The sequence below is a fragment of the Cupriavidus agavae genome (assembly GCF_004217045.1).
Lineage (GTDB): Bacteria > Pseudomonadota > Gammaproteobacteria > Burkholderiales > Burkholderiaceae > Cupriavidus > Cupriavidus agavae.
This window is the reverse complement of record NZ_SGXM01000006.1, coordinates 115,343-230,685: the sequence shown is the minus strand read 5'-3', so window position 1 is coordinate 230,685 and position 115,343 is coordinate 115,343. Positions and strand designations below refer to the sequence as shown.

101 protein-coding genes and 7 pseudogenes (1 of these 108 cut by a window edge) are annotated in these 115,343 nt (G+C 60.2%); 56 read left to right on the top strand and 52 right to left on the bottom strand.

The window, feature by feature from the left end; all coding sequences use genetic code 11:
• From aceE to infA, 4 genes are all read left to right on the top strand, one after another.
• Window positions 1–2,403: the 3' portion of a pyruvate dehydrogenase (acetyl-transferring), homodimeric type gene (aceE, locus tag EV147_RS20060; RefSeq protein ID WP_130392970.1), read on the top strand. 294 nt of this gene lie to the left of the window's left edge; only the last 2,403 of its 2,697 coding nucleotides appear in the window; its start codon lies beyond the left edge, outside the window; its stop codon occupies window positions 2,401–2,403.
• Between the two features lie 110 nt (window positions 2,404–2,513).
• A complete protein-coding gene (locus EV147_RS20055; protein WP_130392969.1) occupies window positions 2,514–3,233 on the top strand; it encodes a hypothetical protein in 720 nt (239 codons plus the stop codon).
• Window positions 3,234–3,823: 590 nt separating this feature from the next.
• On the top strand, window positions 3,824–4,117 hold the full coding sequence (locus tag EV147_RS20050) for an isochorismatase (protein WP_235844852.1): 294 nt from the start codon (window positions 3,824–3,826) through the stop codon (window positions 4,115–4,117).
• A 28-nt stretch (window positions 4,118–4,145) separates the two neighbouring features.
• The gene (gene infA / locus EV147_RS20045; RefSeq protein ID WP_235844850.1) at window positions 4,146–4,331 is read left to right on the top strand and encodes a translation initiation factor IF-1; all 186 of its coding nucleotides are present in this window, start codon (window positions 4,146–4,148) and stop codon (window positions 4,329–4,331) included.
• 375 nt (window positions 4,332–4,706) lie between these two features.
• Here the strand turns inward: infA and EV147_RS20040 are convergent, their stop codons facing one another.
• On the bottom strand, window positions 4,707–5,438 hold the full coding sequence (locus EV147_RS20040; RefSeq protein ID WP_130392968.1) for a GntR family transcriptional regulator: 732 nt from the start codon (window positions 5,436–5,438) through the stop codon (window positions 4,707–4,709).
• Window positions 5,439–6,228: 790 nt separating this feature from the next.
• Between EV147_RS20040 and EV147_RS20030 the strand changes: the two genes are divergently transcribed.
• Window positions 6,229–7,191, top strand: coding sequence for a tripartite tricarboxylate transporter substrate binding protein (locus EV147_RS20030; RefSeq protein WP_130392967.1), 963 nt, complete (start codon window positions 6,229–6,231; stop codon window positions 7,189–7,191).
• 30 nt (window positions 7,192–7,221) lie between these two features.
• Here the strand turns inward: EV147_RS20030 and EV147_RS20025 are convergent, their stop codons facing one another.
• The gene (locus EV147_RS20025) at window positions 7,222–8,148 is read right to left on the bottom strand and encodes a LysR family transcriptional regulator (protein WP_130392966.1); all 927 of its coding nucleotides are present in this window, start codon (window positions 8,146–8,148) and stop codon (window positions 7,222–7,224) included.
• 119 nt (window positions 8,149–8,267) lie between these two features.
• Between EV147_RS20025 and EV147_RS20020 the strand changes: the two genes are divergently transcribed.
• From EV147_RS20020 to EV147_RS20010, 3 genes are read left to right on the top strand one after another with little or no spacing between them, the layout of a single operon-like run.
• Window positions 8,268–8,801: a thiamine pyrophosphate-binding protein gene (locus EV147_RS20020; protein WP_130392965.1), complete on the top strand. Its 534-nt coding sequence runs from the start codon at window positions 8,268–8,270 to the stop codon at window positions 8,799–8,801.
• Window positions 8,802–8,803: 2 nt separating this feature from the next.
• Window positions 8,804–9,400, top strand: a complete 597-nt coding sequence (locus EV147_RS20015; protein WP_130392964.1) for a thiamine pyrophosphate-dependent enzyme — start codon at window positions 8,804–8,806, stop codon at window positions 9,398–9,400.
• A 28-nt stretch (window positions 9,401–9,428) separates the two neighbouring features.
• Complete coding sequence (locus EV147_RS20010) at window positions 9,429–10,895, top strand: aldehyde dehydrogenase (RefSeq protein ID WP_130392963.1); 1,467 nt, start codon at window positions 9,429–9,431, stop codon at window positions 10,893–10,895.
• 222 nt (window positions 10,896–11,117) lie between these two features.
• On the opposite strand, the gene EV147_RS20005 is transcribed toward EV147_RS20010, so the two are convergent.
• Window positions 11,118–12,017, bottom strand: coding sequence for a LysR family transcriptional regulator (locus EV147_RS20005; protein WP_130392962.1), 900 nt, complete (start codon window positions 12,015–12,017; stop codon window positions 11,118–11,120).
• 290 nt (window positions 12,018–12,307) lie between these two features.
• Here EV147_RS20005 and EV147_RS20000 point away from each other — a divergent pair, with 290 nt between their 5' ends.
• The 7 genes from EV147_RS20000 (at window position 12,308) to EV147_RS19970 (ending at window position 18,360) form a co-directional block, all read left to right on the top strand.
• The gene (locus EV147_RS20000; protein ID WP_130392961.1) at window positions 12,308–13,549 is read left to right on the top strand and encodes an aconitase X; all 1,242 of its coding nucleotides are present in this window, start codon (window positions 12,308–12,310) and stop codon (window positions 13,547–13,549) included.
• 5 nt (window positions 13,550–13,554) lie between these two features.
• Window positions 13,555–13,986, top strand: coding sequence for an aconitase X swivel domain-containing protein (locus EV147_RS19995; protein ID WP_130392960.1), 432 nt, complete (start codon window positions 13,555–13,557; stop codon window positions 13,984–13,986).
• A 132-nt stretch (window positions 13,987–14,118) separates the two neighbouring features.
• A complete protein-coding gene (locus EV147_RS19990) occupies window positions 14,119–15,087 on the top strand; it encodes a tripartite tricarboxylate transporter substrate binding protein (protein ID WP_130392959.1) in 969 nt (322 codons plus the stop codon).
• Window positions 15,088–15,103: 16 nt separating this feature from the next.
• Window positions 15,104–16,288 (top strand): YncE family protein, encoded by a 1,185-nt coding sequence (locus EV147_RS19985; protein ID WP_130392958.1) that lies wholly within the window; start codon window positions 15,104–15,106, stop codon window positions 16,286–16,288.
• A gap of 79 nt (window positions 16,289–16,367) precedes the next feature.
• Complete coding sequence (locus tag EV147_RS19980) at window positions 16,368–17,039, top strand: RraA family protein (protein WP_235844848.1); 672 nt, start codon at window positions 16,368–16,370, stop codon at window positions 17,037–17,039.
• Window positions 17,040–17,050: 11 nt separating this feature from the next.
• Complete coding sequence (locus tag EV147_RS19975; protein WP_130392956.1) at window positions 17,051–17,713, top strand: RraA family protein; 663 nt, start codon at window positions 17,051–17,053, stop codon at window positions 17,711–17,713.
• Window positions 17,710–18,360, top strand: a complete 651-nt coding sequence (locus tag EV147_RS19970) for an RraA family protein (protein WP_130392955.1) — start codon at window positions 17,710–17,712, stop codon at window positions 18,358–18,360. The genes EV147_RS19975 and EV147_RS19970 overlap by 4 nt, the downstream gene beginning before the upstream one ends.
• Window positions 18,361–19,397: 1,037 nt before the next feature.
• Here the strand turns inward: EV147_RS19970 and EV147_RS19960 are convergent.
• The 3 genes from EV147_RS19960 to EV147_RS19950 are packed head-to-tail and all read right to left on the bottom strand — an operon-like array spanning window position 19,398 to window position 21,763.
• Entirely contained in the window at window positions 19,398–20,045 is a 648-nt protein-coding gene (locus EV147_RS19960) for a 4-carboxy-4-hydroxy-2-oxoadipate aldolase/oxaloacetate decarboxylase (protein ID WP_130392954.1), read from the bottom strand.
• A 27-nt stretch (window positions 20,046–20,072) separates the two neighbouring features.
• Window positions 20,073–21,056, bottom strand: coding sequence for a Bug family tripartite tricarboxylate transporter substrate binding protein (locus tag EV147_RS19955; RefSeq protein WP_235844847.1), 984 nt, complete (start codon window positions 21,054–21,056; stop codon window positions 20,073–20,075).
• A gap of 32 nt (window positions 21,057–21,088) precedes the next feature.
• Entirely contained in the window at window positions 21,089–21,763 is a 675-nt protein-coding gene (locus EV147_RS19950) for an RraA family protein (protein ID WP_130392953.1), read from the bottom strand.
• 87 nt (window positions 21,764–21,850) lie between these two features.
• Here EV147_RS19950 and EV147_RS19945 point away from each other — a divergent pair, with 87 nt between their 5' ends.
• Window positions 21,851–22,744, top strand: a complete 894-nt coding sequence (locus EV147_RS19945) for a LysR family transcriptional regulator (protein WP_130392952.1) — start codon at window positions 21,851–21,853, stop codon at window positions 22,742–22,744.
• 222 nt (window positions 22,745–22,966) lie between these two features.
• Here the strand turns inward: EV147_RS19945 and EV147_RS19940 are convergent, their stop codons facing one another.
• The 3 genes from EV147_RS19940 to EV147_RS19920 all read right to left on the bottom strand — a co-directional run bounded on the left by EV147_RS19940 (window position 22,967) and on the right by EV147_RS19920 (window position 26,143).
• Window positions 22,967–23,209, bottom strand: coding sequence for a hypothetical protein (locus tag EV147_RS19940; protein ID WP_130392951.1), 243 nt, complete (start codon window positions 23,207–23,209; stop codon window positions 22,967–22,969).
• 1,105 nt (window positions 23,210–24,314) lie between these two features.
• Window positions 24,315–24,827, bottom strand: coding sequence for a Bug family tripartite tricarboxylate transporter substrate binding protein (locus tag EV147_RS19925; protein ID WP_235844863.1), 513 nt, complete (start codon window positions 24,825–24,827; stop codon window positions 24,315–24,317).
• Between the two features lie 38 nt (window positions 24,828–24,865).
• Complete coding sequence (locus EV147_RS19920) at window positions 24,866–26,143, bottom strand: hypothetical protein (RefSeq protein ID WP_130392949.1); 1,278 nt, start codon at window positions 26,141–26,143, stop codon at window positions 24,866–24,868.
• A 114-nt stretch (window positions 26,144–26,257) separates the two neighbouring features.
• Between EV147_RS19920 and EV147_RS19915 the strand changes: the two are divergent.
• The 3 genes and pseudogenes from EV147_RS19915 to EV147_RS19905 all read left to right on the top strand — a co-directional run.
• A pseudogene (locus tag EV147_RS19915) lies at window positions 26,258–27,052 on the top strand (cation:dicarboxylate symporter family transporter); the annotation flags it as partial.
• Window positions 27,053–27,088: 36 nt separating this feature from the next.
• On the top strand, window positions 27,089–28,075 hold the full coding sequence (locus EV147_RS19910; RefSeq protein ID WP_130392948.1) for a tripartite tricarboxylate transporter substrate-binding protein: 987 nt from the start codon (window positions 27,089–27,091) through the stop codon (window positions 28,073–28,075).
• A 4-nt stretch (window positions 28,076–28,079) separates the two neighbouring features.
• Complete coding sequence (locus tag EV147_RS19905) at window positions 28,080–29,471, top strand: class II fumarate hydratase (protein ID WP_130392947.1); 1,392 nt, start codon at window positions 28,080–28,082, stop codon at window positions 29,469–29,471.
• Between the two features lie 167 nt (window positions 29,472–29,638).
• On the opposite strand, the gene EV147_RS19900 is transcribed toward EV147_RS19905, so the two are convergent.
• The 4 genes from EV147_RS19900 to EV147_RS19885 form a co-directional block, all read right to left on the bottom strand.
• Window positions 29,639–30,160, bottom strand: a complete 522-nt coding sequence (locus EV147_RS19900) for a cupin domain-containing protein (protein ID WP_130392946.1) — start codon at window positions 30,158–30,160, stop codon at window positions 29,639–29,641.
• A 128-nt stretch (window positions 30,161–30,288) separates the two neighbouring features.
• Window positions 30,289–31,629, bottom strand: a complete 1,341-nt coding sequence (locus EV147_RS19895; protein WP_235844846.1) for a type II toxin-antitoxin system HipA family toxin — start codon at window positions 31,627–31,629, stop codon at window positions 30,289–30,291.
• Window positions 31,630–31,634: 5 nt separating this feature from the next.
• Complete coding sequence (locus EV147_RS19890) at window positions 31,635–31,943, bottom strand: helix-turn-helix domain-containing protein (RefSeq protein WP_130392945.1); 309 nt, start codon at window positions 31,941–31,943, stop codon at window positions 31,635–31,637.
• A 243-nt stretch (window positions 31,944–32,186) separates the two neighbouring features.
• Window positions 32,187–32,750, bottom strand: a complete 564-nt coding sequence (locus EV147_RS19885; RefSeq protein ID WP_130392944.1) for a ProQ/FinO family protein — start codon at window positions 32,748–32,750, stop codon at window positions 32,187–32,189.
• Between the two features lie 246 nt (window positions 32,751–32,996).
• On the opposite strand from EV147_RS19885, the gene EV147_RS19880 reads away from it, so the two are divergent.
• The 3 genes from EV147_RS19880 (at window position 32,997) to EV147_RS19870 (ending at window position 37,738) form a co-directional block, all read left to right on the top strand.
• Window positions 32,997–33,308, top strand: coding sequence for a hypothetical protein (locus EV147_RS19880; protein ID WP_130392943.1), 312 nt, complete (start codon window positions 32,997–32,999; stop codon window positions 33,306–33,308).
• Between the two features lie 1,282 nt (window positions 33,309–34,590).
• On the top strand, window positions 34,591–36,819 hold the full coding sequence (locus EV147_RS19875; RefSeq protein WP_328591135.1) for an ATP-binding protein: 2,229 nt from the start codon (window positions 34,591–34,593) through the stop codon (window positions 36,817–36,819).
• Window positions 36,820–37,555: 736 nt separating this feature from the next.
• A complete protein-coding gene (locus tag EV147_RS19870) occupies window positions 37,556–37,738 on the top strand; it encodes a hypothetical protein (protein ID WP_130392942.1) in 183 nt (60 codons plus the stop codon).
• A 406-nt stretch (window positions 37,739–38,144) separates the two neighbouring features.
• On the opposite strand, the gene EV147_RS19865 is transcribed toward EV147_RS19870, so the two are convergent.
• The 13 genes from EV147_RS19865 to EV147_RS19805 all read right to left on the bottom strand — a co-directional run bounded on the left by EV147_RS19865 (window position 38,145) and on the right by EV147_RS19805 (window position 51,693).
• Window positions 38,145–38,735 carry a helix-turn-helix domain-containing protein gene (locus EV147_RS19865; RefSeq protein ID WP_130392941.1) on the bottom strand — a complete coding sequence of 197 codons (591 nt, stop codon included), beginning with the start codon at window positions 38,733–38,735 and terminating at the stop codon, window positions 38,145–38,147.
• Between the two features lie 54 nt (window positions 38,736–38,789).
• Window positions 38,790–40,121, bottom strand: a complete 1,332-nt coding sequence (locus EV147_RS19860) for a M20 family metallo-hydrolase (RefSeq protein ID WP_130392940.1) — start codon at window positions 40,119–40,121, stop codon at window positions 38,790–38,792.
• A gap of 27 nt (window positions 40,122–40,148) precedes the next feature.
• Window positions 40,149–41,453: an amidase gene (locus tag EV147_RS19855; protein ID WP_130392939.1), complete on the bottom strand. Its 1,305-nt coding sequence runs from the start codon at window positions 41,451–41,453 to the stop codon at window positions 40,149–40,151.
• A gap of 22 nt (window positions 41,454–41,475) precedes the next feature.
• Complete coding sequence (locus EV147_RS19850) at window positions 41,476–42,189, bottom strand: ABC transporter ATP-binding protein (protein WP_130392938.1); 714 nt, start codon at window positions 42,187–42,189, stop codon at window positions 41,476–41,478.
• Window positions 42,186–42,968: an ABC transporter ATP-binding protein gene (locus tag EV147_RS19845; protein WP_130392937.1), complete on the bottom strand. Its 783-nt coding sequence runs from the start codon at window positions 42,966–42,968 to the stop codon at window positions 42,186–42,188. Before EV147_RS19845 ends, EV147_RS19850 begins: the two co-directional genes overlap by 4 nt.
• The gene (locus tag EV147_RS19840; RefSeq protein ID WP_130392936.1) at window positions 42,965–44,173 is read right to left on the bottom strand and encodes a branched-chain amino acid ABC transporter permease; all 1,209 of its coding nucleotides are present in this window, start codon (window positions 44,171–44,173) and stop codon (window positions 42,965–42,967) included. Before EV147_RS19840 ends, EV147_RS19845 begins: the two co-directional genes overlap by 4 nt.
• Window positions 44,160–45,089, bottom strand: coding sequence for a branched-chain amino acid ABC transporter permease (locus EV147_RS19835; protein WP_130392935.1), 930 nt, complete (start codon window positions 45,087–45,089; stop codon window positions 44,160–44,162). Before EV147_RS19835 ends, EV147_RS19840 begins: the two co-directional genes overlap by 14 nt.
• A 69-nt stretch (window positions 45,090–45,158) precedes the next feature.
• A complete protein-coding gene (locus EV147_RS19830; RefSeq protein WP_130392934.1) occupies window positions 45,159–46,334 on the bottom strand; it encodes a branched-chain amino acid ABC transporter substrate-binding protein in 1,176 nt (391 codons plus the stop codon).
• A gap of 609 nt (window positions 46,335–46,943) precedes the next feature.
• Window positions 46,944–47,315, bottom strand: coding sequence for a type 2 periplasmic-binding domain-containing protein (locus EV147_RS19825; RefSeq protein WP_328591134.1), 372 nt, complete (start codon window positions 47,313–47,315; stop codon window positions 46,944–46,946).
• Window positions 47,316–47,680: 365 nt separating this feature from the next.
• Window positions 47,681–48,472, bottom strand: a complete 792-nt coding sequence (locus tag EV147_RS19820) for an SDR family oxidoreductase (protein WP_130392933.1) — start codon at window positions 48,470–48,472, stop codon at window positions 47,681–47,683.
• Between the two features lie 29 nt (window positions 48,473–48,501).
• Window positions 48,502–49,242, bottom strand: coding sequence for a beta-ketoacyl-ACP reductase (locus EV147_RS19815; protein WP_130392932.1), 741 nt, complete (start codon window positions 49,240–49,242; stop codon window positions 48,502–48,504).
• A 32-nt stretch (window positions 49,243–49,274) separates the two neighbouring features.
• Entirely contained in the window at window positions 49,275–50,654 is a 1,380-nt protein-coding gene (locus EV147_RS19810) for an MFS transporter (RefSeq protein WP_235844843.1), read from the bottom strand.
• A 103-nt stretch (window positions 50,655–50,757) separates the two neighbouring features.
• On the bottom strand, window positions 50,758–51,693 hold the full coding sequence (locus EV147_RS19805) for a BKACE family enzyme (RefSeq protein ID WP_130392931.1): 936 nt from the start codon (window positions 51,691–51,693) through the stop codon (window positions 50,758–50,760).
• Window positions 51,694–51,837: 144 nt separating this feature from the next.
• Here EV147_RS19805 and EV147_RS19800 point away from each other — a divergent pair, with 144 nt between their 5' ends.
• The gene (locus tag EV147_RS19800; protein ID WP_130392930.1) at window positions 51,838–52,866 is read left to right on the top strand and encodes an AraC family transcriptional regulator; all 1,029 of its coding nucleotides are present in this window, start codon (window positions 51,838–51,840) and stop codon (window positions 52,864–52,866) included.
• A gap of 259 nt (window positions 52,867–53,125) precedes the next feature.
• On the opposite strand, the gene EV147_RS19795 is transcribed toward EV147_RS19800, so the two are convergent.
• Window positions 53,126–54,307, bottom strand: a complete 1,182-nt coding sequence (locus EV147_RS19795) for a Fic family protein (protein ID WP_235844842.1) — start codon at window positions 54,305–54,307, stop codon at window positions 53,126–53,128.
• A gap of 543 nt (window positions 54,308–54,850) precedes the next feature.
• Between EV147_RS19795 and EV147_RS19790 the strand changes: the two genes are divergently transcribed.
• The 3 genes from EV147_RS19790 (at window position 54,851) to EV147_RS19780 (ending at window position 57,136) form a co-directional block, all read left to right on the top strand.
• Window positions 54,851–55,792 (top strand): cyclase family protein, encoded by a 942-nt coding sequence (locus tag EV147_RS19790; RefSeq protein ID WP_407923263.1) that lies wholly within the window; start codon window positions 54,851–54,853, stop codon window positions 55,790–55,792.
• Between the two features lie 418 nt (window positions 55,793–56,210).
• Complete coding sequence (parS, locus tag EV147_RS19785; RefSeq protein WP_130392927.1) at window positions 56,211–56,666, top strand: type II RES/Xre toxin-antitoxin system antitoxin; 456 nt, start codon at window positions 56,211–56,213, stop codon at window positions 56,664–56,666.
• Window positions 56,663–57,136, top strand: coding sequence for an RES family NAD+ phosphorylase (locus tag EV147_RS19780; protein ID WP_130392926.1), 474 nt, complete (start codon window positions 56,663–56,665; stop codon window positions 57,134–57,136). Before parS ends, EV147_RS19780 begins: the two co-directional genes overlap by 4 nt.
• Before the next feature lie 292 nt (window positions 57,137–57,428).
• Here EV147_RS19780 and EV147_RS19775 read toward each other — a convergent pair whose 3' ends face one another.
• The 5 genes from EV147_RS19775 to EV147_RS19755 form a co-directional block, all read right to left on the bottom strand.
• Complete coding sequence (locus tag EV147_RS19775; RefSeq protein WP_130392925.1) at window positions 57,429–58,166, bottom strand: aspartate/glutamate racemase family protein; 738 nt, start codon at window positions 58,164–58,166, stop codon at window positions 57,429–57,431.
• Between the two features lie 19 nt (window positions 58,167–58,185).
• Window positions 58,186–59,604, bottom strand: a complete 1,419-nt coding sequence (hydA, locus tag EV147_RS19770; RefSeq protein WP_130392998.1) for a dihydropyrimidinase — start codon at window positions 59,602–59,604, stop codon at window positions 58,186–58,188.
• Between the two features lie 26 nt (window positions 59,605–59,630).
• Window positions 59,631–60,359 carry a maleate cis-trans isomerase family protein gene (locus EV147_RS19765; RefSeq protein ID WP_130392924.1) on the bottom strand — a complete coding sequence of 243 codons (729 nt, stop codon included), beginning with the start codon at window positions 60,357–60,359 and terminating at the stop codon, window positions 59,631–59,633.
• 62 nt (window positions 60,360–60,421) lie between these two features.
• The gene (locus EV147_RS19760) at window positions 60,422–61,606 is read right to left on the bottom strand and encodes a serine hydrolase domain-containing protein (RefSeq protein WP_130392923.1); all 1,185 of its coding nucleotides are present in this window, start codon (window positions 61,604–61,606) and stop codon (window positions 60,422–60,424) included.
• 52 nt (window positions 61,607–61,658) lie between these two features.
• On the bottom strand, window positions 61,659–62,957 hold the full coding sequence (locus tag EV147_RS19755) for an MFS transporter (protein WP_130392922.1): 1,299 nt from the start codon (window positions 62,955–62,957) through the stop codon (window positions 61,659–61,661).
• 196 nt (window positions 62,958–63,153) lie between these two features.
• Between EV147_RS19755 and EV147_RS19750 the strand changes: the two genes are divergently transcribed.
• Complete coding sequence (locus EV147_RS19750) at window positions 63,154–63,879, top strand: GntR family transcriptional regulator (RefSeq protein WP_130392921.1); 726 nt, start codon at window positions 63,154–63,156, stop codon at window positions 63,877–63,879.
• 373 nt (window positions 63,880–64,252) lie between these two features.
• On the opposite strand, the gene EV147_RS19745 is transcribed toward EV147_RS19750, so the two are convergent.
• A complete protein-coding gene (locus tag EV147_RS19745) occupies window positions 64,253–64,873 on the bottom strand; it encodes a class I SAM-dependent methyltransferase (protein WP_130392920.1) in 621 nt (206 codons plus the stop codon).
• A gap of 16 nt (window positions 64,874–64,889) precedes the next feature.
• The gene (locus EV147_RS19740) at window positions 64,890–66,122 is read right to left on the bottom strand and encodes an MFS transporter (RefSeq protein WP_130392919.1); all 1,233 of its coding nucleotides are present in this window, start codon (window positions 66,120–66,122) and stop codon (window positions 64,890–64,892) included.
• A gap of 102 nt (window positions 66,123–66,224) precedes the next feature.
• Here EV147_RS19740 and EV147_RS19735 point away from each other — a divergent pair, with 102 nt between their 5' ends.
• Window positions 66,225–67,151, top strand: a complete 927-nt coding sequence (locus EV147_RS19735; RefSeq protein ID WP_130392918.1) for a LysR family transcriptional regulator — start codon at window positions 66,225–66,227, stop codon at window positions 67,149–67,151.
• 89 nt (window positions 67,152–67,240) lie between these two features.
• Here EV147_RS19735 and EV147_RS19730 read toward each other — a convergent pair whose 3' ends face one another.
• Window positions 67,241–67,519 carry a hypothetical protein gene (locus tag EV147_RS19730; RefSeq protein ID WP_198680301.1) on the bottom strand — a complete coding sequence of 93 codons (279 nt, stop codon included), beginning with the start codon at window positions 67,517–67,519 and terminating at the stop codon, window positions 67,241–67,243.
• 3,086 nt (window positions 67,520–70,605) lie between these two features.
• Between EV147_RS19730 and EV147_RS19720 the strand changes: the two genes are divergently transcribed.
• From EV147_RS19720 to EV147_RS19710, 3 genes are all read left to right on the top strand, one after another.
• Entirely contained in the window at window positions 70,606–70,803 is a 198-nt protein-coding gene (locus EV147_RS19720; protein WP_130392916.1) for a type II toxin-antitoxin system VapB family antitoxin, read from the top strand.
• Complete coding sequence (locus EV147_RS19715; protein WP_130392915.1) at window positions 70,800–71,141, top strand: type II toxin-antitoxin system VapC family toxin; 342 nt, start codon at window positions 70,800–70,802, stop codon at window positions 71,139–71,141. The genes EV147_RS19720 and EV147_RS19715 overlap by 4 nt, the downstream gene beginning before the upstream one ends.
• A 216-nt stretch (window positions 71,142–71,357) precedes the next feature.
• Window positions 71,358–72,377, top strand: a complete 1,020-nt coding sequence (locus EV147_RS19710) for an SDR family oxidoreductase (RefSeq protein WP_130392914.1) — start codon at window positions 71,358–71,360, stop codon at window positions 72,375–72,377.
• Window positions 72,378–73,497: 1,120 nt separating this feature from the next.
• Here EV147_RS19710 and EV147_RS19705 read toward each other — a convergent pair.
• A pseudogene (locus tag EV147_RS19705) lies at window positions 73,498–73,633 on the bottom strand (IS5/IS1182 family transposase); the annotation flags it as partial.
• A gap of 112 nt (window positions 73,634–73,745) precedes the next feature.
• On the opposite strand from EV147_RS19705, the gene EV147_RS19700 reads away from it, so the two are divergent.
• From EV147_RS19700 to EV147_RS19675, 6 genes and pseudogenes are all read left to right on the top strand, one after another.
• Entirely contained in the window at window positions 73,746–74,282 is a 537-nt protein-coding gene (locus tag EV147_RS19700) for a sigma-70 family RNA polymerase sigma factor (protein ID WP_130392913.1), read from the top strand.
• 53 nt (window positions 74,283–74,335) lie between these two features.
• Window positions 74,336–75,337 (top strand): FecR family protein, encoded by a 1,002-nt coding sequence (locus EV147_RS19695; protein WP_235844840.1) that lies wholly within the window; start codon window positions 74,336–74,338, stop codon window positions 75,335–75,337.
• 81 nt (window positions 75,338–75,418) lie between these two features.
• Window positions 75,419–77,965: a TonB-dependent siderophore receptor gene (locus EV147_RS19690; RefSeq protein WP_130392911.1), complete on the top strand. Its 2,547-nt coding sequence runs from the start codon at window positions 75,419–75,421 to the stop codon at window positions 77,963–77,965.
• Window positions 77,965–79,170 carry a PepSY-associated TM helix domain-containing protein gene (locus EV147_RS19685; protein WP_130392910.1) on the top strand — a complete coding sequence of 402 codons (1,206 nt, stop codon included), beginning with the start codon at window positions 77,965–77,967 and terminating at the stop codon, window positions 79,168–79,170. Before EV147_RS19690 ends, EV147_RS19685 begins: the two co-directional genes overlap by 1 nt.
• Window positions 79,171–79,202: 32 nt before the next feature.
• Window positions 79,203–79,320, top strand: a pseudogene (locus EV147_RS26350) (FAD-dependent monooxygenase); the annotation flags it as partial.
• A 793-nt stretch (window positions 79,321–80,113) separates the two neighbouring features.
• Complete coding sequence (locus EV147_RS19675) at window positions 80,114–81,007, top strand: HpcH/HpaI aldolase/citrate lyase family protein (protein WP_130392909.1); 894 nt, start codon at window positions 80,114–80,116, stop codon at window positions 81,005–81,007.
• Between the two features lie 294 nt (window positions 81,008–81,301).
• Here the strand turns inward: EV147_RS19675 and EV147_RS19670 are convergent, their stop codons facing one another.
• Entirely contained in the window at window positions 81,302–81,556 is a 255-nt protein-coding gene (locus EV147_RS19670; RefSeq protein WP_130392908.1) for an FCD domain-containing protein, read from the bottom strand.
• Entirely contained in the window at window positions 81,547–82,392 is an 846-nt protein-coding gene (locus EV147_RS26345) for a hypothetical protein (RefSeq protein ID WP_235844839.1), read from the bottom strand. Before EV147_RS26345 ends, EV147_RS19670 begins: the two co-directional genes overlap by 10 nt.
• A 166-nt stretch (window positions 82,393–82,558) precedes the next feature.
• Here EV147_RS26345 and EV147_RS19660 point away from each other — a divergent pair, with 166 nt between their 5' ends.
• Window positions 82,559–83,794: an alpha/beta hydrolase family protein gene (locus tag EV147_RS19660; protein WP_130392907.1), complete on the top strand. Its 1,236-nt coding sequence runs from the start codon at window positions 82,559–82,561 to the stop codon at window positions 83,792–83,794.
• Window positions 83,795–83,852: 58 nt separating this feature from the next.
• On the opposite strand, the pseudogene EV147_RS19655 reads toward EV147_RS19660, so the two are convergent.
• Window positions 83,853–84,140: pseudogene (locus tag EV147_RS19655) on the bottom strand (LysR substrate-binding domain-containing protein); the annotation flags it as partial.
• A gap of 426 nt (window positions 84,141–84,566) precedes the next feature.
• Here EV147_RS19655 and EV147_RS19650 point away from each other — a divergent pair.
• The 5 genes from EV147_RS19650 to EV147_RS19630 all read left to right on the top strand — a co-directional run bounded on the left by EV147_RS19650 (window position 84,567) and on the right by EV147_RS19630 (window position 89,099).
• Window positions 84,567–85,046 (top strand): VOC family protein, encoded by a 480-nt coding sequence (locus tag EV147_RS19650; protein ID WP_130392906.1) that lies wholly within the window; start codon window positions 84,567–84,569, stop codon window positions 85,044–85,046.
• Complete coding sequence (locus tag EV147_RS19645; protein WP_130392905.1) at window positions 85,043–86,263, top strand: FAD binding domain-containing protein; 1,221 nt, start codon at window positions 85,043–85,045, stop codon at window positions 86,261–86,263. The genes EV147_RS19650 and EV147_RS19645 overlap by 4 nt, the downstream gene beginning before the upstream one ends.
• 38 nt (window positions 86,264–86,301) lie before the next feature.
• Window positions 86,302–86,679: a DUF485 domain-containing protein gene (locus EV147_RS19640; RefSeq protein WP_130392904.1), complete on the top strand. Its 378-nt coding sequence runs from the start codon at window positions 86,302–86,304 to the stop codon at window positions 86,677–86,679.
• Entirely contained in the window at window positions 86,676–88,313 is a 1,638-nt protein-coding gene (locus EV147_RS19635; RefSeq protein ID WP_130392903.1) for a cation acetate symporter, read from the top strand. Before EV147_RS19640 ends, EV147_RS19635 begins: the two co-directional genes overlap by 4 nt.
• A 120-nt stretch (window positions 88,314–88,433) precedes the next feature.
• Window positions 88,434–89,099: a TetR/AcrR family transcriptional regulator gene (locus EV147_RS19630; RefSeq protein ID WP_198680300.1), complete on the top strand. Its 666-nt coding sequence runs from the start codon at window positions 88,434–88,436 to the stop codon at window positions 89,097–89,099.
• 8 nt (window positions 89,100–89,107) lie between these two features.
• On the opposite strand, the gene EV147_RS19625 is transcribed toward EV147_RS19630, so the two are convergent.
• Window positions 89,108–89,311, bottom strand: coding sequence for an oxidoreductase (locus EV147_RS19625; RefSeq protein ID WP_407923262.1), 204 nt, complete (start codon window positions 89,309–89,311; stop codon window positions 89,108–89,110).
• A gap of 25 nt (window positions 89,312–89,336) precedes the next feature.
• Window positions 89,337–89,778, bottom strand: a pseudogene (locus EV147_RS19620) (molybdopterin cofactor-binding domain-containing protein); the annotation flags it as partial.
• A gap of 250 nt (window positions 89,779–90,028) precedes the next feature.
• Here EV147_RS19620 and EV147_RS19615 point away from each other — a divergent pair.
• Window positions 90,029–90,853: a DUF4236 domain-containing protein gene (locus EV147_RS19615; RefSeq protein WP_130392902.1), complete on the top strand. Its 825-nt coding sequence runs from the start codon at window positions 90,029–90,031 to the stop codon at window positions 90,851–90,853.
• 404 nt (window positions 90,854–91,257) lie between these two features.
• Complete coding sequence (locus EV147_RS19610) at window positions 91,258–91,464, top strand: hypothetical protein (protein ID WP_130392901.1); 207 nt, start codon at window positions 91,258–91,260, stop codon at window positions 91,462–91,464.
• 75 nt (window positions 91,465–91,539) lie between these two features.
• Here EV147_RS19610 and EV147_RS19605 read toward each other — a convergent pair whose 3' ends face one another.
• From EV147_RS19605 to EV147_RS19590, 4 genes are all read right to left on the bottom strand, one after another.
• Complete coding sequence (locus EV147_RS19605) at window positions 91,540–92,295, bottom strand: hypothetical protein (RefSeq protein WP_130392900.1); 756 nt, start codon at window positions 92,293–92,295, stop codon at window positions 91,540–91,542.
• 713 nt (window positions 92,296–93,008) lie between these two features.
• Window positions 93,009–93,254 (bottom strand): hypothetical protein, encoded by a 246-nt coding sequence (locus EV147_RS19600; RefSeq protein WP_198680299.1) that lies wholly within the window; start codon window positions 93,252–93,254, stop codon window positions 93,009–93,011.
• Window positions 93,255–93,371: 117 nt separating this feature from the next.
• Entirely contained in the window at window positions 93,372–94,058 is a 687-nt protein-coding gene (locus tag EV147_RS19595; RefSeq protein ID WP_130392899.1) for a tetratricopeptide repeat protein, read from the bottom strand.
• Between the two features lie 58 nt (window positions 94,059–94,116).
• Window positions 94,117–96,324, bottom strand: coding sequence for an MBL fold metallo-hydrolase (locus EV147_RS19590; RefSeq protein WP_157994712.1), 2,208 nt, complete (start codon window positions 96,322–96,324; stop codon window positions 94,117–94,119).
• On the opposite strand from EV147_RS19590, the gene EV147_RS26010 reads away from it, so the two are divergent.
• A complete protein-coding gene (locus EV147_RS26010; protein WP_157994711.1) occupies window positions 96,323–96,613 on the top strand; it encodes a hypothetical protein in 291 nt (96 codons plus the stop codon). The two genes, EV147_RS19590 and EV147_RS26010, sit on opposite strands and share 2 nt — an antisense overlap.
• Window positions 96,614–96,695: 82 nt before the next feature.
• Here the strand turns inward: EV147_RS26010 and EV147_RS19585 are convergent, their stop codons facing one another.
• On the bottom strand, window positions 96,696–97,733 hold the full coding sequence (locus tag EV147_RS19585) for a LacI family DNA-binding transcriptional regulator (RefSeq protein WP_130392897.1): 1,038 nt from the start codon (window positions 97,731–97,733) through the stop codon (window positions 96,696–96,698).
• A 1,506-nt stretch (window positions 97,734–99,239) separates the two neighbouring features.
• On the opposite strand from EV147_RS19585, the gene EV147_RS19580 reads away from it, so the two are divergent.
• Window positions 99,240–99,482, top strand: coding sequence for a hypothetical protein (locus EV147_RS19580; RefSeq protein ID WP_130392896.1), 243 nt, complete (start codon window positions 99,240–99,242; stop codon window positions 99,480–99,482).
• A 214-nt stretch (window positions 99,483–99,696) separates the two neighbouring features.
• On the opposite strand, the gene EV147_RS19575 is transcribed toward EV147_RS19580, so the two are convergent.
• Window positions 99,697–101,928 carry an autotransporter family protein gene (locus tag EV147_RS19575; RefSeq protein WP_198680298.1) on the bottom strand — a complete coding sequence of 744 codons (2,232 nt, stop codon included), beginning with the start codon at window positions 101,926–101,928 and terminating at the stop codon, window positions 99,697–99,699.
• Window positions 101,929–103,270: 1,342 nt separating this feature from the next.
• On the opposite strand from EV147_RS19575, the gene EV147_RS19570 reads away from it, so the two are divergent.
• The 3 genes from EV147_RS19570 to EV147_RS19560 are packed head-to-tail and all read left to right on the top strand — an operon-like array spanning window position 103,271 to window position 105,653.
• The gene (locus tag EV147_RS19570) at window positions 103,271–103,807 is read left to right on the top strand and encodes a YfiR family protein (protein ID WP_130392894.1); all 537 of its coding nucleotides are present in this window, start codon (window positions 103,271–103,273) and stop codon (window positions 103,805–103,807) included.
• A complete protein-coding gene (locus EV147_RS19565) occupies window positions 103,804–105,105 on the top strand; it encodes a diguanylate cyclase domain-containing protein (protein ID WP_130392893.1) in 1,302 nt (433 codons plus the stop codon). The genes EV147_RS19570 and EV147_RS19565 overlap by 4 nt, the downstream gene beginning before the upstream one ends.
• Before the next feature lie 32 nt (window positions 105,106–105,137).
• Window positions 105,138–105,653 (top strand): OmpA family protein, encoded by a 516-nt coding sequence (locus EV147_RS19560; protein WP_130392892.1) that lies wholly within the window; start codon window positions 105,138–105,140, stop codon window positions 105,651–105,653.
• Window positions 105,654–105,865: 212 nt separating this feature from the next.
• Here EV147_RS19560 and EV147_RS19555 read toward each other — a convergent pair whose 3' ends face one another.
• Together EV147_RS19555 and EV147_RS26340 are read right to left on the bottom strand one after the other, a co-directional pair.
• On the bottom strand, window positions 105,866–106,198 hold the full coding sequence (locus EV147_RS19555; protein WP_130392995.1) for a hypothetical protein: 333 nt from the start codon (window positions 106,196–106,198) through the stop codon (window positions 105,866–105,868).
• Window positions 106,199–106,528: 330 nt separating this feature from the next.
• A pseudogene (locus EV147_RS26340) lies at window positions 106,529–106,687 on the bottom strand (RNA-guided endonuclease InsQ/TnpB family protein); the annotation flags it as partial.
• Here EV147_RS26340 and EV147_RS26495 point away from each other — a divergent pair.
• Window positions 106,637–107,148: pseudogene (locus tag EV147_RS26495) on the top strand (EAL domain-containing protein). The pseudogenes EV147_RS26340 and EV147_RS26495 sit on opposite strands and share 51 nt — an antisense overlap.
• A 121-nt stretch (window positions 107,149–107,269) precedes the next feature.
• Here EV147_RS26495 and EV147_RS19540 read toward each other — a convergent pair.
• Window positions 107,270–108,112 (bottom strand): lysophospholipid acyltransferase family protein, encoded by an 843-nt coding sequence (locus EV147_RS19540; protein WP_407923266.1) that lies wholly within the window; start codon window positions 108,110–108,112, stop codon window positions 107,270–107,272.
• Window positions 108,113–108,988: 876 nt separating this feature from the next.
• On the opposite strand from EV147_RS19540, the gene EV147_RS19535 reads away from it, so the two are divergent.
• From EV147_RS19535 to EV147_RS19520, 4 genes are all read left to right on the top strand, one after another.
• Window positions 108,989–109,261: a hypothetical protein gene (locus EV147_RS19535; protein WP_130392890.1), complete on the top strand. Its 273-nt coding sequence runs from the start codon at window positions 108,989–108,991 to the stop codon at window positions 109,259–109,261.
• Between the two features lie 1,233 nt (window positions 109,262–110,494).
• Window positions 110,495–111,961, top strand: coding sequence for an ATPase domain-containing protein (locus tag EV147_RS19530; protein ID WP_130392889.1), 1,467 nt, complete (start codon window positions 110,495–110,497; stop codon window positions 111,959–111,961).
• A 3-nt stretch (window positions 111,962–111,964) separates the two neighbouring features.
• Window positions 111,965–112,339, top strand: coding sequence for a response regulator (locus EV147_RS19525; RefSeq protein WP_130392888.1), 375 nt, complete (start codon window positions 111,965–111,967; stop codon window positions 112,337–112,339).
• A 62-nt stretch (window positions 112,340–112,401) separates the two neighbouring features.
• Complete coding sequence (locus EV147_RS19520; RefSeq protein WP_157994709.1) at window positions 112,402–112,773, top strand: response regulator; 372 nt, start codon at window positions 112,402–112,404, stop codon at window positions 112,771–112,773.
• 901 nt (window positions 112,774–113,674) lie between these two features.
• Here the strand turns inward: EV147_RS19520 and EV147_RS19515 are convergent.
• Entirely contained in the window at window positions 113,675–113,866 is a 192-nt protein-coding gene (locus tag EV147_RS19515) for a hypothetical protein (RefSeq protein ID WP_130392886.1), read from the bottom strand.
• 422 nt (window positions 113,867–114,288) lie between these two features.
• On the opposite strand from EV147_RS19515, the gene EV147_RS19510 reads away from it, so the two are divergent.
• A complete protein-coding gene (locus EV147_RS19510; RefSeq protein WP_130392885.1) occupies window positions 114,289–114,756 on the top strand; it encodes a Rid family hydrolase in 468 nt (155 codons plus the stop codon).
• Between the two features lie 187 nt (window positions 114,757–114,943).
• On the opposite strand, the gene EV147_RS19505 is transcribed toward EV147_RS19510, so the two are convergent.
• On the bottom strand, window positions 114,944–115,225 hold the full coding sequence (locus tag EV147_RS19505; protein ID WP_130392884.1) for a hypothetical protein: 282 nt from the start codon (window positions 115,223–115,225) through the stop codon (window positions 114,944–114,946).
• Window positions 115,226–115,343 lie beyond the last annotated feature (118 nt).

Sequence of the window (115,343 nt, the reverse complement as noted above, 5' to 3'; positions counted from 1 at the left end):
ATGGCGATGGTAGTGCGTGCAGGGAAGACTTCGAACGTTGGCGGGCATATCGCGTCGTTCGCTTCGGCAGCCACGCTCTATGACGTAGGCTTCAATCACTTCTGGAGAGCTCCCACGCCAGAGCACGGCGGCGATCTCGTCTTCGTGCAAGGACATGTGTCGCCGGGCATCTACGCACGGGCGTTCCTGTTGGGACGGCTCGATGCTGAGCAGCTTGACTACTATCGGCGCGAGGTGGGCGGGCGAGGGCTGTCCTCCTATCCTCATCCCTGGCTGATGCCGGACTTCTGGCAGTTCCCCACGGTATCGATGGGACTGGGCCCATTGATGGCCATCTACCAGACCCGTTTCATGAAATATTTGCAGGCGCGCGGCATAGCGAAGACGGACGACAGGAAGGTCTGGGTGTTCCTCGGCGACGGCGAAATGGACGAGCCCGAATCGCTCGGCGCAATCGGCATGGCGGCCCGGGAGCGCCTGGGCAATCTCGTCTTCGTGGTCAACGCCAATCTACAGCGCCTGGACGGGCCCGTGCGTGGAAACGGCAAGATCGTGCAAGAGCTCGAACGCATCTTCCTGGGTGCGGGCTGGCGGGTGATCAAGGTGCTGTGGGGCAGCCGTTGGGATGACTTGTTCGCACGCGACACAAGTGGTGCGCTGGCACAGCGGATGATGGAAGTGGTTGATGGCGAATACCAGACCTACCGTTCGAAGTCCGGCGCTTACCTGCGCGAGCACTTCTTCAACACACCGGCGCTGAAGACGCTGGTGGCCGACTACACCGACGACGATCTGTGGGGCCTGGACCGCGGGGGCCATGACCCCAAGAAGGTCTTCGCGGCATTCGCAGAGGCGGCGCGCAGCACCGACGTGCCGACCGTGATCCTTGCCAAGACGATCAAGGGCTACGGCATGGGAGACCAGGGGCAGGCTTCGAACGTCAATCATCAGCAGAAGAAGGTGCAGCGTGAGGCGCTGCTCGCGTTGCGCGACAAGTATGCGCTGCCCGTTGCCGATGCGGAAATCGAGGACGTACCGTATATCAGCTTGCCCGAAGGATCGAAGGCGCTGACATATATGCGCGAGCGCCGCCAGTCGCTCGGCGGATTCCTGCCGGCGCGGCGGCAGAAGGCGGCATCGTTGCCAGTGCCCGACCTGTCGGCATTCGACGCGCTGCTCAAGGCATCACCCGAAGGGCGGGGCATGTCAACCACCATGGCTTTCGTACGCATCCTCGGCAGCCTCCTGCGAGACAAGGTACTGGGCCAGCGCATTGTGCCGATCGTACCGGACGAGTCGCGCACGTTTGGCATGGAAGGGCTCTTCCGGCAGATCGGCATCTGGAACCAGGATGGCCAGCGCTATACGCCGCAGGATGCCGAGGCGCTGACGTCCTACAGGGAGTCGGCCACTGGCCAGTTCTTGCAGGAAGGCATCAACGAGGCCGGCGGCATGGCAGATTGGATCGCGGCGGCAACGTCATATTCCACGCATGGCGAGCCCATGGTGCCGTTCTACATCTTCTATTCGATGTTCGGCTTTCAGCGCGTGGGCGATCTCGCCTGGGCAGCAGCCGACATGCGCGCGCGCGGGTTTCTGCTCGGCGGCATATCAGGACGGACGACGATCAATGGAGAAGGCTTGCAGCACGAGGATGGCCATTCGTTGCTGTGGGCGTCGTCAGTGCCGAACTGCATCAGCTATGACCCGTCGTTCGCATACGAATTGGCCGTGATTGTGCAGGATGGATTGCGCCGGATGGTGCAGGAGCAGGAAGACGTCTACTACTACATCACCGTCATGAACGAATCCTACGCGCAGCCGGCCATGCCGGAGGGACCGGACGTGGCGCAGCATATCCTGAAGGGCATGTACGCGTTCAGCAAGTCTCAGGCCGCGCCTTCCGTTCCGCGTGTGCAACTGATGGGTGCGGGCACGATTTTCAATGAGGTGATCGCGGCAGCCGAATTGCTCCAGCAGGATTGGGGTGTGGCAGCGGACGTGTGGGGGGTGCCGGGACTGACCGAGCTTGCCCGCGACGGTCGAGCCGCCGAACGACACAACCTGCTGCATCCCGAAGCGCCGCCACGTGTGCCGCACGTGACGCAACTGCTCGGCGATGCACGCGGTCCGGTCGTTGTGGCGACCGACTATATCCGTGCGCTTGCGGATCAGATCCGGGCCTATGTGCCGCAGAAGTTCGTCGTCCTGGGCACTGATGGCTTTGGGCGTTCCGATACTCGAGCGGCATTGCGGCATTTTTTCGAGGTGGATCGTCAATGGATCGTGGTCGCCGCATTGAAGGCGCTGGCGGATGACGGAGCCATCCCACCCGCCCGTGTCTCGGAGGCCATTCGCAAATACGGCATCGATCCGGAGAAGCCGAACCCGTTGCATGCTTGATTGGCATACGCGGCGGTCCACAAGATGGTGGACCGTCGAAGAGATGGGGTTGGTTGTATGAAGAACCAGACCTACGATGGATTTTCCAGCGTGCATCGGAGGACCTGCAAATGAAAGAACTACTGGCGGAGGTTTTCGACGCGCACGGTGGCCTCGACCGATGGGACGCATTCGGTTCCTTGACGGCGACCATCGTCACCGGCGGGGGACTGTGGGGGATGAAGGGATTGGTTCAGGACACCGCCCCTCGGGAGATGACAATTGCACTCCATAGGCAATCCGCCTCTGTTTGCCCATTTGGCCAGCAGGACTGGCGCACGGCATTCACACCCGATCGGATCGTCATCGAAACGACATCTGGAGTTGTCGTTGCCGAACGCCTGAATCCACGTGCGTCCTTTGCGGGACATCGCATGGAGACGCCCTGGGACCCGCTGCACCGTGCGTACTTCAACGGGTATGCCATGTGGACGTATCTGACGTCGCCATTTCATCTGGCAATGCCAGGATTCGAGGTCGATGACATCCCGCCGTGGGTCGAGGGAAGTGAGCACTGGCGTGGTTTGCGGGTGCGGTTTCCGGACGACATCGCCACCCATTGCAGAGCGCAGGAATTCTACTTTGGCGATGACGGTCTGTTACGCAGGCACGATTACCATGTGGATGTCGCAGGGGGATTTCCTGCGGCGCAATATGTCAGCGAGATGGTGGAGGTGAATGGGCTGCGTTTCCCCACGAAACGTAGAGCCTATCTGCGTGGCCCCGGTCTGCACCCAATCCGAGAGCTCTTGCTGGTCTCCATCGAACTGAGCAACTTTCGGTTGACATGAGGGACGGCCAATCAAGGCTGTCAGTCCAAGGAGATATCTATTCACCAAGCTTTGATTATTACTGGTCGGGTCTTCACCGTTCCTCACGTCCAATGGTCCAACCTGGGTCAAGCCAAGCGCGCAGCAGTGTGCCATGGCGAGGACATTGTGGCCGGCCTAGTGCCTGGAAGATCGATCGGCGGAATGCGATTGTGCCAACGGCATGGCCCCCGCCAGCGGCAAACCGCCAGTAGTGGTATCATTGGCTCCCTTCCTATACGTCGACTCGTCTCGATGTCAAGGTGCCGGCCGCAGACAAAATCAGTAGAAGAGCAATCGCGGCCTCTCGGGCGTACACACGATCCTTTTGTAGTGACGGGCGCCCCCAACCACATCTGACCTGCGGCAATGTCCGCTCCGCAACTGGCGCGCAAATCTAGAGCGTCGGGTTGCGAAAGCAAGGTCCATCTCACCTCAGTTCTTCGCCTCCGCAAGCGCGCGAGAGCGACACTGTTTTTTCCAATGGCTACCGACTGCCGTTAAGCGCACCCGCTCGTACCGAGTGGTGCCAGACGACGCTATCAGATCGAGTGCCTCTCGACAGGAACAATTTGAATACAAGCATCACTCCATTCACCGTCTCGGTGTATCCCATCCAGCAAACACCAGGCGTTTGGTTCGCAAACTACATGATCTCGGAGTACAGCAATGGCTCCGAGCGCGTCGTCGCCAACGTCTCGATGCGGCATGCCACGCACGGCTCCGAGCTCAGGGCCAAGCAAGCGGCCCGCCGCGCAGGTGAGCGCGTCGCCGTCGGCATGCGTGTACAGCAACTGGTGCATGCAGACGATCGCGTCACCTCATCACGTAGCCCCCTAGCTACGGCGAGGAGCAATCTTGGCTAAAGAAGAACTGGTGTAATTTGGCGGTAAGGTGTCGGAAGTCCTGCCGGACAACCGCTTCCGGGTCATTCTGGAAAACGGCTTCGAGGTCTGGGCGTACTCCTCGGGGCGGTTGAAGAAGAATCGCATACGCGTTCTTGCAGGTGACCGCGTTACGCTCGTAATGTCGCCATATGACCTCACAAAGGGTCGAATCAACTATCGCCACAAGTCCTGATCGGTGCGAGCGAGCTTGGTGCCGAAGGCAGCTTCCGACCACTCTTAGCGAGCATCCCTCCTACGAAATCGGGCTGGGCTTCGGCACTACGCATGGCCAATCCGGCACAGGCACAGTTGTGGCGCGACGATCGGCACGGCACGGACGAAGTCCGCTATTGGCCGGAACAAATTCCTTCGATCTATCACTCCGCCCCGTCCCGAAGCTTGTGGAGTTGACCCTGTAAGTCAGGTCACCCAAACACCGCTAAGTTGATCATATTGCGGCCCGCCGGAACCCCCGAGGCGAACGATACTTCAACGCTCTATGCGGTTGCCAGTCATCGAAAAAGATCTTCTCTCATCAAGAATATCTATGGCCGTTGTCATGCTCTGATCAGCTGGTACGCTTCATTCGCGTCGTCACGGAGAAGGTTTCCGCGGGATGGATCGTCACCGAAACCTCGAACGTCTCGCCCGTTTCGTCAAAATAGCGGCGGATGATTTTCAGTACGGGTGCACCGAGCGCCAGTCCAAGCGCATCGCCGATGCGCGCATCCTGCAGCGTCGAGGCTCGTACATCCTGTTCGATCTCGGCGATTGACCGTCCATGGCGTGACTGGATCAAGGAACTGACGAGCACGTCCGGCGTGTCACGTACGATCGGCCCGATGTCGGCATAGCAGGCATCGATATAGATGTCGGTCCATGCCATCGGCGCGGCGCTGGCCCCGTCGTCCAAACGCACGCTGGAGATGCGCAGCCATTGCGTATCAGGTGGGCCGCCGAGATCGGCCGCCACCTCCGCCGGCGCGATCACCGTCTCCACGGACTGCACGACGCGGCGGTGCGCTTCACCGAACTGCATCAGGTCTTCCACCGACGCCAGCGTCGGCTTGAACACGGCTTTCGGCCGCGTGGCCTCGACGCGCGTGCCCACGTTCTTGCGGCGCGACACCAGCCCCATGTCCTGCAACTCCTGCAATACCGCCCGAATCGTGTAGCGGCTGGCCTGGAATTGCTCGCATAGCTCGAACTCGGTAGGGAGCAGAGCGCCCACCGGAAAACGACCCGTCTTAATGCCGTCGAGCAGCGTGCGGCTGATCTCTGCGGAGTTTGTCTTGCTCATTGGTTGTTCAATGCACGTGGCGTCTTTCGCGCCGCCACGTAAGGGTTAACACTGATCTCTAAGAGATGTTCGTATGGTGGCAGATATGTTCGAACATATAGGAATTCCTGCCTGATTGCCACAAGATCGCAGCATGTGGACCAATGCATTAGAAGCACAAATTTTGCATGACATGAAAAGCTAGGCGGAATGCCCCGCAATCAGGCACTTAGCAATCGCTAAGTGGGCCAATGCGCCGTGCACCCGCGGATGGCGGCTTGTTATCTCGTGGACTACCGCTCTCCACCGAACGGTCAGACGAATACGTTAGCGAAATCCGTTACACACATCGGAGAGACGACACGTCTCCAGCTGTGACGGCAAGGCTGACAAAGGCGCTCCAGCAGGCGCTGAAGGACCCAGTGGTCGCCAAGCGGCTGGATGAACTCGGCGCGCAAGTCGTTCCCGTCGACAGGCAAACGCCCGCTGGCCTCCAAACCTGAATGAAGTCCGAGAGCGGAAATAGCGGCCGCTTCCGAAATGATGAAGGTCGAAGCACCCTAAAGTCACGCTTCGATTGCTCAGTCCAAAGCGGGTTCCGTTCTGGGACCTTTTCGGCCCCGCCAAGCGCAGGCCATTTTTGTTGCTTTGCCCAAAATTTGGTTCGCAATAGTCTGGTCGGCGAGGTATGCAATTCGGTGATGGCAGGCTATGAATATTCTATTTCTCTATCGCAGGCTTCCGTGGATAACATGAGTTCACAGGGGTGTAGCAGGCGCTAACCCACAAAACACAACTACACGGAAGAGACATGAAAAACTTCATCATCAAAGTGGGGGTTGGCGCCCTCATCTCCTGCAGCGCTTGCGCACAGCAAAACTATCCTGACCACCCCGTGCGTCTTATCGTTGGCTTCGCCGCAGGTGGAAGTACCGACCTGGTGGCTCGGATTGTCGCCAACAAAATGAGTGCGCTTCTCGGCCAGTCGGTAGTTGTAGAAAACCGGGCTGGGGCGGGCGGCAGTATCGCGACTGACGCGGTAGCCAAGTCGAAGGCGGATGGCTATACGCTTCTTCTCGGCACCAGCTCACACGCTATCAATGCGTCGCTGTACAAGCGTCTGCCGTACGATTCCGATGATGTCGTTCCAGTGTCGGTCGTGGCCTCGGTTCCCATGGTGCTCGCCGTGAACCCCTCCGTGAAAGCAAATACGGCCAAGGAATTCATCGACGACATCAAGAAGAATCCGGGAAAGTACACCTATGGCTCCGCGGGCAAGGGAAGCGCATTGCATATGGCCGTCGAACTGCTGGCAAACCAGGAGAAACTGCAGGTCACCCATGTCCCGTTCCGCGGTGCCAGCCAGGCGATTCAATCGGTGATTTCTGGCGATATTCCGTTCATCACCGACGCAGTGTCGACGGCCGCTCCAATGGTGCAGTCGGGCAAGCTGAAGGCATTCGCCGTGACCACGGCCACGCGCTCATCGGTGCTTCCCAACGTGCCGACGATGAAGGAAGCAGGTTTCCCTTCCTATGAGACCTCAATCTGGAACATGGTGATGGTTCCCAAGGGAACTCCCGCCGCTGTGGTGGAGAAGCTGAGCGCTACACTGCTTGCCACAGTAAAAGATCCCGATGTCCAACAGCGCATGCAAAAAATTGGTGTGGAACCCGTTCTGGACTCCACGCCTGAAAAAGCAGCGGCTTTCGTGAAAGCGGAAACGCGTCGTTGGGCAGAGGTTATCAAGGCGGGCAGCATCCAGCAGGAATGACACCCGCCAGCGCATCGCAGGCGTTACGCCTCATGCGCCAATCCAGGTTGCTCCGGGCCATGCTCCGTCAAGAACAAGGCGCCGCATCAGTGCAACCAGCTCCCCGGCGACGAAGCTGCTAGCTGGGGAGGGGCGGCGACTGCTCGCCTGAGCGATGACGATGCGTCGGGAGAGATTCGGCGAGACGATGGGCGCCCCAGCGAGCGTGCCCGCTTCCAGTTCTCCGGATATGGCGGAACTGGGCAACACTGAGTAACCGAAACCTTGTGCAACGAGGGCTTTCTGTACGCTAAGCGCATTCGTTTCCATGGCCACCGTTGGCGTGATGCCCGCCACTGCGCATGCGTGCTCGACCACGCCTCGCAATCCGTGATGAGCGTTGGGTAAGACGAGGGGGATGTCCTTCAGGCCTTCAATCGTCTGCTCGCTACCACTCAGCGTTCCCGGTGCGCCGATGAGATACAGCTGCTCATCGAGCAGCGGTTCGACGGCAAGGTTCGAAGACACTATGGTGTCGTAGAGCAACGCGACTTCGACGTCGCCAGCCTCCAGCCACTCCAGCACGTTGCCTGCATACCCGGCGTTGATTCGGACGACCAGTTGTGGGTGTTTTGCTTTCACCGCAGAGACGAGTTCCGTCGCGAGGAGCTCGCAGGTGCTGGGAAGCAGGCCAATAGCTGCAGTGCCCGACAGTTCGCGGCTTGCGGGCTTGATTTGCGCCTTCGCGCGGTCGAGTTCCTGGATGGCGCGACGACCGTACTCCGCCATTGTTCGGCCGGCCTCGGTGAGCACCATGCCATGCCGCTCACGTTCAAAAAGCTCCACGCCCAGCTCTTCTTCCAGGAGGCGCACATGCCTCGACACTGCGGGCTGAACGATGCGCAAGAGGTCTGCTGCCTTGGTGGCGCTACCCGTCTCGGCAATCGCAAGGAGGGCGCGCAGCTGCTTGATATCCATGGGGTCCCCGTCCTATTCAGAATCGTGATGCCTGGCATCAGATAATTGTATTTCATAGTCATTCACCAACAAAACTATGATAGCAGCGTTGCCCCCCTAACGAGTACCCACTGCCCACTATGACCAGTCCCAACTCCGAGCCGCTTGAGTGGCATGAGGCCATCTTCCAGACCCTCAAAGAGAACAATGTCCAACAGGTCGCGTATGTGCCCGATGCTGGCCATTCGCATGTCATCAAACGTGCCAAGGCTGACCCGGATATCCGGGACATCGTGCTTACCACTGAGGAAGAGGGCGTGGCTGTGGTCAGCGGCGCATGGCTCGGTGGTCAGCGAGCTGTGCTGCTGATGCAGAGCAGCGGCGTAGGCAATTGCGTGAACATGTTCTCGCTTCTCGACAGCTGCCGTTTCCCGTTCTTCACGCTCGTGACGATGCGAGGCGAGTACGCCGAGTTCAACCCATGGCAAAACTCGATGGGACTCGCGACGGAGGGGGCGCTTGAGCTCATGGGTATCACGGTCTACCGAGTAAACTCCCCAGACGAGGCGGCGGAGATTGTGGACGCTGGCCTCGTGTCCGCGTTCGACGCCGGCAACCGCGTTGCAATCCTTCTGTCCCAGAGCCTGATTGGCCGCAAAAAGTGGATGCGCTGAACATGACGACCTCTACCCCCAAGAACGGTATCGACCGCCGCAAGTTCGTGGCAGAACTCCTGAAGCAATTTCCCGAGGCGCTGGTCGTCTCCGGTCTCGGCTCGCCTTCCTACGATGTGTTCGCCGCCGGTGACCGCGCCAGCAACTTCTACCTGTGGGGTGCGATGGGCGGCTCCACCTCCTTGGCGCTCGGCCTGGCCGTGGCGCAGCCCGAGAAGACCGTGATTGCCATCACGGGTGATGGTGAGCAGCTCATGGGTATCGGCAGCCTGGCCACGGCCGCGGCGCAGCGTCTCAACAATCTCTCTGTCGTTATCCTGGACAACGGACACTTCGGCGAAACGGGAATGCAGCAGAGCCATACCAGCCTGGGCACCAATCTCTCGCAAGTCGCGAAGGCTGTTGGTGTTCCGAAGACACTCGAGATTTCCAACGTCGAGGAGTTGGACTCCCTGGTTGGTGAAATCCGGAAAGCAGATGGGATGACGGTCGCGCAGGTCTACATTTCGACCGAAGAACCCCAGCGCGCTCTGCCGTCGCGGGATGGTGTCTACGTCAAGAACCGCTTCCGCGAGCATCTTGGTTTGGCCCCTTTCTAAACATCAAGGCTGAAGAGAGAAAAGTGCCATGAAGCAGTATCCAATGTTCATTGATGGGGCCTTTGACAACGCGGCCGACGGCCGCTGGTTCGAGACCCACAATCCGTACACCGGGCAACCTTGGGCTGGAGTGGCTCGCGGCGGGACCGCAGATGTCGACCGTGCCGTGCGGGCGGCGGACAGGGCTTTCCGCTCGGGGCCGTGGGCGGAGATGACGGCTACGCAGCGTGGCGCTTTGCTTCGGAAACTCGGGGATCTCATCGCCGAGAATGCTGACCGCCTGGCCGAGTTTGAAGTGCAGGACAACGGCAAACTGTTGGCGGAGATGGGTGCCCAGTTGAAGTATCTGCCACAGTGGTTCTACTATTTCGGCGGTCTCGCCGACAAGGTTGAAGGGGCGGTTATTCCCTTGGACAAGAAGGGCTACTTCAACTACACGCGCAAGGAACCGCTTGGAGTGGTTGCAGCCATCACGCCATGGAATTCGCCGCTGATGCTTCTGGCATGGAAGATTGCGCCGGCGTTAGCCGCTGGTTGCACGGTTGTTGTCAAGCCGTCGGAGTTCACGTCGGTCTCTGCGCTCGAACTGGCAGTCCTCTTCCAGGACGCAGGATTTCCGCCGGGAGTGTTCAACGTGGTGACCGGGTTTGGCGGGGAGGTTGGCTCTCCGCTCGTGACGCATCCGTTGGTGAAGAAGGTGACGTTCACGGGCTCTGACGCAACGGGCCGGGTCATCAACCAGCAGTGCGCTGCACAGTTCAAACATGTGAGCCTGGAGTTGGGGGGCAAATCGCCCAACATCGTCTTCGAAGATGCCAATCTCGATGACGCCGTCAATGGCGCTGTTTCCGGTATCTTTGCTGCCAGCGGTCAGACGTGCATTGCCGGCTCTCGTCTTCTTCTCCAGGAAGGCATTTATGACGCATTCGTCGAGAAGCTTCTTGCATTGGCTAAGACTGCGAAACTGGGAAATCCGATGGAGGCCACTACGCAGGTTGGGCCAATTACGACAGCGGCACAATACGAAAAGGTTCTGTCCTACATCGAGATTGCTAAGGCGGAAGGAGCAACGCTCTTGCTAGGTGGAAAGCCGGCAAGTCGTGGCGGTTGGTTTGTCGAGCCAACGATATTCTCCAATGTCGAGCCGAAGATGCAAATCGCTCAAGAAGAAGTGTTTGGACCGGTCCTGTCGATTCTGAAATTCAGGACCGAAGACGACGCGGTGGCGATTGCGAATGACAGTTGCTACGGGCTCGGCGCAGGCGTCTGGACACGCGATATCGGCCGCGCATTTCGCATGTCAGACCGAATTCAAGCCGGCACCGTCTGGGTCAATACATATCGCGCTGTAAGCTTCATGTCGCCGTTCGGCGGATACAAGGACTCTGGCCTTGGCCGGGAGAATGGGCTCTCGGCGATTGAGTCGTACCTCCAGACAAAGAGCGTTTGGATCAATACTGGCGCACCCACGGGAAACCCTTTCACGATTCGCTAGTGCGCCGAGGCTTCTAGAGTAGAGGGGTGACGCGCGCCGCACTACGTTCCTGGATGTTTCTTCTCTGTCCCAAACGGTGTCCCTGGAGGGCGAGGCCGGCGCCATTGAGTTGCTTGTCGCCAGGTGCGAAGTTGTGCGGTCATTCCGAGTTGTTCAAGCGCGGTCGTCATGACTATTGCGTGAGCTGCGGTAGGACAGTCCCTTTTCTGTTTGTGGCATACATCAGTCGGTCTGGAACATTCGGCTGAAATCGCATGTGCCCTTCGCCAACTCGATGATGGAAGAGACCAGCACGCTCTTCCTCTCGATCTTGCAGACTGCGGCGTAATTCGCTTGCGGAAGCGCTGGGCTGATTTGAAGTACTTCAAGCGCGCCAGCTTCGACCATCGGAGCAAGGCAAGACTTGGGAAGGTAGCTGATTCCCATCCCCGACACGGTCAGTCCTATGATTGCAACGACGCTATTGCTGTACAGGACGTTTTCCGATTTGACACCTTGGGCATGTAGCCATTTGTTGTAGAGCTGGCCCGTCCCCGAGCGGCTGTCCTGAGCCAGCAGCCGCTGTTGAGCCAGTTCATGCATCTGGTGCCGCTTTCGGCGGGGTACCAAACCGGGCTTGCACATCCAGGCGTTCTCCACAGCGCCGACGCGTGTCACTGCAAACCGGTGGTCATCAAAGACTTCAGGAACCACCATGAGGTCGACCTCGTCCGCGAGTAGTTTGTCGCGGAGCACCACGCTCACATCGACATGCGGCTCGATGATGACTCTTGGGTACGTTTCCTGAATCGCGCCAATGAGGCGCGGCAGCCAGGTCATCGCCGTCAATTCGGTGACGCCCACGCGTACGTGGCGCTCCAGTACTTCGGGACGCTGGAACTGCTCGACTGCGGCATCTCTCTCCTCCAGTAATCGTTTCGCCAACAAGTACATCTCTTCCCCCTTCTCGGTGAGACGGGCTGAGCGCATTGAACGGTCGAATAGAGGGGTGTCGAATAGCGCCTCCAACTCCTGGATGCGTTTCGAAACTGCGGACTGGGTCGTGTGCATTCTGTTAGCGGCCTGGGCAAATCCGCCCAGGTGCACCACCCAGTAAATCGCTTCGAGCTGCTTGAATGTCATCTGTCGGCTCCTGAAATCTTCCCGGAAACATCGCAAAAAAGAATGTATATGGATTCCAATTTATCGCTTTTTCTTCCGTAAATCGAGAACCAAAATACATCCATACCTCGACTGCCTGCGATGGCGGCCCAACAAAGAAGGTGCTCCCCACAAAGCAGCGGCGATGCAAACACTCGGCATCACCTTGGTCATCCGTGGGGCTGCACGCGACGATTTCAACCCGCGGATAGCTTGGCTTCCCGGGCCCCGTAGGCCGTAACTGCGGTAGGGGAGAACACGGAGACATCGGTATGTTGCTGACTGAAGAAGAGACTCAGATGTTGAATGGGAACAAAGGTCCCGCCGTCAAAAAGGCCATGGAAATCCTGGTGGCCTTGGGCGAGAGCTTCGGAGCCGCCCGGCTCGTTCCAGTCAACAACGTACACATGGCTGGCTCTTCCGTGTTGGTTGCCGAAGAGGCGGGCACGCGCTTCGTCGAAGACATCCGCAAGCAAGGCGGTACCTTCGTCACCCGCGTCACGACCAACCCGACGGCCGTCGACCCGACCCAGTGGAAGGACATCGGCATTCCCGAATCGGATGCGGTCCTACAGACTCGCCTCACAGATGCCTATGCCGACATGGGCGCGAACACCTGCAACACCTGTATTCCCTACCTGACCGGCAACTCGCCGCGTTTCGGTGAGCACATGGCCTGGGGCGAATCGTCGGCAGTGGTCTACGCGAACTCCGTCTGCGGTGCGCGCACCAACCGTGAAGGTGGTCCGAGCGGACTTGCATCGGCGCTGACCGGTCGTACGCCTGAATATGGCTTTCACCTGAAGGAAAACCGCTACGGCAAATTCCTCATCAAGGTAGAAGTGCCGCTCAGCGATATGACGGACTACGGCACGCTCGGCTACTTCGCCGGCAAAATTGCTGGCCAGGACACTCCGGTGTTCACTGGCATCCCGACCACGCCGACGCTGGAAGAGCTCAAAGCGTTGAGCGCGGCGCTGGCCGCCTCGGGCGCAGTGAGCATGTTCCACGCGGTGGGCGTAACGCCGGAAGCCCCGACGCTCGAGGAAGCGTTCGGCGGCGGCGAACCAGAAAAGGTGCTGGTGTTCGGCCAGGCAGAGAAGGAGCAAGCTGAGGCCGCACTGAACAAGGAGCCGACCGACCACGTGGACTGGATTCTCGTTGGCTGTCCCAATGCGTCGGTCCAGGAAATCCGCGAAGTTGCAGAAGCGTTGGAAGGCAAGACGGTTCACAAGGACATTACCCTGTGGGTCACCACGGCGGGCGCCATGTATGCGATGGCGGAACGCATGGGCTACATCAAGACCATCGAAGATGCAGGCGGCGTGGTGGTGCGCGAAACCTGCCCGTTCCTGGCACGCAGTCGCGTGATTGCACCCGCAAAGGGCTACAGAACGCTCACGACCAACTCCGCAAAGATGGCATTTTATGCGCCGGGCCAGTTTGGCCTGCCCACGCACTACGGGAATCTGCAACGAGTCATGAACGCCGCCGTCGCTGGCGTCTGGAGGTAAGCATCATGACAACCACGAAATTTGTCCTGCAGGGCCGCAAGATTGTCACTGGCAAGGCCAAGGGTGAAGCGGTGGTGACGAGCGAAGCCATCAGTTTCAACGGCGGCGTAGACAACTATACGGGCGTGGTCACGGAACCTGGACACGAGCTCGAAGGCGTAAACATTGCTGGCAAGGTGCTCGTGTTCCGCACCGGCAAGGGCTCCACGGGCGGCTCGTACAAGATTTACGACATGGTTTCTCGCGGTACCGCGCCTGTGGCATTCATCCAGGTGGACCCCGAGCCCATCACAACGATTGGCGCGATTATCGGGAGCATTCCCGTTGTTGCCGGCTTGGACCAGAACCCGACAACGGCCATCGCAACCGGCGACTACATCGAACTCGATGCCGACGCAGGCACGGTCTCTGTGACCAGCGAACGTGAGTTGGAGTAGTCCGAACGTTCCGCAGTTTTAAGCACCATTGCGACCCCAAATAACAAGCGATGGGCTGGCATTAAAGCCGATTTGCAGATGCGCTGACCTCTCAGCGCATTCGTAAAGAAAAAGCCACCAATGGAGACAACCATGACTCGACGTTTCACCCACGTCGCTGTCGCCGCCTGCGCGGCGATTGCGAGCCTGACTGCAAATGCCAACGAATGGCCTGCTCAGAAGCCCATCACGCTGGTGGTGCCCTTGGCTGCTGGCGGCAGCACCGACTCGACCGCACGTCTGCTGGCCGAGAAGCTCGGCAAGGTAATCAAGCAGCAGATTATCGTGGAAAACCGCGCGGGTGCCGGCGGCAATATCGGCGCTGCGTACGTTGCGAAGGCGAATCCGGATGGCTACACGCTGCTGATGGCGACGAGCACGATTGCCTCCAACGTGACGCTCTACAAGAACATGGGTTTCGACCTGCGCAAGGACCTCATTCCGGTTTCGCAAGTTGCTCTGATTCCGAACGTGCTTGTGGTGAACAACAACGTCCCGGCGAGAACGTTGCCTGAGTTCATCGAATACGTGGAGAAGAAGAAAGGGCCGATTACCTATGGCTCCGCCGGCAATGGCACTGCCTCCCATCTGTCGGGCGCGCTGTTCAATAGCATGGCCCATGGCGACATGCTGCACGTGCCTTACAAAGGTGGTGCACCGGCGAATGCTGACCTGATTGGCGGTCAGATTCAAGCCGTTTTCGCGCCGATGGTCGAGATCCTACCGTTCATCGATGGTGGAAAATTGCGTCCGCTAGCTGTCACCACGAAGAGCCGCTCGGCACGCCTGCCCAATGTGCCGTCCATTTCGGAATTGTTGCCGGGCTTCGAGGTGACGCTGTGGAACGGCGTTTTTGCTCCAGCCAGTACGCCGCAGGCCATCGTCGACAAGCTGGCCGCCGGCATTCAGAAGGTGCTGCAAGACCCGGTAGTGCGCAAGAACCTGACGGACCAGGGCTCGACCCCGGTCGGCAATGCACCGCCCGAGTTCATGAAGATTGTCGATTCGGAAATCGACAAGTGGGGCAAGCTCGTCAAGCTGTCAGGCGCGAACATCGAATGACGAAGAGGCGACCGATATGTCCAACGTCTCGATGATGTTCCCGCGCTATGCCCTGGTAGTCGTCGCAGTAGCGGTCCTGGCGGCCTGCGCGACTACGCCGGCAACGCAGAAACAGGCTTCGTACTACCTCTCGGTGCAGGACGGCCGCGCAGGCTTGAACGACGGCAAGCCGTTTGTTCGGAAGGCGGACGACTCCCTGGCGGTCATTGTGCTGTCCGGCGGCCAATTGCGGGTGGCGCAGCAAGTGGCCATGCCGACATCGCTGGTGGGGCCACCGAGCTCCATTGCCATCGCCCCTGGCGGGCGTGTAGCACTGGTCAGTGCATCGACTCGTCGTGACCCGGCCGATGCGTCGAAAGTGGTGACCTACGACCTGGTGTCCATCGTGGCGCTAGACCCGAGTGGCGCTGCGGGTCCGCGCGTCGTTGGCAGCGTCCACACCGGCGCCGGCGCATCGGGCATTTCCATCAACCGGGCGGGCAATCTGGCACTTGTGGCCAATCGCACCGAGGGATCGGTGTCGGTCCTCTCCATGGAGGGCGAGAAGGTGGAAGTCGTTGGTAAGGTTCAACTGGGGGAGAAGTCCGGTCCGGCACACGTCGCTTTCACGCCGGACGGACGTCGTGCGCTAGTTAGCCGGGATGGCGACAACCGGGTCAGCCTGCTGGCAATCGATGGCCGCACGGTCACGCTGGAGCAGCGCGAGGTCTACGCTGGCCTTCGTCCCTATGGGTTGGACATCTCTCCTGACGGCTCCTGGGCTGCGGTGACCAACCTCGGTGGCGGCCAGGGCGATGCCGACACTGTCAGCCTGATTGATCTGCGAGCCAAGCAGCCGTGGGTCGTCGACACGGTGACGGTTGGCCAGACACCGGAAGGCATCTTTTTCTCCCCTGACAGCCGGTCGCTTGGCGTGACGGTTATTGACGGCAGCAACAAGGCGCAGACCTCGCCTTTCCATGGGACTGCGCGCTACCGCTTGTTCACCATCGAAGACAGCCGCCTGCGTCCGACGGCACAGGTCGTCGGCGGGCAATGGCTGCAGGGCCATGCCTTCTCGCCGGACGGGAGCGCCGTGCTCGTGCAAGACGCAGCCAACCGTCAAATCCGGCTCTACCGCAATACGAGTGGGACGCTGGCAGACAGCGGCGAGCGACTGCAAATGGATGGGGCGCCTTCTGCACTGAAGCTCTGGCGCTAACGGAACGGCACTGCAAATGGGCAATGAGTCCCCAGGGAAAAGCAACTACCTGGAACTGCTAATCAATAGAGGAACGAACGTGAAGAGCAACCCTTCCTTGCTCGAGCGCCTTGCGCGGCTCGACACCAATACCGTCTCGGACGCACTCGACTTTCTGGGGATGCCCGGCGCCACGCATGGCCTGCGTCCGCTGTGGGACTGCCCGATGATTGTCGGCCGTGCCAGCACGATTCAGCTCGGCCCGAAGGCTGACGCCAAGCCGACGGTCCACCTGATTTCTCCAGTTATCGACGCAGTCACGACTGACGACCGCATTCTCGTGATTTCAGGCGGCATCGACGGCATTTCCTGCTGGGGCGACATCCTTGCCAACGCCGCGGTGTCGAAGAAGATTCGCGGTTCTGTCATTGACGGCTTCAGTCGTGACATCGAGGGCAGCGAATCGATTGGCTACCCGGTGTATGGCCGCGGTATCACGATGATCAGCGCGCGCAACCGCGTCATCCAGACCGGCTCCGGTGAGCCCGTGGAAGTTCGTGGCGTGACTGTGCACGAAGACGACTACGTCATCGCCGACCGCTGCGGCACGGTCTTCGTCCCGGCCGCAAGTATCGAGGAAGTGCTCGACATGGGCGAGCGTATTGCCCGTCGCCAGGACGGCATGGTGGAAGCTGTGCGCGCAGGTCGCTCTGTCGCCGAAGTCATGCACGACAAGGAATTCGAAGCTATCAATCAAGGGGACAAAAAATGAGCGCACCTGCCATGAACGCAGAAGACAAGGAGCTGATTGCTCTGTTCGAAGGTCTGGACACGCCGGGCGTGTCGGATGCTATGGACAAACTGGGCCTGCCGGGCCAGTGCCTTGGTATCGCACCGCTGGACAACTACAAGGGCACCATCATCGGCCCGGCTTTCACCGTCAAGTACGTTTCGGCAACAACCCCGGCCGGCTCGGTTGGCGATTTCATCGATGACGTGGCAGAAGGCGACATTGTCGTGCTGGACAACGATGGCCGCACCGACTGCACCGTGTGGGGAGACATCATGACCCAATACGCTGGTCTGCGTCGCATCCGTGCCACCGTCATCGACGGCGTGTGCCGCGACGTATCGAAGGCGCTGGGCGACAATTACCCGCTGTTCACGCGTGGCCGCTTCATGCGTACCGGCAAGGACCGTGTCCAGGTCGAAGGCGTGAACGTGCCGGTGTCCATCGGCACCGCTCGCGTCGCCGCACGCGATATCGTTGTCGCCGACGCCAATGGAGTGGTTGTGGTCCCCCGAGGTCGCGCCCGTGAAGTTGCGGACGTTGCTCGCAGCATCGAAGGTGTGGAATCGAAGATTCGCGAGCAGATCGCTCAAGGCAAGACCCTCGGCCAGGCGCGTGAAGCACTGGGCTACCACACGCTGCAAAGGAAGGCATGATGTCCGCATCGCAAAATCCCTATAGCGCCGCTCAGCTGGAGCAGGCACGCAAGCTGGGTACATCGACCCTGTTCGAAGCCTGCGGCATCGCCACGGCGTCCGTTGACCCGCTGGTCCGCACGATTTGGCCTGGCGCCTCCGTGGCTGGCCCTGCGTATCCGCTGGAATGCTCGCCGGGCGATAATTTGGCCATTCATGTGGCCATGGAGAAGGTGCCGCGCGGTAGCGTACTGGTCGTGAAGACGGGCGGCTTCGTGGCCGGCTACTGGGGCGAGGTTCTGACGGTTGCCGCCGAGGCAGCTGGCGTCGTGGGCTTGGTCATCGATGGAGGTGTCCGCGACATTGCGGCGCTTACCGCCCGTCGGTTTCCCGTGTTCACCCGTGGCATCTCGGTACGCGGAACCATCAAGGCCAGCGTTCCATCCGTCGGCCAGCCTTTAAGCTTCACCGGCACGCCGGTTGCGAGCGGTGACCTAGTGGTAGCTGACGACGATGGCGTGGTGGTTATCCCCGCAGCGCACGTGAATGCAACGCTCGATAGCGGGCAGGGCCGCTTCGACAAGGAAGCGCGCATCATGGACGAGTTGACCAAGGGGCGTACGACGCTCGAGCTTCTGGGTCTTTCGGCTTGGAGGCAGGGCGCCTAATTCTCGGCCCCGCTAGTATGAGCATTGGCCGCACTTTGAGCTCTGGCCAATGCTCCCGCTCTCCCTCAAATCGAGAGTGGGGCGTCCCTGAGTACACTCGCTCTCAGTCGTCGTATGCGCGAGTCGACGAAGTACCCGCCGCCCTCTACGTAGCGTAGATAAGCACGCTCGCAGACCTCGCACTCCGAGACGGTGCAGCGGTTGTAAGGAAAGTAGAGGGGAGCAATAGGAGCATCGGCTGACCAGAGTGTGGTGCCCTGAGGGTGATATTCCTCATAGGTTGCTTCGGTGTATGCGTCTCGGACCAGGGTGCCGATGACGCGAAGCTGTTGCTCTGGGAAGGAGACGGGTACCGAAGTCCATTCATCGAGCTCAGGAGCAGCGCACGCACAATCCTTCGTTACGGCATCCGTACGGTGGGCGAGGGCTTGCAGAGCATCGAACTGCAGGTAGGTTTCGTTATCCACGGGGCGTCACGTTATGGAGCAGGCATCCAAGATGCCAACTGGAGCATCATACCGCCGCTGCGGAAATCAACACAGTTCTCTCCGCCCTGGCTGCCCACTGTGAAGCAGTTCCTGGTGAGACTAGAACGTTCGGATGTAGGCGTAGCGGATAGGAGGCGAGGGTTACTCCGGGACCAATGTGTGAGCCAAGAAAGAGACTCAAGGAGTATCCTAAGCATATCCTCAGTATTTTAGAAAAATGGCGTCCGGTCGCTTTGGAGGCTTTGCTCCCCGGACGCCTCCTGAAATTTTGAGCCAACAGACCGCTCAGGAGATGTTGGGCGTGGTCTTTAGTCGCGAAAGCCGTAGAGTCGCGCTGGATTCGCCATCAGTATTGATTGCCGAGTTGTGGCTTCGGGGAACTACGTGGCCAGGAGATTCGCCAACGTCTGCCTCCTCGCCTGAATGTAGCGAGCTGGCTGCACTCAGGAGAACGATGCCCATGAGGAAAGCGAGTCGGAATTCTGCAGTCGTGTCTGGCTTACAGGTTTCTCGACTCGTTTTTATAGGGCTGTGCTCTTGGATGGTAGCTCACCGCAACCCGTAAGAATCGAGGGTTGTTTGCAGTCCAAGCAGCTCGACCATCGTAGCGCCTTGTTCAAGCTTCTTCCGCATTTCAGCTTCCTTCTCCTCCCGGGCTTCGCTTGCATCGATGACCGTTTGGAGTTCATCCGATGCTACGACGACAAGCCCGTCGCGGTCGCCGACGATGATGTCACCGGGATTGATTGGAGCACCACCAACCACAACGGGCACGTTCAGGCGACCGGGCTGAACCTTGTTGGTCCCGCGGATGCTGAGACCGCGGCAGAATACGGGGAAGCCCATTTCCACGATATTTGTCGCATCGCGAACGGCACCGTCGATGACCAGGCCGGCTATGCCGATTTTCTGTGCTGCGAACGTCAGCACATCACCCCATGGTCCGGCGTTGACGAATTGCTTGGCATCGACCACTAGGACATCTCCCGGTCGCGCCTTCGTCAACGCATAGTGAATCATCAGGTTGTCGCCGGGCCGGATGTCGATGGTCAGTGCGGGACCGGCGACTCGCATCGAAGGGTCCAGGGGCGCAATAGCCGAATCTACAGCGCCGCGCTGGCCCTGAGCTTCGTGGATGGTGGCGGTGCCAAGGCGCAAGAGGCGCTGGAGTTGGTCAGCGGTAGCGGTATGAGTCATTTCAGTAAATTCCGAATTCGTTGATGTTCAGTCGACCGTCGCGCCGGAGCGTTTGACCAGCGATTCCCAGTACGGCATCTCTTTCGTGATGAAAGCGCGGAACTGAGCAGGCGTGCCGTGAACGTCGCCAGAACCCAAGTCGCTAAGCTTCGATGCAATGTCGGGTTCGGTGAGGACCGCATTGAGTTCTGCATTCAGCCGCTGAATAAGCGGTGCAGGCGTTTCTGCAGGCACGAACAAGCCGTACCAATTCTCGATGACGAAGCCAGGGAACCCTGATTCCTGCAGCGTCGGAACATCGGGCAGCGTCTTCGAGCGCTTTGCACCGGTGGTTGCCAGCACACGGAGCTTTCCAGACTTGATGTGCGGGGCGATGGCCGTCGTCGTTTCGAATGCAATGGGTACTTGGCCGGCAATGACGTCGCTCAACGCGGGCCCCTGGCCACGATAGGGGACGTGCACCATATCGAGCTGACGCTCGAGCTTCAGCATTTCGCCTGCGAGATGTTGCGGGCTGCCGCTTCCGCCGGAGGCGTAGCTGTACTTTCCGGGAGCGGCCTTGGTCATGTCGACCAGTTGTCCCACAGTCTTCACAGGTAGCGACGCATTGACGTAAAGGACGAGCGGAACCGACGCTACTTCGCGCACTGGAGCCAATGCTTGAGTCGGGTCGAGCTTCAGCTTGTAGAGGTTCCGGTTGATGACAATCCCGGTGTTGTTCCCGAGCAGTGCGGTGCAGCCATCCGGCTTGGCACGCGAGACGAACTCAGTGCCAATATTGCTGCTGGCGCCGCCCTTGTTGTCGACGATGACGGTGACGCCAAGTCGCTTGGATAGTCCGGGCGAAACAATGCGCGCGAGGATATCGGTGGTACCACCGGGCGGGTAAGGGGATACGAGCCGCAGGGTCGGGCAGGGATAAGCTTCGGCCGCCGCTGCCGCGACAGGAGTGAGTGCGCAGGCCAAGGTCGCCGCCGCGAGCGCGGTCACGAGATACATCTTGCAGTTCATTTTGTCTCCGTTATATTTTTGTGACCCTGGGTTCAGTGACCGGTCCGCTGAAGCGTGTGGTACCCGAATTGGCGGCGTGCCTCCCCAAGCGGTGTGCCGGCCAACGCGGCTTCCAGAATCTTGCCTTCGACCTCGCGGGTGCGAAGAGCGCGCTCGAACACCTCTGCCGCGCGGGCTTGCGGTATGACGACGACGCCGTCGGCGTCTGCAACCACGTAGTCGCCTGGCGTCACTCGCACGTCGCCAAGGCTGACGACCTCACCAACAGTGCTGACCTGAACACGGTCTTTGCCGGTGCGCATGAAGCGACCCCGCGCATAGAGCGGGTAGTTGACCTCTTGGGCTTCGGCAGTGTCACGGCAGACCCCATTGATGACGGTGCCGGCGATACCGCGATGTTCAGCAATCTTGCTCATGATGCCGCCCCACACGGTGCAGTCGACGCGGCCGGAATTGTCCAGAACGGCGACAGCGCCTTGAGGAATGTTGTCGAGGTAGTCGCCGACAGTGCCCGGGGTTGCGGTGTCGACAGGTACAAAGGCAACCGTAAAGGCAGGGCCGAAAATGCGCGGTTCACCGGCTTGGAGGCCGATGCCGAGTGCGCTACCAGGCAGCTTGAAATAGTCGAGCGCGTCCGAGATTTCAGCTGTGCTCAGGGCGCGAGCCGCTTTCAGCAGACTTTGCGCGGGGGGCGAAACACTGTCCATCGCTTAACTCCATGTGTGGGTCGTTGGAGTTTCGAGTAAAGTTCTGGCTGAATCAAACATCGAAAATTGGACCTAGATTCATAAAAAATGAACTTGAAGCAGCTGAGGTACTTCTGTGAGGTGGTAGACGCTGGTAGCGCGGTGGCGGCTGCCGGTCGCCTGTTCGTCGCGCCCACGGCAATCAGCATGCAGATATCGCAGTTGGAGTCGCAGTTGGGTGCGCCCGTGTTCGACCGGTCCAATCGGCCCATGACGCTAACGCCCACTGGTAAGTTTCTGTATCCCCGGGCGAAAGACCTTCTTTCCCAAATGCGCCAACTTGACGAGGAGGCGAGGGCCGTTGCTGCTGGCAACATTGGTTGGCTTGGAGTTGGATTCACCCGGTCAACAATCTTCTCCCTGCTCCCGGAGGCGGTCCGGCGCTTTCGGGAAAAGCTTCCCGGCATTCAACTGGACTTGCTCGAGCAACTGTCGGAGCATCAGCCAGAACTGCTACGTAGTGGTCGAATTGACGTTGGCGTTTCCCGCTTCATCGGCGATTTCGACCGAGCCGGCGACTTGACCTATACCGAGTTGTTCGAAGACCCGTTTGTCGCCGCAGTGCCCATCCATTCTCGGGCAGCGAAACGCAAGACGGTGAAGGCCGCCGACCTGGACGAGCTGGCGCTCATCCAATATCCGAAAGACCCACAGAGCCGGTACGCGAACCAGATGGTCGATTTACTTCGCCAGGCTGGAGGCAATCCTCGCGCGGGACATGAAGCCATCGAGATTCACACGGCACTGGGCCTGGTTGCCGCCGGACTGGGATTCACAGTGGTGGGTGCTTCGGTTGCAGCGGCGAACCGGAGTGACGTGGCCTTCGTTCGCATTTCGAATGTGCGGACGCAAGCCACGTTGGTGGCTGTGACGCGAGCTGGCGATGAGAGCCCGGCCGTGCGAGAGTTCGTCGCCTCATTGGCGCTCGCGCATCCCCAGTAGCGAGCGCCTCAATGCGTCCGTTGCGCCATTGCGTTGTCTAGGTTTGAGTAGAAAGGGGCAAGCAGCTGGGTATGCCGCTTGCCCTGAAAAATGCTGTAGCGGGGTTCGCACAGCTAATTTCAGCTAACGGCCGTGCCCGCCGGAACCTGAACGCCGAGGGCGTGTACCTAAAGTGAGCTTTGTGGATGACCGGGGAGTGTCAACCGGCTTGCCCGTCTTACTTCAGGAGTCGAGGCAACCCGCAATCCAGATGGCATCCTCACGTGTTTGGCGAGCGGGGTGCTCTGCCGGTCTACGCTCCATTCTGCAGTCGACGACTTCTCGACGGACATCACTTTCCTCTTGAAGGTCGGTCATCGCCGGGGGATTCGCATTGACGTAGATGACGCGCGAGACCACCGCCGTCACGACGATGAGCGCGATGGCGATGAGCGTTTGAGTGAAGAGCTTCGTCCAAGTCTGCATGAGAACAATGGGTTTAGAGCGTGTCGTTGCTTCCAACCGGTTCAGCGCGATACACCGACCCTAATAATGCGAGTGTCGATGATGCCGAGCCGTTTTTCTCTCGGCGAAGAAGCGCACACGTCCATCTGCGCCGGCGTCGATTTCTACATCTAGATGTTCTTGAGTGGCAGTGGCAGCAGGAGGAAGCTGCCGTATTGCCGTAGATACATATTGGCCTTCGATGCGCCCAAGTATCCCGTTAGCGCCCAGAGTGGCGGGGTGACTCGACGAGTCACCACGTAGATGACAGCTCGCTGCTAACCGGCTGTTACCGATAACTTCGGCTCCTTCCTCGACGACGCTGTCGTAGACCGTTGTCTACGCGGTCCTATGTACGGCCAGGTCCAACACGAACGCCTTGCTTGTCTCTTTGTATGAACGGCAAATGCCCATAGGCTCGCAAGCGAGCGACTGCCTGGCAAGCCAACATGGCGGCTTCCATGTCGCCCAAAGCAGCCGTCTCTATGCCAAACGAGCCACATCTTGGACAGGTGTATCGGTATCCCCGAAGTTGGGAAGACCGAATGCGCTCAGCGGCGCTGCCGCACATGGGGCAATTCGCTGGTTCAGGAAGCATGGCCTCAGAGAAATATGATACTGTATGGATATACAGTATAATCGAATCCGGGCGGAAGAAAAGCCCACGGCGGGGTGCGCGTGGGCTGGGCTGAAAGTCGCGGGTTCAATCACGATGTGAACTATTGTCGTGCGCTCTATGAGTGACGTCTGCCCTCCTCATGGGTGGACGTTCATACTGAGCCCGCGACCGAACTTCAGTCATCGCGCGCCGCACGAATGGCTGCAGTGGATTCAGAAGGCGTTGCGACGACTTCGCCGCAGACATCGCATATCGCGACGAGGATGTTCTTTGCAGTCCGTTTGCCGTCAGGGAAAGAAACTTCTCGGTGCACAAAGGTCGTGCTGACGAGCTTTTCGCAACGCGAGCAGATTGCTCTGCTTTTGTCGCCTTCGTGAAAGCGTGCTGTGCCCATGGCTGCGGTTCAACTAGTGCCTTCGTCGAGTGTAGCTCCCTAGCCGAAGGGCGCCAGTGAAGCCTGCCGCGTCCCTAGTCCGCCTTCGCTCCGGAGATGCGGACTTGTTCGGCAGCCGTGGGCATCTGCTTCTTCACAAACGTCCAGTACTCATCCACCCCCATCGGCTTCACAAGCAGAGAACCTTGCTCCGTGAACTGCTTTTGAAGCTCGGAGTCTCGCAAGGCCTGGTTCAACGCGACGTTCAACTTTTCGAGCGCTGGACGTGGTGTGTTAGCAGGCGCCACCAGTCCATACCAGGAATCGGTATAAAATCCCTTCACGCCTGCTTCGTCGAACGTCGGCACATCTGGTAGTGCTGGCAGACGCTGATGCGCGGCTACGGCAAGTGGACGAACCTTGCCGGAGCGGATAAAGGGCAGGGCACCCGTTGTAATGATGAAATCGACCCGGCCGGCCATGAGGTCAGTCATGGCGGGAGCGGTTCCTTTAAACGGAATGTGTGCAACATCCACGTTGGCGAGCTTTTTGAACACTGCGCCTGCCAGATGCTGGCTCGAGCCGACGCCACCGGAACCATAGTTCAGTTGACCAGGTTGAGCGCGTGCCTTGGCGACTAGCTCGGCTACCGAACGATATGGCGAGTCCTTGCTTCAGTGGCAATATCTTCCAGCCATTGGGATATCTGCAAACGGTCGGCGCGACGGCGCGCTGTATCGCCGTAGCCGGTTAAGCCCGACTTCAGGCGAACAATGTCGTCCAGGCGCTTGCGCGCATGACTGATTTGGTCGCTCAGTTTGTCCTCTTCTTTCTCCAGCCTTAGCATCTCCTGCGCCGCTTGGTCTAGATGTTGAGGCGTTGGTACTGTCGTCTCTGGCTTCGTAGCAAGGATGTCCCGGGCCGTACCGATTAGCTCTTCGGGCAGCGGCTTGGCCGGAAATTCGTAAGTTCCTGGAAGCAGGCCGTATCTTTTTGCCACCTGCAAATGGCCGGACATGTTTTCCAGCCAGCTATTTGAGACGGCCGTTGCCTTTTGGTGCTCACGACGAAGCTGTGCGAGCTTGACCTGCACTGTGCTAAGTCGCTGACGTGCAATCAAGACTTCTGGCGTCTCAGCTCCGAGTATGTAGGGCAGCCAGTTCTTGAGTCGCTCTCGATGCTCGTGGGCGTGCGTTTTATAGAACAGGATGTTCTGATTCGCGACAACCTCTTGGCTCTGGAAAACCAATGCCATGAGGTCACGAAATCCCAGCCGCTCTTGGTAAGGCCGGGGGTCTTCAGCACCGCTCAGACGAATGTAAGGGGTCCCAGCCAACGAGTTCAGGATGTGCTTGATACCTTCGGTCTTTTCGTTGGGCGATTCGATGAATGGCGGGATGCTATCTTTGGTGTACCAATGCAACTGAGAATCTCGGTATTGCAATAGCGCCGGAACTAGTTCTGGTCGAAACCATAACCATTGCCCCTTGCTGCCGAGCGTCTGACGAGATTCGCGTGTACCAGAGCTATCGACTGCGAAGAACGCGGTGGGTGGCACATCATCGCCTTTCACACGCGGACTCGCGTCAGCGGGAGGAATCCATTCTTCCTTCCAGACCTCACCCATCACACGGAACAGCTTGCGCCCCTTATGCTGAACCTTCCACGTACTCGACTTGCCGGCAACTTCTCCGAAGTCAAACTTCGGTACGTCTTCCTCGGTATCAAGGCCGGAATTCGTCGCATGGAAAACAGCAGTTTCACTGCCGTAGTTCTCTCCGTGTCCTTCATGAATTGCCCAAGCACGACCTTCCCAGTGACCCTCGTCCCATTCTGCCTTGCTACCGTCTTGCGACCACTGGATGCCTGAAACGTTGTCGAGGATTTCGTCTCGCGAAAAATATGAAGCCACAAAGAGGCCCATTGCGCGTGCGGACAGGTAGTCTCTAAGATGCTCCGTACGAAATAGCAACTCGACGGGTTGCCCATTCTCACTTCTGGTAAGTTTAGCGATTGGCAGATAGCCTTCTTCGGGGCGAAGCTCGCGCCGATCGGCACGTTTGGCGCGGTGGCCTACTCCGTGGGCAGCAACGGTTCGGCGGTGCTGCTGGCACTGGCCGAGTTTGTGCTGAGCTTCTATGCGGTGGTGATCGTGTTCATCACCGTGGTTCTCGGGCTTGTGGCGAGAGTGGCAGGCTTTAGCCTGTGGAGATTCCTGCGGTACATCAAGGATGAAATCCTCATCGTGCTGGGCACGGCCTCCTCGGAGAGTGCGCTGCCTCGCCTGTTGGTCAAACTGCAACGTCTTGGCTGTGCCAAGCAGACGGTCGGCCTGGTGCTGCCCACCGGCTATGCGTTCAATCTCGATGGCACTTCCATCTTCATGGCGATGGTTGTGATGTTCATCTCCCATGCCTACGGTGTGCCACTCACGCTCGATCATCAGCTCGGCATTCTCCTGCTGATGCTGCTGACCTCGAAGGGTGCCGCAACGGTCTCGGGCGGCTCCTTCGTCGTGTTTGCCGCCACGGTGACATCGACGGGTGTGTTGCCAGTGGAGGGGCTGGCAGTGATCTTTGGCGTCTACCGTTTCCTCTCGATGGCCATCTCCACGTGCAACACCATCGGCAACAGTGTGGCGACAGTGGTGGTAGCCAAGTGGTCCGGCACGTTCGATGCCGAAGCGGCACGACGCCATCTGTACCCCGAGCTCTACCCGAACACGGCCCAGGCCGATGCCGCACTCGACGACGGCAATCTGCTTCGCGAGGACGCCGATCAGGCCAACCCGCATCTCGGCGGCATACCGCTGGCGCGCGCCACGGCCCGCTAAAGCAAATTACACAAATATCCAGGCAGGAGACAAACCATGCAACCCTTCACTCCCTACGTGCGCGCCGCACTGGCCATCGCTACGTTCGCGGCCGCGGCGTCCGCCCATGCGCAGGCTTGGCCTACCAAGCCGATCACGTGGATCGTGCCGTTCGCAGCCGGTGGTCCCACCGATGCGCTGGCGCGCAATATTGCCGAGCGCGTGTCGCGCGAAGTCGGGCAGTCGATCATCATCGACAACTCGCCAGGTGCGGGCGGTACCGTAGGCGCAGCCAAGGCGGCGCGCGCGCAGGCAGACGGCTACACGATGCTGGTGGCCCATATGGGATACATGGGCGCGGCGCCCGCGCTGTACAAGAAGCTGCCCTACGATCCGGTGAAGGATTTCGCGCCGGTGTTCCGCTTCCCTGACACGCCGATGGTATTGATGGTGCGCAAGGATCATCCCGCCAAGGACGTGAAGGCACTGGTCGAGTATGGCAAGCAAAATCCCGGCAAGCTGTTCATCAGCAACGCGGGAATGGGGTCCACATCGCACCTCATTGCAGCAATGTTTGCGTCGGCGGCGGGCATCAAGGTATCGCTGGTGCCGTACAAAGGCGCCGGACCAGCGCTGATCGATGTGATCGGCGCTCAGGTCGACGGGATGTTCGACCAGACCAACACGGCGTTGCCGCAGATCACGGAAGCGAAGGTGCGTGCACTGGCGGTGACCTCGGCTACGCGCGTCGGACAACTCAAGGATGTGCCAACCCTTGCGGAAACCTTGGTCCCCGGCTTCGAAGCCGCTACGTGGTACGGCATTTATGCACCGAAGGGCACGCCGCAACCGGTCATTGACAAGGTGCAGGCCGCCTACCTGAAAGTCATGAACGACAAGGCGTTCACGGATCGACTGTCTGCCCAGGCTATCCAGATGCTGCCGGCTGACAAGTACACGGCAAGCGCGCTGGGCAAGCATACCGAAGCCGAGGTGGCGCGCTGGAAGGTACTGGCGGCCAAGGCGAATATCTCGCTCGATTAAAACGATGACGATGACTCGCACGGAACACGATGCCTTCGGACCGGTCGATATTCCTGCTGATCGGTACTGGGGTGCCCAGACCCAGCGCGCGCTGGCGGTGTTCGACATTGGTACCGAGCGGTTTTCCGAATGCCTGATCCATGCATTCGGGCTGCACAAGATGTCGGCGGCAGTTGCCAATCTGCAATGTGGACAACTCGAAGCCGATATGGCGCATGCGATTGTTGCTGCAGCGGCCGAGGTGCGCAGCGGTGCATTCGATGCGCACTTTCCGCTGACGATTTGGCAGACCGGCTCTGGCACGCAGACCAACATGAATGCCAACGAGGTCATCGCGAATCGGGCTAACGAGCGACTGGGCGAACCGCTCGGCACGAGACGTCCGGTTCATCCCAACGACCACGTCAATCGATCGCAGTCGTCCAATGACAGCTTTCCGACCGTGATGCACCTGGGCGCGGTGATGGAGGTGGAGGATCGATTGCTACCGGCGTTGGCCGCACTGCGCGATAGCCTGCACGCACGCGCAACGGTGTTTGCGGATATCCTCAAGCTGGCGCGCACCCATCTGATGGATGCGGTGCCCACTACGCTGGGCCGAAGCTTCGAGGGGTTCGCGGCGCAGGTGGGGCACGGCATCGAGCGCTTGGAAGCCGCAATGCCGCGCCTGCTGTTGCTGCCGCAGGGCGGTACGGCGGCAGGGACTGGGCTTAACGCTCCCGCAGGATTCGCCGAAGCATTCTGCGAGGAAGCGAGCCGCCTGACTGGCCTGCCATTCCGGCCCAACCCGTGCAAGGTAGAGGGAATGGCCGCGCACGATGCGCTACTGGAACTGTCGGGCGTGCTGAACGTCATCGCGGTCTCTTTCATCAAGATTGCGAACGACCTGCGCTGGATGAGTTCGGGTCCGCATTGCGGTATCGGCGAACTGAAGATGCCCGATGACGGGCTGACGTCATCGATCATGCCGGGAAAGCGCAACCCCACGATTCTGGAGGCAATGGTGCAGGCCGGCATGCAGGTCGCCGGCAATCATGTCACCGTGACGATGGCCGGGGCATCCGGCAGTTTCGAGCTGAATGTGGCAAAGCCGGTGCTGATCCATAACGTGCTGCAGTCTATTCGTGTGCTGGCCGACACCGCGCGCACGGTGGCCGAACGCGTGATCCCCGGACTGGAGCCTGACCGAGAGCGGCTCGCGCGCCAGCTCGACAGTCCGCTACTGGCCGCTACAGCACTGAATCCACACATCGGCTACGACCAGGCGGCGCGGATCGTGAGCTATGCAAAGGCCCAGGGGATCACCGCGCGCAACGCGGCCATTGCCCTCAAGATTATGAGCGGCGACGAGTACGACGTGCTGGTCAACCTAGAGCGTATGGCGCATGTAGATTGAGTGAAAGGATGTAGCACTCGTATTGGCAGTCTTTGCGTACCCCTCCCGGCGACACCGCCCGATCCCCGACGCGTCGCTGGTCGACGTTGCAGATTTGTCAATGGCACACTCCTCCGACAAGGCTGCGATGTGGGAAGGAGATCTGGGAAGGAGAGGGGGAAGCGGGGCTACCGACCCGCTAGTCGCGCGAGCACAGGGCCATGCGCTGGATTGACGGTCGCCAACGATTTTGCATCGGCTAACTCGAATTCGCTGAATTCGAAACCCGGGGCCACCGTACACCCTGCCAAGGCATAACCCACCCCGCCGTGCGGATCTGGCACGCGTTCGGCGGCGAACCAGCAGTTTGCTGGTACAACAGCCTGAAATACTGTCTCGGGATGCACTAACGGATTGCCCAGCCGATGCGTGACAAGCTCGCCGTCGTTCGTGAGCCAATGCACGTGGATGGGGTCTCCAGAGTAGAAATGCCAGACCTCGTCGGCGCGGATCCGATGCCAAGCCGAATAGGCATCATCACACAACAGGTAATAGATCGCGGTAGAGGCCGAGCGCTTGGCGCCGTCGGACACACGTACCACCGACGCCTCGTCGCGAAACGTCTCACGATAGAAGCCGCCTTCAGGGTGGGGGATGAGGCCAAGCTGGTCGATCAAGCGTTGTTGTGGGGTGTCCGATAGGATGGCCATGGCGAATCAATAGGGCGCATTAAGGCCTGAACATATCATGGTGGCCATACCGTTTGCCCTCGTAGAGCCGGTATGAGAGGCAGCATCCGCCGTTGCGGCCCGACTAGCGACACAAGCGGCGGCCTTGCTCAGACTTTGAAGAGTCGCAGACGCGAGGCGCGCGCTGCAATTTCGTTCGGCGCGACGTTCCAATCCCGGGCCAGTGCGGCCCAACCGCTAAATGCTTCCACGGTTCGCGCGATGACGGCCTTGGGGTTGATGACGCCGTATGCCTTTCCAAAGGCGACCAAATCTTCCACGGCGAAGTCGTCGGATTTGCCACCGATCGTCATCTGGTGTTGCAACGTGTAACCGGTGCCTGCCGAGAAGGTGAGGTCATAGGCTGGCGAGAGGCGCCATTCGCCGGCGGGTGACATCAGGAAGGCGAAGTTTTTCACGTGGTCGTCCTGATTGCGGCCGACGACATTGAAGATCATCCGCCGATACGCTTCCTCGATGGCGGTATGCGGCATTTCCAGTCGCAGGATCCAGCGGAAATACTGGTCGTAGCTGTAGGCACGCGGGATGTTGTAATCGACATGCGCAAGACCGGCGAGGCTGTGCATGTAGATCCGGCTGCCGTCATCCGGGCGGTCGAATCGCTTGGTGAGAAAGTGAAAGCGCCCTAGCTCGTCTTCGATAAAGTCGACGGGCGCCATATCGATGCCAAGCGCCTTCGTGAGCAGGGCGTAAGTGTATTCGACACGGTTGAACGGCTGAGCCTGGTGGTCCTTGGGGTTTGCCGACTCAACGCCACCGAACTTGATCAGCCAGCTTTGCTCGCCCGTGCGTGGCTTGGCGAAGGCCGAGCGGATCTGCCTCTTGTCGCGGTCCCAGAGAATGAGGGCCTTCGCGCGGGCGCCGCCCGCACTCGCGCCGATGCGCATGAGCTCCGATATGGCGCCATCCTCCTCGCCCGAGACGATCTTGCGCGCGGCTTCCACCAGAGAGCCGACTTCGAGCGCCTCGGCTTCGCCGGCGGTGGCCAGACGATCAATCCGGGGGCGAAACTCCAGCGCACCCATGGCGCGATCCCCGATATAGAGCAGGCGTTGGACCGGGCTCATGGCCTTGTCCGGCTCGCCGCGCTCAGCGAAGTAGCGCTTGATAATGAGATTGCCGAAGGTGTCTGGCAAGGCGTCAGCCAGGGCGCCGGGCAGACCCAGAAAGGATTCCACGCGCCGCAGCTCGGGAAACTCGAAGGTGCCCGACTCGGCAGGCAGAAACTCGGGTGACAGGCTCGGGCCGCCGGTGCCAAGGTATTCAGGATCGTAATTGAAGCCGATCCGACCGCTATCGAACTCTGTGACGGTGCCAACAGGGCGCTCACACCACAATACCTGGGCACTGGCGACGACGCCGGGGGCCGGTCGAACTATTCGGGCGGCGCGCTTGCGCACCGGCGCTGCGGGCTTCTTCGGTGTGTCCACGACGCTTACTCCTTGGGCATGTAAGCGCGTTGACGAACCTCACCGCGGCTGTTGATGGCTTCGCTGGAGGGCAGCGTGTCCGGGAAGGCGGCCTCCAAGTTGCTCACCATGCTGAGCGCGCGCATCACCTTCACGAGCGTCGAAACGCGCACATCGCGACCGGCTTCAATGTCCCCAATCCGGTTGTGGCCGACGCCGGCTCGCTCAGCCAATGCCGCGATCGTCAGGTTGCGCTCCATCCGCTTGGCTCGCAGGCGCGCGCCAATCTCGGCGGCGATTTCATCGCCAGTAGACGAGTTTCGAATCGAAGGCATGGCGTATTGAGTCCGCGTAGAATCCCGAAATCGGGTCATTACGTGTCAATTCGAACCACAACGACCCAAATATGGATAACTCATCATCGTTGATAAGACGCCGGACGTCAAGGCGCAATATCTCGTATTTGGGGCGTTATGAGCCCAATGCAGTGATTACTACCCGTATTAGGGGTGCAACGGGAGCCGCAATTACTGCCCTTAGCCGGGGAGCTCACATTTTCCTTGAACGCGTTAGGCCGATCAGGAGGACGCATCAGGATGTTGCGGTTCCTCAGCCTTCGCGACAGAAGGCTTTGCTCGCCGCCCGCGCAGTTGCCGCGCACGGATCGCATCGGACTCGGTGACCTGCCCGACCACAGTGCCATCCAGGGCGACTCTCGGCGCGCCTTCGACCATGGCTTCCCAATACCGGATGCCGCGACACCACATCGAGAGAACAGCGCGAATTTCCTCCGCGCTCAGGCGTAATTCGTCCTTCACTCCGAGAAGATCTTCGAGGATGCCGACTTTGAGAGCGACTTTAGGCGCCGGCTTCTTTGGGAAAGCGAGGGGGAAGCGCTTCTGCAATTTGCCCAGCAGAACGACCGTCTGATCGACCTCACTATTGGGCGAACGCGGCTTTAAGTTCGGGGGCGACGTCTGCGGACCGGGAATCGTCTCATCGCGCGCTTCTTGGGCGGGTTTGCGCACCTTCGGCGCCTTTCGTACACGCGCGGTATCCTTCGCCTGTGGGGAAGGCGAGTCTTCCTGGCGGGCCTTGGCGGCCAGTAGTTTCCTCAATTCTGCAAGCTGTTCAAAACCCATTTGTCGTCACCAGTCTAGAGCGCACCATTGTAAATGGCCTCCCGCGCTTCGTTTCAGGGCATCATGAAACCCCTTGCCCTGAGACAGGAATGTCTGCAGCGACCCGGTACCGTGCTTAGAAGGCACTGCTGGAGAACGTTTCCCTTCGCAAAAGACAGCTGGGCCGGCTCCCCCCTCAGGATCTGATGCGACTGCGCGACCTGGGACTGGATGTGAACTTGACTCTTTAGCTAATGCGAAAAGCCGATGAACATGATCGTCGACGCCGGGCGCGCCCATTTTGTTTTCAACGAATTACAGCAAGCGCTGGCGCGCACGGCTGCGGAGCACGATCCTTTGGTCATCCTCTGGTGCGCGCGCATGCTTCTCGAGCCTGATCCCATCGCCGAGGGAGATGCCGGCCCGGGGTCGTTCCAGTATCGATTTGAAGAGGGGCGGCATGCCGTATTACTTACCTATGTGCGCACAGAGGGCAACAGCGGCAAGCGGCGCCACAATTTCGTCCTCCAGCGGCTGGTCGATGGCCGCGAGCAGGAGCGGTACGCCACGGGTTGCTGAGGCGCCCTAGCCGACATCATTTCCTAAGAAGCCATACTATGCCCGTCCTGTTCCGCCGCAGTTGCGCACCCGGCGCTTGCGCTGGCCCAACGGCGATCTCCTGAAGCGTTGAAGCGTCCAGCCCTTTTGAGCGAGGCTTTTGCCCTTGAACACCCGTTTGGGCCATACTAATGATCTATCCCACCGGCGATTCGCGGCGTTCTCCATGGGCTGCCCTTCGGATGCGTTGAACTCTAGCACTTACATTGGTATTCCTCCAATGTTGGCTCCCCCACCGATCTCACGCGCACATCGGGTCATGCAGAATTACGCATCGTCCCGAAGGTGCATTTTTGGCAGCGAATCGGCGTGGCGGCCGGCCGCCAGTACATCGAACAACAGAAAACGCCACACTAACCGCAACAAAGGACGCGTACGGCGTCCGCGCTATCCTTCCGCGCCCTGAAGGGCGAGGTTTGACGCGTAGTCGAAATGCAATTTAGATGATGTATGTTTGGCATGACAGATCCTCTGGCTCTGTCACATCAGCAAGAAAGGTGCCGCCGACGTCGTTGGGATTATGAAATGCAGGCACCTGCCACGATCGTCGTCAATGATGAACCGGGGCTACAACGCATCCTGCGCTCGTCTTCCGGGTTGGTCGGGACTGGACAGATATAGTTTGTTTGTTCGCACCTTGGCTTGGATGGCCCGACCCGGGTGTCAGCCTGTGAGCAAAAAAAGAAAGCCCGCAGCGAAGCGGGCAAAAAAAGGAGGCGACAAGTGAGGGCCCCTGTGAGCCACCGGAGGTGTACGAGCAGAGACCGTGCCACAGATATTTCGGCCGGGCGAGCGGAACTCGACCGTTCGCGGAGTGACCAGCGGTGGCAATGGGCCAGATGGGTTTTATGTGGTGATAAGCGCACATGGCGTCGGCAGGATGTCTCGGCAGTCCAGGGGGCCCGGCGTGATAAATCTGTGAGGCGCATGGCTTCCAATGCGTTCTGACCCCGGGGTTCTACCGGCCGGCAGGCCGCCGGAGCTTTGCCGTTCGAGGAAAACGACGCTCGGCAGACAGCTATGTTGTCCCGGTTGTCGCCTCTGCCAAGTCGTGATCAAGGAGCCCTTGCATCGTCTTATTGCAGGTATCCTGACGACGCAACGTAACATACGACTGTAGAACCGCCGCCTATTACAAGAACGTAGTGGCCGCGCCCACGGGTTCGCTGCAGAAAGGTCAGGGTTGGGCGAACCGAATGTCCTTCAATCTTCGTCGGAGCCTCCCGACAGGGCTTGGATCGTTATGTCTCGACTTCGAAACAATCAGTTTCCGCTTTCAATGGGAGATCCGTTTATTCGAGCCGACCAGCCAAGCGTGTTGGAGCGGTATCGACGGATACTGAATAGCGCCGGGGAGACGGCGATTGTGACGTTCGACGCCCGCGGGATAGTGACGGGTTGGAGCGAAGGCGCGACGCGAATCCTGGGCTGGACTGAGCAGGAGATGCTGGGACAGTCTTTAGTTAGGTTGTTTCCCGACGAGGATGGAGGGCGGGCGCTCTTGGAGGCAGAGATGGAGGAGGCCGTCTCCAAGGGTGTCGGTGGTGCGACAGGGTGGCGAGTCTGTAAGGACGGAAGGTTGATTTGGGCCCTGGGGGAAACCAAGCCTTTGTTTCCGGAAGATCCAGCATCCGGTTTCGTGAAGGTCTTGCGAGATGAAACGCGGCAGAAGGAACTTGAGACAACGCTACAGGAGCGTACTCGCGCGTTGGAAATCATGAACGGTGTGGGTGCGGCACTGGCTAGAGACGCCGACCTGGCCAGTGTTATCCAGACCGTGACGGACGCCGGGGTGAAATTGGCCGGTGCGGAGTTTGGAGCCTTTTTCTACAACATAGTGGACGAACAAGGCGAAAGCTATACGCTGTACACCATTTCTGGCGTTCCGCGCGAGACGTTCTCCAAGTTCCCGATGCCGCGCAATACGGCGATATTTGCTCCCACCTTCAATGGCGAAGGAATTGTGCGCTCGGATGACATCACCAAAGATCCGCGATACGGCCGTAACCTTCCTCACCACGGAATGCCAAAAGGGCATTTGCCGGTACGCAGTTACCTTGCCGTCCCCGTGATGTCACGACGAGATGGTGTGCTGGGAGGACTTTTTTTCGGACATTCTTCACCAGGACGTTTTTCTCAAGATTCTGAGCAGATGTTGACCGGCTTGGCAGCCGAGGCGGCGGTGGCGATCGACAACATGCGCCTTGCTGAGGCCGCCCGTAGAGAGTTAGAAGAGCGCCGGAGAGCGGAAGCGGCGCTGCGCGAACTCAATGCCGATCTGGAGGATCAGGTTCGGCGCCGTACCGAGGAACTGTTGGAGAAAGCTGAATCGCTCAGGCAAGCGCAGAAAATGGAGGCTGTCGGGCAGCTTACGGGCGGAATCGCGCACGACTTCAATAACTTCCTGCAGATCATTGTGGGCAATCTCGATTTGCTGAGTCTCATTCTTCCGGAGGAAATGCCGCGACAGCGTCGCGCTGCGGCCATGGCGATGGGCGGCGCCAGACGTGCGGCGAGCCTGACGCAGAAGTTGCTTGCGTTTGCGCGTCGTCAGCCGCTTGATCCAAAGCCTCTTGATATCAATGCGGTGGTCCAAGGAATGTCGGAGCTGCTTAGAAGGGCGCTCGGGGAGACCGTCGAGCTCCAAACTGATCTGGCCGCCGATGTGTGGAGGAGCGAAGTAGATCCCAGCGAGCTGGAAAGCACGATCGTCAACCTGGCCGTCAACGCACGCGATGCGATGCCGGGCGGTGGCCGATTGAGGATCGGAACGGCCAATGCGCACTTGACTGATAAAGACGTCGCGGCTTTCGGAAGTCTGGCTCCTGGTGAGTATGTGTTAGTCACTGTAACCGATACGGGGGCTGGTATGGACGCAAGCACGCTTGCGCGCGCGTTCGAGCCGTTTTTCACCACTAAGGAAGATGGTCGCGGCACGGGTCTGGGCCTGAGCCAGGTCTACGGGTTCGTCAAACAATCAAACGGACACGTTGAGCTGAACTCTGAGCCGGGTCGAGGGACAACAGTTCGGCTCTACCTTCCTCGACATAGCGGATACCACCCGACTCAGTCGGAGAGCGGCGAGATTATGGGCCTAGACGCCGTGACCGGAGAGACCATTCTGGTGGTGGAAGATGATGCCGACGTACGGCAGTACGCTGTATCCGCACTCCAGGCCCTGGGATACCACGTTGTTGATGCCAAGGATGGGGCGATGGCCATCAGGATTCTGAAAGAGATGCCGATCGATATGGTCTTCTCAGATTTGGTCCTACCCGGAGGGATGACAGGGGAGCAAGTCGTTGCGCAAGCGAAGCAGCTGCAGCCAAGGGTGAAGTGCCTTTTCACCACGGGATATGCCCGCAACACGAACGTACAACAGGGAAGGCACGATAGGGACATGCCGATCCTCGCAAAACCATTCGCGCTAGATGCGCTAGCTGCCAAGGTGCGAGAAGTCTTGGATCGATAGCCTTACCGAGAGCTCGTCTGGGAACGACAGCTTCATTGCGGTCGCTTAATGGCGGTGCGGGGGAGGGCAAACACGTATCTACGAGCTGAAGCAACGCCCGGGAGCGGCTGTAGGCCGCCAGTAGTTCAAAAAAACCGGCATTCCTGACGTCGCTTCCCGGCGGAAGCGTGGCTGGATTTCGTCTATGAACTCGCCCCGCGGCGACAAAGTCGGTCGCTTTCCAATACTACTGTCGATATCGACAAACCCTAATCCGATGAATTGGGGGAAAACGTCCTGCGGGGCTGAACTCAAAATAAACGACACGGAGATACGATCACGCAGAAAACGCCATTAACCGCCGAAACTTACGGCAAACAGCAAATCTTGCGAGCATTGGTCTACAAAACCTTACGTCAAAGACATGGACGGATGGCTTGCTATTGCTAAAGTGCGTTCGTCACGCCTTACGGTCCGAGATCGCCCGGGTTTGAGTTCGGCACGCCGCGGTTGACGCTAAGTCCCGTACGCTATTGTGCAATGCACCACCCCGCAAGTGGTTGCACAAAATACTGGTTCGCCCTTAACGCAACGCAAGCTCCACAAAACGGGCCCACACCTGCAGGGGCGCGTTACCCCAGTCAGGTCATGGAGGGCGGGGACTACCCACCCGTGCGGAAGGCGCCTCCGTTCGTCGCTATAAGGATGGGCAATAAAATGCCACAGCCGCCGTTTTTGCTATACATTGGCGACCATTATGATTCCGCCCCGTAGCTCCTACGACGCCCAGCTCGCTTATCTAAGAGCGGCCGAGCGCTATCTCAGAGAACTCGGCAAGATAGAAGAGGCCGACGCGGTGCAAGCCGCTGTCGGACGCTTCACGGTCGAATTCGCCGAAACGCTCGCCCCTAACGGCGCGACCATTGAAATGTCGCCCTAGAAGGGGTGCTGCACACAGTCGCCTCGCGTTCGGCGTTCGAAGGTCATTGTCCAGAGCGTAAGAAGGCGTCGCGCTTGGTTGTTAAGGCAAAAAAGAAGCCCACCGACGGTGGGCTATGACGAATGGCCGGCCGAACGCGAATTTTTCGGCAGCCGGCGGCCATATTGCTGCATTGGCGAGCCGTTTGCTGTACCCCGAGAGCGGTAGGTGTTTGGCTGACGTCTTTGAGATCGTGAAGCAGGAGCCTAAGACAATCGACAAAATGAAGTCGATGCGTAAGTCTCAAGTAACGGCGTGAACGCATATGATCACGCTTTTCGCAAACCGCTTTGCCAAGAGAGACGCTACCAAGGGAAATGGTCGCGCTCTCAGACGACCTCTGTTAGACCTAGCTCGAGATCATCATTCAGAATGTAGCCGGCGAGTTGACCCATAACACCTTCGCCACTACATCACCCACATTGCGATAGCCATGCGGCACCTGGCTTGAGAACGTGAAAGCGTCGCCGGGGCCGATGCGATAGACATCATCGCCAAGCATCAGCTCGAGCTGGCCCTCCAGCACATAGCCGACTTCCTCGCCCTGGTGCTCGATCTGACCGTCGCTTGCCTCCCCCGGCCATACGATATGGATGTTCGCCTGCAGCAGTCCCCCGCGTTTAGGTAGCACCACGCGCTCCAGCGCTACGCCCCCTACACGAATCACCGGTCGGTCGCCATGCCGTAGGATAGGCGACTGGCTTGGGTCTTCCTCGCTAGTCAGTGTGCCGATATTGGTGTCGAGCGCCACAGCCAGACGGTGCAACATGGTGAAGGACGGCGTAGCCAGCCCCCTCTCGATCTTGGATATCAGGCTTTCTGAACACCCCGCCTTATTGGCAAGTTGCGCGAGCGTGTAGCCGGCCACCAGACGAGCGTGGCGCAGTTTGACGCCAAGCGTGAGGGTAGCCGACTTGCTGTCGGCCGCTTCGAGGGTGGGGCGTGCGGTCTTTCCCATACGGGCTTGGAATCGGTTGGATGTAGGCTGGCCACCTGACGCCGAATGATTCGGTCATGGCTCGCGGCTGGCCAGTTCGGCGACAGTGTAAGCCAATGCCTGGACGCCAAGGAACAACTCCGCACTATCGGTATCTTCGGCAGCATTGTGGCTGATTCCGCCCTTGCTCGGCACAAAGATCATCGCCGTGGGGCAATGGTCTGCCAGATACATGGCGTCGTGAAAGGCCCCCGATGTGAGTCGTATCGGTTGCGCACGCCCGGCCTGCGCACTGGCGCGTGCGCAGGCACGTTCGATCGGGCCTAGCATCGATTCGGGAAAATGCGTGGGCGTGCGATGAAAGAAGCGGGATACCGTTACAGCGTCGGGTGACGAGGCAAGGCGCAGGCAAGTCGCACGTAGTGCCGCCTCTGCGTGATCGAGCACGGCATCGTCGAGGCAACGCATATCCACCGTGAAGGTGACACGTCCTGGAATGGTATTGACCGAGTTAGGTGCGACTGCCCATCGGCCCAGTGTGAGACGCAGTTCCGGCGCACCCGGCGTGGTGGAAGCACCCGTGTCGCGCGACGCCATCGAATAGAGTTCCTGGGCGATCGCCACGGCCACGGCCATGGCGTCACGACGCACCGCCATGGGGGTGGTGCCGGCGTGGGCCATCGTGCCCACGCACGTCACCTCGAACCAGCGGACAGCCTGGATGCCGGTGACCACGCCCAGTGGCACGTGCGCGGCCTCGAGCATGGGGCCCTGTTCGATGTGCAATTCGACACAGGCTGCCATTGGGCGGGCCATCGGAACACGCGTGACGTCGTCACTGTCCGCAAGCGCCGCATCCAGTGCGTCGCCAAAACGTACGCCCCCCTGGTCGGCGGCCTCGCGGTAGCCCGCGAGCCGCGAGGGGTCGACGAAGGCGCTCGAACCCATGGCACCGGGGCCGAAACGGCTACCTTCCTCGTTCGTCCACGACACCACCTCGACCGGACGCAGTGTCTCGATGCCAGCTGCGTTGAGCGCGGCGATCACCTCAAGTCCGGCCAACACACCATAGGCGCCGTCGTACTTTCCGCCCACGGGCTGCGTATCGGCATGGCTGCCGGTCAGCACGGGCGGCAGATCCCGCTGGCCGGCACGACGAAAAAAAAGGTTGCCGCAATCGTCGATGCCAACCTGACAACCCAATGCCCGCGCCTGGGCGATAAGGTGACGACGCGCAGCCAGATCGATATCGGTCAGTGTCTCGCGCGAAACGCCACCATCGTCGCGTCCGCCGAAGGCTGCCAGTGCCACCAGAGATGTAGCGAGTCGCGTGGCGTCAACGTGGTCCTGGGCACGTTCGGCAATGGCCTGAACGCTGGCTTTGGCGGGATGTAGAGGTAAATTCAAAGCGTTCTCCTAATAACACGTCAGGCGTCAGGCGGAACTGCCGGCGAGCGCCACCTGCAGCCGATGGGCGACGGCCAGTACGCGGGCGTCCTCGTGGCGCGGCCCGGTCACGGTCACGCCGACGGGCATGCCGGAAGCGCCGGTGCCCGTCGGCACGTGCACGCATGGTGTACCGAGCAATGTCCACATGCGACAGAAGATAGGATCGCCGGTGGCCTCCAGTCCGGCAGGGGCTTCGCCTTCGGCACTGGGCGCGATGATGGCGTCGAAGCTTGCCAGGGCTGCCGCCAGCGCCATGCGCGCGAGCTCCGCAGTGGCCAGCGCGGCCTGGAAGCGTTCCCCCGTTACGGCGCGGCCGGCTTCAAGCTGTCTGACGAAAGCGGCGCTGAACAGCGCCGACGAGCCAGTTGCCTCCGGCGCGAAGGCTGCAAGAGCCTCGAAGGCCATGATGTCCATCTGCGCCTCAGTGAGGGCATCGCAAGCGGTCGGCAAGGCAAAATCCTGTACGGTAGCGCCTAGCTGTGCTAGCGACTGGGCTGCTGTGTCGATCGCGGCGCGTGCGTCAGTGCTCGCGCGTGCCCAGTGGGGCGTGCGGCAAATGCCGATGCGCAGTGACCCGGAGGCCGCGCCACAGGCGTCGACAATCGACGCGTTGCGTGCCAGCGTGCCGATGAACAGCGCAGCATCATCGACGCGACGCGCAAGTACGCCAACCGTGTCGAGGCTTGGCGACAACGGCTTGATCCCGGCCAACGGCAACGTGGCGTGCGTGGGCTTGTACCCGACCACGCCGCAATATGCTGCCGGACGAATGATCGACCCCGCAGTTTGCGTTCCGAACGCAAGCGGCACCATGCCTGCGGCCACGGCGGCCGCAGAGCCGCTCGACGAGCCACCGGGCGTGCAAGGCGCATTGGCCAGCGCACGTGGGTTGCACGTGGGTCCGGGTTGGAACGTGGCAAACTCGGTGGTCACCGTCTTGCCGACCACTATCGCGCCCGCGGAGCGGGCCAACGCCACTGCTGCGGCGTCGAGGGTGGGACGGTGCCCAGCGTAGATGGGCGATCCGTAGGTGGTCGGCATATCAGCCGTATCCATCAGGTCCTTCACCCCAATCGGTACACCGTGCAGTGCGCCGGTCACCTTACCCGCGTCGAGAGCGCGCGCTCGCGCGATTGCCGCGTCGGGGTCTACGTGCTGCCACGCATGAATGCGGACATCCAGCTCGGCGATGCGCTCGAGGCTGGCGCGCACCACGGCTTCAGCGCTCAGGTCGCGGCGTCCGAGGCGCGCCGCCATTTCGCGCGCAGAAAGATCGAGTATGTGTTCCATGTTTGCGTTCTCCCTGATCCGCTCAGCCGAAATAGGCGGCGCGCACCTGATCGTTCTCGCGCAGGGTCTGTGCCGATCCCTCCGCGACGACGCGTCCTTGCGAAAGCACATAGCCTTGGTGGGCAATCGCAAGCGTCTGGCGAGCGTTTTGTTCCACAAGCAGTACAGTCATGCCAAGTTCGTTGATTTGCTGGATGACCTTGAAGTTCTCTTTCACGAAGAGCGGCGAAAGGCCCAGCGAAGGCTCGTCGATTACCAGCAGCCGTGGTTGTGCCATCAGGCCACGGCCGATCGACACCATGGCTTGTTCGCCTCCCGACATCGTGCCGGCCAACTGGTCCGATCGTTCGCGCAAGCGCGGGAAGATGTCGTAGACTCGGGCAGTGCGCTCGCGGATTTTTCCGGCATCGCTTTCCAGGAAGGCGCCAAGCGCGAGGTTCTCCGCTACCGTCATGCGAGGGAAAACTTTGCGCCCCTCCGGAATGCATGAGATGCCCCGCGCGATGATGTTGTGGGTTTTCTCGCCGGCCAGATCGGCGCCATCCCACAGTACGCGGCCCTGACGCGGCGGGGTCAGCCCCATGATCGCGCGGATCAGCGTGCTTTTCCCGGCGCCGTTGGCGCCCAGGATGCAGGTGACCTTGCCCGGCGGTACCTCGATCGAGACGTCGTGCAGAACGTTCACCTTATCGTAGCCCGTACTCAGGCCTTCCACGCGCAGTGTGTTCGCGCTCATGCCGCTTCCTCCCCGAGATAGGCGGTCTGTACGTCGGGATCGGCGGTGATCTCGGCGTACGTGCCTTCGGCAATCTTCTTGCCGTAGTTCAACACGATGCAACGATCGGTAATGCGCTCGATTACGTTCATCTCGTGTTCAATCAGCACTACGGAGAGATCGCTCATCTTGCTGCGCACCTGCAAGATATCGTCCATCAGTTCGTGGGTCTCGTCATGTGTCATGCCAGCTGAAGGCTCGTCGAGCAGCAGTAGGCGTGGGCGACTCATCAGCGCACGGCAGACTTCGATACGCCGCCGATCGATCATCGTGAACGTCTCCACCGGTTCGAACAGCCGTCCCACCAGGGGCGGACTGAATATGGCTAATAGTTCGCGCACCGCTTCCACGTAGCGTTCGTATTCAGCGCGAAACGCCCTGCGGCGGAACAGGTTGAACACCAGCCCATGGCCCATGTGCTGGTAGTCCCCGATCACGATATTGTCGAAAACGGTCAGCGGTAGCGAGAGGCGCGAGCGCTGGAATGTCCGAGCCACGCCGCTGCGGTAGATGTCCTGGGGTGTCTTGCCGATGACCTCCTCGCCGTCGTAGAGGATCGTGCCAGCGCTGGCCTTGTATAGCCCGGTCAGCACATTGAAGAAGGTGGTCTTCCCCGATCCGTTGGGGCCCAGCAGGCCCAGGACCTCGCCACGGTGGATGTCGAGCTGCAGGTTGTCCAGCGCGGTCAGGCCGCCAAAACGCATCGTGAGGTTGCGTACCTCGATCATGGCATCGCTCATTTGGCGTCCTTTTGCGGAAAGAACAGTCGGGTCTTGCGTGGCAACAGTCCCTCCGGTCGGAACAGCAGAATCGCGATCACCAGTGCTGCATAGAACAGGAAGCGGTATTCCTGGATAAACTGCAGCTTCTCGGGCAGCACCAGCACGATGATGGCCGCCGGAATCAATCCCACTACGTTGCCAAGCCCGCCAAGAATGACAATTGACAGCATCAGCAACGAGTCCGCGAACGTGAAGTTGTTCGGTGCAACGAAGGCTGTGACCATGCCGTACACGCTGCCGGCCACGCCTGCAAAGAAATTGCCCAGCATGAATGCGATGACTTTCCAGCGTGCAATATGCAGGCCGAACGTGGCTGCGGCGGTTTCGTCGGTACGCACCACATCCATCGCCAGCCCCACCCAGGAGCGCTCAAGTGCCTTGACCACGACGAACGTGCCTCCGCAAATTACCAGGCTCAGCAATGCATAGCTCGCGTAGAACGACACGTCCACACCGAACACCGTCACGCCTTCGTTGAACTGGAGTCCGAACAGTGTCATACCGGGAACCTGCAGCCCTTGCGGGCCGCCCAGCACATCGTTCACTTCCAGGAATGTCTTGAACAGGATGCCGAATGCGATCGTGACCAGTGCTGCATAGTGACCGCGCGTGCGAAGCACCGGCGCAATCAGCAGCGAACCGATAACGGCGGCGGCAATGCCGGACAGCACGATCACCAGGATGGGTGGGATTGGCGTGTGTGCCGCCAGTACGGCCGTCGTATACGCACCGATGCCGAAAAACGCCGCGCCAGCGAAGTTCGACACCCCCGAGAAGCCGAACTGCACGGTCAGGCCCAGGCAGGCTGTGGTGTACAACAGCACGGCGCACAGCATAAGCAGCACGAAATGACTTTCGTGGAACAGTACGATCAGCGCTAGCGTGCCACCGACGGCCCACAGGCGCGAGAGCCCGGGTCGCCTGGCAGCGGCGTCTTCCACGGAGGCCGTCAGCTTCAACCGGCGCGCGACGACAACCGCCGCCACTGCGAGCGCGAGCAGCACCGCCACGGCCACCTGCGACTCCGCATGCAGGAACAGGTAAAGATATGCCACGATGGCGACGGCGGCGACACCGAGCACGACGGCCGAGCTGCGCCGTGGCGCGGATGCGCCGACTGGCAGCGTGGAGGGCGATTTCGAGAGGTTGTCAGACACGTTCACTGGCTTTCTCCGCAATGAGTCCGGTCGGTTTCCATGCCATCAAGATGATGACGACGGCGAACGCGAATACGTCCCTGTAGGCGCTTGGGATGTCTGGCACCAGTGCCGGCAGCATCGCGCTGCCCAGCACCTGCAGCGCGGCGAAGAGAAATCCGCCCAGAATGGCCCCGTATAAGTTGCCCAGGCCGCCGAGGATGGCGGCCGCAAAGCCGATCACGCCAAGCAGCAGCCCCACGTTGAAGTTGATCTCGTTGTAGTAGAGGCCGTTCATCACACCGGCTAACGCGGCCATGGCCGATCCCAGAGCGAACGTAACCAGCACCACCACTTCAAAGTTGATGCCCATCAGCCGCGCGGTCTCGCCATCCTGCGCCACGGCGCGGATGGCCATTCCGAAGCGGGTACGGGTGATCAGCAGATGCACGCCGATGATGATGGCTACGCCGGTGGCGAGCAGGATCAGGTTATCGGCGCGCATTGTCAGCGCGCCGAAGGCCAGTTCCGTGGTCGGCAGCAACGCCGGAAACGGCTTGGGGTTCGAACCGTCGGGATAAAACAGCCGCACGGCTTCGCGCAGCACCGTGCCCAGCATCAGCGTGGCCAGCAGCGTGTTCAGCGGCGGCGCACGACGCAGCGGCAGGATCAGGAACCGGGCGATACCGGCGCCGAGCAGCCCGGTCACCAACACCGCGCACAGTACGATGGCCAGCAGTTGCAACCATGGCGAATCCACGTGCATCGCCACCACGCCGAGCGAAGCGGCCAAACCGGCGAACGCGCCAACCATCAGCACATCGCCGTGAGAGAATTTGATCACGTCAAGCACGCCGAAGAACAGCGTGAAGCCCACCGCCACCATGGCGTAGATCATGCCGAGCATCAGCCCGTTAAAGACGTACTGCCCCAATACACTCATCGGTATCCTCCGAATGCCCAGACAAGGCCGAACCCGGTCGCCATCGCGCCCGCAGCCCGGTCGCCGTGCTTACAGACCGGACAGCTTCTTCTTGCCCTTGGCGTAGCTGCTGTCTTCCCAGATCACCCACTTGCCGTCGTCGACGACATACTTGGTGATCAGTGGCACCACGTTCTGGCCATGGTCGTCGAAGGTGACCTTACCGATGACGGTGTCCACGTCCTTGGTGCCATTGAGGGTGTCTCGGACCTTCTTGCGGTCTGGGCCGACCTTCTCGACGGCGTCCATGATCAGGTTAGCTGCGGCAAATGCGAAGGGACCGTATGCTTCGGGTGGCTCGCTGTACTTCTGCTGCGTATAGCGCTCCATGAAGAGTTGGCCACCGGCGAGCTTTTCCACCGGCGCGCCTTCGATGAACGCGAGGGATCCTTCGGAGAGCGGCTTTCCCACCCCTTCGATGTAGGCATCGGACTTGATGCCGGACGTGCCCTCGAACTGGGCCTTGATACCGAGCTTTTCCATCTGCGTACGGATACGCACACCCAGCGGCGTCAGGCCACCGAAATAGACCACATCTGGCTTCATTTCGCGGATCTTCGTCAGCTCCGTCGTGAAGTCCTGCTGGTCAGCGGTGACGCCGAACGTGCCGACGATGGTGCCGCCGTCCTTTTTCAGGAATTCACTGAAATACTTGTTGTGGCCCTTGCCGTAGTCGGTAGTGTCATGGATGATGGCCCACTTCTTGTAGCCCAGGCTGGTCATGAATTTGGCGGCCACTTCGCTCTGGTTGATCATCGTGCCGTTGACGCGATGGATCTCCTTGAACTTGTTGCCGTACGTTACCTCGGGCAGCACGGCGCCCCACACCACGGCGGGGATGCCGAAGCGGTTGTAGACGCCCACGGTGCCCATGGCCACGGCCGAGCAGAAGTGCGTCACGCCGGCCACAATGGATTTGTCCGCGGCAATCTTCGTGGCTACCTGCACGCCCACATTGGGCCGGCACTCGTCATCCTGTACCACCAGTTCATAGGTGTACTTGGCCTTGGGGTCGGCATTGCGCAGACGTACGGCCAGGTCCGCCGAGTTGCGTCCGCCCAGCCCGATCGACGACACGCCGCCCGTAAGCGGACCCACGAAAGCGATCTTGACCACTTCCTTGGCCTGCGCGGGTGCTGACATCACGACCAATGCCGTTGCGGCAGCAGCCATAGCGGCCGCCCCTGCAGTGTTTTTCTTGAGCACTCTCTTTCCCCCTCATGCGTGAACATCTGGATGGGCCACCGGCCCGGCGTGGAAGACCAGAACTGATGCGCGGGCGTCCGTCGTTGCCCGCTATGCGTGCAAGACATCTGCACAAAATTCAAGTCCCTTGAATGCTATGCAATAGATATGCCACGCTTCAACGAGCGATAACCCCTAGTACTAACGGGGGAGGAGGCGCAAGGGAGGGCTTATGCTGCAGTGCGATTCGCCTTAGCGGAGCATTGCACGCACGAAAGCGGTGCTTGAACGCGTCAGCCGAAGTGGCCCGTCGGATCCCGCGCTCCAGATCAAACCGGTCTGCGCAATGCTTGTGGCCTTAAACCAAGCCATACCGATACCGTTCTATGAGCGCAAATCAGCCGGGCGCCGAAATGAAGGTAACTAATTGAGCGCGGCGCTGACCGGGCAGCTGAAAGGGCGGGGCGGCGCCGCATCCATGCAGGAGAAAGAGTTATTTGGCCGTTCGCAGCTTAGCGAGCGGCCTGCTAGAACGCTCGGTCGAGGGGCGTGACGCGGGCGTCGCCGTCAAGTGTTGCTCGTCAGCGACCCCTGAAAGACATCAGGTATGGGATGGCGTTTTCGAGGTCTTCAGGGAAGCAGTAGCGGCTTTGATTGAGCCGGTCCCGACGAAATAGATGCTAGCGCTCTGGATACGGAGCGCCTCGATGACCAGCCGCAGAGCAGGAGACATCTGCCGCCGGCTGGCGTAGTAGATGTGATAGCCGGGTAACGTCGGCCACCAGTCCTCAAGACCCCATGTGTGGGCAGCCTAAGGTCGATACAGTGGTGCGCAGTCAGATCCTGCGGGCTGGCGGGAAGCAGCTTTCCTCGCAGGTAGTCGGGCGATGCAGCCACCGCCATGCAAAGATCGGGAGCGATGCGGACAGCGACCATGTCCTTGTCCACGCGGTTCCCGCTGCGAACTCCGGCGTCGAAACGTTGCGCGGCAATGTCGGTCATTGCGTAGTCGACACTGCACTCGATATGGATATCAGGGTACTGCTCCCACAAAGGCAGCAGCTTCGGGCAAGCGACGCGAGTCCGGCTTCAATTTCGCTAAGCCGCGGTGCCAGCACGCTTAGCAGCCGCTCGCCCGCGTCGCACGCGCTCCAACTCGAAGAAGGCTCGTGCTGATCGCGTACGCAGCGCGAAGACGTCTACAAAAAACGTGGGCCGTGGAACCCGCGCCCTGGACGTTCATGGCGTCTGGTCAATGGATCCGATGCCAGGAAGGGACGTTGGGTTAGGTGGTGCTGCCCCTTTCTGGTCGGTCTCAGCGATTTGCCACGTGACGGACACTGATGACGAAAGTCAAGTGGACTTTCTCAGAGATACTCTACATTCCCATCGACGCTGATGGCTTGCCCGGACACGTTCCGTGCAGCGGGCGATGCCAGAAACAGCGTCATGGCCGCGATGTCTTCCACGGTCACCATACGGCGTAACGAGATCTTCTGCAAATACTGCTCGCGCATCGCCTCGAACGAGATACCGAGCGATTTCGCTCTCGCTGCGATGACGCGGTCCATACGTTCGCCTTGCACAACGCCAGGCAGGATGGCGTTGACGCGTACGTTGCTGGGTCCGAGTTCGATGGCGAGTGATTTCATCATCCCGACAATTGCCCATTTCGTTGCGGCATAGGGCGTGCGGTAAGCGTAGCCGAGCCGTCCCGCCACGGACGACATCGCGATGATGCTGGGGCAGTCCGAGGTCTGCTTCATTAACGGGACGGCCCCGCGTACAAAGTTGAACTGGCTGTGCAGATTCGTCGCGACAGTTCGTTCCCAATCCTGTGGGTCGATGGTTTCGACGCCACCGGTCGGTCCAGCAATTCCTGCATTGTTCACTAGAACATCAATACCGCCCAGCCTATCGGCCGCATCGACGACGATGCTGGCGACAGCTTCCCGAACACCAACGTCTGCCACGCCAGTGTGCAACGTGCGATTCTTCTCTTTCAGCGATTCGAGCGCGGCACCGTCGACGTCGCAGACGTAGACGGCGGCCTCGGCTTGTAGAAAGGCTTCGGCGATGCCGGCACCAATGCCGGAGCCGCCACCCGTAATCAGCACACGCAGACCAGGGCGCGGCCGTAGTAATGCCAGTGCGTTCATTCGTGTCTCCTTATGTCGTGCGGCGCGCATCAGAGCGTCATGCCACCGGACGCTTCGATGACTGCCCCATTGATGTAGCTTGCGTCATTGCTGGCAAGGAAGGCGTAGATACTCGCGATCTCCTCCGGCTTTCCTAGCCGGCGCAAGGGTACCTGATTGCGCATCTTTTCCAGTACCTCGCCGGGCACTGTCGAAAGGATTGGCGTTTCGATGAAGCCCGGTGCGACGGCGTTCACGCGGATTCCCTTTGGCCCCAGTTCGCGACTCCATGTTTTGGTGAAGCCGATGACGCCAAACTTTGCGGCTGCGTAGTTCGTCTGGCCGAAATTCCCGTAGACACCAACGACGGAACTGGCATTTAGAATGACGCCTGACCCCCGCTCCACCATGCCGTCCACCACCGCTTGCGTGACATGGAACACGCTGCGGAGATTTACGTCGATGACGTCGTCGAACTGCTGGGTCGTCATTTTCTGAAACCTGGCATCACGTGTAATGCCGGCGTTGTTCACCAGAATGTCCACGCGCCCGAATTGGCCGACTACCTCGGCAACCATACCGGACACGGCGGTGGTATTCGCCACGTCCACGCCAAATCCAACTGCGGTCGCGCCATCTTCCCGGCAAGCTGCGACCACCGCGCTCACGGCTTCTTGCTTGAGGTCGCATAGGGCGACTATGGCGCCTTCCTGCGCAAATTTGCGCGCCGTTGCCGCGCCGATGCCCTGTGCCGCCCCCGTAATGATCGCGACCTTTCCTGCGAGTTTCATGATTGTCTCTCTTTCGTACCGCTTGCTATGTGTCAGACGTTAGCCTTCGTAATCGGACGTGTCCCGGCGCTTCTCAATTCCGCCGTCGCGTCGCTCGAAGCCACGGGCTGCTCTTCGTGACGGATGGCACGTGCAAGCATCGGAATCATGACAAGACCCAGTACTGCAGCAGCCAAGATCACGTAGAAGCCGGTCGAACTCCTGCCAGATGCTGTCTCGGCGAGGCCAAACAGATAGGGACCGACAAATCCGCCGAGCAATCCGATGGTATTGATGAACGCCAGGCCAGCTGCTGCCTGTACGCCGTGCAGACGCTTCATGGCAATGGACCAGTAAGACGGCAACACGCCGCCGCCGAAGAACCCTGCCGCCGCTAGTAGCGCAATTTGTGCACCTTCGTTAGTTGTCGAAATGAAGGTGAGTGCGGCCACTACTAGACCTGTCGTCAGGATGCCGAGGTAGGCGCAATCATTACGCATCCGGCTGTGGATGCGCGGCAGAAGCAAGACGCCAGCGAAGAAGCCGAAGCCTACGCTGCTCGACAGGATGGCGATCAGCACCGAGGATTTGACGTGCATCTGGGACACAATGGAGGGCGTGAAGAAGTACAGCCCCACAAACGCGATCTGGTTCAGGAAATAAATCAGACTGATGCAGATCGTGGTGGGTCTCTTGAGCGCTGACACCCAGTCACCAGAGAACAGATGGGCGTGACCATGCGCGTCGATCACGGCATGTGCCTCCAGCGAGCGGCTTTCTTCGGGCGTCAGCCATTTCACGTCCGTTGGGCGATCCGGCAGGATGAAATAGAGGATACAACCAATCACCACGGTAGGCAGTCCTTCAAGCAGGAACATCCATTGCCAGCCATGCAGCCCGGCCAGTCCGTCCAGTTGCATGAGACCGATGCCGATGGGGTTGCCGATGATGAGCGCCAGCGCGGGCGCCGTATAGATCCAGCCTACCGCAACCGCGCGATCCTTCGGCGCGAACCACAGCGTAACCATATACATCAGCGCAGGAAAAAGGCCCGCTTCGGCGATCCCGAGCAGCACACGCAACGCATAGAACGACCATTCGCCTTGGACGAACATCATGCCGGCAGATAGTGCGCCCCATGTTACGGCGATGCGCGCGATCCAGCGGCGCGGCCCGATCCGATGCGCAATGAGGTTGCTGGGCACTTCCAGCAATGCATAGCCCAAGAAGAAGATGCCTGCGCCCAGCCCGTAGGCGGCAGCGCTGATACCGAGATCTGCTGCCAGGTGTGCCTTGGCAAGCGCCACGTTGGTGCGGTCGATGAACGACAGGAAGTAAATCCCGCACAAGATTGGGATGAGGCGCAGCATAGCCTTGCGCGTAGCCTGCGAATGCAGGCTATCGGCGGCGCGCGCAGCGGTGTTCGTTGTCATGAGTGGTCTCCGGTGTAGATCCCATGGCTCTTGTTGTTATGGCCGGATGCCTGTTGCTGACTTTCGGCCTTGCGCATGGGACGATCGAAATGAAGCGGGGTTGCTAGAACGAAACGTTCTTACTGCCCTTGAGGCCCAACATTTGCCGCGCCTCCGCTGGCGTGGCGACCTCGAAGGAAAGTTCTTCAAGAATTCGCCGGATCTTGCGAACCTGTTCCGCGTTGCTCTTGGCCTTCACGCCCCTGGACAGGTACACGCTGTCTTCCAGGCCCACGCGAACGTTTCCTCCCAAGATAGCGCCCATGGTGACCAGCGGCATCTGGTGGCGGCCTGCGCCGAGGATCGAGAAGTGATAGTTCTCCCGACCGAAGAGCCTGTCGGCCGTGGCGCGCATAACGGACAGGTTCTCCGGGTCGGCGCCGATGCCGCCCAGGATGCCGAACACTGACTGGATGAAGAACGGCGGCTTGATCAGGCCCGCGTCGATGAAGTATGCGAGATTGTAAAGGTGACCCACGTCGTAACACTCGAGTTCGAAGCGGGTGCCGTGATCACGGAATTCAGTCAGGATGTTCTTGATGTCCCGGAACGTGTTGCGGAAGATCATGTCCTCCATGCCTTCGACATACTCCTTCTCCCAGTCGAAGCGCCACGAAGACATCTTCTCTGCAATCGGATGCAGGGAGAAGTTCATCGAGCCCATGTTCAGCGAGCACATTTCCGGGCGTGCGAATCGCGCATAGGCCAGGCGCTCGTCAAGTGACATACGGGTGCTGCCGCCGGTGGAAATGTTGATCACCGCGTCGGTCTCACGCGCGATGTCGGGCACGAACTCCCGGAAGACCTCGGGTTTCGGAGTCGGTCTGCCGTCCGAGGGATCGCGCGCGTGCAGATGGAGGATAGCGGCGCCTGCCTCAGCCGCTTCCAGCGCTTGCGCACGGATCTCTGCAGGCGTGATGGGGAGGTATTCCGACATCGACGGTACATGTGCCGAACCCGTTACGGCGCACGAGATGATGACTTTGCGGTTGCTACTCAATGCTTGTCTCCAGTGTCCTTCCGGGCTGCGCCGGTCCGCGCTTACCCGAATCTTGTGACACTGATAGTAGTGAGATAGGATGCTCCGTGTAAGGTCATTTTCGGACAAGAGGGGGTCCTTGCCGGACAAAACTGGAAAAACGCCGTGTCGTCGAAACTATCGTTACCCAACGAGCGCGTACATGCGCCGTACAAAATTGCGGCATTGGTCGAGGTGCTCGCCGAGCAAGGCATCGATCCCGCCCAGAGCCTGAAAGGCTCTGGTATTGAACCGGATGAAATTTACGATGCCGCCGTGCTGACCTCGGTGCGTCAGTACGCTACGGTCTGCAGCAATGCCGTGGCCTTGTCTTCCGATCCCGCGACACCTTTCAGGACAGGTTCCCGGCTGCACCTATCTGCCTACGGGATGTACGGATACGCGTTGATGTCCTGCCTGTCGCTGCGGGACTATTTCCGGCTCGGGGTTAAATATCACCGTCTGGCAACACCCACGCTTACCATCGCCTGGACGGAGTATTCGGACCGGGGCGTATGGACCTTTCCGGATGCCTTTACCTCGAACCAATCCCGCGAAGTCCAGCAGTTTCTGCTAGAACAGCAGTTCACACAGCATGTCACGCATCTGCAGGATGTCGCGGGGAAAAGCTGCCCGCCCGTGCAGGCGAATTTCTCCTATCCGGCGCCGCGCTACGCTGCAATTTACGAAGAATACTTGTGCTGCCCATGTGCCTTCGACCAGGAGACTTGCGAACTCATTTATGACAGCTCGATCCTGGACCACAAGCCGCAACTCGCACACCTGCATACAGCGGCACTACTGCAGGAAACCTGCGACCGGCTGATCGGGCAAGCGAAGACGTCGATCGGTGCATCGGGAGAGGTCTACCAGTTCCTGATGCGAAACCCCGGAGAGTTCCCGTCGATGGAGGCAGTTGCCAGCGCGTTCAACATGACGAGCCGGACATTGCGTCGACGGCTCGATGCGGAGGGCACTTCCTTCGTCACCATCGTCGACGACGTCCGGCGCTCGCTTGCGACGGAATACCTGAGGACGACGAAGATGAGCGGCGACGATATAGCGATGTTGCTCGGCTTCAGCGACACCGCGAATTTCCGCCGCGCGCTCAAGCGCTGGACTGGAAAAAGCTTGACCGAGCTTCGCGCGCTCTAGAAGGGCGTCGGTGCCGTTGCCGGAGACAGGCGATGGCCGGCGCTCCGACTAGGGAGTATTCGCTGGACGCTTTTCCAAAGGCTTCAGGACCTGACCGATTCGGGCGGCACACTCACTAATAAACGACGCGACGCGAAAACTGCCCTCGTCAACATCGCCCCGGTTCAACAGGCCAGCCCACGCTGGTACTCGGATAGCAGTCGGCGGCACTCTTAACCTTCTGATCAGGAGGATGGTTCCCTTGGCTGGTCCGGTTGGGTCACTCCGTTATGCCATGCGTCCAACCGGGGACGTTTACGAAATAGCGCAGCGCTTTGCCGGCACCATGCCCCCGCATTTGCCCGCTGGCGACCATCGCCGAAAGATCGCGAGTGGCGGTTGCTTTTGAAACCCCGGTCATCTTCATGTACTTCTCAGCGTTCAGCCCTCCCAGGAAGCCACCATCGCCGTCGTCCAGTAGTCGCTGCAGCACTTTGCGTTGCCGTTCATGAAGAGCGATACCTTCCTGTTTTTCCCAAAATCGCCGCTTTTCGATCGCCTGGTCGATGACCTGATTGGCGGCATGACAGGCCGCAGTGCTTTGCCGGGCAAACCACTGTACCCATGCCGTGACGTCGGTCTGGCTGCGCTGGGCTTGGTTCAGGGCGTCATAGTAGGCCGCACGTGACGCGAGCAACTGTCGCGAAAGACTGTATAGCCGCACCGGTTGCCGCAAGTGCTGCGCCACGGCCATGTCTGCAATCGCGCGGCCGATACGGCCATTCCCGTCCTCAAAAGGGTGAATAGTTTCGAACCACAGGTGAGCAATGGCAGCGCGAGCCAAGCCGTCGATAGGCTTGCCTCGAACCGACATCGCCGATGTCGCGTTCGGCGAGGTGTCGGCAAACCAGAGGAGAAATCGCTCCATTTGCATCGACACGTCTTTCGAGGGTGGCGCCTCGTAGTGCACGACTTCGCGTCCCGGTCGACCGCTCACTATTTGCATGGGATCCACGTGGTCTCGATAGCGCCCGACCGCAATTCGGTGGATGCCGGATGTGCCGCCAGGAAATAGGGCAGACTGCCACCGACACAAACGGTCTTCGTCCAAAGGCGTATCAATCGCCGAGGTGGCGTCACAAATGACATCCACCAGACCGTCGACGCTACGGTTAAATGGCCCGGACGTTGCCAAGCCCAACCTCCTCATGACCGACGAACGGACGGCATCGAGCGGTAGACGCTCCCCTTCAATAGCGGCTGTCGCCAGCACCTCGTCGGACAGTGCATCCAACGCGACCTCACTCGTCCTGCCAAGGCCGAGTGTTGTGGCCTTGCCTTCCAGGAGGCCATACGTGCGATAGGCTTCAGCTAGGTCAGAGGCAGTCTGGTGAGCGTCATAGGCGAGGGCGTCTTCGGGCCAATCTGCCCGCCGCCAGATCCACGGGGAAGAAGTATCCATGAGCCGCATATTCTCACATACGGCTCAATCTATGAGTCGAATTCCGAAAGATCCAGACTACAGACGCTCAAAAAATGCCTAGATATTAACTTTTGGGCGTTCGTTGGCACGAAGAAAGCGTTTGGATTTGCTTCTACGCCGGTGGGGCGCTCCGTTACCCCATCACATATTCCGTTGGTTCCTTCGATGCGAAGAGAGGATGGTTTCGTATCGCCTGTTCGAGGTCCGACTGATTATTCATCGCTGTCGCTTTGCGCGATGGGCCGAACTCGGCAATCGGCAGCGTGAAAGAGATCTCGCTGCAGGAACTCCTGCTACAGCGTTAGAAAGGCGCGCGCGGCTGGAACATGAGCGGCGTAGCGGGACTTGCTGCGCGCTCGTATTGTTGACTGCAACGCAAGTCATATTCGCAGCCTGGCGGCTTTATCGTCGTGAGAGTCGAAGTCAGACTTCGGGCTTGGCCTGGGCGACGCCCATTCGCGCAAGACCGTGCTCGAAAGCTGGTGCATGGAAAGGCGCCACTCTCCAACGAGGACAATTGCCGTGAAAAAAACACTCGCCAAGACTTTCCTGATCGGGACGCTGCCGCTATTCATCCATGCCGCGTCCGCAGCGGATTGGTATCCATCGCCTTATGGCGCGCGCGACGAGATTGGTGCGGCCAACCTGCTGACACCGGACGTCGTCAAGCAGGCGGTCACGCTGGTGAAGAGTGGCAAGACCTATCCGCTGGCTGTGCCGGTGGACAAGTCGCTCCCGGCCTACCGGCATCGCAGCTTCCAGCTCTACAACGTGCAGGTTGGGCAGCAGGCCGGGCTGTCGCTTGGCCCGAACAAGTTCACGTTCAACGACGAACTGGTCAATGCTTGGACCGGCGTCGGGACACAGCTCAACGGTATCGGTCATATCGGCATCGACAATGTGTACTACAACGGGAACCGGGCCGCCGATTTCGTCAGCGTGAATGGTGTCCGAAAGCTCGGCGTGGAGAAAGTGCCGCCGCTGGTGACACGCGGTGTGGTACTCGACATGACCGCGCACTTTGGCAAAGCCATAGTTCCTGGCGGCACCGAGTTCTCGGTGGCGGATGTACAAGCCGTACTGAAAAAGCAGGGCATCACGCTACGCAAGGGCGATGTGGTGCTATTCAATACTGGCTGGCTGGAGTTGATCGGGAAGGACAACAACCAATTTCTGGAAGTGGAGCCCGGCATCGGCATGGACGCCGCCAAATGGCTGGCTGACCAAGGCATCGTAGCCTTCGGGGGAGATACATGGGCTTCGGAGGTCTACCCGAGTCCGCACGGAAAGGAAGAGTTCCCGGTGAATCAGTACATGCTCGCGAAGCGTGGAATCTACAACCTGGAGTTGATCGACAGCCGGGCGCTGGTACGAGATCAGGCGTGGGAATTTCTGTTCGTCTTGGGGCAGCCACTCTATGTGGGATCCACGCAGGTCAACGTGAATCCGGTTGCCATTCGATAGACCATCCTTCGGTCAACGCCGTACGCAGATCCCTACTGCGGCAGCCGGCGGCGACATCGTCGATTTCCGCCGCTGGCCCATAACCAGGCAAGCAGTGCTATCGATCAATGCTGCCGCTTCGAGGATCAGATCTGCCACTTACTGCGGATGCGTAGCTTGGTCGGTTTGCTGGCGCGTGACGATGTCAGAGAGACGGGCAACGTGGCTGTGGTAAAAGTAAGGGCGGCGTCTGCCGCCCTTACTCTGATCGCATGCCGTCTTACACGAATGCTCCTTCTACCAGCAATGCCGGTGCCTGGACGGCAGCAGGCTTCACGTTCGTGGTCTTCCCAGGGCGGACGACCTTTGCCACCGGTGAGCGCAGATTGCGTCCCTGGCAACATGCCACTACAATTGAGGCATATTGCCGGAGCATGCGATGCAGACAACCACCTTTCGTCCGTCAGGAGCTCGCGCGCCTTATGAGCGCTATCTTGATCAATTAAGTGCCTTTTTAAGCACTAAAGTGCGCAATGGCGCCGATCTTGCAACGCTTGCCCATGACCGACTGCCCGCCGACATCCTCGAACGCCTGCTGGAAATTGGACTTACGTGGGACGAGGTGGCGTTCATTATTCCTCGCCGAACCCTAAGCCATCGGCGCGACAAAGGGCAGCCGCTGACCATTGAGGAATCCGACAAGGCCATTCGGCTGGCCCGTATCCTTGCCCAGGCCACGAACACCTTCGGGGATGCCGAACGGGCGCTGCACTGGCTACGCGCGAAGCAGCGACGGCTGGGAAGCATTACGCCACTCGAGATGGCCGGCACCGAGCAGGGCGCGCACCTGGTGGAAGAGCAACTGGTGCAGATCGACGAAGGATACTTCGCCTGATGACTCTTTGGCGCATCAGTAACTATGCCGACCTCAAAGGGATTGGTGGCTTGCGGGCAGGGGGCCGATGGCATTATCCCGGGCAGCCCGTGGTGTATTTGGCGGAGCACCCCGCCTTGGCTTTTCTGGAAATCCTGGTACATCACGAGGTTTCGCGGATCGAGGAACTGCCCAGGGATTATCAGCTTCTCACCGTGGAAATCGAAGATGCAGTCGCCGTCGCTAGCATTTCCGATTTGCCCGACGACTGGAAGCAAAACGCAGGCTGGTCGAAAAATGCTGGAACGGAGTGGTTGTCGGTGCGATCCGGCCTGCTATTGAAAGTGCCGAGCGTGCTGGTCCCATATGCATCGAACTACCTGTTCAATCCACTACATCCCGACGCTGCAAAGGCTAAGGTGGGGGAAGCGCGGCGCGTAGAACATGACCCCCGTATTCTGTCCTTGCTTTCCGAACCGCGGGCAAGGTGAGGGCGGCCGTGCACCATGGAATATGGTAAGGGCCCCGTCGGAAGAAGGAGTATGGCGCAGCGTCAAAACGGGTTGACGGAAGAACTCTCCACCGGAGCCCTCCGACGAGGATGCGCCACCAACGGAAGTGCCTAAGAACGCTCGTGCGGACGTCGAAGGGGTTATCAACGGTCGTGTCGTCTTGAAGGCGCTTAGCCGGGAACCTCTGAAGAGCGAGTTTTTAGCCAATAGAATTTGCTATGGTGTGGCAGGTGCGTAGTGCAATTCCAGAGGTTCTCGTGGCGCATTTATCTCAACCCAGCAGTGACGCCACCGCAGGGGGAAGGCCAGCGTTGGGTTTCTTTGGCGGCTTGGCGAAACTGCCTTCACGGCTGGTCCCGGCCCGTAGTGCCACTAACGATTCGCAATGGCGGATAGCGCTGCTGACACCATCCACGACGGGCACGGGAATTTTGCCCTCGAGCGCCCGCGCCAAACCTGCGAGCGGCGCTCCGGCGACGATGATCACGTCAGCGCCATCTTCGCGCACCGCTCGCAGACTCATTTCCTCAAGTGCGGCAGTATGGTCCTGTTGCACGGTGCCAATATCCCGCAACGGCGACTGCAGCGACCGGATGCTTGCCAGCCGCGATGCCAGTCCATTGGCGGCAACTGTCTCGCGATACCATGCCTCGATGCGATGCGAGATGGCGATGATCGAGAAGCGCTGACCCAGCAGGCAGGCGCTCGCCAGAGCGGCCTCTGTCATGCCGACGACGGGCACGTCGAACAGTTCCTTGAGGCCGGCGAGTCCCGGGTCGCCGAAGGCGGCCACAACCAGTCCGTCGAAGCTGCCGGCGTGCTCCGACGCCGCGCAGGCGGTGGCGTAGCCGCCCACCAGCGCTTCGAACCGGGTTTCGATATAGGCCACGCCGAAGCCCGCCGTAGCCATCGTGATCCGGGTGTTGGGCGAGACGGTGCGCCGAGCTTCCGCATGGATCAGGCTGGTGACCGACTCGCTGATATTCGGGTTGACGATCAGAAGATTCATGGAGTGTCTCGATGTGCGATCAAAGCTCGGGTTGTCCGGCTTCGAGGAACTTGCCGCGTCCGGCGGCCGGCTCCAGGTATTCGCCATTGCGCACGAGCATTTCTCCGCGCGAGAAGGTCGTCATCGGCCAGCCGGTGACTTCGATGCCTTCATACGGCGTGTAGTCGACGGCGTGGTGCAGGTTGCTATTGGCGATGCGCACTTTACGTGAGGGATCCCACAGCACGATGTCGGCATCGGCGCCCACTGCAATGGTGCCCTTCCGTGGATATAGGCCGTAGATCCGCGCGGGCCGGTAGGATGTCAGTTCCACGAACTGGTGCAGCGATAGCTTGCCGCGCTGCACGCCATCGAACAGTAGCGGCAGGCGAGTCTCGATCCCCGGTACGCCGTTCGGAATATGGTCGAAAGGCTGTACGGTTCCTCTTAACTTCTTGCCCGCGGGGTCGTCGTAGTTGAAAGGTGCGTGATCAGACGAGAACACGCTAAACACGCCGTTTTCCAGCGCACGCCATACGGCAGCCTGGTTTTCCGGGTCGCGCGGCGGCGGGCTGCACACGCACTTGGCGCCTTCATAGCCATCGTCGCCGGGCAGGCCCATATCCTCCGCGGTCAGGTAGAGGTATTGCGGGCACGTCTCGGCAAGGATTTTCAGGCCGCGGCCCTGTGCCCAGCGGATCTGCTCGATGGCTTCCTTGCCGGAGACATGCACGATCAGGATCGGCACATCGACCAGTTCGGCAAATGAAATGGCCCGATGCGTGGCTTCGCGCTCGACCACGGCGGGGCGAGCCAGGCCATGGAAGCGGGGCGCAATGCGGCCTTCGGCAGTCAGCTTGTCCGTCAGCCACGAGATGCAGTCGGCATTCTCGGCATGCACCATGACCAGTGCGTTGTTCTGGCGCGCTACGTCGAGCACCTCCAGCATCTCGCGGTCGGAGAGTTTCAGGTCGTCATAGGTCATGTAGACCTTGAACGAGGTATAGCCCTGGCGGATCAGCGCGGGCAGTTCGTCCTGCAGCACGGAAGGGGTCGGATCGGCCACGATCAGGTGGAACGCGTAGTCGATCACGGCACGGCCTTCGGCACGACGATGGTAGTCCGCCACAGCGGCTTTCAACGAGTGGCCTTTCTCCTGGGCGGCGAACGGAATCACCGTCGTGGTCCCGCCGCATACCGCCGCGCGGGTGCCCGTGAAGAAGTCGTCGGCCATGCGCATGCCCTCGGGCATGGGCTGGTCCAGATGGCAGTGGCCGTCGACGCCGCCGGGCAGGGCCAGCAGGCCCGTTGCGTCGACTTCCTGCTGTCCGGCAGGCAGATCGTGGCCAAGCGCCACGATCTTGCCGTGCCGTACGCCGATGTCGCAGCGGAACCGGTCCGAGGCGGTGACCACGTCCGCATTGCGGATCACGAGGTCGAGATTGTTGTCTGCAGGCATGGTCATCACTCTTCGATGCGGGTGGCTTACTCGACGTCGCGGAACAGGCGGCCCCAGCCCTTCAGGGCGCTGGTATCCACGCCGGCAAGCCGCAGCGACTTCCACACCACGGTGGAGATGGTGTCGTACAGCGGAATACCGGTCTCGGCCTCCAGTTCCTCGGCCAGGTGGGCCGCGCGCAGATTGGTGCAGAACGTGGTGATGGCCTGCACGTTCTCCTTCGCCAACTCGCGAACCATGCGGCGAATGGTGTCTTCTTCCACCGCTGCGAAGCTGTAGTTCACATGCAGCTCCAGATGCCGTTCCGCCGACGCGTCAAAGCCGCTGCGCTGGTAGTTGGCGATGATGCGTTGCTGCACATCGTCGAGATAGGGCGTGGCCAGTCCGAAGCGGCGCGCGTCGGTTTTCTCGAGAATCTCGTTCAGTGCCAGCACCGATGTGGTAGCCGGAATTCCAGTGGCCTCGGTGATTTGCCTGCACAGCGCCTGATCCTTGTCGAAGCCAAGCCAGCCCGACGAGGTGCCGTTCCATGCGATGACATCGACACGGGCATCGGCCAGCAGCCGCGCCGCGCCCAGAATCTTCTCCAGGTCGAATTGTCCCAGTGCCTGGTCACGTAACGAAATTTCGGTGACCGTGAAGCGCGAGAAATGCGCGCTGACGTTGGGCAGGCCGCTCACCATTGCACTGGTAATGGGCTCCAGCGCCGTGTTGGACGAAGGCGTCAGCATGCCGAGACGAGTTTGCTTGCTCATGGTTGGTTCTCAAGAGTTGACGGGCACCGTCTGGGCGCGGTACCTCATTGTTGATATTGTTTTTATTGTTCGGGCTTGTCGTTGAAGGCGAGCTGAGTGCCCGGGACACCGTGGCTGGCGCGCGCGAATTCCAGTTCCTTCTTCAACGCAGCCTGACGACTGGCGTCAGGCTTGACGGTATAGCCGGCCTGCAGCGCAGGCAGTATGTAATCGTTGACCATCTGGCGGTACAGATCCAGGTACTTTGCATCCCGCAGGCCGCCTTGCGTCGACATGATGCTGTTCATGACGATCACCGCCTTCTGCTCTGGCAGCACGGTAATGAACTGCCCCTTGTAGCCCATGGCGCTGAATTCGCGCTCCGATTGGACGATGTTGTTGACCCAGCAGTAGTATCCGTAGTCCCTCGCCGGGCCGGATGGCGTGGTCATCTGGGCCACCCACGAAGCGGGCACGACTTGCTGACCATTCCATCTGCCCTGATCGAGCATCAGCATGCCGAGCCGCGCCATGTCGATCGAGCGCAGCCGCAATCCCCAGCCGCCCGACACGGCGCCCTTGCCGTCGGCGCCATCCCAACGAAAGTGAGACATGCCGAGCGGCTTGAACAGACGCTGCGCAGCATATTGCTGCTCTGACATGCCTGTGGCTTGAGTGATCGTGGCCCCAACCAGTACTGGGTTCACGTCGATGTAGTCGAATTCGGTGCCGGGCGTCGTGCGCACACTGGCGGACGCCGCCACCTTCAGTCTGTCGGGAACGCCGTAGTAGAGCGTGTCCGTGCCTTCCACCAGCTTGTATGACAGTCCGCTCGACATCGACATCAGATGACGTAGCTGGATTTGCTGCTTGTCCGCTAGCGCGGCCGCCAGATCCGGGCGCACGGCAGCCAGTTTCTGTGCCGGGGCATCCGTGGCAGCAAGTTCGCCATCGCCAACCAGCGTGCCCACCAGCAGCGCGCTGACGAACTTCGTGACCGAATACAGCTCGTGGTTGTGATCGCGGGTCACGCCGTCGGCATAGCGCTCAAACACGAGCTTGCCATCCTTAACGACCAACAAACTCCGCACATCGAGCTGATCGCGGCGAATCATTTGGGACAAGGCCACCAGCCGTGCCGAATCCACGCCGACGGCTTCCGGCTGCGCGGTGGGAATGCCACCTGCGTTGTCCGCCGTGGCTGCTGCTGCCTGCAGCGCACCGGCCACGAGGATCGCGGCTGTGGCAATCAATGTGAATCGTTTCATGGGTGTCTCCGCCAGCCGGCGTGTTGTCACGCCGGGTTCGCGAGGCCGGTGGTCAGACCGGGATTTTCTTTTCGTAGTCGATCGCCGTGGAAGCCAGCAGCAGGCCCACGCCGGCGGCGGCGAAGAACATCAGGGCCAGAAAGTACGAGCCGGTGTACTGCACGATCAACCCGACGATGATGGGCACGCTAATACCACCGATATTGCCGCCAAGATTCATCACACCACCCAGGAAGCCAATCTTGTTGCGGGTGCCCAGGATGGACGGGATACACCAGAACAGGCCACACCAGCGCAGGAAGAACAGCGTGGAAGAGAGCAGGGCGACCACTAACACGGGGTCGGTCACGTAGGCCACCGAGAAAATGGAAACCGTGGCCACGACCGCCGCGATGCCGAACAGCGTACGCATAACCACGTTGGGACGTCCGCCGGCTTCCTTCCACTTGTCGGCAATCCAGCCACCGATCAGTTCGCCGATGAAGCCGCAGAAGAAGATGATGAAGCTGGCGCCGCCCATGGCCTTGATGTCGAAGCCGTGCACCTTATTCAGGTAGTTGGGCATCCAGGTCAGCAGGCCGTAGAACACGGTGTTGAAGCACATCCAGCCAATGGCCATGCACCAGACCGAACGGTACTTGAAGAAATCGAGCGAGCGACCCGACAGGTTGGCCGGCTCGGCGCGGTGCTCGTTGGCTTGTGCGTCTTCGATATAGCGCGCTTCGATCTCGTTGACGCCGGCGTGCTCACGCGGCGAATTGCGGATGTACCACCATGCCACGGCACCGGCGATGATGGTACCCACACCAGCCACGACAAAGGCCAGTCGCCATGAGCCCAGCGATGCTATCAGCGAGGTGATGATGATCGCGCCCAGCGCGGCACCCAGCGGTGCGCCACCATCCAGCAGCGTGGCGCCGCGGCCGCGTTCGTTCTGGGTCATCCAGATGGCGTTGAGCTTGCCGCCAGCCGGATAGATCGGCGCTTCGGCAGCGCCCAGCCCGAGACGGGTCAGAAGCAATGCGGTGGAAGTGGTGCAGACCGCGGCCAGTGCCTGGAAGGCGCCCCAGAACACGGTGGCGCAGGCGATCACGATGCGCGGTTTGTACTTGTCGGCCAGCATGCCGCCAGGTACCTGCATCAGGGCGTACGTCCAGAAGAACGAACTCAGGATCAGGCCCTGCATGGTGGGACTCAGGTCGAATTCTTTCGCGATTAGCGGCATCGCCACCGACAGCGACGCACGGTCGATGTAGTTGATGGCGATGAGAAACAGCATCATCACAAAGATCTTCCAGCGAACGCTGCTGCGCGTTGCCGTCATCGTGGCGGCGTGGCTAGTGGTAGGCATGACGAGGGTGTCTCCTTGCTTCTGGGTGCTGCGTTGTCGAGGCGGGTTCTATTCATGGTGTCGCGCAACTGGACCGAGTATAGGATACGTAATCTGTAATTACAACGCTGCCAAGTTATTGATTTATATAGCTATAGGGTAAGCCCCAATCTGGTGTGATAGTCTTAGATCTGGTGCAGAATTCCCACTTCTGGTGATGTCCTTGACACAAGCTCTTCCCAAAACCGCCCGCCTGCGCACACTGGGCATGTCCGCCGGAATCGCGGCGAGTCTGCGCACGATGATCCAGGAAGGCGAACTGCCGCCGGGAGCACGCATTGACGAGAAAGCGTTCTGCGATGCGTTCGACGTGTCAAAGACACCGCTGCGCGAAGCGCTCAAGGTGCTGGTGTCCGAAGGGTTGGTGCTGCACCGCCAGTACATCGGCTATCGCGTCGCACCGCTGGACCTGGATGAGTTGCGCGAGACCTTTGAAACCCTTCATGGGCTGGAAACGCACGCCGGCCAACTGGTGGCGAATCGGTTGAGCGATGTCGCGCTCGCGAAAATCGAGCGGAAGCACCAGGCCATGATTGACGCCCATGCGGGGGGCAAGCGCACGGATTATTTCCGTATCAACCAGGAAATCCACCAGATGATTGTGGACAGCGCCGACAACGCCGTCCTCTCAGGGATTTATGCCACTTTGATGAGCAAGGTGCATCGTGCGCGCGGTGCGGCCAACGCAGATCAATTGCGTTGGCAAGAATCGCATGAAGAGCATGACGCCATCATGGATGCTTTGCGCGAGCCAGGACGACCACGCTTGGCAACCATCCTGCGCGATCACTCGGAGAACACGGCGCGCGAGGTGTTGCGGGTAGTGGAGCAGACTCTCGCAGAGCCGAGCGATCGAGTGGTCAACGCGCGGCGCGGCAGATAACCGAGTGGTCGCTCTTTGCGATGTAAGTCCGACCGCGGGAGAAAACGTTGTTTCCACGCTCGACACCGGTAGGTACCCGAGTGGACAGTCGCGAGTAGGTTTTGAGCAAGACCCCGAAGTTTCGGCAATTCGCATGCCGAGCGGCGGCGCGACCGTGAGCACTCTTGTTGCGGAGAAGAGAATGGGCGCAAAAATGGGAGTTACCGGGTGCTGAATGCCGACCTTCGTGACGCCTTAGCCGATCGTCAGAATCTTTAGAGGTGCCGTCGGCAAGGGCTCTTGCCGACCCTTAGACGTCGGTCGACGAGTCAACGACAAACGACCGATTACCGCCGAACTGCAGTCATTCGGAAGAATTGACCACACAGACTCGCTAGGAAGCCGACTTGCGACACAGGCAATAGACGAACTCCTGGGAACTGCCCCATGGGGTAAGGTGGTTTTCGGTTTTGTGCTGCACGAGTTCGAACGAATCGCCAAACTCGCTGTGCAGCGCTTCGGCGGAGTAGCGTTGGACTGGCAGGCCGCTGCATTGCGCAGGGCCATTTTCGCCGAACGATCCGACGATCGCCCACCCGCCTTGTCGTAGTGCGCGCATCACTTGTTCTACATACTGGACGCGCTGTGCAGGGTCCGTCAGGAAATGAAATACGGCCCGATCATGCCAGACGTCGATGTGGTTGGCAGGAAGGTCGAGTTTGAGCACGTCGCCAGCCAGCCAATGAACCTTGCCGGCGCGGGTGTCCAGACGCATGCGGCAGACATCAAGCGCTTTCTCTGAGATGTCGTTGACCGAAACATCGCTGTAGCCGCTGTCGAGCAGGTCGTCCACAAGTGTTGATTCACCACCACCAATGTCCAGCACGCGGGCAGCAGTCGACGGGGTTGCGGCGCGGATGAAATCCAGGGAGGTGTACAGGTGTGGCGCATACCAGCTCACTTGGTCGGCCGCCTTGTGCGCGTAGACATCTTCCCAGTGCGATCGCTTGGTCATAGCGGTTGAGTCGCTCCTAGCGGGGAGCAACGCCTTCGTCAGCCTGTTTAATTTTGAGCCAGTCACCCGTCGGGCGCCCGTGCCAGTCCTTGCGCCGCTGCGCGGCCAACCAGAGCAGTGCAAGTGCCGCTGCGCCGAGCCACGGCAACAGCAGAAGATTCATTGTCTGCCAGCCGAGATTCCTCAGCAAGCCTCCCGCGCCGAACGAGCACGACAGTCCGACGGCAAAAATCGTCATGTCGTTAGTCGCTTGGGCTCTGCTCTTTTCGGCAGCCGAGTAGGTCTCTGTCAACAGGCTGGTGCCGCCGATGAACAGGAAGTTCCAGCCGACACCCAGCAGTACGAGCGCACCTGCGAACGATGCGAATCCCGTGCCGGTCCAGGTGGCAAACACATGAGTCGAAAGCAAGCAGACGCCGGCCAGCATGACGCGGATGGCGCCAAACCGCGCGATCAACGTACCGGTAATGAAAGAGGGCAGAAACATGCCCAGCACATGAAGCTGGATGACGGTCGCAGCATCGCCGATCGCGTGATGGTGGTGGATCATGGCGAGCGGCGTAGCCGTCATGGCCAGGATCATGATGCCGTAGCCAGTTGCGGCGCCGAACAGCGCCACCAGGTAGGCCGGTTGGCAAACGATTTGGCGCCACGTACGCCTGGCAGTGGCGCTCGCTTCACGTGCTGCTGTCTCCGGGGGCATGCGCAGGAAACCCAGCACGCCGATGGCCACAGCGGAAACCGCTGATAGCAGCAGGAACGATCCGGCGTACATGACTGGCAGCATCGTGCCCCCGAACCTGGCAAGCGTGGGGCCGAGCAGGGCGGCGACAACCCCGCCTGCCATCACCAATGCGATGGCCCGTGGACGGAACACCTCGGTCGCCACTTCGCTGGCTGCAAATCGATAGAACTGGGCGAATGCCTGGTAGGCACCGACGAAGAACGTGCCCAACGCCAGCATCGGCAGCGATCCCGATTGCACGCCATACGCGGCCACCATGCCGCCGATCAGTCCGCTTGTGGCGCCGGCGATGAAGCCCCTGCGACGTCCGCTCTGAGCCATCCATGCCGAAGCCGGGAACATGACTGTTGCGGTTCCCAGAAACATGGTTGCAACGGGGAGCGTTGCCAACATCGGCACGGTTGTGATTTGGCTGCCTGCAAGAGCGCCGACAGTCATGACCAGGACAGACGCCGTTTGAAATAGCGCTTGCGCGATGGCCAGCAGGAAGACTTGTTGCCGCATGGTTGGGCCGTAGATCCGGATTGCACACTGAGGCTGGCAGTATGCGCAGCGCAGGTTTATTATTCAAACGAATAAATTTACGCCTGAATCTCAAATTTTCTAATGGACCGCATTCCGATAGACATCCGCCATCTGCAGACCCTGGTTGCGCTTCGCGACAGCGGTAGTGTGTCGAAAGCAGCAACTTGGCTACGCCTCACGCAGGGCGCGCTGTCGCACCACATCAAGAGCCTCGAAGACTTTTATGGCGTGCCACTTTTTGTGCGGAAGTCGACGCCAGTGGCCTTTACGCCTGCCGGGCGACGACTGCTGGAAACTGCGGACAAGGTCATTCCGATCCTGCATCAAACGACCCGCGATCTCGTGCGTCTGGCAAAGGGCGCCACCGGGACGTTGCGCATCGCTATTGAATGCCACACCTGTTTCGACTGGTTGATGCCCGCCGTGGACGCCTTTCGCGCCCGCTGGCCCGAGGTTGAGGTAGACCTGGTGTCGGGATATCAGTCGGACCCGGTGGGGCTGCTTCATCGTGGCGATGCGGATCTGGCAATCGTTTCATGCAATGACGGGGAAGCCGGCGTCGACTATCGCCCGCTGTTCCGCTACCGGATGGTGGGGCTAGTTGCGAACGATCATCCACTGGCCGCAAAGGCGTATCTGGACGCCGAGGATTTTCGTCATGAGACGCTGATTACGTACCCCGTGGAGGAAGATGCCTTGGACGTGGTGCATCAACTGCTGCGTCCTGCGGGTATCACGCCGACACGTCGCACCACGGAGCTGACCGTCGCCATCCTGATGCTGGTGGCCACCCGGCGTGGTATCGCGGTGTTGCCACGATGGGCCGTGCAGAACTACCTGCAGAGGCAGTACGTCACAGCCAAACCACTGACTCGCGACGGGTTGATGTCAGAGATCTGGGCGGCCACCCTGCCGGCCAGCGACAGCCGTCCCTATATCGCCGAGTTCGTGGCATTGATCCGTGAAACTGGTGCAGCGGCGTTGCCGGACATTGAACTGACAAAGTGAGGGAAAGTGGCACAGAGGACAGTGCGTTATTGTTTAGTCATTACCATGGCTGAATGTTCCGAAATTGGCCAACAGCAGACTTCCGTCGGTCAGCCGCACATTGGCCGTTTCTGGCCGAACTCAGCCGTCGCCCACATCCAGGACGTGACCGATTTCTGCGAGCTGCCCGGCGTTATTTGATCGATCTGGAAATGCGCGATCGATTGACCCGCATTGAGTGCACGCTGTAGCCGGTCCGGCGGGTCGCCACATCCATACCGGGTGTGGCCCTGTGCATCGCGAAAGCGTACCAATTCCGCCGGTTCGCCAAGCCGGGGAAAGCAGCCGGCCTGCTCCAGATCGCACAGGTGCAAGCCGAATTTCGCCATCTGGGTCTTGACCTACAGGATGGCGTCAGCGCGCTCGCGCGGACGCTGCGCGTCCGATTCGGTGGTCAGTGCAAGCAGCATGGAGAAGATGTGGCGAGAGAGTGTGGTGATGCGAAAGGAAGGGTGCCCGCGACGCACCATGGTGGCTGCGCGAGCAAGAACTATTCTAGCGTGACTGCGCGGTTCGGCTTCCGCTGTCGACTCGGGCCGCTCAATGGGCTGCGCCGGTACGCAGCGATGCGGCCGAGGGTGTCCGGTAATCCGGAGTTCCGGTTCCACCTGCGATCCTGAGGGCATAGTGTGGCGCCAGGTCGGCAACCCTGTGCAAGCCGGGATGACGTCGGCCGTCGCTCAAGCCGCCCTCTTGGCGTGCGCCAGGCATTGGCTCACCCAGACTTCCCTACGGCCGCACAGTCTCGGTGTCCGCCTCGTTTGGTCATGCGAATGCGCGCGTGAACTCGGCAATGAAGTCCAAATTGCTCCAATTTCTCAGTTTGGTGGGTTCCCGCAAGCCCTGGAACTCCAGTCGACCACACAGCCACGCGTTCAATTCTTGAGGCGCACTTCGGTTTCTGGTGACGAATGGCTTGCCGTAACCGGCCAGTCATCACACATTCTGCGCCAAGCCCCAGCAGTTGACTCATGCAGGTTTCATACATGGTCCGAGTGCCTGCGCAATGGGAGAAGCGCTGATGGAATCAGCGATCAATCTCCCCAAACTGAGCGCACCGCGTGCGTTCTTTGTGGATAGTCAGCAGCACCACTGCGCCCATCGCACTTTAGACGAACGGCGTGCCCCAGGCTGCTACATCCGAGCGATCGACGAACGTGTCTGCTGCCAAGCCTGCGTGTTCTCCACCGAATGCTGGACCGCAGGCCGCGAGCACGATCTGCCCTGCGGTAGCGGGGTTCCTACGGTGAACCGCGAGTGATCCGGGCCACGCCATTCGCCAAAAACGATGCGATCCGGAGATTGAGGACAGCCAGTGGAAAGCGGGCACACACTGTGTCGGCTGCCGGCGCCGCAGCGGTCCGTCCGTAGACCGAGCAGATCGCCACGGGCTGGTGCGCTTGCCAGCGAGAGGCGTCGGTCGCGAAGCGAGCGCCGCTTTCGATGCTCTACGTCGAGGCCGATTGGGAATCCGTCAGGAATTGGCTGTACCGAGCAGCAGCCAATCAGCTTGCCTTACATTGTGCGTGCGTCTTCGGGCTGTCGACATTGTTGCCCGGCCATTGCGAGGGCATTTTTGTCGCTGATTTGGCCCCGATCGAAAACCACTTTAATCGACTTTCGTGTGGTCCGCGGTGAGCAGGCACCCAAACGAATGACAAAAAGGCATACACAAAAGGGCTGGTGAGCGGCTCATGACAGAATTCACTGCACAGAAGGCCATTGTGCCGCCCGTATAACTTATGGGGCTGTGTACTGGCGGTGAGTGCCGAAATTTACGTGCGAGCACTAACGCGATAGTCAGCCGCTGAATTGCCTATACCCCGATTTAACATAAGCTTTATTCTATACAAAGAGCCTAAAAAGACACACATATCACTGAGGCAATTACAGTAAAATTTTCTTGTTTGAACGAAGCGGAAGCGATGTCAACAGTTCTCGTCGAGCGGCAGATTCTCTAGTGATTTTCACAAATTAATCAAAGAGTGCGCTGGATGATCGCACTTCTTGCGAAACGCATCTCCTCCAAGCCATTAATACAGTGTTTCCGAAAAATCGAATACTGTTTGACAGCAGACATGGTCAATTTCAAAGTGAAGACATAAATCTCAAGATTCCGACGAGATCCAATAGCCTTACTTCGACCATACGCACTCGATAACTGTCGTGTTGAGCGTTGGGCATAACATTCCGCTCGATCGAGATGCACAACGCTCTTGAAGGGGCAATTCATTGTCCGGAACGCTGAGAGTACGGCGTAGCGGTCTCAGCAGCGCGCGGAGCCGGTGGACATTTCCAGAAAGCATCCGGTGTTTGGGCTAAGATATCAGAAAGTGAAGGATTCCCATGGCTGAAAGCATCGTCTACTTGGGGCGACACATAACTTTCTCTCTAACCGAGCGAACCTATGGTGTTTGGCATTGGACCTATACTATTGACAATGTCGACTCGTTCTCGAATGAGGGCGCACCTTTCCCGACGCGAAGTCTTGCGATGGCCGATGCAGTCCGTAACGCAAAAGACCGGCTCATTCGATCGACTCCAGTCGATCCCACATCTTTCAGATAAGTGCCGTTTTTTTTACCCAAGACAGCCGTGTATAGTGAGGCGCACTGTGGCTTCTCACAGCACGAACGCGCAGAAAGTCTCGGCCGAATCATCGCGGCGGTAGTCGCAGTGTCTGAATCTCCTCTGCGAGTGCTGCATTTTGTCGAACCGTGCTCATCCCCCTCCTCCGCATTTCTTCCTTGCCGCAGGCGTGCGGCGCCCTTAGACGTGTCGGCGGTCTTCAAGCCAACATCGCCATGAGACTTTTTCATTACATTTCGGCTACTTCGGCACAGCGCGCCGAGGTCCCGGCTACGACACGAAATGAATAATTTTAGGAATGCCCCGGACATAGGGGCATTGTAGAAAGGAACTACGCGTATGGGGAGACCGTCTCCTCGATACGATCGCCCGAGCTATGGGTCGTCCTCCGACGGTCGCGGCTTCCCAGCCAGGCTCTGGTAGCTACCAGCTATCTCTCGACGGCGGTGCTCCGGGGGCAATCTGCATCCCCACACTGCATCCAGACCTGACCGCCCCACCTAACCCCACGTTAAGCATTCGACCCGGCGCAAAGCGCACGCCCGTTCCACCATCCGAAGATGGCCAACTCTACGAAAGTTGAGCAAAGCCTGATGCCATCCTCGCCAGGCAATGCGCATGGCGGCGAACGGCACAACTCGAGATCGCGTCGGAACCGAGTCACTCGACATCCATGCGATATTGTCCTCGTCTTTTCGTTCGGAGAAAGTTAGAGCCGGAAGCGGGCCTGGATGATAGGACACTGGCCCAAGCTGTCCTTGCTCCCGGGGGTGCGCGGTTGATGCTAGGATTAATGCGAAACTGCATCAATTTTGAAGCAGCGAATATGCGTACTACCGTCACAATAGAAGATTCGCTCTACGAGCAAGCCCTTGAGTTGGCCGACACGTCCATGGACCGGACGGACCTGTTTCGGGTGGCCATCAAGACGTTCGTGCGTGTTCAAGCCGCTAAACGGCTGGCCGCACTGGGTGGCGCGCAGCCCGACATGCAGGAGATTCCTCGCCGGGCGCCGTCGCTATGATGGTGCTGGTCGACACATCGGTGTGGGTCTCGCACTTCAAGCGCTGCGTCGCTGCGCTCGTCGCCTTGCTGGAGTCGGATCGTGTCCTGTCGCACCCGATGGTGCTGCTCGAACTCACTTGCGGCACGCCTCCGGAGCCGAAAAGCCGCACGCTGGCCACGCTCGCGGAGGCGATGGCGTTTGTCGGGCAAGAACGGCTATATGGCGCCGGATGCGGTCTGGTGGACGTGGTGCTGCTCGCTTCGGCCCTGCTGACGCCGCAGGCGCGGCTGTGGACGCTCGACAAACGGTTGGCCGGACTGTGCGAGCGGTTTGCCGTGGAATACCGGTCAAAGTAGGCCCCGACAGGGCGGTTCTCGGCCTTCCGAACGTGTTTCTATTGCGATAAGCCTTCTTATCACAATAGCAACATCGCCTTATGTAACTGGGTTCGAAGCGAGCGCACTCAGTGGGCATTATCCCGTTCTCTCGGCCCCCCATGGCTTACCGCCACACGGCGATGGCGTGCTTGTTGCGTTGCCACAAGCTCAAACCACAAAGCACGGAGCACAGACATGGGTGCAGACACATTTTCCGGAGCCCGGCGACGCTTGGTCCAGGGCGCCGCAGGTTTCGCGGCGGCGGCTGTCGGTGTAACGCATGCAGCAGATACCGCAGCAGTTGGCGGGTCGTCGAATAACACAGGCGCGCACGGGGGATTGAAGGACCCGCGAGCAGGATTTCCAAAGCCTCCCTTTCCTGAGCAGTCGCAAGAGTGGCCCGCACTTGCTAGCAGAATGTCGCCGCGACCCGACCATGGCGAAGCAACTTACCGTGGGACCGGACGGCTGACTGGGCGCAAGGCTTTGATCACCGGCGGCGACTCAGGCATCGGACGCGCCGTCGCTATCGCCTACGCCCGCGAAGGCGCAGACGTGGCCATCAACTACCTGCCGCAGGAAGAACCCGACGCCACGGAGGTCGTACGCCTCATTGAAAGCGCCGGCCGCAAAGCGGTACGCATCCCCGGCGACATTCGCGACGAGAAATTCTGCGAGCGGCTGGTAGCCACGGCAATCAAGGAATTGGGTGGGTTGGACATCCTGGTGAACAACGCCGGCCGCCAACAAAGCCATGAATCAATTCTCGATATCTCCACGGAACAGTTTGACTGGACCTTCCGTACGAACGTCTACGCGATGTTCTGGATAACGAAAGCTGCTATTCCACGTATGCCACCCGGCGCGGCGATCATCAATACCAGCTCTGTCAATGCGACGGACCCCTCCGAGAACCTTCTCGACTATGCCGCCACCAAAGCTACGATTACCAACTTCACCAAGGGACTTGCCAAGCAGATGGCAGGGCGCGGAATCCGCGTCAACGCCGTCGCACCAGGCCCATTCTGGACGCCGCTACAGGTCTGTGGTGGGCAAACGATGGAAAAACTGAAGGCTTTCGGCGGGGATACACCGATGAAACGTCCCGGACAACCCGGTGAAATCGCCCCACTCTATGTCGATCTTGCGGCAGCGGAAGCGAGCTATGTCACAGGCCAGGTTTTTGGCGCATCGGGTGGCAAAGGTATTCCGTAAGCAATCCGTTCGGTACCGGATCCGAGGTGCGGGACAAGAAGCCTTCGCTATCGCCGAGCTCTGGCGCGATTGGCCGCACGGCTCGACGTATGGGCTACTCGAATAAGAAGAAGAAGCGGTTGTTGACGTCGCGGAAGACCGGGGAATTGCCGCCGGCGGCCCCAACGATCGACTTGTTAGCTGCGATTGGATTTCGATCTACTGGAGCCGGGATGCGATTCGAGTTCGTTGGCGCCGGCTCCGCAGACTCGTCGGTCTTGACGATAAGCTGGTCTGCTACGAACCGAGCTCGCGAGGTGCGTGCCGACACGCAGACATGCAGGTGGGATGTTTCGGGCCGTCTGATCGAATACAGCCACGCTGCCCCCCACTTTTGCTTCGGCGAGTTTATTAAAGTACCCCGTCAAGTTTGCATCGATGGATGCGCCAACGTGCGCAACAGCCCAGTCGCGCGGCCATTCTTCGGGATTCTACTTTTGGCGCTCTGACCGCAGTCACTGCGTAGTAGCCTTTGATAATCTCGACTCGACCGGCACGGTCATTTTTGAGCGCCGGATGATATGTATCTTGTGACGAAACGGAATCGTTTGCCTTTGCGGCACGCTCAATGATCGTTGCCGTGAAATACTTGAGCGCCAGCGAAAGCAGTTCGTGCCGGAACGGCAATCCATTCGAATCGTCGTGCCGAATTGAAAGTAGGATAAAACTCATACATCCCCACTCCCAGTGGTGCGTACGAGAGACCGCTGGCGCAGCGCGAATCCAGGTGCGATCTCCAGTTTGGGTCGAGTGATAATTATGTTAAATATATCTTGGCGTGAGGGAATCACTTTCCGACTCGGCGGTCGTCACCCAGTCCGGCGCGCGACAGTCTGGATGCTTTCCCGAGTCGATCCGAGAAGGCATGCACGCTGCAGCGGCTAGCGCCGTGACCGATAGGTCGACTTCGAGATTGGCGCGGTCGCTCCAAACATGAAGGTCGCCAAAGCGGCCGCACGTATCGCGCATTGCGGCGCAACTCCACACTGAATTGCGACTGGCCGGGCGCTCTGATTTCACAATCCGGAAGCTGCGGGCCCTTGCATTGAGTTTCTCACCGGCTGGAGGCCTGTTTCCGCCTTCATTTCCGCGATTCCCGCAACTGCGGACGGATCTGTCCCAACGTGCATCCGCACGAGGTTGTACGCGACGACGCTCAGCACGAACCTCTGGTCCAACCGCTTCAGTCCGCGCACCATTACCTGGCGCATGCGTCCGCCCCTCCGTGGGCGATCCAGCAACGCGGACCAAAATTGCACTACAATGCGAACCATTCTCATTTACTAAGTGCGCCCCTTACTCGAATGATCCGGGTGGGGCAGGCCAAACGTGTCTTCGTCCGATCTCGCGCAGCATCAAGAAGTCGAGGCTCTCTACAGCGGCCATCATGGGTGGCTTCATCGCTGGCTGCAGGGTAAGCTGGGGTGCGCGCACCATGCCGCGGACGTGGCGCAAGACACTTTCGTGCGTATCATCAGTTCGCGCGATGCATTGCTCGGCATCGACCAGCCGCGTGCCTACCTGACCACCATCGCCAAGCGTCTGTTGATCGATCGCTCTCGGCGTCAATTGGTCGAGCAGGCTTACCTGGCCGAGATCGCGCTCGTTGCCGATACGCTGCCCGGCTACCCCTCCCCGGAAGAGATCGCCATGGCCGTCCAGGCCCTGGCCCAGATTGCCGATGCGCTCGAAGGCGCGCCAGCGCGCGTGCGGGAAGCGTTCCTGCGTCACTATCTCGACGATCAGACGCAGGCGGCCATCGCCGTGGAAATGGGCGTCTCCAAGCGCATGGTGCAGAAGTATCTCGTGCAGGCGCTGCTGCATTGCCAGGCGCGATGCGCTGCCCTGGCGGATCACCCACTGTGACAATGCCGCGTCGCACTTCTGCCGAATCCAGGGCCGCATCATCCGACGACCTGTTGCTTGAGCAAGCTGCGGAATGGATCGTCGCGCTTTCTTCGGACGATCCCGATGAACGTGAGCAGGCGCGCGCGGATTTCGAGAGATGGAAGCGCGCTGATCCCCGCCACGCGGGGGCCGCGGCAAGTTTCGAAAGCCTGCTCGGCAAGGTTCGTGGCGTGCGCGACAGCACGGCGGGCTCCGGACGGCCAGCGCGCTCGGCGCTTGATGCGGCCAGTGCCGGCGTGCGCCGTCCGCAGCGGCTCAAGCGCGCTGGCATGGCGCTGGCCTTTGCCTGCCTCGTCGTCATGCCAGCGTGGCTGGCTCTTCATGCCTGGCCGCCCGCCTACCTGCTTGCCGATATCCGCACCGTGTCCGGCGAATGGGAGACGCGCACGCTGATCGACGGCAGCCGCATCACGCTGCGCGGCGGGAGCGCCGTCAACCTGCGCTACGACGCGGCGCGCAGGGTCGTGGAACTCGTGCAAGGCGAGATACTGGTGGACGTGGCCAAGGATGCCGCCCGTCCGTTTGTCGTGGAGACCGGCGATGGCAGCATGCGGGCGCTGGGCACCCGGTTCGTCGTGGATCGCGAGGCCCACGCCACGGTACTCGACGTCATCGAATCCAGGGTCCTGGCCCAAACGCCGCGTCAGCGCCAGACCGGCGAGCGCGAAGGGACCGTCGTTCAGGCGGGCGAGCGCGTGCGGATCACGCCGGATGGCATCGGCCCGGTGGAGCCCATCGATGCGCGCAGCCTCGACGATGCCTGGCGGTTCCATCAGCTCGTGGTCAACGACCGCCCGCTGGCCGATGTTCTCGACGAACTGGCACGTAACCGTCGTGGCGCGCTGTATTTCGACCGGGACGCGCTGGCCGGCATCCGTGTCAATGCCGTCCTGCCGCTGGACGATACGGATCGCGCGCTGCAGCTACTGGCGATCAACTACCCGGCACTGCGCATCCGGACACTGACGCCGTATCTCATCTACGTCGACATGGCGAGCGCATCCACGCGATAAAAATTTTTTCCGATCCGGTTCCACATTCCGATTCTCGTGCGTCAAGGCATGTGAGAGATCATGAATCGAGGAACCGCCCGCATGTCCGCAACACCCTATCGCCCTGCCCGCTGCCCAGACCCCGACCGTGCCCTGGGCGTTGCCCGCCGCCCTCTGCGGCTGACGCCGCTGGCCGTGGCAGTCCAACTGAGCTGCGCCGCCGCCCTCTGGATCGCCACACCCGCGCCCGCCAGCGCGCAGAGCGCAAGCCAGTCGGTACGGTATGACATTCCTGCCGGTCCATTGGCGACATCGCTGAACCGCTTCGCGCAGCAATCCGGCGTATCGATCGTGATGGACGCCGGACAGTTGCAGGGCATGCAGGCACCGGCGCTGAACGGCAGCTATGGCCGCGACGAGGGATTCGAGCAACTGTTGCGCGGCACCGGCCTCACCGCCGTACCGACGTCGGCGGGCTACGTATTGCGCAAGGTGGCAACCACCGGCGATGCGGGTCATGGCGCGACGCTGCCCGAAGTCGTCGTGCAGGGTGCGGGCATGAACGGCACGACGGAGGGCACCGGCTCCTACACCGACTCCGGCCCGGTCAGCACGGCCACGAAGCTCGGACTGACGCTGCGCGAGACGCCGCAGGCGGTCACCGTCATCACGAATGAACGCATACAGGATCAGGGTCTGGCGACGGTCAACGACGTGGTGCAGACCGCTCCGGGTCTGACCTTCCGGCGTTTCGGGCCAGAGCGCGCTTCGTTCTATTCACGCGGCCTGTACGTGGACAACATCATGTACGACGGCCTGCCCGTGGGCCTGGACAGTTCCAACCTGTCTCAGGACCTGCTGGCCACCGACATGGCGATCTACGACCGCGTGGAGATCGTACGTGGCGCCACCGGACTGGTGCAGGGCGCGGGCAACCCATCGGCGGCCATCAATCTCGTGCGCAAGCGGCCGACCAAGGTGCCGCAGGTGTCCGTCGGTGTGAAGGCCGGAACCTGGGACCGCTATCGGGCGGAGGTGGATGCCTCCGGCCCGCTGTCGGAGGACGGCACCCTGCGCGGCCGCGCGGTGATCGCGGCACAGGACTACGGCAGCTACAAGCGCGGCGAAAACAGTAACGGCCAGACGTTCTACGGCATCCTGGAGAAGGATCTGGCTCCTTCCACCACGCTCACGCTGAGCGCACTGCATCAGGAGAACCGCCTGCACGGCAACGGCTTCACCGGTCTGCCCGTGGCGCGCGACGGCAGCGATCTCGGACTTCCGCGATCCACCTCCTACGCCAATGACTGGGAATACTGGAACAAGACCACGAACTCCGGTTTCGTGGGACTCGACCACCGATTCGACAACGGCTGGCGCATGCACCTCTCGGCCTACTACGCGCAGGCCGATGTCGACATGGAGGGCCATTACCTCAGCTACAGCTACACCACTGGCAACTACAGCCAGTTGGGTGCGCGCAATGCCCACCGGGAGAAGCAAAGCAGTGCGGATGTGTATGCCAACGGCCCCTTCGAACTGCTGGGCCGCAAGCACGAGCTGGTACTGGGCGCCAGCTACCGTAACGTCGATTTCAACGGCAATAGTCGCCAGGGCCTGGTGCTCAACAGCAACCTCAACCTGTACAACTTCAACCCCAGTGCCGTCGCGGACCCGAACATTGCGCTGCGGGACTGGATGGACGCAAGGATCGGCCAGCAAAGTCTATATGCCACCACGCGCCTGAATCTGACCGATCGGCTGAAACTGATACTGGGCGGACGGCTGGACTGGTTCGACTACAACGACACCGTCAACACGTACCCAAATTTCAACGCCAACACGCCATCGGTCACTGCGCACAACCGATACAGCGTCAACAACCAACTGACCAAGTACGCGGGCGTGGTCTTCGACCTGAACGCACAGCACTCGCTTTACGCCAGCTACACCGACATCTTCAAACCCCAGAATTACCTGGATGCCAGCAACAAGCTGCTGGACCCCGTAGTGGGCAAGAACTACGAGATCGGTATCAAGGGCGAGTACTTCGAGGGTGCGCTGAATGCCTCGGCAGCCGTGTTCCGCATCGACCAGAACAACCGTGCCTTCCGCAGCGCCGACCAGACCCAGTGCGCCAGCTACCCGACCGTAGTGTGCTACTCGGCCGCGGGCGAGGTGCGCAGCCAGGGCGTGGAGTTCGAAGTACAGGGCGCCATCACGCCCAACTGGCAGGTGGGGGCTGGCTACACCGTGGCCATCGCACGCTATCGCAAGGACGCCACGGCGAGCAACGTGGGGGCGATCTTCGATACCGACACGCCACGGCACCTGTTCAAGCTGTCGACCATGTACCGGCTGCGCGGCCCATTCCAGGGCTGGCGCATCGGTGGCTCGATCTACGCCCAGGACTCCATCTACAACCAGGGCACCGCGAGCGGCGTGCCGTTCCGCATTTCCCAGGGCGCCTACACCCTGGTCGATCTGGTGGTGGGCTGGCAGCCAATACCGAAGCTGGATCTGCAGCTCAACATCAACAACGTCTTCAACAAGCGGTACTACAACGCGCTGTCCGGCAGCGTCGGTTTCCCGAGCAACGTCTATGGCGAGCCGCGCAACGCAATGCTGTCCGCGCGCTACCAGTTCTGATGCGTGGCCGCACGCGTGGCGCGCTGGTGGTTCTGCACCGCTGGTGTGGCCTTTTCATCGCCGGTTTCCTGTTTATCGCCGGCCTCACCGGCGCGGTGATCGCCTGGGATCACGAACTCGACGAGTGGGTGAATCCCCGGCTGTTCCAGGCCGCCTCCGGTGCGACGGACCACCCGCTTGGGCCCCTTGAGCTGGCGCGCCGTGTCGAGGCGGAGGATCCGCGACTACGGGTCAGCTTCCTGCCGCTGACGCTGGAGCCCGGTCATACGGCCATGCTGGGTGTCGCTGCGCGCATCGACCCCGCCACCAACGCGCCTTACGCCCTTGGCTTCAATCAGGTCGCGGTGGATCCGGCCAACGGCCATGTTCAGGGGCGGCGCCAATGGGGCCATATATCGCTATCGCGCGAGAACCTGTTGCCCTTTCTCTACAAGCTGCACTACACCATGCACATTCCCAAGGGCTGGGGTATCGACATCGGCGTGTGGCTGATGGGCGTGGTGTCGGCGGTCTGGATTGTCGACTGCTTCCTGGCGTTATATGTCTCGTTTCCCAGTGCGCGCGCCTGGCGAAAGTCGCTGAGCTTCCGGCTGCGCCAGGGCGGCTTCAAACTCAACTTCGACATCCACCGCTCCGGCGGCGTCTGGGTGTGGGGGTTGCTGCTGATGCTAGCCGTGACCTCGGTCTCGCTGAATCTAGGAACTCAGGTCATGCGGCCGCTCGTGTCGCTTCTTTCTCCCCTGACACCCTCGCCATTCCAGGTGCGCCCAGGCAGTCGCGAGCGGGAAGTTGCCGAGCCGATACTCAGCCGGGAGCAGGCCATCGTGGCCGCCGAGGCCGAGGGTCGCCGTCGCGGCTGGACCCGTCCTGCGGGGTCCATCTTCTATGCCCAACGCTTCAGCATCTACGGCGTGGCGTTCTTCACACCGGAAGACGACCGGGATGACGACGGCATGGGAAACGAGGTCCTCTACCTCGATGGGAACACGGGTGCGATCCTGGGCGAGAAGGTACCGGGACAAGGCACCGCGGGCGACATTTTCATGCAGGCGCAGTTGCCACTTCACTCTGGTCGTCTACTGGGCATGCCGGGACGTGTGCTGATGTCGTTCATGGGTATCGTTGTGGCGGCGCTCAGCATGACCGGCCTCGTGATCTGGATGCGCAAGCGTAGAGCGCGCAGGACGAACAGACTCCGGTCATAGGTGGCCACGAGCCATCGGCATATAGCCGCATTAAGGGACTGAATCTCGCCGCCAGTGACGTGCTCTACCTGGCTGATAGCTTGATCGCTCACTACCAGCAGGGCGATCCGCACAAGCTCGACCGCTATTCCGAAGTGCCTGAGCCGCGTCTAGAAGGCCGAACGGTTCTCGTGGACTCTTCGGATGCATGCGCAAAAAGCGAAACCAGACTCGCTAAAATAACGATAGCCTTCTCCAGACGCATTGAACATTATCGTCTCCATAACTAGCAGGGCGGGGACGCAGCGTAGACGATTGACTATCGGAGCGCGCGTCCCGCATCGCCATGCCGAGCCCTGTAAGGGCGGGCTATTGGCCGGTCCCGTACGGATTCTTGTTGGTTCAACGCATGAACGCCGATGCCAACCCTGCACCGATGATGCCAGACACATTGAGCGATGAAAGTCATATGCGGTGGACTGCTTCTGCAGCCGGAGCGCCACTCTGGGGATGAGTCGCGGAGGCAGTAGCATTGGTAAGCATCGAACGTCCGGCTGCGTGAAGTAGGAGGAATTTCGTACTTATAGCTGACAAGCCGCTGTCAGTGCTCTGTCCTGCAACCTCCTCCATGGAAATTCGGGCCGGAGGAGTCGACGCTGGTGTCGCCTCTTCTGCAAATACTGTGCATCCATCGCGATCATGATCTAAGAAGGCGTATGGGGAACAACGTGCCGACTGCGCTTGAACTTGTGCGAATGTCCTATGCCAGCGAAGGCTTTTTGGAAGGAATCGAAGCCTTCTCGAATTTGCCCTCTCGCTGAAACGGACGCCAGGCCCAGTCACCCGACCGTGCTCGCCATACACACAGTTGCCATCATTCCCGCCGCACTTGCCTCACTGGCCGAGCGTTATACATCAGACTGCGAAGTCGTTTTTCTAATCAACTTCTCTTGGAGACGCCCACATGCATAGTACGCTGCCCCATCCTCTGCGCTCTCTGCTATTTGTGCCGGCAGACAGTGAGCGCAAACTGTCCGCGTCGCTGAAGTCAAACTCGGACGCGCTCATTTTCGATTTAGAGGATGCAGTGCCTGAGCGAGGGAAGGCAGATGCCCGTCAGCTTCTTTCAGATTTTCTTGCCCAAAACCGGGACTCAATGGAGTCAGCTTTTCTTGTCCGTGTAAATGGACTCTCCTCCGGACATATTCTTCAGGACCTGGCGACCGTGATCCCATATAAACCAAACGCTATCGTTCTACCTAAATGTCGCAACGTGGAGGATGTAAACCGACTTTGCGATTTTCTGGCCGCCTTCGAATGCGCACTGTTGAGCGACAAATGGGAAACGTCTGTTGTCGCAATGGCGACGGAGTCATCAGAGGGGATATTCGGACTGAGTTCATACAGAAATGCACCCATGCGGCTTCAAGCCCTGATGTGGGGCGTAGACGATCTAGCTGCGGATCTCGGGGCATTTACTTCGCATGTTGGCAAAGATTTAACCGCCCCTTTCTCCGTGGCGCGGACAATGTGCTTGCTAGCGGCGGCTCAAGCCGGCATTGATGCCATCGATGCGGTGAGCACGACGTTGAAAGATGGCGACCATATTGGTGATGAAGCCATGCACGCAAAGCGCGATGGTTTTGTCGCAAAGGCAGCCGCTCATCCTTCGCACATCGATGCCATCAACCAAGCATTCGCGCCTCAAGAGCACGAGATCCGTTGGGCGCGGTCCGTCGTGCAAGCCTTCTCCGAGGCCGGCGCTTCGGGAGTGGTGCGGCTTGGAACTGCCATGTTGGACAAGCCGCACCTTAGATTGGCTCATCGCATATTGTGCCGGGTGGACGGAGACGACTGAGAGACGTGTCGCCGACCCTATTGAGGGCAAAATCCGCTGGTAATTAACTTCTATTAATCGGTTGAAAGAAAGCTCTCGACCTGCCATCAAACGAGGTGTAACGCCTTAGTTGGAATCCAGCAGCCGCTGAAATCTGCCGGCGTACCGACGGTCGTCCTGTGGGGGGCGCCTGCGGCTGGGAGCATCCTGATACCTCAGCAGCATAGTCGGGTAGATCTCGTCCCGACCATTGATCCCGTCGTGCTTGGCTTCAATAACGCCAGCATATACCTTTGGGGGGCAGTCAGAGCGCTTTCACACGGGTAGGCCCGCGATAACGGTGGCGGTGCCCGCCATGTCCTGCAGTGACATCGTGCCGATGGCGCTTTGCGAGATGTATTCGGTGACGCGTTTGCGCGCGAGATTGGTATGCGATGCACCAAGTTGCTCTGCCCGGTCAGCGTCGCGTCGCACAATGGCATCCAGAATCTGGCGATGCTCGTCGAGAATCCTGCCCAAGTGTCCGTGACGCGCCTCGTCGCTCGAAAAGGTTTCATAGCTCATGGCCATCGACACGCTGTTCCTCCCCTACCCTCCAACTTTGCAAGGGGCCTTACTCCGTCCAAGAGTCGGTCGGCGGCGCGATGCCAATATTGTAAGCGTCCCGGAAGCCGGGAAGCAGGGTTCGACCCCCGATAGTGGGCGGTCGACATCACCCGGTTGTCCATCCCGAGATGGAAATACGGCTGAGTTAGGTCCGCCAACTGGAGGGGCCGCCCTGGCGTCGTGCCCAGCTCGCTGATATGCCCGACCAGCGATGCCAGCGTCCGGCAGGCGCTCTGCGAAAACGGCACGGGCCATAACACCACACAGAACAGCACTGTCCACAACGAGCCGAGCATAAAGTATCCGGCCTGCAATAGTGCGCCCAACAACGGTGCAGGGGATGGAATGCCGATGACCACAGCCAACGAGGCGATCAAGCCCGCCTGTGCTGGCGTCGGCCCCAACACCGGTCTGTAAGAGCGCGTCAGGCCGCAGAGAAATTCCAGAACGAGCAGCGCCGCCACGCTCGCCGCAAATCCGAAATACGCGCTATACGCGGCTATCGGCAGAAAGGCCGCGCGGGGCGCGATGAATATGCCCATCGCCTTCAGTCGTCCGGCGGCAGAACCTTGCGGATCGCACAGGCAAGTCCAGAAAGCCGCCACCGCGCCGAACGCGATCTCCGAGCGGTCGAGCAGCACCGCCGCGCAGAGCATCGGTGCCATCGCCACCAACGCCTGAAAGCCCTCCATCCACGCAATGCGCTCGGGCGTTACTGCGAAGACGTGCCCTTCGGTCCGCAACGCCCGGCGGTTGACGAGGGATACCAGCTTGCCCATTATGCGCATCGCATGCTCCATCTCTCGCTTATCTCCGATTGCCGTTGAAGCCTAGTGCATTCCCGGGTCGGGCTGCTTGTCCGGGTGCGCGATACGCTCGGCGTGATGCGAGAAGTGCACCTAGCTGGAAAGTCGCTTGCGGCGCATCGGCTGGATCCAGTAGATTTTCGCGAACCAAGGAGAAACCATGCCACCTCCAGTCGCAAGCAGTCTCTTTCATGATGCACTGCACGAGCAGTTGGGCGTGTGGCCACTGGCCTATATCCCGTACGGCGGCGCGGACTATGGCGAGGTCGTGCGGATCGCACAGGAGGTTGGCGAGGGCGACGACGGCGCCTTCCACGCTGCCTGGACACGGGCGGCCATGCGTCTGGAAGGCGAAGCGGCGTCCGTCCTCGCACGCGGTCACGATTCGAGTGCGCGCGAGCTGCTCCTCAGAGCAGCATGCTTTCACGGAAAGGCCTACCATCCGCTATTCGGCGAGCCGGTGGATACGCGCCTGCTGCAATCCCATCGCGCGCAGGTTTCAGCTTTCCAGCGCGCGCTGTCCCTCGTTGCTTCGCCCGTGACAATGCGGCGCGTCCGGTGCGACGATGCGTCGATGCCCGTCTATCTTTTGCCAGCGGCAGGACGGGAGAACGAGGTACGCCCCCTCCTGATCGTCACCAACGGCTATGACGCATCCATCACCGACATGTATTTCGCATGGGCGGTTGCGGCAACGCGAAGGGGTTTCCATTGCATGATCTTCGAAGGCCCCGGCCAGGGCGATGTACTGATCGAACAGGGCATCGCCATGCGGCCGGACTGGGAGAACGTCGTATCGGCTGTTGTCGATCATGCGCTGCAGTCCCCCATCGTCGATCCGGCACGCATCGCGCTGGCCGGCTGGAGCCTTGGCGGCTACCTCGCACCCCGCGCCGCCGCGGGTGAGCATCGACTGGCGGCATGCATTGCCGATCCGGGCAAGCGCGATGTCGTGGGCGACTTTGGCGCCTTCGCAACAAAACTCGGCATGCCATGCGATATCGCCACGACACGGCCCAGCGAACTGGATTCATCAATCCTCGATCCGCTGTGGAACGCCATCACGCACAACCGAAAGTTCCGTTGGTCCATGGTGCAGCGCGGCTTTTGGGTCAACGGCTCGTCGGATCTGCGCGATCACCTGGCGCGGATCGAGCGCTTCACGATGGACGGCCGGATTAACGACATCCGGTGCCCAACGCTATTCACGCTGGCCGAAGATGACCCGCTTGCGCGGGGCACGGAAGCTTTCTACGAAGAACTGGCGTGTCCGAAGCACCTGATCCGCTTTACCGCCGCCGAGGGCGCTGGGGACCACTGCGAGATGGGCAATCGATCCCTGCTGAATCGGCGGGTTCTGGATTGGTTGACTGAGACGCTTGGGGTGAAGGGATGATAGAGGGATGGGCGCAGCGGGCCAGAAGCGGTCGCAGAAAATCTTTTGGCTGCTTAGGCTATGGACCTGTAGCGGTCTTTGACGTCGTTGCCTGACGTTTCGCGCTCTGCCCCCAGCTTTCGGCCTGCCGCTCCAGGTGCATACGAATAAAGTCGATCAACGTGCGCGTCGCCAACGTGGGATAGCGGCTTGGCGCCGTCAGCATATAGACACTGTCGCCCAGGCCCTCCGCCTCCCATTCCGCAAGCACCTCTTGCACCCGTCCCGCCTGTAGCTGCCGCCAGACGGCATAGCGCGGCAACAGCGCCACGGCAAGGCCCGCCATCATGGACTTGAGGAGAAAGGGATAGTCGCCGGACTGAGTAAATCATTGTCTGAAACCCACGCTGGCGCGTCTCTGCGGTCTGTCCCAACTCGAGGCGCCTGATAGAAATTGGAGTGTGCGATAGGTGCTTTCTCCACCTTTCTGGCGAAGTTCACAGCGTTGGCGACCTGATTCAGCGCGCCGGCTATGGTGGGCCTTGGCGTGCTGTGGCTCGTCGGTACTGACCTGCTGAGTTTCATCCTGGGTAGGGCGCAGTTTCGGTAGTCGTCCGTTCTATGTCCCGTGTTGGGTCCTCCAGGCTTTCACGTCAATGATCGGAGTATCTTTGATGTGCGGCTCCCGCCTAAGGGTAAATACCAGTCATGATCCGCTTGGCTTACGCCGACCTTCCCCCTATGATTTATCGCATGATCACTTATCGATCGATAATCATCAGAAGGAGCAAGCATGGGACTCACGAAACTGGCCCACTACTCGATCCGCACCAGCGATCTGGAGCGCTCCTGCGCGTTCTACGAACGGGTGCTCGGGTTCCGGCGCGGCTACCGGCCGCCTTTCGATTTCCCAGGCGCGTGGCTTTACATGGGCGACGATGAGCGCGATTTCGGGACAGTGCACATCATCGCTATCGATCCGAACAATCCGTCGGGGCTCTCGGCGTATCTCGGTGACAAGGCGTTGCCAGGCACCGGAACGGGAACGGTAGACCACATCGCATTCCTGGCCACCGGCGTCACCCAAATGTGGACCACCCTTCGTACCGAAGGCATCCCGTGGCGCGACCGCACCGTGCCCAGCCTCGGGCTGCATCAGGTGTTCGTCGAAGATCCCTCGGGCGTGACCATCGAACTCAACTATCCGGCCGACGAAGTAGCGGGCCTTACGCCCCCAGCGCAAGCCCAGCATCACGCAGGAGTTACAGCATGACAGCAATGCAAACCTCGCAGCGCAAGGCCATCGTGATTGGCGGCTCGGTCGGTGGATTGTTCGCCGCCAACCTGCTGTCGCGCAGCGGTTGGAACGTCGAGATATTTGAACGCACACCCGAGGCGCTCACGGGCCGCGGCGCAGGCATCGTCACGCACCCCGAACTGTTCGAGGCGTTGACGGCCGCAGGTGTGCAAGTCGATGACAGCATCGGCGTGTCCGTCAACACGCGGATCACTCTGGCACGGGACGGCAGCGCCGTCTCGCAAAGGGAGATGCCACAGACACTGACGGGCTGGGGCAAGATATACGAAGTTCTTGGCAAGGCATTCACTGGAACCTATCGCACTGGTGCCCATGTCATGCACGTCGCGTCGTACGCCGACCATGCCGAGGTCACGCTTGCCGATGGTTCGACGCATCGCGCGGACATGGTGATTGCCGCCGATGGGTTCCGCTCCGGCGTGCGCGAGCAACTGCTGCCCGAAGCGCGCCTGGATTATGCGGGCTACATCGCCTGGCGCGGGCTGGTAAACGAAAGCGATCTCTCGCCCGCCACACACGCAGCGATCTTCGATAAATTCGCGTTCGGCCTGCCGCCGCGCGAACAGATTCTCGGCTATCCGGTCGCCGGCGAGCACAACAGCACCACACCGGGCGAGCGCCGCTTCAACTTCGTATGGTATCGGGCGACGTGCGAAGATGAACTGACAAACTTGCTGACCGATTCTCATGGCAAGTGCTGGTCGAATGGCATTCCTCCCGGTCTGATCCGCCCCGATGTGTTGGCGGACATGGAAAGCGCCGCTGCCGACCTGCTCGCACCGCAATTCGCCGAAGTCGTGGCACGCACTGCGCAGCCGCTGTTCCAGCCCATCTACGACCTGACCGTATCGCGGATGTCGTTCGGCCGAGTTGCCTTACTGGGCGATGCCGCCTTCGTGGCGCGCCCGCACTGCGGCATGGGTGTCACGAAAGCCGCTGGAGACGCCATCGCACTGGTCCGCGCACTGGAAGACACGCAAACCATCGGAGCCGGACTCGACGCCTATAGCGCGGAGCGCGAACAAGTGGGCCAGGCGATCGTGGAGCATGCGCGGCACCTCGGCGCCTATATGCAGGCGCAACTCAAAAGCGACGAGGACCGCGCGATGGCCGAGCGTTACCGCACGCCGGAAGCGGTCATGCGCGAAACAGCCGTCTCGCGTCGCTTCTAAGTGCTTGCGAGCTTCTGATCAGAACATAAGGAGACAACATGCCTCAAGCCGCCCCCCACGCCATCTCGGCCGGCGCCAGCTATGGCGCTGACGTCGATGATGCGGACACGCCGTTAGTTCCACATCCCATGCTTTCGCGCGCCGATTTCCAGACGCTGCACAGTGCTCGCCGCCGCTTTTCGTGGACGCTGACTGCGATCATGCTGGTTGCCTATTTCGGGTTCATCCTGACGCTGGCGTTCCGTCCCGACCTGCTGGCCATCCCACTCGTTCCCGGGCAGCCGATGAGCGTCGGCATTCCGGTCGGCTTCGGCATGTTCGCCTTCACGTTTGCGCTGGTCGCCGTGTATGTCTATCGCACGAACACGGTCTATGACCGAATGATCGCCAAAGTCCGCGACGGAGTACAATCATGAGCCGCATACTCTGCGCCGCCATCACCATGGGGTTGGTGGCCCCTGCTCTCGCTGCCACCCCGGCAGTAGGTCAAGGTCTCAATGTCATCGCCATCGGGATGTTCCTGGTCTTCGTCGTCGCCACACTCGCCATCACGAAGTGGGCCGCGCGGCGCAACAACAGCGTGGCGGACCACTATGCAGCAGGCGGCAAGATCACCGCGATGCAGAATGGCTGGGCCATTGCAGGCGACTACATGTCTGCTGCCTCGCTGCTCGGCATCTCGGCATTGGTGTTCACCAGCGGCTACGACGGACTGATCTATTCGATCGGCTTTCTCGCAAGCTGGCCCATCATCCTGTTCCTGATTGCAGAGCCACTGCGCAACCTGGGTCGCTACACACTGGCCGATGTGCTTTCATACCGGCTCAAGCAACGGCCAATTCGCGCGTTCTCGGCATCCAGCTCCATCGTGATCGTGCTGCTGTACCTGGTTTCGCAAATGGTGGGCGCGGGCAAGCTGGTGGAACTGCTGTTCGGATTCAACTACACCTCGGCGGTCGTGCTCGTCGGCGTGCTGATGGTGGTCTACGTGTTCTTTGGCGGCATGCTGGCCACCACATGGATCCAGATCATCAAGGCTGTGATGCTACTGGCCGGTTGCGCGTTCATGGCCTTCATGGTAATGAGCCGCTTCGGGTTTCGCCTAAACAACCTGTTCGATCACGCCATCACCGTCCATGGCAAGCATGAAGCCATCATGCGTCCCGGCGGACTGGTCTCCGACCCGGTATCGGCCGTGTCGCTTGGGCTGGCGCTGATCTTCGGCACGGCTGGCCTGCCGCACATACTGATGCGCTTCTTCACGGTGAACAATGTGAAGGCGGCGCGCAAGAGCGTGCTGTATGCCACCGGCATCGTCGGCACGGGCTACGCGCTGATCATTGTAATCGGCTTTGGCACCATCGCCCTAGTGGCGCAGGACCCGCTCTACCACAACAGCAACGGCGCGATCATCGGTGGCCTGAACATGGTGGCGGTGCACCTCGCGCATGCGGTGGGTGGCAATGTTTTCCTCGGCTTCATCTGCGCGGTGGCATTCTCCACAATCCTGGCCGTGGTGGCGGGTTTGACGCTAGCGGGATCATCTGCCATCTCGCATGACCTGTATGCCACCGTGATCCGCAAGGGACAGGCGTCGGACAAGGACGAGATGCGGGTGTCGCGCGTCACTACGTTGGTGCTCGGCGTGCTGTCGATCCTGCTGGGCATTCTGTTCGAGAAGCAGACCATCGCGTTCATCGTCAGCCTGACATTCTCGATTGCCGCGAGCTCCAATTTTCCGGTGCTGCTGCTGTCTATCTACTGGCGTGGGCTCACGACGCGCGGCGCGGTGGTGGGCGGCACGATGGGCCTCGTCACGGCGGTGGTGCTGACCATCCTGAGCCCGACCGTCTGGGTGCAGGTACTGGGCCACGCGTCGGCCGTCTATCCGTACGAGTACCCGGCGCTGTTCTCGATGATGGTGGCGTTTGTCGGCATCTACGTGTTCTCGGTGACCGACCGCTCGGCACGCGGCGCCTGGGAGCGCAGTGCCTACCAAAACCAGCGCGTGGACTGTGAACTGGGCATCATCGCGAAATCGGCAAGCTGAGCCGCTGTCCAGTGCCCGCATGCGGGGCGGCGGCCCGCAAAAGGCTGCCACCCGGTTCCCATTTGTCGGGTGATTGGTAGAATCGGCGGATTAACGGACAGCAGGACCACAGAGACAGCCATGGAGTCACGCGCCACTTCCACCGAACCCGAGGTCTCCGTCAAATCCACCCGACGGCTGCTGCCCGAAGAGCGCGAGCAGCAGATCGTCGAGAAAGCGATCGAGCACTTCACGCGCAACGGCTTTGGCGGCAGCACGCGCGAACTGGCGCGGCAGATCGGGGTGACGCAGCCCCTGCTGTATCGGTATTTCGAAAGCAAGGACGCGTTGATCGAGCGCGTCTACAACGAAGTTTTCCAATGGCGTCCTGACTGGGAGCGGCAGATCGCGGACCGTTCTCTGCCGCTGACCGAACGGCTCCATGCCTTCTATCTCGACTATTCCTCGGTGATCCTACGCGAGGAGTGGATTCGCCTCTTCATCTTTGCCGGCCTGACGCACGAAGGCATCAACCACAAGTATCTCAGCAAGCTGCGCACTAAGGTCTTCCTGCCGGTGCTAGCCGAAGTGCGCGAAGCTTTCGGCATCGCTGCGCCCCGTAGCACCGCGGAAACGGATGCCGAGATCGAGATGATCTGGAGCCTGCACGCGGCGATTTTCTATATCGGCGTGCGCAAGTGGGTCTATGGCCTGAAGGTGCCGGCCGACCTCGATTCGTTAATCCGGCAAAAGGTCGACCTGTTCCTGTACGGTGCGCCAGCGGCGATGAAGAAGTTGCGCGGATAGAACCTGTCCTACGCAAGCGTCTTGTAGTCCGTATAGCCCGCGGCATCTCCGCCGAAGAAGGTTGCCGGGTCAGGCGAATTCAGCGATGCGGCGAGGCGGATTCGCGCAGGAAGATCCGGGTTGGCAATGAACGGACGGCCAAACGCGATGATGTCGGCCCGACCCGATGCCAATGCCTCCTGCCCAGTGTTGCCATCGTAGCCACGCCGCAAGCGCCGCGAAGGCGCCTCGTGGTAACTAGGGATCGATCAGATTCTTCGCCCTTTCGCCCGCCAGCGGCATGTCGCGCAGACGGTGACCCGTGGCATCGAACAGCGCGTTGCCGATTGCTCCGGCCGTCGGCCCAATCGTCGCCTCGGCCACACCAAGGAATGGATGGCCGGGGCGGTCGATCAGGTGCACGTTGATCTGCACCGGCACCGCCGGGAAGCGCAGGATCGGATAAGTCCCGCAGTCGTAGCTGCGCACGCCCTGCGGGTCGAAGCCATTGCTCGTAGAGCGTCCAACTGGCCGACTGGATCAGGTCGCCCTGGATCTGCTTGCGCACGCCATAGGGATCGACGATCTGGCCGCAGTCCACCGCCACTTCGGCAAGTTCGAGCTTCACCTAACCGGTGTCGCGCTCGACTGATACTTCCACAGCCATCGCCACATACGCCATCAGGTCGTGATGAAGAGCTCACGGCCAGTCAGTTTCTTCGGTATGGTGACCCGCTGTGGGAAGGGAAAGGAATACCCTATTCCCCGACTTACTCGAGATATCCCCCTCCAAAGAGTGAGACAAGTTTCCAACATGTTGCAATGCGATAGGCGTACGGCTGAACAGACTGGGGATCACCCCACGCTGGGAGGGGGTGGCGAGACGGGGTATCCGGGCTAACCTTCCGCCCACACAACATTCGAGCCATACAGAAAACGAAGAGGGTCAAATGGGATTTCGCTTCAGGAAGAGAATCAAGATTGCACCCGGCGTTGCAATCAATCTGAGCAAGAGCGGTGTGAGTGCTTCGCTCGGGGGAAAGGGACTTACCTATAACACACGGGGTAAAGTTACAGCGGGCTTGCCAGGTACTGGGTTGAGCTATTCTGCGAACCTCACCTCCGGGCGTTCCAGAACATCAAGTTCCGAAGACCGGGGCCCGTCGGCTCGTCAGCTGGCCACGTCTCAAACCATAGCCGACATCTTCGAGCGACTCTCGGCCTCCATCCGCAATTGCTGCGCATCGCACGGTGCTTATATTGATGCACAAGGCATCGACGCAGGCTTGGAATTTCTGTACCAAAGGCGACCGGAGCTGGAATCTCTTAGGCCTGCAATGGACGAGATTCTTACTGCCGGACGCTTGTTTGGCGATATGGGAAGTCTTACAGCCGCAGGAAAGGAGCGCGCCTTGCGTGCGCTCTACAAGGTTGAGGAAGCGCTAGCGGCAAATGCTGGTGAAACTCTTGGCGTCGATGCAGCGGCCGCCAGTGTATGGGCGGCCCTAGGCGAGAGACCGAAGAAGAAATGGGTGTCACGGGGAGTTTGGTCCACGCTAGCGCTCATTATCTTCGGAGGGCCGCTTATTTCGGGGGTGACGGGCATGGACCCCGGTCCAGCTTTTTTCATTACGATCCTTATCTCGGTGGGGACTTTCTGGGGACTAAGGCGAGGCTATCGCAGTAAGTTTGCGGAAGCAGAAGCACGGATCGACGCCGCCAATGCTCGATTTGACCAGGTGGTGGAGTTTGAACTGTCTCCTCGGCCAGCATGAAGTTCATCCTTACGATGGATTTGTAAATCATGATCTATACTGATCGCACAATTTGAGACCGCCTCGAGCGAGACGGCACCCAGCAGGGTGCCTGCGCCCGGCCCCAAAAGCCCGCCTTGAGCGGGCTTTCGCACATCCGGCGTACGAAAAGGAGTCGGGATGGAAAAGGGACCTGCCTATCGACGCGCGCAAGCGGCGCGTTTGAAGGCGAAGCGGCGGCGGTACTACAACGCTGCGGGATGTCGGCCTGTTGCTACATACGGACGTGCGGTGCAGCTGCTGGATGTGCGGCATTCCTCGGAGGCATATTGGTCAGCGCACGATTCACGAACCTCGTCAGAATCAACTAGCACTACACGATATTTGAGCGCAGCCCAGCGGACAGACCAGCGGCTGGCGTGGTAATGACTACCGCTGACAGAAAGCACGGGCCTATCTCTGTCTGCATCCGTACTGCGTGTATCGACTTGCGCGCGGCGCGCATCGAGGCCACCACTGGACTAGCCGAGGTGATACTCGAATGCGCAGAGCGTCCGCTGCCCGTGCCGTATGGCAGCGTGGTGGAGCACATCGTCGTGCATCGCGGCGACATTGGTGGTCTTCTGGAATGAGTCAAATTTGCAGAAGCTTTGCTCGCGGCATCACAACAGTGCAAAAGCAGAGTGAGGAAGCAGAATGTCTCAGAATTAGTTGAACGGCACGCTGATGGCCCGGGCCGATGCCCTTCTGTAGTGAGGACGGCGTTGAAGGGCGATTTTTATCCCTAGCATCGTTGCAGGTAACGAGTTGACCTCTTCGTTCGTATAAGGCGAGATCGAGTCAAGAACGTCCGCTTCGCCTTCGGGCCACCGGATGAACTCATAGATAACGCGTATTGATCGCTCATCAATGGGGGACTCGTGTTCTGAAGAGTCGCGTTCAAAGAATCGGGGCTGCATGCCAACCGCTTCGCCTGAGGTCGGTCGAAGTAGGTCGTAGAACTGGGATCTCCAATACGATCGTTCGCTGAGGTACATGTTGCGAATGCTAGGAGAATCGGCAGAAACCAGATCCGCCGCAGCGTTCGAGGCCAGAATTAGTCGCGCGCAATTAAGCCACGCCAAGCGATCATGGACTGGCCGATCACCGTTAGCGAGTGCGTTAAATGCCTTCTCAAGGCTCTTGGCCGCGAGTTCAAGGTGACGCATGTCTTCCGTTTCTCGATCCTTCTTTTCGGAAAGGGCGCGCTCGTGAATGATTGTGCAGACTAAGCCAGCGAATGCGGCGAAGGAAAGAAGTGGAGAAACTGTTCCGCCCACGAAGCTACCGAAATGGTCCCAAGCATTCGAATCTTTGGAGGGTAAGTACCCAAAGGCCTTCCACCACATCAGCAAAGGCACAGCTGAAAGCAAGGCGGAAATGGTGCTGATGGAGAGTAGGACTCGAATTCGGGTGATTTGCACGGCAGCGTTTCAATTTCATGGGGACAGGCATTCTAAGATCGGCTGGTTAGTATTGCTAACCCCCAAAGGGGGGTCAAAAGCTCAGGCCCGCTCCGAGTCCTGGATCGCACGTTCCCCACGCGTAGAATTTCACCCTCAGGGCGTTTGTTAAATTGCTTCAACAGTAACGGCCGATGACACCTTCCTACACGCGTGAAGCAAAACGTTTGCGGCTTGGACGGTCAAGCGTGGGCGGCGCGCAGCACGCTGCTTGCATTCGGCCAGTTTCATGAGTCCGCCTCTCCGAAACGCGATCGGACAGTATCTTTATAGGTGTCCGCTCTAAATTAAGCGGACGTCTATGCGGCCGCTAAGGCGCCTCAGCTTGCCCACGAGGTCTCATTTGCGGAAGACGGTGGCCGTGTTAATTACGATGGCGGCTTTACATAGCAAACCGTATGCCTTATGCATCGCTTATGCTCGGCTGCTGTGAGGCTACGTAGGACCGGGCCCGATACCGTCCAAGTGTCCCTGGCTAACACTGGGTCTATCGCCGCAGAGCAGACGAACATGGCTGATGCATATTCACGGTCGCGACGGCCAGTTTGGAGCCCGACAGTCTTGGAGAATGCGAGCGCTGTCTCCCCATCCGGATGTTGCCAAAGTGAAAGTCATCGACGTGAAGGTGTACTAAGAAGGAAAGCGACAGCAACAACGTCCCCATCTTTCAGAATTCAGCTTGGACGACCACGCAGCGCTTGTCGATATGCATCCACGCCAGCACGCGCGGTCTTGAGCTCCTCTTCCAGAAAACTCACCCGCCGGGCCAGCGCGTCGCGCTCGCCCCGGCAGGCCACCCGCACGTTGTCGGTCTCCAGGGCCCGCCGGGGGTCTGCGGCTGCCTGGCGCTCGCCCATCCGTGCCATTTGGTCCGTGGCCGCCTGCATCGCCGCGACGAGGCTCGCCTCCTTGTCGGCCACGGCACCGCATCCCGATACCGGCGCAACGGTATTACGTATTTACGTCAATGGCGTGCGCACGCTGTATGGGCTGATGACTTCGCCGTTCTGAGCTTGGCGGGCGGCCCATTCTCCGGCCTAGTGGGCATGCCCGTGTTCGTAATCGTCTTCGTCGTCGTGCGGCGCCACGCCCTCTCTTGACTTCCTGAGCCATCGCCGGGACAGCTCCGGATTGCGCTCGACGCCAAGGCCGTCGCGGTAAGCGCGGCCCAGAGTTGCCTGCGCAACCGGGTTGCCAGCCTCAGCGGACTTCTTGAGCCACCTGGTGGCCTCGCCGAAGTTCTTGCCGACGCCGTTCCCGGATGCGTAGCTGGCATACAGCTCGAACTGGGACTTCGGCGCGCAGCGGTCGTCCGTGCTTGCGGTCTTTCGATACCAGCGGAAGGCCCTGGCATAGTCCTGCTTCACCCCGCCAAGTCCGCGCTTGTAGAAGTCTCCCAGCATGCACTGCGACACGACCGAGCCACCCGCCGCTGCCTTCTCGAACCAGCCGAAGGCGGCGTCAGGTGCTTTCGGCACGGCGCTGTTGCCGTTCAGGTAGAGAAAGCCCAGTTCGGCCTGCGCCGCCGTGTTGCCCAGCTCGGCCGACAGTTTCAGGTATTCGAAATGCTTCGGCAGATCGAGCGCCTTGCCCGTGACGCCCTTGTAGTGCTGCGCCAGCTCGTACTCGACCTGTCCCTGGCCCGGCGTGTTCGCCCGCGCGAGGCCCGCCGTCGCGGCCAGCGTGAAAAGCGTGAATAGCGCCAATCCGTACCGTTTCATCATGACTCGAACCGCTTCAGAGGCGGCATCCCGGCGCCATGGCCGGGATGCCGCGTTGCCGTTACTGGAACGTCTGCGTGACGTCCGCTGGAACGACGATCTCGCTGGCCGGCGTCAGCGAAAGCGTCACTGCCTTGCCCTTCGAGATGGTCGCGAGCACCGCCTGCGCGTCAGCCAGCGAACCCAGCCGCTGCGTGCGCAGAACCTCGGGCGGATGAAACGTGCCCCGGGCCGCGTGGATCGACTCGACCGGGCCGCCCTTGTAGGTGACCGAGGTGCCCAGGCCGGGACTGAACTGCACCAGTCCCTCGGGAAGGTAGCCCTTGTAGCCTGCATCCTTGACGTCGACGTAGACCTGCACGTAGAACCCTGTCGGATCGTTCGTGAACGTGTCCGACGCGCTGGAGACTCCATTGGCCAGTAGCGGAATGGCGGGGTTCTTGTTCTGGGCGGCGTTAAAGCCCTGGATGATACGTCCGCCGTCCAGGATCGTCGCGGAGACTGAGGTCAGGCCGGCCTCGCGCCCCGGCTTGAACGGCCCCGAGGTTTCGATGCTTCGGTAGTTCGGATTTGCCGTGTCGCTGGCGGCGTACGAGATCACCGAGCGGCGCTTCTCCAGCTGGTTCTCGAACTCGCTCATGACGCCGACCCCGCCCACCTTCGCGGAGTCGAACACGCGGGACGCCAGCGCGTCGAGCATCGTCAACGGCCGGCCGGCATTGGCCGGATCCCGGTTGTACGCCTTGAGCGCCTGGTAGACCTCAACGATCGGATACTGGTTCGTATGCTGTGGCGACACGAAATCGACATCGATCATGTTCTGCAGGTAGCTGAACCCATGCTGGAATCCCAGCCGAAGCCAGCCGTTGGCCGCCGTCGGCTTTTCGAGCCCGTTGACGCCGTAGCCGCCGTGGTAGCCGAACGTGTAGAACTTGCCGTCGCCGGGATTCTTCACGCGGAACAGCATGTTCGTCGTCCCCGGCGTATGGCCCGGCGCCCAGATCACCATGATCTGCACGTTGCCGAAGTCATACCACTTGTCGTACTCGTAGAAGTTCGTCGTGCGCGCCCGGATCACGGTTTCCGAGGCGGGAAGCGCGCCGGCCAGACTCCAGTTGTTGCCCTGCAGGTCCGCCGAGACGCCTACCACATCCTCGCGCGAGCCCCACAGCTTGATCGGCTTGCCGGCGTTGTCCATCATCCTTAGCTGCTCGACGATGGTGCCGTAATGGTCCAGGTGGCCGTGGGTCAGGAAGATGTCGGTTACCGCGCGCGGGTCCAGCCCCAGCAGCTCCATGTTCTTCCAGTACTGGTAGCCGCTGTTGGGCCAGCCCGCATCGACCTTGATGATCTTGTCGTCCGAGCTGTCGCCTGGCGTCCCCATGTCGGCCTTGAGCACGTACGAGGCCACCTCGTTGTCGCCCACGTAGTACATGGTGTCCTTGACCATCTCGAACGGCTCAGTGCTGCGCGAGTACGGGGCGTTGGTCGGCGAGGTCGCGTTGATACTGCCGTACGGCTGGCCCGTGATGGGGTCGTTGCCCTTGCTGGCGAGCAGCGGGCTCAGCGTTGGCACTTCCCAGACCGGCTTGCCATCGGTCGTGGACTTGGGCGTGAAGTACCAGATGGCCACCACTTTGGCGCTCGCAGCGTTGGGGTAGCTCTTGTCGAATACCAGGTACGCCGCCTGCCGCGATGTCGTGCCGTAGTAGTAATCGGCCGTCACCGGAATGGAGGCGAAGTCCGAGACCGTGCTCTGCGCATAGTTGGCGGTGTTGACGTTGAAAACCTTCACGTCATCCGCCAGGTTGTAGGTCTCTTCATAGCGCTTGATCGGCGCCGAGTAGGGGCGGCCCGACATGTCGGCCAGCACCATGTTGCCGTCGCCCACCGTGATCGTGCCGGCGCCCTTGCCGTAGACCCATCCCGCCGCCACCATCGGTCCGGGCCGGTCCTGATAGCGCGACACCGACGCACCGTACTTCGCCAGGTTGAACTGGGCGTTGCTTGAGTTGCCCTTGGCTAGGATCACGTTGAAGGTCTGCGCAGGATCGGCGGGCACCGTCACCGTCCCGGCGCTGGCGCCCGGAATCCAGTCCACCAAGTTGCCCGGCACCAGCGTGGCCCGGATGGCCGCCACCGCATCGGCCGAGGCGGCCGGCGCCGACAGCGTCTGAATACCGTTCTGGGTCATTACACTAGCCTGCACGGCCTGGCCACCCGATGCGTCCGTACCGGTTACCGGCGCGCCGTACACGAGGCCGGCCATGCGGAAGGTCTCCGCAGTGGGCGTGGTCGTCGGTGGCGGCGTGGAGGGGCCGGGGCCGGTCGACTGCGGCGGATTGTCGTCCCCGCCGCACCCGAACAACGTGAATGCGACGGCCACTGCCGTCGCGGTACGCCAATGCGCGCTCTTGATCGCCATGCTGTCTCCTCTGGTTTTCTTCCTGATGCTTTTTTTTGTCACGCCGTGCGGCATGCCGCTCTGCTGCCAATGGCGCAAGAACCGTTTCGCCACGAATGTTATCGTTAACATTAGCGGACCGCACAGCGCCTGACGCTGCGGAATAACCCGTAGTGATGCGGAGTTGTCTGGAATGACTGCGGCACCGACGGAGCGGCAGGCCGCGCAATGCGCGCCTACGTGCTGGAGCGTTCGACGATGGAGAAGCCGACGTCGACAATGCGCTCGTCGAGCGGTTGCCCCAGCGCGCGGCTGACGATGCAATGGGCGGCCAGTTCGCCGATGCGCGGACCGTCTACACGCACCGTGGTCAGCGCGGGCTCCAGTTGGTCGGCGAAGTTGAGGTCGCCGAAGCCCACCACCGCGAGTTGTCGCGGCACCTCGATGCCTTGCGCGCGCGCCTCGACCAGTGCGCCGAAGGCCAGCGAGTCGGAGCTGCAGAACAGCGCGTCGATGTCACGGTGCTGCGCCAGGACCGCTCTCAGCGCCTGACGGCCATCGGCCAGCTTGGCCGGCGCCGGGACGAAATGCGCCACCGGCTGCGCCAGCCCTTGGGCGCGTGCCGACCTGGCAAACGACGACCAGCGGCGCTGCGACCGCTGGTCATCGGCTCCGATCAGCGCCAGCTTCCGACGCCCCCGACTGACCAGGAAGCGGCTCACCTCCCTGCCCACCGCCTCATGAGAGAAGCCGACCAGCACGTCTAGCGGCTGTTCGGTCAGGTCCCAAGTCTCCACCACCGGAATGCCCGAGGCGAGCAGCCGCCTGCGGCCTTCCTCGCTGTGGCCGACGCCGGTCAGCACGATGCCATCGGGACGCCGCGAGATGATGTCCGTCAGCAATTCGTCTTCCTTGTCGTCGCTGTAGCCGCTCTGCCCCACGATCAACTGGTAGCCCCGTCGCGCGAGGCCGGCGGCGAGGGCTTCGATGGTGTCGAGAAAAATCGGGCCCGTGAGCGTCGGGAGCACGGCGGCGATCAGCCGGCTGCGACTCGAGCGCAGCGCCTTGGCCGCGCTGTTGGGCACGTAGCCGGTGCTGTCGATGGCCGCGCGGACCTTCGCCAGCGTGGCAGGATGGATGTTTTCCGGGGCGTTGAGCACCCGCGACACCGTCATGGCAGACACTCCGGCAACGTTCGCCACGTCCTTCAGCGTGACGCTCAGGCGTGGCGAAATTGGCTCGACGAGGGGCGTGGGCGGACGCTGGCGGGGCATGGCCCGATTGTACTTCAGGCCCCGGCGCAGTTCGCAGGGGCTGCGCACCGTGTACGTTTTGCTAGCGGTTCGGGCGCACGGCAATCGGTCGACGCGATTATGAAATCGCGCCCAATGTCACCTGCGCTAGACGGTGTCCCCCGCTGCTTCGCCACCATGCACTTCGGCGCTGACCGAAGGCACCGTGGCCGGCGCTGGTATCGCGGGCGGCGTGATTGCCGGCTCAGTCACCGACGATGCTGCGGGCCACCGGCATCGGCCTCGGTATCCAGGGCGCGGCGCGGGCCGCGCTGCAATACAGTCAGCGCCGGGTCCATGCCGCGGCGCTGACGGCCATCGCCTCGTCGGCCGGTCCGCTCGACGTAGCGCGGTCGCGGCCTGGGTAGTCAGGCTTCCGGTGCCGATCGAGCCCGACGAGCGGGGCCGCGTGACCGTGAAACCGGATGGTGGGCGGACCCGGTCTGCGCCGAAAGGAAATCGTGTGTTCGGTAGTCAAGGCGAAGGCGCCCGAGCCGTTCTACGCGGCCATGATCTGCCAGACCGCGCAGGGCTCGCGCCCGATACAGCAAGAAGAACAACGAAGACGCCTGCGGCGCATCGAGGTCCACATCTCGAACCCAACCAAGGTCCACGCTGCTGAGAATGATGCCATTGAACTCGGTCCCATCCTCCCAGTAGATTCATGCTCCCGCCTTCAACGCGTAGATGCGACGCGTCCTCGCGAGTTCACATACCTCTCAACCAGCGCGTCGATGTGTTTTGAGCCGGAGGCCACCATATCGGCCGGCACGGCGTCATCGCCAGCGGACCGCTCGTGTTTTTTCGGCATCGACGCCATGCGCGCCAACATTTTCCGGCGGGGGCACGACCGCTTGCCTCTTGATGGTCATAGCTAAAACCCGTTTATCTTCATGTACGTAGCCAGTGACTATCCAGTGCGCGGCGCCGCCGGGTTGGCGGTGGCTTCAGCGTCATGCCGCATTTAGTCTAGAAGCACGGTCCCTCCGACCCCACGGAGACCGACCATCAGTACACTCCCGACCCGTCGTCCGCGTCGCAACTCTCAATACAGATTCGAACGGCTTCAAGAACGTCGCCGCGGCCCGCCAACTCAGGAAGAGGGTTCCTGCGCCCGGGGCATACGGGCTAGGGACTGGATCCTTGGTTGTACTGAAATTAGGGAGTTTATGGATCGAACATAAACTCCCTAACTTTTATACACTTGCGCTAGAAAATCTCCTAAAAGAGGCGCCGGATACACTCTCCACTTCCTCATTACCAGACCCCCGCGTATTCCTAGGGGGCCGATCAAAAATCTGCTAGATCTCCAGATTTAATCGGAAATGCTGGCACACTGTCCCGCAACCCTTGGCTATGATCATATGGCACTTTTGTTGCGGTCCTTGCCCACCATGGACCCGAATGCACCGTTAATCAGATCGACGCGATACACCGAAATGGTCCTATCGGCGCTGTTGGCACCACCACGAATTGCGTGGTGCGCGCATGCTGCGAAGCATGACGGCCGTGGCGTTCGACATCACGCGCGGTTCGGTGGCGGCCTACTACCCCGAAGCCAACGAGCCGGTGGCACTGGAGCACTACGACTCCCGTAGCGGCACCCCGTCATACAAGTGCGTGCCTGTATTCCTGGGGGCGTCTGACGGCGCCGGCGGATCCACGCTGCCTCCAGAAAGAAACGGGACGGCGCCCGGCAACATGTCACCGGGCGCCGCACCTGAAACCTGACAGATCAGCGGCTCGAACCGCGCGCGACGCCGGTTCCCGTGGGCCCCCTGCCGGACGGCAACGCGCTGCCCTTACCCCGCTGCAGCCGCTGGTAGGCCCGGATCCCATCGGGTTGCCCGAAGTACCCGCCCGACGAGTTGCACTTGCTTGACATTGATCCGACATGGCCCTGGCTGAGCGCGTTGGGAGGCCAGCTCAGCCAGGTCTTGGATACCTACCAGCGGTAGCGCACGCCGAGCTTCGCGCCAATCGCGTTGCTGTCGCCGAAGTTCTGCAGGCTCGTGCGTGCCAGCAGTTCCCCGTAGACGCTGTAGCGGTCGTCGTCCCAGTTCAGCGACGCGCCCACGCCCAGCCCGGCCCACAGTGCCTGCTCCTTGCTGACCACGCTGATATCGGCCACGCGTGCCGACGTGCCGTGCAGGAAGTCGTAGTACAGGTTGGTGATGCCGTACACGTGAGAGCGGCGGGTCTTGCCATTGCTGGCCGCCCACTTGGTTTCGTGGTCCAGCGACACACCGAGGCGCGAGACCAGGCTGTTGCCGTTATCGCGCGAAACGTTGGCGCCATAAGGGTCCGTGAACGCATCGAAGCGCACCTGCGACCACGCGAGCTGCGCCTGGGGCGTGACCGACCAGTTGCCGCCCAGCGCAAGCTGGTGGCCCGCTTCCACGCTGGTTGCCACGCCGCTGCCGCGATTGCCGTTGGCAAGCTTCGTTGCCAGCGTAGACGAGCGGAGGTCGGTGTCGTACCACGTCAGCGTGGCGCGGGCATCGACATACGAGCCATTGTTACCGTACCACGTTGCCGTGCCGCCGAAACCATAACCGGTGGCGTCGATCGCGCCATTGCCGAACATCGAAGACACCTTGGAGTTGGCAATGCCGTAGTGGAACGTGGGGCCCACCACCAGCGTGCCGGAGGCGTTCTCGATGACCGGCGCATCCACGCCGCCCTCGAACTTCCACATACGGACGTTGTAGCTGGCGCTGGTGGTGCTGGTCGACGGATCGATGTGGGTGTTCGAACCTTCCACGCGCGCCCAGGCGCCACGGCCGATGATCGGCTTGCCGGCGTCCTGCTCGGCCTGCACGGCGGCGTTGGGCGACCACGAGCGATTGCCCACGCGCTGCTGCAGCGTACCCAGTTCGTTGAAGCGCTGCAGCACGCTGGAATAGGCTTCGTACAGCGGCACCGTGGGCGACAGCAGCGGGGCGGCTGCGGCGGATGCGGCCGAACTGCTGGCAACCGTCGAATCGGCCAGCGTCGAGCGCAGGTACCAGTCACCATCGGCTGGGGTGGACACGCCATTCTTGACCAGCCGGTACGCGTACGCACCTGCGACCACGGCTTGCTGGCCCTGGAACGTGTAGTCGCCTGCCAGCGTGAAGGCGCCATTCGATGCGCCTTGCACGTCGATGACCTTGATGCCATCGACCGTCGCGGCGCCCGAGCCGCCAACGTTGACGGCGCGGATCTGGCTGGTGCCCGAGGTATCGCCCGTCACGACCAGGCGTCCGGTGGCCGACGTGTCGCCGCCGAACACCGTGTTGATGCGCACCGTACCGCCATTGCCGATGTAGTTGCCGGCGACGGTCAGCACGCCCGAACCACCGCCCGGCGTCACGGTGCCCGTGTTGATGACATTGCCGAAGATCGTGCCAGTGCCCGACAGCGTACCGGCTGCGTTGACCGTGACCGGGCTGGTGATCGAGCCATCGACGGCCAGCGTGCCGAGGTTGATGGTGGTCGGCCCGGTGTAGGTGCTGGCGGCCGTCAGCACCGTGGTGCCCGTACCGTTCTGCGCCAGCCCGCCCGCGCCCGAGACGGTGCCGCCATACGTATAGGCATCGGACCGGTTGAAGGCCAGAGTCGCGCCGCTGTTGACCACGACATCGCCGGCCAGGCTGCCGCTGGTGCCCCCATTGCCGATCTGCAGCGTGCCTTGGTCCACCGTCCACGGTGCCGCGACCGTACCGGTGCCGATCAGCGCCCAGGTGCTGGCGCCGGTCTTCGTGAACGTGTCGAAGTAGCGGTACTGCGCGGCGTCGCCGATGGTGGAGACGTCGAACACGCTGCTGGTGTCGCCTCCCAAGCGGAAGGCGTCATTGGTATCGGAGGCACTAGCGACCACGTTGCCGACGATGCTTGAGCCGGCTTGCAGTTCAAGCGAAGAGATGCCACTGCCCGTGGCAAACTCGATGGCGTTCGCATAACCGCTGCCGGCCCGGATGGTGCCGGAATTAACGATGGAAATTGCGGGCGTGCCGGTTGCCACGAAAACCGCAGTATTGCCCGCGCCACCCTCTATCAGTCCGGAGTTGTTCAGAGAAGCTCTCACGCCGCCCGTGAAACGAATGGCGCGACCACCGCCCGCGCCGCCACTCAGGTCAGCGCCACCTCGGATGGTGCCCAGGTTGACAATGCTGCTGCCGGTCGTCACGTTCACATTCACCCCGGCCCCCGCCACCCCCCCGAAACCATCGCCGCCTACAATGAGACCCGTTGCGCCATTCACAAGATCTGCGCCACTCGACAGCGACACCCCTGAACTTAAGCCGCTAGCACTCAAATCAGCGCCTGTTGCACTGCCGCCCTTTATCGAGCCGTTGTTAAGAAGGTCGGTGTTTACTAACAACGAGGCGCCGACACCTCCACCGGTGCCGACCACCGTCGAGTCGCCACCAGTCGCGGTCCCGTTCAGAATTGCCTGCCCTCCGCCGGCGACGAATAGCCCGGGATTTGCCGTTGTTCCCGCTGAGGCCGCGAAGGTGCCGGCGAAAGTTAGAGGCGCAGCCGAAGAAGTGACGAAATTTCCGATAGTCCCGCTTCGCGTCAGTACGAAGCCGTTGGTGTCGATGGTGATTGGCTTAGTCGGACCTGCGAATACATAGAAAGTATTCGTGGTAAAACTCGCCGTCAGACGAATGATTGCGCTGGAATCACCGTCGGCGTTTGCCGCAGCATACGCCGTCTGTAGCTCGGCCAGATTGGACGCCGTGTATTCACTAGCTGCCGCCCCCAAAGGAAACAGCACCGCGATGGCCAACGTAATGGTGGACACTTTGGGAGCGCACACCCCTGAGCGCTCGATTCCGCGACGAATTTTGAACTGCATGCTATACCTGTAATTGTATGGTCTTAGCTACAACATCGTAGCGATGGCGATGGTAGAGCACGGGATGAAGTTACGTAAGCGTGGCACAAGGGTCGTGGCAGAGTGACCACGTCCTGGTTGACCCTATTGCAGGTAGGTATATATCTGTATTAGTGGGGACACGCGTAATCTAAGACTTGCGAACAGAAGCCCACGCCTCTGCCACTTCGTTATCCCCTTGGATGTGCCATTGCGCATTACAAGAGGCGCCGAATGGGCGGTGACCGAACTGTTTTTGGATGCGGCACCCACGTAGATGAATACGCTCAACGGGGGTAGTCCCCGTACCGAGGACGGTCCTTCCTACGGCTTATTCGACTTCAGCCAATGGGTTAACAACTACCCATCGAAAGTCCAACCCCTTTCTAGCGACTATCCGGTCTCGACCGGCAGACCGGCGCCATCGGAGCCTGGCGATTAATTGCATTCATGACACCCCCTATTTTCGGACGGGCTGGTAGCAACTCGGTGGCATACGGATCTGACCAACACCCTACCTTTGTGGGGCATCTTCCCTTAGAATTCGAGTGCATCTTTCGTATCTCAGAATTGGAAGAGTTCTTCCGCAACAGCTGCCAATATTTCCTTGCCCGCGCGACGTCCAAATCTGATTGCTGTCACGTGGATCTCGCTGATGATCGCTACAGCGCCTGCAACCGCAGGGACTGTCGGGGAAACGCGGAGCCCGTCTGAAGCCGGGGCATTGACCCCGCCGGAAAACACCGAAAGGCAAGCGGTGGCGGACGTAGTAGTTAAGCTCCTTGGTTACTCTCGCTGGCCAGCAGGGAGCCAAGTCGTGCGTGTGTGTATTGATGACGCAGCAGCCGCCATCTCCTCCGGGTTGAACGGACAAGCCACCTCAAACGGCCGTCTGATAGACGCGAAGCTCCTCAAATCCCTGGACACCGCATCCGTAACGCGCTGCGACGCCGTGTATCTGGTCGATACAGCGGATAGCCGCCGCAAAACGTTGGTCTCCGAACTTATCGGTAAGCCGGTACTGGTTATCGTTGAGAAGGACCAGGCTTGTGAGGTAGGCAGTATGTTCTGCTTAGACATCCGCGAAGAGCGCGTAACCTTTCGCATCAATCTTGACTCGATCGCACGCAGTAGCATTCGCGTGCACCCAGGGGTGCTGCAATTAGGCCGGCGCACGGCAAAGGCGCAATGAGTATCTTCACTCGCCGGCCGGCGCCGACAGACTCAGCGTCGAGAAGGCGTGTGGAGTCAAACCAGGATAGTCGGCTGACACTCTATGGCGCCCTTCGCCGTGCACACCTCGGCGTCGCACTAATTGCTGTGCTGACAGCCGGCATTGCGCTGACAGTGGTGGGTCTGACCGCGCTGCGAGCCTATGCTGACCACAATCTCCGGCTTGTGGCGCGTTCAATCAGCTATACGGTGGAAGCGGCCGTTGTGTTTCGGGACAAGGAGGCTGTACTGACGTCTTTGTCTGCCATCACCGCCACCGAGAACGTCGCCGGGGTCACCGTCCTTGACACAGCCGGTAACGTGCTGGCCGAATGGCATCGTACGCCCCGCCTATCAGCGACGATATTGCCCCGGATCATCGGAGATTGGCTAACACCCGACCCTGTTGACATCCCGGTATCCGGTGCGAATAAGGTCGTAGGCATCGTACGAGCCTCCGCCGACCCGACCGCGTTTGTACATTTTTTGCTCCAAGGTGCACAAGGGGTGCTCGTGTGTCTGCTGCTCACAGCGGTTGCGGCTCACTATCTGTCTCACCGGATGATGCGCGACATCGTCGCTCCCCTCAAAGAGCTAATGCGAGTCGCACACACCGTGCGTTCGAAGCGAGCTTTCTCGCATAGGCTACCCGCAGCCCGCATCGCCGAACTGAACGAGCTGTCCGATGACTTCAACGCCCTACTAGCGGAGCTAGAAAGTTGGCAGATGCAGCTCCAACGCGAAAAGAATGAATTGGCGCTCCGGGCAAGCCATGATGGATTGACCGGACTCCTGAATCGGTCAGCGTTCTTGCAGGCGCTTGAAACGGCCGTTAAATCCGCTGCGGTCCATGGGCATTTCACCGCGGTGCTCTACCTGGACAGCGACAAGTTCAAGTCAATCAATGACCATTTCGGACATGCTGCAGGCGATAAGGTCTTGGTTGGCATCGCTCAACGGCTCATCGGCTGCGTACGGGAAAGCGATGCCGTCGCTCGCCTGGGCGGCGACGAATTCGCCGTGCTGATTCGCACGTTGAGACAGCCTCAGGATGCAGTACAAGTGGCCGAGAACATTATTTCGGCGATGTGTGTGCCGTTCCCGATCTCCGAGACCGACACGCTTAATACGGGGCTCAGCATCGGGCTGGCCATCTATCCCATTCATGCACAGTCTGCCTCAGCGCTTCTCGACGCTGCCGACGCCGCAATGTACGAGGCAAAGCGCGACGCCAAGGGTACCTGGCGCGACGCTGCGGCTTCGTCATCCGGAGGATAAAATAGCGTCGCACTGATTCTGCTGGGATAGCCATGCCTTTCCGTTTTACCTCCCCAACCCGCCGTCGCCTGCTGTTCGCCCTCTCTTCGTTGGCAGCAATTTCCTTGGCTGGATGCGCCATGCACCAATCTCACGCCGGCAAGCTCACTCCCGCTCAGATTGAATTGCTTCAACACGAGGGTTTCACGTTGACCGAGAACGGCTGGGAATTGGGACTTTCTGAAAAGGTATTGTTCGGCGTCGACGAATACGTCATCACGCCGGAGCGTCAGACCCCGCTGTTGCGCCTGGGTAGGCTATTGGCAGACGCTGGCATCTCCGACTTGCAGATCAATGGTCATACGGACGATACAGGCAGCGATGACTACAATCAGAGATTATCCGTCCGCCGGGCGACGGCCGTTGCCCGCGTGCTGGACAGCGTTGGATATTCGCAAGATCAAGTGCGCGTAAAGGGATTCGGCAAGACCATGCCTATTGCGGACAATCGCACCGCCGCAGGGCGCGCGGAGAACCGGCGTGTTGCCATTGTCGTTTCGGTGGAATGAGCAGACGTCCTGCGCCGAGAGCCAACCCGAACATGAAGTCAGGCAGTGGACGGCACTCATGCTGCTTCTTCCACCGTTATTCAAGCTAGTGAACACTAAGCAGAAGTGCCAGCGTCACGCGGAGCGCACTGGCCACGAAAACGTTCAACGGTCAAAGTGAGACGGCGCCGCTATCCGCGACGAAGCCAGCCCGTCCTCAGGGGCGGAATCGTTTATTTTTTTGCCCCGTCAGTGTAGGGGTCAGCCTTACCGGACTTGGCACCGTCCAGATACGGATCGGGCTTGCCGACCTTAGCGCCATCGGTGTACGGATCAACCTGACGCGGCGCTAGGTCGGTGCGCGTGGATTTCTTCGCGCCGCCGGTGTACGGATCAAACTTCTTGTCGGACTTGGCGCCATCCAGGTACGGATCGGGCTTGCCTGTCTTGGCACCGTCGGTGTACGGGTCGACTTTCTTGTAAGTGTTCTGCGCGTGTGCCAGTTGCACGGCACCAGCGGCGGTGAGTGCGACAACGGTCAGCGTCGATAGGGTCTTTTTAAGCATCATCCTCTTCTCTTCTGGTTGGAGCCGGCCGTTAGGCGTCGGCGAACAGCGCTGCACGGGAATTACGGCGTTGCGAAGATGACCGTGCGGCGCTTCGCGCCATGACAACACGGGGCTGCGTGCTTGCCAATCAGACTGAAGAATATGTAAAGATAAACGGTTTGAAGATCGCCGGGAGTCCGATTGGAGAATCAAGGGTATTGGCTAAACATTCTTAGCGGGCAGACCATACTAATGTATATCCACCGGACCTGAGATCTCGCCAAATTGACATCCTCTCCTGCCTGAAGGCGGGGGATTCCTACCGCGTCTAAAACGATGATGCCCGTCTCAGATCGCCTCGACGGGTTCCTGCTTCACGGAGCGGCCCGACTGCACCGGCTCTCCACAGGCTGCAACGCGATGTCCTCGCGCCAAAATGTTGAGAGCGCCGACGACATCGGCGTTCTCTTCGTAACCGCATTCGACGCAGGCAAATTTTGCCTGCGTGGTCAGGTCCTTTCAGCCTTGGAGCGGCATGGCTTGCCACCCCACGTGCTTGAACTTGAGGTGACCGAAAACATCGTGATCGATGGCGACGAGCAGGTGCTCAATTCGCTCCAGCGCTTGCGTAATCTTGGTGTGGGAATTGCCTTCGATGACTTCTGGACGGGCTATGCTTCGCTCGGCTTGCTCAAGCGCTTCCCACTAAGCCGGATCAAATCGACCGTTCCTTCGTGCAAGGGATGCTCGAGTCAGAACGAGATGCTTCCATCGTTCGGGCGCTTATCGACATGGCGCGCAGCTTCGGGCTCGAAACGATCGCCGAGGGGGTCGAGACCGAGGAGCAACGTGAACGTTTGCGCGGTCTCGGGTGTCAGGAAGCGCAAGGCTTCCTATTTAGTCGCCCTGTACCACCGTTTCAACTTGCTGAAGCATTCAAACTCAGGCCTTATATGGGCCGACTTTGATCGCGTCAATCGCCAGTCGTCATGTGTATCTTGGAGCTTCCAAATCTGGCCTGAGGCAATTCTTTCGCCGAAGGCCATCCCTTGGGCTGGCGAAGGACAAGCGGACGTTACGGCGGCGCGCTTATTCAGCTGGCCGAGGCGGCGCGCCTGGAGGCGTCTTGTAACGGTTGTAGCTCCAAAGGTATTGTTCGGGAAACCTTCGGATCAACGTTTCCATCGCGTCGTTGAGCAGCGCAGCCTGGGCGGCGGGGTTATCCGGCATCTCGGCAGGCAATCGCATCAGGTGCAGCCGCCATCCACGCCCGCGTGGCAGCCGCTCGCCCGACGCGAGTATCACGGCCACTTTGAACTGTGCCGCCAGCTTTCCTGGCAGCGTCATAGTTAGCGCCTGCCGGCCAAAGAATGGAACCCATACGCCCTCGCCAAGACTGGGTGCCTGGTCGGGCAGCAAGCCTACGGCACCACCTTCACGCAGCGTCCGCATGAAGGCACGCACGCCTTGCGATGAGGCTGGCACGGCGGTCAAATCAGAGGTGGAGCGAGCGCTGTCCATCAACGCTCTCAGATATTCCTTGCTAGGCGTGCGGAACATCACAGTGAGCGGCATCCGCCTGGCTACGTATCGCGCCGTAATCTCGAAGCTGCCCAGGTGTGGTGTGAGGAACAAAATGCCCTTGCCCTCGGCGCGAGCCGTATCGATCACGTCCCAGTCGTCGCAAATGACCTGGGCGATGCTGTCGTCATTGCGAAACCAGATACGGCAGGTCTCGAGGATCATGGCGCCCGCTTCCGCCGCCGAGCGACGCGCAAAGCTGGCACCTGGATAACCGGCTTGTGCGGCATTCTCCTGGAGGCGCTGCCGATAACGCCCCGGCAAGACGTAGATAAGACGGCCTAGCGCACGACCGATGGCGTGCAACACGGGCAGGGGTAGCATCGCCAGCCCGCGGCAAAGTGTTGGCAGCCAATGAGAGCGAGTTTGAGATTCCAAGATCAAAGCGGAAACGGGGTGACTTTTGCGAATATAGCGCAGTGGTTCTACCGCTGCCGGCCGCTCAGATAAAGTGTCCCGTTGGAATAAATTGTTTCGCGGCATGGATATTGTGAGCATGCCGAAAATAAGTTGCTAAAGACGAGGGACGTGGCCGGATGCTTAGAGGCGCGTCATCTCCCCTGTGGAGGTTTGTAGCACAATCAGGCTTCAACTTTTGCGGTCCTGAACAGGAGATTTCGTTTTCGCATTCTGCGGTTGACGGCGTCTTTGCGGGGGCGTCTCGGACTGGCTCTGCGTGCCGGTTGCCCTGGCTGCCCCTGCCACATTCTGGCCTGCGCTGGTGCGATGGCAGGTGACAATCTGACTGGCACTCTGTGGCTATCTCTCGATTGGGCAACTTCCCGAAACGGTCCGATTCGGCGCTGAACGATTCCGATGGAGCGACCGCATCCACTCGATATTTAAAAGGCCCAGTAATACCGGTTCCGTACCTTCAACGGGAAAAGTGCCGTTTAAGGCATACAACCGATGCGCCCAGTGGAACCTTGCGACGGTAAATGCCCACTACTGAGGTTTCAAGCTTGAAAGTCGCTCCACCTTGTGTAAATGTGCTTTATTTATCACTTTCACTCGCAAAGTTTTCGGCGGGCTGATACCGAGCTGGACGCTATAGGCGTCCGCAAATCTCAAGAAAAGTCATCATGCACTGGCGTGCGCTCCCCACCATTTGGACGATGTGGATAAGTGTCACACGTTGATATATTCGTCAGCACGCGTTCGACGGAATCCGCTGCCTGCAGAGTCGATTGCGCTAGCGTCCCACGCAAGAGATAAAAGGAACTCCAAATGGATCAGCGAGTACGCTGGGTGACGACGTTCTACCGTGGCCTCTACATTTACGCGTTGGCTTACCAACTCCAAAGACGACTGCCCACCTCGTGCCCAGGGCCAAAATGGAGTTACTTCGTCGGCGTCGGGCGGACCGACGTGCCATCGATCAATACCGACTTTGACGATGACCGCAACGACGAATGCGACTACTTCACTCGTGAGGCTGCAGAACAGGCAGCGTTGCAGTTCGGGAGGCGCATCGTCAACGTTATGCTGGAATTCGAGTAGGCCCAGCAATATCACTGCTGGGACAGTCCGGGCACCCGTCCGCCGAAGCTCAGAATCGCGCATGATTCGTGCAATCTGTCTCGGCTCTAATAAAAGTCCATGCCAACGCGCAGTGGATCTTGGTCCCTCAAGTTCCATCGCTCGCGTACCGACATGCCTATAACTGCGGCCTCTCCGCTGCCATGCCGATTTTCCTTCCGCTTTGCGCGACCGTTTGTACCGCTATTTTCGTTTTGGCGTGCTTCGCCGCACGGAGGCCACGACGTCGCAGACGCATTGCAGCTCAACTCCGGCATTTGGATGAAGTCTTGGCCGTACGCTTGGCTCTCGCAAGAACGCCCGACCAACCTCGTGCAGCCTATAGCGCGCCCGCTATGCAAGCTCCAGCGATTGCATCGCAGTGGGATGCTTCGTCGTTTCCTGGACTCAACGAACGAATGCTCTCCTGCGACGGCGCACTAAGCTGCGCAGCGCAGCGCAGCCAGACCCGAACAGTTGACGGCGAAATGGTTCTTCCGTGCCCAAGGATAGTGGGCTTCTAGGAGGCTAGTCAGCCCTCGGCGCCTATCCATGTGGTCCGTAGCGGGTGATGCTGAGCCGCAAACGGGTAGAAGAAAAAAAACGCCACGACGGGGTAGGAAGTGGCGCAAATGGATTGCAAAGGGGCCGAGTTCTCGGCCAACCAAACATTCTCAAAATGCACCCGGCCGCGCATCGCCCGAACGGGTGATTCTTGGGAACCACAGGCGACCGTTTCTTCCATCTTGCAACTTGGCTTGCCGCTCCCTCGGAATCTAAAGCTTCTCGTGCAGGAAGTCGCGGGCGTGGTTCACCGTTATTACGCGGTCCACCGACCGTGTTCATCGATTTGTCAGCCCCGCAGCCGCTAGAACGCACAGTCACCTGCGCGGCTCAAGACGAGGGCTGCTCCCTTCCGAGCAATGTCCCGAACGCATTCAGCCGTCCAAAACGCTATCCCGTACGCCCGGCCTTTGGTATAGGCCCCAACTATCTAAGTTGTGTGCGCGAGTGTCCCTCACTATAAGACCGAAATACTCAGGCTGACCGTTAGCTCGACAAGGTTTCGCTGGAAGCAGGTTCCGCCAAAACTGTGACAAGGCGACCAGCTGGCCGACTCAGCTAGAATGGAATGCTCTGCGGCATGTAGTCTCGAGTCGAAATACTTCCTTTTGACACCGACTACATCTACGCTCCTTTGCTATTGATCTCGCCATGACAAAAGAACTAGTTCGCGTTCAAAGCGGTGTTCCAGGCTTCGATACCATCCTTTGCGGCGGACTGGTGCAAGGCGCGGCCTACATCGTTCAAGGAAGCCCTGGCGCCGGGAAAACGATCCTTGCCAACCAGATTGCCTTTCATCAAGCGAGGAATAGCGGGCGTATCTTGTACGTCACCTTGCTCGCCGAGTCGCACGACCGGCTCTTTCAGGCTCTGTCGACGTTCGGCTTCTATGATCCTGCGGCGGTCGGTCGCGAAGTGTTCTACATCAGCCTGTTCAACGTGCTGCGAGACGACGGACTTCCCGCCTTGGTCAAGGCACTGCGCACTGAACTTGCGCGACATAGTTGTACGACCCTAATCTTGGACGGGCTACTCATCGCAAAGGACAAAGCCGAATCCGCGCTAGACGTCAAAACATTCGTAGCGGAATTGCAGAGCCATGCCGCGTTCACCGGCTGCACGGTTTTGTTCCTGACGAGTGCGAGCATCGACGAAGTCAGCCCCGAGCATACGATGGTCGACGGCGTCATCCAACTGAAAGAGGAACTTGTCGGCATCCGGACGGTACGCCGCATTCGTGTCTCCAAATCCCGCGGTAGCGCGGGGCTGGGTGGTCTGCACCAATATCAGATTCTTCCCGCCGGAATTGAGATCTATCCCCGCTTGGAAGCGCTCCATCGCACTCCTTCACACGAACGATGGGTCGACGTCGAGCGCATTGAGACAGGTGTGCATGGCTTGGAGTTGTTAATCGGAGGCGGCCTCCCGGCGGCGGCAGTGACCCTACTGATGGGTCCGGCAGGCAGCGGTAAAACGACCTTTGGACTCAACTTCCTGAAGCTCGCAACTTCGCAGGACCCGGGTCTTTTCTTCGGCTTCTATGAATCGCCGCAGAGATTGAAAGCCAAAAGCCGAGCTCTGGGGATGGATCTGGAAGCGCTGGAGGCAACCGGCGCGGTCTCGATCGTCTGGAACCCGATGACAGAGAACTTTCTGGATCATCTCGGTCACCAACTCCTGGCGGCCGTACGCGAGCGCGGTGTGCGAAGGCTCTTTGTCGACGGCATTGCGGGCTTCCAGCGTTCTGCGTTTGAACCAGCACGGCTCATCGAGTTCTATACCGCGCTGGCTAATGAATTGCGCGCCTTGGGTGTATCGACAATCGCAACGCTGGAGATGCCGGAAGTCGATGGGGTTCTGGGCACGGATCCGCCGCCTGAATACGGTAGTCTGATGGATAATCTGGTTCATCTTCGCCACGCGCGCCAAGACGGCGAAGTACGAAGGTTCATCGGCGTAGTCAAGATGCGTGATAGCGCATTCGATACCACCTTCCACGACGTGGTGATCGAATCTGGCGGATTGCGAGTCGCTAACCGCCTGGATGTGTCGGAGGCTCGCGGCGTGCGCGACTTGACTTCGAATAGTGCCGGTGCGCAACCATCCCACGAGTCCTGAACCATGGCAACCGTAGTCGTCATTGACGACGAGACAATGAACGCCGATGCTTTGGCGTTCCTGCTCGCGGCCGAGGGATTGGATGTTCATACTGCTGCCGACGGAGCAGCGGGATTGCTGCTGATTGCCAAGGTAAAACCGGCTGTCGTGATTACAGATTTCATGATGCCGATCATGACGGGCCTTGAACTCGCAAAAGCGATGCGGTCAAACACCGCATTTCAGCACATCCCCCTTATTTTGCTGACTGCTGCACAGGCTGACGTCGGTCGCCAGCATCCGGAATACTTTGATGAAGTCTTCGAGAAGCCCTGCTTGCCTGCGGAGATAATCCACGCTGTGCTACGCCTTGCTCGAGTTCGAGGGATTACTCCTTAATGCAAGGGACACGCGCATCTCACACACCCTCTGACGGCATCAACCTGGACGGGCTAAGGGTGATGATCGTCGATGATAGTCGGGATGCGGCGGACAGCGTCGGATTCCTGCTCGAAACGATGTCGTGCCAGACAAGAGTGTTCTATCGCGGTTTGCAAGCTCTGCATGAGGCGCCAGACTTCATGCCACAGGTGGCGCTTCTCGACATCGATTTGCCCGATATAGACGGTTGTTCGCTCGCTCGGGATTTGCGGGCAGCTTCAAACGCGCACCCTATCACCCTCATCGCCATAACAGGGTGGGACAAAGATGTTGATCGGGCGCGGGCTCGCGCCGCAGGCTTTGACCATTACTTGGTAAAGCCGGTCTCCATCCATGAGGTGGTCGATATCCTGCTGCGCGTCGCAGCGGCACGGGGCCCCGGTTGCGTTTGAACCGATCGCTCGAACCTTCGAAAGGGCTAAGAACCCGGCTCCCCTTTCACTTATGGCCGTTACCCGGATTCGATTGCAATCCCAAGCTGACGGCGGCCAAAATCTGGTTTTCTCTCGGCAACATTCGCTTTTGCGGTAATAAATACTGATACTCCGCTGCAGTGGGACCCAAATGTGTTCACCCTTCCCAGCCACAAACGATGGCAGTCCGAAGAGTGGCGCTGGCTCTCATATGGCAATGGATCCGATCGGCTGGCTTTCAGGTGTAAGAAGCCCGAGATTTGTACAAGGGAGCTTGAACTACCCGAGGACGTGTCACATCACACGTAAGTGTTGCGACTTGTCGAGCCTACGGGTGCTGCAGCCCACGGAAGGACTCCGATCATGACGGATCTTGTTCCTAATGGTCTGTCCACCTAGTGGCTTGTTCCGTCCGGACGGAGTCGAGGTTGACAGGTGCAGCAGGACGGATAGCAGCAATGAGATGGGCAAGGAAGCCAACAGCGAGGTTGCCAGCAGCAGGGCACTGGCCAACAAGGGAATCAGCAGCAGAACCAGGAGAATCAGCAAGGCGCAAGCAACAGCGTAAGGAGTAACGCCGCCGGAATTTAGCCTTCCAGGCTTATGAGAAGCCGCCTGCGTGCGGTTTCTCTAACTGAGCCCGATTACACCCGAACTCATACATCCCGAAAATTAGCCGCAGCATTGAGGCCAGATGCAGCAAACCGGTCGTGAGAACGGTCTGTTCTCGCGCCTGTCCTGATCGCACGCACTTAGCGGGAAGGTAAATCCGCTATCGCGCTCGCCGAACTAACACTGCCAGGCGAGAAACTGCTAGTGAACCGACGAGACAACCACTTCAGATGCGCTTGCGCCTGCCCTTCACGTTCAGCGAGAGTTTTCAGCTGGAAAGAGCGAGCTTCAGACCAGCCAGAGAGGCCTGTAATGAGGAGAGCCTTTTAGCCTCTTCGGTTGCATCCGCATCCTTTGCTTGCAGCGCGCAAAGACGACGCTCTGTTGCCGCGATCTCGGCTCTCGTTTCGAGCATGTACCGGTTAAGCATCACTACATCGCGGAATCGGCGCTGCGCCATTACTGCCTCCTATTCTTCCTTCCAGCTTAGATCCAGAACGAAGGGATGTCCTGATAGTTCGGCCGTACGGAAAGCACCTCATTTGAACAGCCACGTGTGAGCGCCGTACCGTTTCGTCGACGCCTGATTGGCGTAGCTAGCTCCGATGTGAGCGCTTGTTGGCAAAAAGGATACCGACCGGTGCTGCCCCACGAGCGGAGGCCGTCGAGTCAGACGCACAGTGATCCAGAGGCCTAGTTGTCTACGACAGAAGTCGTAAGGCGAGCAGACCATCGCCGATCTATTATTTTTCTAATCAGCCGATAAGATGCGATGAAAGAGGCTACTTGCGGGTGCAGATCGCATTTAAGGTGTTAGCCTTGACCCCTTCCAAAAGCCGAACGTAGTTCTCTGCGATCGCTATTTACTCCCAGGAGTTGCAATTGACTGAGCATTTTAAATCCCTCGAGAAAAATACGGCCTATTGGGGCGTACCATGGGAAGAGGCTTATGGTTATGCGCAAGCGGTGCAGGTGGGCAACGAGATCTACGTGTCAGGTCAACTGAGCCACGACAGCAATGGCAACTTGATTGCACCCGCCGAACTCGACCAGAACGGCAAACCGAGGGATTTCTCCACAATGGAAGCCCAGATGCGTGCAACCTATGAAAACCTCGCCACGCTTCTTGGCCGATTCGGTGCGACGCTGGACAATGTCGTTGAAGAAACGCTCTACGTTCTGGATGTCGATGCCGCCTTCGCAGTAGCGGGAAAGGTCCGTAAGGCAGCGTACGGAGCAGAGCGCCCCCAATGCGCCAGCAATCTGATCGGTGTCTCGCGGCTTGCAATGCCCCCGCAGTTGATTGAGATTGCTTGTAAGGCAGTGCTGGTACCGAAGGCAACTGCCTAAGTCGCTCCACGGCCCTCATCATACGAGCCGGACTGCGGTCCCGAACTGCCATCGACGCTGTTCGAGGCGGTTCGGGTCGTGAGCTCAATGTCACGAAGTCGAAATACGTCGGACCGTAGGTGCGAAGGCACGCTTCCGCACTAAAGATCTTCGAGGGGATTCTCGTCTTCAGGCCGTAGTGTAGCGCCTAGACTCCTTCAGCCGGCTTCACACACAGCACAATCGAAGTGGACGTCTGGAGGGAGTCACCGTCCAATCTGACAAAACCCCGACGGATCATCGCCAAGACACTGCCCCAAGGAATCAACTCATCCACGTTGCGTGCAACATTAAAGACGCGCACATAGCCGGTGAACCCTCCAGATAGCGGAGATACCTGCAATGTCCCTTTATGCCCTTGTTGCAGGCTTGCCAGGATCATCTTTTGGCGCTCCGTGATGTTGTCCGGCCGTTTGATAAGTGTTGGCACTGCTTCTCCTCGGCAATCTCTTGTAGTCCAGAAAAATAGCAAATTGGGCTACTTCGACAATACCCGTTTGGGTGAACACCGCGAACAATGCCAACTGTGAGGGTGCTCCGGCCGCTAT

Bases quoted from the DNA above. Each gene is read 5' to 3' on its own strand.
- EV147_RS20055 (WP_130392969.1), top strand. From the start codon at position 2,514: ATGAAAGAACTACTGGCGGAGGTTTTCGACGCGCACGGTGGCCTCGAC.
- EV147_RS20040 (WP_130392968.1), bottom strand. From the start codon at position 5,438: ATGAGCAAGACAAACTCCGCAGAGATCAGCCGCACGCTGCTCGACGGC.
- EV147_RS20030 (WP_130392967.1), top strand. From the start codon at position 6,229: ATGAAAAACTTCATCATCAAAGTGGGGGTTGGCGCCCTCATCTCCTGC.
- EV147_RS20025 (WP_130392966.1), bottom strand. From the start codon at position 8,148: ATGGATATCAAGCAGCTGCGCGCCCTCCTTGCGATTGCCGAGACGGGT.
- EV147_RS20020 (WP_130392965.1), top strand. From the start codon at position 8,268: ATGACCAGTCCCAACTCCGAGCCGCTTGAGTGGCATGAGGCCATCTTC.
- EV147_RS20015 (WP_130392964.1), top strand. From the start codon at position 8,804: ATGACGACCTCTACCCCCAAGAACGGTATCGACCGCCGCAAGTTCGTG.
- EV147_RS20010 (WP_130392963.1), top strand. From the start codon at position 9,429: ATGAAGCAGTATCCAATGTTCATTGATGGGGCCTTTGACAACGCGGCC.
- EV147_RS20005 (WP_130392962.1), bottom strand. From the start codon at position 12,017: ATGACATTCAAGCAGCTCGAAGCGATTTACTGGGTGGTGCACCTGGGC.
- EV147_RS20000 (WP_130392961.1), top strand. From the start codon at position 12,308: ATGTTGCTGACTGAAGAAGAGACTCAGATGTTGAATGGGAACAAAGGT.
- EV147_RS19995 (WP_130392960.1), top strand. From the start codon at position 13,555: ATGACAACCACGAAATTTGTCCTGCAGGGCCGCAAGATTGTCACTGGC.
- EV147_RS19990 (WP_130392959.1), top strand. From the start codon at position 14,119: ATGACTCGACGTTTCACCCACGTCGCTGTCGCCGCCTGCGCGGCGATT.
- EV147_RS19985 (WP_130392958.1), top strand. From the start codon at position 15,104: ATGTCCAACGTCTCGATGATGTTCCCGCGCTATGCCCTGGTAGTCGTC.
- EV147_RS19975 (WP_130392956.1), top strand. From the start codon at position 17,051: ATGAACGCAGAAGACAAGGAGCTGATTGCTCTGTTCGAAGGTCTGGAC.
- EV147_RS19970 (WP_130392955.1), top strand. From the start codon at position 17,710: ATGATGTCCGCATCGCAAAATCCCTATAGCGCCGCTCAGCTGGAGCAG.
- EV147_RS19960 (WP_130392954.1), bottom strand. From the start codon at position 20,045: ATGACTCATACCGCTACCGCTGACCAACTCCAGCGCCTCTTGCGCCTT.
- EV147_RS19955 (WP_235844847.1), bottom strand. From the start codon at position 21,056: ATGAACTGCAAGATGTATCTCGTGACCGCGCTCGCGGCGGCGACCTTG.
- EV147_RS19950 (WP_130392953.1), bottom strand. From the start codon at position 21,763: ATGGACAGTGTTTCGCCCCCCGCGCAAAGTCTGCTGAAAGCGGCTCGC.
- EV147_RS19945 (WP_130392952.1), top strand. From the start codon at position 21,851: ATGAACTTGAAGCAGCTGAGGTACTTCTGTGAGGTGGTAGACGCTGGT.
- EV147_RS19940 (WP_130392951.1), bottom strand. From the start codon at position 23,209: ATGCAGACTTGGACGAAGCTCTTCACTCAAACGCTCATCGCCATCGCG.
- EV147_RS19920 (WP_130392949.1), bottom strand. From the start codon at position 26,143: ATGGGCCTCTTTGTGGCTTCATATTTTTCGCGAGACGAAATCCTCGAC.
- EV147_RS19910 (WP_130392948.1), top strand. From the start codon at position 27,089: ATGCAACCCTTCACTCCCTACGTGCGCGCCGCACTGGCCATCGCTACG.
- EV147_RS19905 (WP_130392947.1), top strand. From the start codon at position 28,080: ATGACGATGACTCGCACGGAACACGATGCCTTCGGACCGGTCGATATT.
- EV147_RS19900 (WP_130392946.1), bottom strand. From the start codon at position 30,160: ATGGCCATCCTATCGGACACCCCACAACAACGCTTGATCGACCAGCTT.
- EV147_RS19890 (WP_130392945.1), bottom strand. From the start codon at position 31,943: ATGCCTTCGATTCGAAACTCGTCTACTGGCGATGAAATCGCCGCCGAG.
- EV147_RS19885 (WP_130392944.1), bottom strand. From the start codon at position 32,750: ATGGGTTTTGAACAGCTTGCAGAATTGAGGAAACTACTGGCCGCCAAG.
- EV147_RS19880 (WP_130392943.1), top strand. From the start codon at position 32,997: ATGAACATGATCGTCGACGCCGGGCGCGCCCATTTTGTTTTCAACGAA.
- EV147_RS19875 (WP_328591135.1), top strand. From the start codon at position 34,591: ATGTCTCGACTTCGAAACAATCAGTTTCCGCTTTCAATGGGAGATCCG.
- EV147_RS19870 (WP_130392942.1), top strand. From the start codon at position 37,556: ATGATTCCGCCCCGTAGCTCCTACGACGCCCAGCTCGCTTATCTAAGA.
- EV147_RS19865 (WP_130392941.1), bottom strand. From the start codon at position 38,735: ATGGGAAAGACCGCACGCCCCACCCTCGAAGCGGCCGACAGCAAGTCG.
- EV147_RS19855 (WP_130392939.1), bottom strand. From the start codon at position 41,453: ATGGAACACATACTCGATCTTTCTGCGCGCGAAATGGCGGCGCGCCTC.
- EV147_RS19850 (WP_130392938.1), bottom strand. From the start codon at position 42,189: ATGAGCGCGAACACACTGCGCGTGGAAGGCCTGAGTACGGGCTACGAT.
- EV147_RS19845 (WP_130392937.1), bottom strand. From the start codon at position 42,968: ATGAGCGATGCCATGATCGAGGTACGCAACCTCACGATGCGTTTTGGC.
- EV147_RS19835 (WP_130392935.1), bottom strand. From the start codon at position 45,089: ATGAGTGTATTGGGGCAGTACGTCTTTAACGGGCTGATGCTCGGCATG.
- EV147_RS19825 (WP_328591134.1), bottom strand. From the start codon at position 47,315: ATGACCGACATTGCCGCGCAACGTTTCGACGCCGGAGTTCGCAGCGGG.
- EV147_RS19820 (WP_130392933.1), bottom strand. From the start codon at position 48,472: ATGAACGCACTGGCATTACTACGGCCGCGCCCTGGTCTGCGTGTGCTG.
- EV147_RS19815 (WP_130392932.1), bottom strand. From the start codon at position 49,242: ATGAAACTCGCAGGAAAGGTCGCGATCATTACGGGGGCGGCACAGGGC.
- EV147_RS19810 (WP_235844843.1), bottom strand. From the start codon at position 50,654: ATGACAACGAACACCGCTGCGCGCGCCGCCGATAGCCTGCATTCGCAG.
- EV147_RS19795 (WP_235844842.1), bottom strand. From the start codon at position 54,307: ATGGATACTTCTTCCCCGTGGATCTGGCGGCGGGCAGATTGGCCCGAA.
- parS (WP_130392927.1), top strand. From the start codon at position 56,211: ATGCAGACAACCACCTTTCGTCCGTCAGGAGCTCGCGCGCCTTATGAG.
- EV147_RS19775 (WP_130392925.1), bottom strand. From the start codon at position 58,166: ATGAATCTTCTGATCGTCAACCCGAATATCAGCGAGTCGGTCACCAGC.
- hydA (WP_130392998.1), bottom strand. From the start codon at position 59,604: ATGCCTGCAGACAACAATCTCGACCTCGTGATCCGCAATGCGGACGTG.
- EV147_RS19765 (WP_130392924.1), bottom strand. From the start codon at position 60,359: ATGAGCAAGCAAACTCGTCTCGGCATGCTGACGCCTTCGTCCAACACG.
- EV147_RS19760 (WP_130392923.1), bottom strand. From the start codon at position 61,606: ATGAAACGATTCACATTGATTGCCACAGCCGCGATCCTCGTGGCCGGT.
- EV147_RS19755 (WP_130392922.1), bottom strand. From the start codon at position 62,957: ATGCCTACCACTAGCCACGCCGCCACGATGACGGCAACGCGCAGCAGC.
- EV147_RS19750 (WP_130392921.1), top strand. From the start codon at position 63,154: ATGTCCTTGACACAAGCTCTTCCCAAAACCGCCCGCCTGCGCACACTG.
- EV147_RS19745 (WP_130392920.1), bottom strand. From the start codon at position 64,873: ATGACCAAGCGATCGCACTGGGAAGATGTCTACGCGCACAAGGCGGCC.
- EV147_RS19740 (WP_130392919.1), bottom strand. From the start codon at position 66,122: ATGCGGCAACAAGTCTTCCTGCTGGCCATCGCGCAAGCGCTATTTCAA.
- EV147_RS19735 (WP_130392918.1), top strand. From the start codon at position 66,225: ATGGACCGCATTCCGATAGACATCCGCCATCTGCAGACCCTGGTTGCG.
- EV147_RS19730 (WP_198680301.1), bottom strand. From the start codon at position 67,519: ATGGCGAAATTCGGCTTGCACCTGTGCGATCTGGAGCAGGCCGGCTGC.
- EV147_RS19720 (WP_130392916.1), top strand. From the start codon at position 70,606: ATGCGTACTACCGTCACAATAGAAGATTCGCTCTACGAGCAAGCCCTT.
- EV147_RS19715 (WP_130392915.1), top strand. From the start codon at position 70,800: ATGATGGTGCTGGTCGACACATCGGTGTGGGTCTCGCACTTCAAGCGC.
- EV147_RS19710 (WP_130392914.1), top strand. From the start codon at position 71,358: ATGGGTGCAGACACATTTTCCGGAGCCCGGCGACGCTTGGTCCAGGGC.
- EV147_RS19690 (WP_130392911.1), top strand. From the start codon at position 75,419: ATGTCCGCAACACCCTATCGCCCTGCCCGCTGCCCAGACCCCGACCGT.
- EV147_RS19685 (WP_130392910.1), top strand. From the start codon at position 77,965: ATGCGTGGCCGCACGCGTGGCGCGCTGGTGGTTCTGCACCGCTGGTGT.
- EV147_RS19675 (WP_130392909.1), top strand. From the start codon at position 80,114: ATGCATAGTACGCTGCCCCATCCTCTGCGCTCTCTGCTATTTGTGCCG.
- EV147_RS19670 (WP_130392908.1), bottom strand. From the start codon at position 81,556: ATGGCCATGAGCTATGAAACCTTTTCGAGCGACGAGGCGCGTCACGGA.
- EV147_RS26345 (WP_235844839.1), bottom strand. From the start codon at position 82,392: ATGGAGCATGCGATGCGCATAATGGGCAAGCTGGTATCCCTCGTCAAC.
- EV147_RS19660 (WP_130392907.1), top strand. From the start codon at position 82,559: ATGCCACCTCCAGTCGCAAGCAGTCTCTTTCATGATGCACTGCACGAG.
- EV147_RS19650 (WP_130392906.1), top strand. From the start codon at position 84,567: ATGGGACTCACGAAACTGGCCCACTACTCGATCCGCACCAGCGATCTG.
- EV147_RS19645 (WP_130392905.1), top strand. From the start codon at position 85,043: ATGACAGCAATGCAAACCTCGCAGCGCAAGGCCATCGTGATTGGCGGC.
- EV147_RS19640 (WP_130392904.1), top strand. From the start codon at position 86,302: ATGCCTCAAGCCGCCCCCCACGCCATCTCGGCCGGCGCCAGCTATGGC.
- EV147_RS19635 (WP_130392903.1), top strand. From the start codon at position 86,676: ATGAGCCGCATACTCTGCGCCGCCATCACCATGGGGTTGGTGGCCCCT.
- EV147_RS19630 (WP_198680300.1), top strand. From the start codon at position 88,434: ATGGAGTCACGCGCCACTTCCACCGAACCCGAGGTCTCCGTCAAATCC.
- EV147_RS19615 (WP_130392902.1), top strand. From the start codon at position 90,029: ATGGGATTTCGCTTCAGGAAGAGAATCAAGATTGCACCCGGCGTTGCA.
- EV147_RS19610 (WP_130392901.1), top strand. From the start codon at position 91,258: ATGACTACCGCTGACAGAAAGCACGGGCCTATCTCTGTCTGCATCCGT.
- EV147_RS19595 (WP_130392899.1), bottom strand. From the start codon at position 94,058: ATGATGAAACGGTACGGATTGGCGCTATTCACGCTTTTCACGCTGGCC.
- EV147_RS26010 (WP_157994711.1), top strand. From the start codon at position 96,323: ATGCGGAAGGTCTCCGCAGTGGGCGTGGTCGTCGGTGGCGGCGTGGAG.
- EV147_RS19590 (WP_157994712.1), bottom strand. From the start codon at position 96,324: ATGGCCGGCCTCGTGTACGGCGCGCCGGTAACCGGTACGGACGCATCG.
- EV147_RS19585 (WP_130392897.1), bottom strand. From the start codon at position 97,733: ATGCCCCGCCAGCGTCCGCCCACGCCCCTCGTCGAGCCAATTTCGCCA.
- EV147_RS19580 (WP_130392896.1), top strand. From the start codon at position 99,240: ATGCTGCGAAGCATGACGGCCGTGGCGTTCGACATCACGCGCGGTTCG.
- EV147_RS19570 (WP_130392894.1), top strand. From the start codon at position 103,271: ATGATCGCTACAGCGCCTGCAACCGCAGGGACTGTCGGGGAAACGCGG.
- EV147_RS19565 (WP_130392893.1), top strand. From the start codon at position 103,804: ATGAGTATCTTCACTCGCCGGCCGGCGCCGACAGACTCAGCGTCGAGA.
- EV147_RS19560 (WP_130392892.1), top strand. From the start codon at position 105,138: ATGCCTTTCCGTTTTACCTCCCCAACCCGCCGTCGCCTGCTGTTCGCC.
- EV147_RS19555 (WP_130392995.1), bottom strand. From the start codon at position 106,198: ATGCTTAAAAAGACCCTATCGACGCTGACCGTTGTCGCACTCACCGCC.
- EV147_RS19535 (WP_130392890.1), top strand. From the start codon at position 108,989: ATGGATCAGCGAGTACGCTGGGTGACGACGTTCTACCGTGGCCTCTAC.
- EV147_RS19530 (WP_130392889.1), top strand. From the start codon at position 110,495: ATGACAAAAGAACTAGTTCGCGTTCAAAGCGGTGTTCCAGGCTTCGAT.
- EV147_RS19525 (WP_130392888.1), top strand. From the start codon at position 111,965: ATGGCAACCGTAGTCGTCATTGACGACGAGACAATGAACGCCGATGCT.
- EV147_RS19520 (WP_157994709.1), top strand. From the start codon at position 112,402: ATGATCGTCGATGATAGTCGGGATGCGGCGGACAGCGTCGGATTCCTG.
- EV147_RS19515 (WP_130392886.1), bottom strand. From the start codon at position 113,866: ATGGCGCAGCGCCGATTCCGCGATGTAGTGATGCTTAACCGGTACATG.